This window comes from Luteimonas aestuarii (genome assembly GCF_004357985.1).
Taxonomy (GTDB): Bacteria; Pseudomonadota; Gammaproteobacteria; order Xanthomonadales; family Xanthomonadaceae; genus Luteimonas; species Luteimonas aestuarii.
Genome location: NZ_SMTF01000008.1, coordinates 1 through 113,957, shown reverse-complemented (window position 1 = coordinate 113,957; position 113,957 = coordinate 1). Strand labels below are relative to the sequence as shown.

General features: G+C 66.6%; 105 protein-coding genes, 2 tRNA genes and 1 pseudogene (1 of these 108 running past the window's edge). 49 read left to right on the top strand and 59 right to left on the bottom strand.

Annotation, left to right across the window (positions count from 1 at the left end):
- A protein-coding gene (locus tag E2F46_RS10820; protein WP_133322092.1) for an ATP-binding protein crosses the window boundary here: on the top strand, positions 1–1,906 show its 3' portion. Its footprint begins 236 nt before the window's first position; the window shows 1,906 of its 2,142 coding nt (coding positions 237–2,142); its start codon lies off the left edge, out of view; it ends in the stop codon at positions 1,904–1,906.
- A 41-nt stretch (positions 1,907–1,947) separates the two neighbouring features.
- Here E2F46_RS10820 and E2F46_RS10815 read toward each other — a convergent pair whose 3' ends face one another.
- Both E2F46_RS10815 and E2F46_RS10810 read right to left on the bottom strand, forming a co-directional pair.
- Positions 1,948–2,874 (bottom strand): crotonase/enoyl-CoA hydratase family protein, encoded by a 927-nt coding sequence (locus tag E2F46_RS10815; RefSeq protein WP_133322091.1) that lies wholly within the window; start codon positions 2,872–2,874, stop codon positions 1,948–1,950.
- A 181-nt stretch (positions 2,875–3,055) separates the two neighbouring features.
- A complete protein-coding gene (locus E2F46_RS10810) occupies positions 3,056–4,726 on the bottom strand; it encodes a long-chain fatty acid--CoA ligase (RefSeq protein ID WP_133322090.1) in 1,671 nt (556 codons plus the stop codon).
- A gap of 112 nt (positions 4,727–4,838) precedes the next feature.
- On the opposite strand from E2F46_RS10810, the gene E2F46_RS10805 reads away from it, so the two are divergent.
- Entirely contained in the window at positions 4,839–5,312 is a 474-nt protein-coding gene (locus E2F46_RS10805; RefSeq protein WP_243720393.1) for a nuclear transport factor 2 family protein, read from the top strand.
- A 273-nt stretch (positions 5,313–5,585) separates the two neighbouring features.
- Here E2F46_RS10805 and acnA read toward each other — a convergent pair whose 3' ends face one another.
- On the bottom strand, positions 5,586–8,363 hold the full coding sequence (acnA, locus tag E2F46_RS10800) for an aconitate hydratase AcnA (RefSeq protein WP_133322089.1): 2,778 nt from the start codon (positions 8,361–8,363) through the stop codon (positions 5,586–5,588).
- Positions 8,364–8,521: 158 nt separating this feature from the next.
- Here acnA and E2F46_RS10795 point away from each other — a divergent pair, with 158 nt between their 5' ends.
- The 4 genes from E2F46_RS10795 (at position 8,522) to E2F46_RS10780 (ending at position 12,185) form a co-directional block, all read left to right on the top strand.
- The gene (locus tag E2F46_RS10795; RefSeq protein ID WP_133322088.1) at positions 8,522–8,725 is read left to right on the top strand and encodes an AbrB/MazE/SpoVT family DNA-binding domain-containing protein; all 204 of its coding nucleotides are present in this window, start codon (positions 8,522–8,524) and stop codon (positions 8,723–8,725) included.
- Positions 8,722–9,120, top strand: coding sequence for a type II toxin-antitoxin system VapC family toxin (locus E2F46_RS10790; RefSeq protein ID WP_133322087.1), 399 nt, complete (start codon positions 8,722–8,724; stop codon positions 9,118–9,120). The genes E2F46_RS10795 and E2F46_RS10790 overlap by 4 nt, the downstream gene beginning before the upstream one ends.
- Positions 9,121–9,151: 31 nt before the next feature.
- Positions 9,152–11,743, top strand: coding sequence for a bifunctional aconitate hydratase 2/2-methylisocitrate dehydratase (gene acnB, locus E2F46_RS10785; RefSeq protein ID WP_133322086.1), 2,592 nt, complete (start codon positions 9,152–9,154; stop codon positions 11,741–11,743).
- Between the two features lie 91 nt (positions 11,744–11,834).
- Positions 11,835–12,185 carry a DUF3817 domain-containing protein gene (locus tag E2F46_RS10780; protein ID WP_207949565.1) on the top strand — a complete coding sequence of 117 codons (351 nt, stop codon included), beginning with the start codon at positions 11,835–11,837 and terminating at the stop codon, positions 12,183–12,185.
- Between the two features lie 18 nt (positions 12,186–12,203).
- Here the strand turns inward: E2F46_RS10780 and hflD are convergent, their stop codons facing one another.
- From hflD to E2F46_RS10760, 4 genes are read right to left on the bottom strand one after another with little or no spacing between them, the layout of a single operon-like run.
- Positions 12,204–12,800: a high frequency lysogenization protein HflD gene (hflD, locus tag E2F46_RS10775; protein ID WP_133322085.1), complete on the bottom strand. Its 597-nt coding sequence runs from the start codon at positions 12,798–12,800 to the stop codon at positions 12,204–12,206.
- A complete protein-coding gene (gene mnmA, locus E2F46_RS10770) occupies positions 12,800–13,918 on the bottom strand; it encodes a tRNA 2-thiouridine(34) synthase MnmA (protein ID WP_133322084.1) in 1,119 nt (372 codons plus the stop codon). Before mnmA ends, hflD begins: the two co-directional genes overlap by 1 nt.
- Entirely contained in the window at positions 13,915–14,379 is a 465-nt protein-coding gene (locus E2F46_RS10765; RefSeq protein ID WP_133322083.1) for an NUDIX hydrolase, read from the bottom strand. Before E2F46_RS10765 ends, mnmA begins: the two co-directional genes overlap by 4 nt.
- Positions 14,380–14,395: 16 nt before the next feature.
- On the bottom strand, positions 14,396–14,881 hold the full coding sequence (locus tag E2F46_RS10760; RefSeq protein ID WP_133322082.1) for a hypothetical protein: 486 nt from the start codon (positions 14,879–14,881) through the stop codon (positions 14,396–14,398).
- A gap of 92 nt (positions 14,882–14,973) precedes the next feature.
- On the opposite strand from E2F46_RS10760, the gene clpS reads away from it, so the two are divergent.
- A complete protein-coding gene (gene clpS, locus E2F46_RS10755) occupies positions 14,974–15,294 on the top strand; it encodes an ATP-dependent Clp protease adapter ClpS (RefSeq protein ID WP_133322081.1) in 321 nt (106 codons plus the stop codon).
- Between the two features lie 79 nt (positions 15,295–15,373).
- Positions 15,374–17,650, top strand: coding sequence for an ATP-dependent Clp protease ATP-binding subunit ClpA (gene clpA / locus E2F46_RS10750; RefSeq protein ID WP_133322080.1), 2,277 nt, complete (start codon positions 15,374–15,376; stop codon positions 17,648–17,650).
- Between the two features lie 75 nt (positions 17,651–17,725).
- On the opposite strand, the gene E2F46_RS10745 is transcribed toward clpA, so the two are convergent.
- From E2F46_RS10745 to trxB, 5 genes are all read right to left on the bottom strand, one after another.
- Positions 17,726–18,097: a hypothetical protein gene (locus E2F46_RS10745; protein ID WP_133322079.1), complete on the bottom strand. Its 372-nt coding sequence runs from the start codon at positions 18,095–18,097 to the stop codon at positions 17,726–17,728.
- A gap of 245 nt (positions 18,098–18,342) precedes the next feature.
- Positions 18,343–18,561 (bottom strand): translation initiation factor IF-1, encoded by a 219-nt coding sequence (gene infA, locus E2F46_RS10740; protein ID WP_133322078.1) that lies wholly within the window; start codon positions 18,559–18,561, stop codon positions 18,343–18,345.
- A gap of 96 nt (positions 18,562–18,657) precedes the next feature.
- Entirely contained in the window at positions 18,658–19,392 is a 735-nt protein-coding gene (gene aat, locus E2F46_RS10735; RefSeq protein WP_133322077.1) for a leucyl/phenylalanyl-tRNA--protein transferase, read from the bottom strand.
- Between the two features lie 77 nt (positions 19,393–19,469).
- On the bottom strand, positions 19,470–20,594 hold the full coding sequence (locus E2F46_RS10730; RefSeq protein ID WP_133322076.1) for a GNAT family N-acetyltransferase: 1,125 nt from the start codon (positions 20,592–20,594) through the stop codon (positions 19,470–19,472).
- A 15-nt stretch (positions 20,595–20,609) separates the two neighbouring features.
- On the bottom strand, positions 20,610–21,563 hold the full coding sequence (trxB, locus tag E2F46_RS10725; RefSeq protein WP_133322075.1) for a thioredoxin-disulfide reductase: 954 nt from the start codon (positions 21,561–21,563) through the stop codon (positions 20,610–20,612).
- Positions 21,564–21,801: 238 nt separating this feature from the next.
- Between trxB and E2F46_RS10720 the strand changes: the two genes are divergently transcribed.
- The 6 genes from E2F46_RS10720 (at position 21,802) to E2F46_RS10695 (ending at position 28,686) form a co-directional block, all read left to right on the top strand.
- Complete coding sequence (locus E2F46_RS10720; RefSeq protein WP_133322074.1) at positions 21,802–22,869, top strand: alanine dehydrogenase; 1,068 nt, start codon at positions 21,802–21,804, stop codon at positions 22,867–22,869.
- A gap of 46 nt (positions 22,870–22,915) precedes the next feature.
- Positions 22,916–25,276 carry a DNA translocase FtsK gene (locus E2F46_RS10715; protein ID WP_133322073.1) on the top strand — a complete coding sequence of 787 codons (2,361 nt, stop codon included), beginning with the start codon at positions 22,916–22,918 and terminating at the stop codon, positions 25,274–25,276.
- Between the two features lie 110 nt (positions 25,277–25,386).
- Positions 25,387–26,013 carry an outer membrane lipoprotein periplasmic chaperone LolA gene (gene lolA / locus E2F46_RS10710; RefSeq protein ID WP_133322072.1) on the top strand — a complete coding sequence of 209 codons (627 nt, stop codon included), beginning with the start codon at positions 25,387–25,389 and terminating at the stop codon, positions 26,011–26,013.
- A gap of 27 nt (positions 26,014–26,040) precedes the next feature.
- Positions 26,041–26,718 carry a hypothetical protein gene (locus E2F46_RS10705; RefSeq protein ID WP_133322071.1) on the top strand — a complete coding sequence of 226 codons (678 nt, stop codon included), beginning with the start codon at positions 26,041–26,043 and terminating at the stop codon, positions 26,716–26,718.
- Positions 26,719–26,801: 83 nt separating this feature from the next.
- A complete protein-coding gene (locus E2F46_RS10700) occupies positions 26,802–28,184 on the top strand; it encodes a replication-associated recombination protein A (protein ID WP_133322070.1) in 1,383 nt (460 codons plus the stop codon).
- A gap of 79 nt (positions 28,185–28,263) precedes the next feature.
- A complete protein-coding gene (locus tag E2F46_RS10695; protein ID WP_133322069.1) occupies positions 28,264–28,686 on the top strand; it encodes a hypothetical protein in 423 nt (140 codons plus the stop codon).
- Positions 28,687–29,174: 488 nt separating this feature from the next.
- Here the strand turns inward: E2F46_RS10695 and E2F46_RS10690 are convergent, their stop codons facing one another.
- Positions 29,175–29,804, bottom strand: a complete 630-nt coding sequence (locus E2F46_RS10690) for a VC1465 family Xer recombination activation factor (RefSeq protein ID WP_243720392.1) — start codon at positions 29,802–29,804, stop codon at positions 29,175–29,177.
- 242 nt (positions 29,805–30,046) lie between these two features.
- Positions 30,047–30,469 carry a MerR family transcriptional regulator gene (locus E2F46_RS10685; RefSeq protein ID WP_133322067.1) on the bottom strand — a complete coding sequence of 141 codons (423 nt, stop codon included), beginning with the start codon at positions 30,467–30,469 and terminating at the stop codon, positions 30,047–30,049.
- Between the two features lie 42 nt (positions 30,470–30,511).
- Here E2F46_RS10685 and E2F46_RS10680 point away from each other — a divergent pair, with 42 nt between their 5' ends.
- From E2F46_RS10680 to E2F46_RS17700, 3 genes are read left to right on the top strand one after another with little or no spacing between them, the layout of a single operon-like run.
- Positions 30,512–30,868, top strand: coding sequence for a mercuric transporter MerT family protein (locus E2F46_RS10680; RefSeq protein ID WP_096209248.1), 357 nt, complete (start codon positions 30,512–30,514; stop codon positions 30,866–30,868).
- A 9-nt stretch (positions 30,869–30,877) separates the two neighbouring features.
- Positions 30,878–31,171, top strand: coding sequence for a heavy-metal-associated domain-containing protein (locus E2F46_RS10675; protein ID WP_096209249.1), 294 nt, complete (start codon positions 30,878–30,880; stop codon positions 31,169–31,171).
- The gene (locus tag E2F46_RS17700; protein WP_425480060.1) at positions 31,080–31,385 is read left to right on the top strand and encodes a GDCCVxC domain-containing (seleno)protein; all 306 of its coding nucleotides are present in this window, start codon (positions 31,080–31,082) and stop codon (positions 31,383–31,385) included. The genes E2F46_RS10675 and E2F46_RS17700 overlap by 92 nt, the downstream gene beginning before the upstream one ends.
- Before the next feature lie 6 nt (positions 31,386–31,391).
- Here the strand turns inward: E2F46_RS17700 and E2F46_RS10665 are convergent, their stop codons facing one another.
- From E2F46_RS10665 to E2F46_RS10655, 3 genes and pseudogenes are all read right to left on the bottom strand, one after another.
- Positions 31,392–34,352 carry a Tn3 family transposase gene (locus tag E2F46_RS10665; RefSeq protein WP_096209251.1) on the bottom strand — a complete coding sequence of 987 codons (2,961 nt, stop codon included), beginning with the start codon at positions 34,350–34,352 and terminating at the stop codon, positions 31,392–31,394.
- 19 nt (positions 34,353–34,371) lie between these two features.
- Positions 34,372–35,322: pseudogene (locus E2F46_RS10660) on the bottom strand (site-specific integrase); the annotation flags it as partial.
- Positions 35,319–35,750 (bottom strand): MerR family transcriptional regulator, encoded by a 432-nt coding sequence (locus tag E2F46_RS10655; protein ID WP_133322066.1) that lies wholly within the window; start codon positions 35,748–35,750, stop codon positions 35,319–35,321. The gene E2F46_RS10655 and the pseudogene E2F46_RS10660, both read right to left, overlap by 4 nt.
- Before the next feature lie 176 nt (positions 35,751–35,926).
- Between E2F46_RS10655 and E2F46_RS10650 the strand changes: the two genes are divergently transcribed.
- From E2F46_RS10650 to E2F46_RS10620, 7 genes are all read left to right on the top strand, one after another.
- Complete coding sequence (locus tag E2F46_RS10650; protein ID WP_096209253.1) at positions 35,927–36,589, top strand: cation efflux transmembrane domain-containing protein; 663 nt, start codon at positions 35,927–35,929, stop codon at positions 36,587–36,589.
- Between the two features lie 458 nt (positions 36,590–37,047).
- Complete coding sequence (locus tag E2F46_RS10645; protein WP_133322065.1) at positions 37,048–38,307, top strand: TolC family protein; 1,260 nt, start codon at positions 37,048–37,050, stop codon at positions 38,305–38,307.
- The gene (locus E2F46_RS10640; RefSeq protein WP_133322064.1) at positions 38,304–39,485 is read left to right on the top strand and encodes an efflux RND transporter periplasmic adaptor subunit; all 1,182 of its coding nucleotides are present in this window, start codon (positions 38,304–38,306) and stop codon (positions 39,483–39,485) included. The genes E2F46_RS10645 and E2F46_RS10640 overlap by 4 nt, the downstream gene beginning before the upstream one ends.
- Positions 39,486–39,494: 9 nt before the next feature.
- Positions 39,495–42,728, top strand: a complete 3,234-nt coding sequence (locus E2F46_RS10635; protein ID WP_133322063.1) for an efflux RND transporter permease subunit — start codon at positions 39,495–39,497, stop codon at positions 42,726–42,728.
- Entirely contained in the window at positions 42,725–43,309 is a 585-nt protein-coding gene (locus tag E2F46_RS10630; RefSeq protein ID WP_096009485.1) for a cation efflux transmembrane domain-containing protein, read from the top strand. Before E2F46_RS10635 ends, E2F46_RS10630 begins: the two co-directional genes overlap by 4 nt.
- An 18-nt stretch (positions 43,310–43,327) precedes the next feature.
- The gene (locus E2F46_RS10625; protein WP_243720391.1) at positions 43,328–45,898 is read left to right on the top strand and encodes a heavy metal translocating P-type ATPase; all 2,571 of its coding nucleotides are present in this window, start codon (positions 43,328–43,330) and stop codon (positions 45,896–45,898) included.
- Between the two features lie 298 nt (positions 45,899–46,196).
- Positions 46,197–47,237, top strand: coding sequence for a DNA-binding protein (locus E2F46_RS10620; RefSeq protein WP_133322062.1), 1,041 nt, complete (start codon positions 46,197–46,199; stop codon positions 47,235–47,237).
- 94 nt (positions 47,238–47,331) lie between these two features.
- On the opposite strand, the gene E2F46_RS10615 is transcribed toward E2F46_RS10620, so the two are convergent.
- Positions 47,332–47,697: a hypothetical protein gene (locus tag E2F46_RS10615; RefSeq protein ID WP_133322061.1), complete on the bottom strand. Its 366-nt coding sequence runs from the start codon at positions 47,695–47,697 to the stop codon at positions 47,332–47,334.
- 275 nt (positions 47,698–47,972) lie between these two features.
- Between E2F46_RS10615 and E2F46_RS10610 the strand changes: the two genes are divergently transcribed.
- From E2F46_RS10610 to E2F46_RS10590, 5 genes are all read left to right on the top strand, one after another.
- A tRNA-Ala gene (locus tag E2F46_RS10610) sits at positions 47,973–48,048 on the top strand.
- A 47-nt stretch (positions 48,049–48,095) separates the two neighbouring features.
- Positions 48,096–48,171: transfer RNA gene (locus tag E2F46_RS10605), tRNA-Glu, on the top strand.
- A 306-nt stretch (positions 48,172–48,477) separates the two neighbouring features.
- A complete protein-coding gene (locus tag E2F46_RS10600) occupies positions 48,478–48,690 on the top strand; it encodes a hypothetical protein (RefSeq protein ID WP_133322060.1) in 213 nt (70 codons plus the stop codon).
- Positions 48,691–48,843: 153 nt separating this feature from the next.
- Positions 48,844–50,208, top strand: a complete 1,365-nt coding sequence (locus E2F46_RS10595) for an APC family permease (RefSeq protein WP_133322059.1) — start codon at positions 48,844–48,846, stop codon at positions 50,206–50,208.
- On the top strand, positions 50,205–50,852 hold the full coding sequence (locus E2F46_RS10590) for an SAM-dependent methyltransferase (protein ID WP_133322058.1): 648 nt from the start codon (positions 50,205–50,207) through the stop codon (positions 50,850–50,852). The genes E2F46_RS10595 and E2F46_RS10590 overlap by 4 nt, the downstream gene beginning before the upstream one ends.
- Positions 50,853–50,868: 16 nt before the next feature.
- Here E2F46_RS10590 and E2F46_RS10585 read toward each other — a convergent pair whose 3' ends face one another.
- Complete coding sequence (locus E2F46_RS10585; RefSeq protein ID WP_133322057.1) at positions 50,869–51,369, bottom strand: DUF1249 domain-containing protein; 501 nt, start codon at positions 51,367–51,369, stop codon at positions 50,869–50,871.
- Between the two features lie 108 nt (positions 51,370–51,477).
- A complete protein-coding gene (ppsR, locus tag E2F46_RS10580) occupies positions 51,478–52,299 on the bottom strand; it encodes a posphoenolpyruvate synthetase regulatory kinase/phosphorylase PpsR (protein ID WP_133322056.1) in 822 nt (273 codons plus the stop codon).
- A gap of 125 nt (positions 52,300–52,424) precedes the next feature.
- On the opposite strand from ppsR, the gene ppsA reads away from it, so the two are divergent.
- Positions 52,425–54,815 (top strand): phosphoenolpyruvate synthase, encoded by a 2,391-nt coding sequence (gene ppsA / locus E2F46_RS10575; protein WP_133322055.1) that lies wholly within the window; start codon positions 52,425–52,427, stop codon positions 54,813–54,815.
- A 107-nt stretch (positions 54,816–54,922) separates the two neighbouring features.
- Entirely contained in the window at positions 54,923–55,789 is an 867-nt protein-coding gene (locus tag E2F46_RS10570; protein WP_243720396.1) for a mechanosensitive ion channel family protein, read from the top strand.
- 20 nt (positions 55,790–55,809) lie between these two features.
- Here the strand turns inward: E2F46_RS10570 and orn are convergent, their stop codons facing one another.
- Positions 55,810–56,379, bottom strand: coding sequence for an oligoribonuclease (gene orn, locus E2F46_RS10565; protein WP_133322053.1), 570 nt, complete (start codon positions 56,377–56,379; stop codon positions 55,810–55,812).
- A gap of 61 nt (positions 56,380–56,440) precedes the next feature.
- On the opposite strand from orn, the gene E2F46_RS10560 reads away from it, so the two are divergent.
- A complete protein-coding gene (locus tag E2F46_RS10560) occupies positions 56,441–56,920 on the top strand; it encodes a DUF2721 domain-containing protein (protein WP_243720390.1) in 480 nt (159 codons plus the stop codon).
- Positions 56,921–56,924: 4 nt separating this feature from the next.
- On the opposite strand, the gene tadA is transcribed toward E2F46_RS10560, so the two are convergent.
- The 5 genes from tadA to E2F46_RS10535 form a co-directional block, all read right to left on the bottom strand.
- Positions 56,925–57,398 (bottom strand): tRNA adenosine(34) deaminase TadA, encoded by a 474-nt coding sequence (gene tadA / locus E2F46_RS10555; protein ID WP_133322052.1) that lies wholly within the window; start codon positions 57,396–57,398, stop codon positions 56,925–56,927.
- Positions 57,399–57,475: 77 nt separating this feature from the next.
- On the bottom strand, positions 57,476–59,041 hold the full coding sequence (guaA, locus tag E2F46_RS10550; RefSeq protein ID WP_133322051.1) for a glutamine-hydrolyzing GMP synthase: 1,566 nt from the start codon (positions 59,039–59,041) through the stop codon (positions 57,476–57,478).
- Positions 59,038–59,349, bottom strand: coding sequence for a hypothetical protein (locus E2F46_RS10545; protein WP_133322050.1), 312 nt, complete (start codon positions 59,347–59,349; stop codon positions 59,038–59,040). Before E2F46_RS10545 ends, guaA begins: the two co-directional genes overlap by 4 nt.
- Positions 59,350–59,352: 3 nt before the next feature.
- On the bottom strand, positions 59,353–60,810 hold the full coding sequence (guaB, locus tag E2F46_RS10540) for an IMP dehydrogenase (protein WP_133322049.1): 1,458 nt from the start codon (positions 60,808–60,810) through the stop codon (positions 59,353–59,355).
- A 79-nt stretch (positions 60,811–60,889) separates the two neighbouring features.
- Entirely contained in the window at positions 60,890–62,014 is a 1,125-nt protein-coding gene (locus E2F46_RS10535; protein WP_133322048.1) for a PQQ-dependent sugar dehydrogenase, read from the bottom strand.
- 96 nt (positions 62,015–62,110) lie between these two features.
- Between E2F46_RS10535 and E2F46_RS10530 the strand changes: the two genes are divergently transcribed.
- Positions 62,111–62,614, top strand: coding sequence for a hypothetical protein (locus E2F46_RS10530; RefSeq protein ID WP_133322047.1), 504 nt, complete (start codon positions 62,111–62,113; stop codon positions 62,612–62,614).
- Positions 62,615–62,663: 49 nt separating this feature from the next.
- On the opposite strand, the gene E2F46_RS10525 is transcribed toward E2F46_RS10530, so the two are convergent.
- The gene (locus E2F46_RS10525) at positions 62,664–63,509 is read right to left on the bottom strand and encodes a cytochrome c oxidase assembly protein (RefSeq protein WP_165967436.1); all 846 of its coding nucleotides are present in this window, start codon (positions 63,507–63,509) and stop codon (positions 62,664–62,666) included.
- Between the two features lie 69 nt (positions 63,510–63,578).
- Here E2F46_RS10525 and E2F46_RS10520 point away from each other — a divergent pair, with 69 nt between their 5' ends.
- The gene (locus tag E2F46_RS10520) at positions 63,579–64,070 is read left to right on the top strand and encodes a CopD family protein (protein WP_133322045.1); all 492 of its coding nucleotides are present in this window, start codon (positions 63,579–63,581) and stop codon (positions 64,068–64,070) included.
- Here the strand turns inward: E2F46_RS10520 and E2F46_RS10515 are convergent.
- The 5 genes from E2F46_RS10515 to folD all read right to left on the bottom strand — a co-directional run bounded on the left by E2F46_RS10515 (position 64,040) and on the right by folD (position 69,155).
- On the bottom strand, positions 64,040–64,561 hold the full coding sequence (locus E2F46_RS10515; protein WP_133322044.1) for a DUF2231 domain-containing protein: 522 nt from the start codon (positions 64,559–64,561) through the stop codon (positions 64,040–64,042). The genes E2F46_RS10520 and E2F46_RS10515 overlap by 31 nt on opposite strands.
- A 10-nt stretch (positions 64,562–64,571) precedes the next feature.
- Positions 64,572–64,910 carry a hypothetical protein gene (locus tag E2F46_RS10510; RefSeq protein WP_133322043.1) on the bottom strand — a complete coding sequence of 113 codons (339 nt, stop codon included), beginning with the start codon at positions 64,908–64,910 and terminating at the stop codon, positions 64,572–64,574.
- Entirely contained in the window at positions 64,907–67,441 is a 2,535-nt protein-coding gene (gene ctaD, locus E2F46_RS10505) for a cytochrome c oxidase subunit I (protein ID WP_133322042.1), read from the bottom strand. The genes E2F46_RS10510 and ctaD overlap by 4 nt, the downstream gene beginning before the upstream one ends.
- Positions 67,438–68,106, bottom strand: coding sequence for a cytochrome c oxidase subunit II (gene coxB, locus E2F46_RS10500; RefSeq protein WP_243720389.1), 669 nt, complete (start codon positions 68,104–68,106; stop codon positions 67,438–67,440). Before coxB ends, ctaD begins: the two co-directional genes overlap by 4 nt.
- 176 nt (positions 68,107–68,282) lie before the next feature.
- Entirely contained in the window at positions 68,283–69,155 is an 873-nt protein-coding gene (gene folD, locus E2F46_RS10495) for a bifunctional methylenetetrahydrofolate dehydrogenase/methenyltetrahydrofolate cyclohydrolase FolD (RefSeq protein WP_133322041.1), read from the bottom strand.
- A gap of 149 nt (positions 69,156–69,304) precedes the next feature.
- Between folD and E2F46_RS10490 the strand changes: the two genes are divergently transcribed.
- Positions 69,305–69,625, top strand: a complete 321-nt coding sequence (locus tag E2F46_RS10490; RefSeq protein WP_133322040.1) for a DUF1244 domain-containing protein — start codon at positions 69,305–69,307, stop codon at positions 69,623–69,625.
- 3 nt (positions 69,626–69,628) lie between these two features.
- Positions 69,629–70,432 carry an alpha/beta hydrolase gene (locus E2F46_RS10485; RefSeq protein WP_133322039.1) on the top strand — a complete coding sequence of 268 codons (804 nt, stop codon included), beginning with the start codon at positions 69,629–69,631 and terminating at the stop codon, positions 70,430–70,432.
- Positions 70,433–70,445: 13 nt separating this feature from the next.
- Here the strand turns inward: E2F46_RS10485 and E2F46_RS10480 are convergent, their stop codons facing one another.
- From E2F46_RS10480 to ndk, 11 genes are all read right to left on the bottom strand, one after another.
- Positions 70,446–71,414: a DUF2272 domain-containing protein gene (locus E2F46_RS10480; protein WP_165967435.1), complete on the bottom strand. Its 969-nt coding sequence runs from the start codon at positions 71,412–71,414 to the stop codon at positions 70,446–70,448.
- Positions 71,415–71,717: 303 nt separating this feature from the next.
- Complete coding sequence (gene moeB, locus E2F46_RS10475; protein ID WP_133322037.1) at positions 71,718–72,848, bottom strand: molybdopterin-synthase adenylyltransferase MoeB; 1,131 nt, start codon at positions 72,846–72,848, stop codon at positions 71,718–71,720.
- Positions 72,849–72,886: 38 nt separating this feature from the next.
- A complete protein-coding gene (locus E2F46_RS10470; RefSeq protein WP_133322036.1) occupies positions 72,887–74,113 on the bottom strand; it encodes a molybdopterin molybdotransferase MoeA in 1,227 nt (408 codons plus the stop codon).
- The gene (mobA, locus tag E2F46_RS10465) at positions 74,110–74,715 is read right to left on the bottom strand and encodes a molybdenum cofactor guanylyltransferase (RefSeq protein WP_243720388.1); all 606 of its coding nucleotides are present in this window, start codon (positions 74,713–74,715) and stop codon (positions 74,110–74,112) included. Before mobA ends, E2F46_RS10470 begins: the two co-directional genes overlap by 4 nt.
- Positions 74,716–74,722: 7 nt before the next feature.
- Positions 74,723–76,123, bottom strand: coding sequence for a ribosome biogenesis GTPase Der (der, locus tag E2F46_RS10460; RefSeq protein ID WP_133322035.1), 1,401 nt, complete (start codon positions 76,121–76,123; stop codon positions 74,723–74,725).
- An 82-nt stretch (positions 76,124–76,205) separates the two neighbouring features.
- Positions 76,206–77,399, bottom strand: a complete 1,194-nt coding sequence (gene bamB, locus E2F46_RS10455) for an outer membrane protein assembly factor BamB (RefSeq protein ID WP_133322034.1) — start codon at positions 77,397–77,399, stop codon at positions 76,206–76,208.
- Positions 77,399–78,031, bottom strand: a complete 633-nt coding sequence (locus tag E2F46_RS10450) for a YfgM family protein (protein WP_133322033.1) — start codon at positions 78,029–78,031, stop codon at positions 77,399–77,401. Before E2F46_RS10450 ends, bamB begins: the two co-directional genes overlap by 1 nt.
- 132 nt (positions 78,032–78,163) lie before the next feature.
- Positions 78,164–78,973, bottom strand: coding sequence for a helix-turn-helix domain-containing protein (locus tag E2F46_RS10445; RefSeq protein WP_243720387.1), 810 nt, complete (start codon positions 78,971–78,973; stop codon positions 78,164–78,166).
- Complete coding sequence (locus E2F46_RS10440; RefSeq protein WP_243720386.1) at positions 78,973–79,785, bottom strand: tetratricopeptide repeat protein; 813 nt, start codon at positions 79,783–79,785, stop codon at positions 78,973–78,975. The genes E2F46_RS10445 and E2F46_RS10440 overlap by 1 nt, the downstream gene beginning before the upstream one ends.
- Positions 79,772–80,938, bottom strand: a complete 1,167-nt coding sequence (gene rlmN / locus E2F46_RS10435; RefSeq protein WP_133322031.1) for a dual-specificity RNA methyltransferase RlmN — start codon at positions 80,936–80,938, stop codon at positions 79,772–79,774. Before rlmN ends, E2F46_RS10440 begins: the two co-directional genes overlap by 14 nt.
- A 15-nt stretch (positions 80,939–80,953) precedes the next feature.
- Positions 80,954–81,379 (bottom strand): nucleoside-diphosphate kinase, encoded by a 426-nt coding sequence (gene ndk, locus E2F46_RS10430; RefSeq protein ID WP_133322030.1) that lies wholly within the window; start codon positions 81,377–81,379, stop codon positions 80,954–80,956.
- Between the two features lie 214 nt (positions 81,380–81,593).
- Here ndk and E2F46_RS10425 point away from each other — a divergent pair, with 214 nt between their 5' ends.
- The 3 genes from E2F46_RS10425 to E2F46_RS10415 all read left to right on the top strand — a co-directional run bounded on the left by E2F46_RS10425 (position 81,594) and on the right by E2F46_RS10415 (position 86,030).
- Positions 81,594–82,211 (top strand): TetR/AcrR family transcriptional regulator, encoded by a 618-nt coding sequence (locus E2F46_RS10425; protein ID WP_425599822.1) that lies wholly within the window; start codon positions 81,594–81,596, stop codon positions 82,209–82,211.
- A gap of 111 nt (positions 82,212–82,322) precedes the next feature.
- Complete coding sequence (locus E2F46_RS10420) at positions 82,323–84,695, top strand: 3-hydroxyacyl-CoA dehydrogenase/enoyl-CoA hydratase family protein (RefSeq protein ID WP_133322029.1); 2,373 nt, start codon at positions 82,323–82,325, stop codon at positions 84,693–84,695.
- Between the two features lie 129 nt (positions 84,696–84,824).
- Complete coding sequence (locus E2F46_RS10415) at positions 84,825–86,030, top strand: acetyl-CoA C-acyltransferase (RefSeq protein WP_133322028.1); 1,206 nt, start codon at positions 84,825–84,827, stop codon at positions 86,028–86,030.
- A 238-nt stretch (positions 86,031–86,268) separates the two neighbouring features.
- On the opposite strand, the gene E2F46_RS17860 is transcribed toward E2F46_RS10415, so the two are convergent.
- The 8 genes from E2F46_RS17860 to cmk form a co-directional block, all read right to left on the bottom strand.
- Positions 86,269–86,454 carry a hypothetical protein gene (locus E2F46_RS17860; RefSeq protein WP_425599821.1) on the bottom strand — a complete coding sequence of 62 codons (186 nt, stop codon included), beginning with the start codon at positions 86,452–86,454 and terminating at the stop codon, positions 86,269–86,271.
- The gene (galU, locus tag E2F46_RS10405; RefSeq protein WP_133322027.1) at positions 86,451–87,350 is read right to left on the bottom strand and encodes a UTP--glucose-1-phosphate uridylyltransferase GalU; all 900 of its coding nucleotides are present in this window, start codon (positions 87,348–87,350) and stop codon (positions 86,451–86,453) included. Before galU ends, E2F46_RS17860 begins: the two co-directional genes overlap by 4 nt.
- Positions 87,347–89,254 (bottom strand): polysaccharide biosynthesis protein, encoded by a 1,908-nt coding sequence (locus tag E2F46_RS10400; protein ID WP_133322026.1) that lies wholly within the window; start codon positions 89,252–89,254, stop codon positions 87,347–87,349. The genes galU and E2F46_RS10400 overlap by 4 nt, the downstream gene beginning before the upstream one ends.
- A gap of 16 nt (positions 89,255–89,270) precedes the next feature.
- On the bottom strand, positions 89,271–90,269 hold the full coding sequence (locus E2F46_RS10395) for an MraY family glycosyltransferase (protein WP_243720385.1): 999 nt from the start codon (positions 90,267–90,269) through the stop codon (positions 89,271–89,273).
- A gap of 1 nt (position 90,270) precedes the next feature.
- A complete protein-coding gene (gene lapB / locus E2F46_RS10390; RefSeq protein ID WP_133322153.1) occupies positions 90,271–91,449 on the bottom strand; it encodes a lipopolysaccharide assembly protein LapB in 1,179 nt (392 codons plus the stop codon).
- Between the two features lie 135 nt (positions 91,450–91,584).
- Entirely contained in the window at positions 91,585–91,887 is a 303-nt protein-coding gene (locus tag E2F46_RS10385; protein WP_133322025.1) for an integration host factor subunit beta, read from the bottom strand.
- A gap of 69 nt (positions 91,888–91,956) precedes the next feature.
- Positions 91,957–93,648, bottom strand: coding sequence for a 30S ribosomal protein S1 (gene rpsA, locus E2F46_RS10380; protein ID WP_133322024.1), 1,692 nt, complete (start codon positions 93,646–93,648; stop codon positions 91,957–91,959).
- 252 nt (positions 93,649–93,900) lie between these two features.
- Entirely contained in the window at positions 93,901–94,575 is a 675-nt protein-coding gene (gene cmk, locus E2F46_RS10375) for a (d)CMP kinase (RefSeq protein WP_133322023.1), read from the bottom strand.
- Positions 94,576–94,704: 129 nt separating this feature from the next.
- On the opposite strand from cmk, the gene ykgO reads away from it, so the two are divergent.
- The 8 genes from ykgO to E2F46_RS10335 all read left to right on the top strand — a co-directional run bounded on the left by ykgO (position 94,705) and on the right by E2F46_RS10335 (position 101,177).
- Positions 94,705–94,830: a type B 50S ribosomal protein L36 gene (gene ykgO, locus E2F46_RS10370; RefSeq protein WP_010342887.1), complete on the top strand. Its 126-nt coding sequence runs from the start codon at positions 94,705–94,707 to the stop codon at positions 94,828–94,830.
- Positions 94,831–95,049: 219 nt separating this feature from the next.
- The gene (locus tag E2F46_RS10365) at positions 95,050–95,394 is read left to right on the top strand and encodes a hypothetical protein (protein WP_133322022.1); all 345 of its coding nucleotides are present in this window, start codon (positions 95,050–95,052) and stop codon (positions 95,392–95,394) included.
- 63 nt (positions 95,395–95,457) lie between these two features.
- Positions 95,458–96,486 carry an agmatine deiminase family protein gene (locus tag E2F46_RS10360; RefSeq protein ID WP_133322021.1) on the top strand — a complete coding sequence of 343 codons (1,029 nt, stop codon included), beginning with the start codon at positions 95,458–95,460 and terminating at the stop codon, positions 96,484–96,486.
- A gap of 125 nt (positions 96,487–96,611) precedes the next feature.
- Positions 96,612–97,496, top strand: a complete 885-nt coding sequence (locus E2F46_RS10355; RefSeq protein ID WP_133322020.1) for a carbon-nitrogen hydrolase — start codon at positions 96,612–96,614, stop codon at positions 97,494–97,496.
- Positions 97,497–97,509: 13 nt separating this feature from the next.
- The gene (locus E2F46_RS10350) at positions 97,510–98,067 is read left to right on the top strand and encodes a GNAT family N-acetyltransferase (RefSeq protein ID WP_133322019.1); all 558 of its coding nucleotides are present in this window, start codon (positions 97,510–97,512) and stop codon (positions 98,065–98,067) included.
- A gap of 37 nt (positions 98,068–98,104) precedes the next feature.
- A complete protein-coding gene (locus E2F46_RS10345) occupies positions 98,105–98,710 on the top strand; it encodes a TetR/AcrR family transcriptional regulator (RefSeq protein WP_341777559.1) in 606 nt (201 codons plus the stop codon).
- Between the two features lie 183 nt (positions 98,711–98,893).
- Positions 98,894–99,787 (top strand): alpha/beta hydrolase, encoded by an 894-nt coding sequence (locus tag E2F46_RS10340; RefSeq protein ID WP_165967434.1) that lies wholly within the window; start codon positions 98,894–98,896, stop codon positions 99,785–99,787.
- A 193-nt stretch (positions 99,788–99,980) separates the two neighbouring features.
- A complete protein-coding gene (locus tag E2F46_RS10335; protein ID WP_133322016.1) occupies positions 99,981–101,177 on the top strand; it encodes a TraB/GumN family protein in 1,197 nt (398 codons plus the stop codon).
- Between the two features lie 15 nt (positions 101,178–101,192).
- Here E2F46_RS10335 and E2F46_RS10330 read toward each other — a convergent pair whose 3' ends face one another.
- Genes E2F46_RS10330 through E2F46_RS10315 form a run of 4 tightly spaced genes read right to left on the bottom strand, consistent with a single transcriptional unit; the run spans position 101,193 to position 109,604 of the window.
- The gene (locus E2F46_RS10330; RefSeq protein ID WP_133322015.1) at positions 101,193–101,912 is read right to left on the bottom strand and encodes a CPBP family intramembrane glutamic endopeptidase, BDIM_20840 family; all 720 of its coding nucleotides are present in this window, start codon (positions 101,910–101,912) and stop codon (positions 101,193–101,195) included.
- Positions 101,909–104,998, bottom strand: coding sequence for an efflux RND transporter permease subunit (locus E2F46_RS10325; RefSeq protein WP_133322014.1), 3,090 nt, complete (start codon positions 104,996–104,998; stop codon positions 101,909–101,911). Before E2F46_RS10325 ends, E2F46_RS10330 begins: the two co-directional genes overlap by 4 nt.
- Entirely contained in the window at positions 104,995–108,465 is a 3,471-nt protein-coding gene (locus tag E2F46_RS10320) for an efflux RND transporter permease subunit (protein WP_133322152.1), read from the bottom strand. The genes E2F46_RS10325 and E2F46_RS10320 overlap by 4 nt, the downstream gene beginning before the upstream one ends.
- 17 nt (positions 108,466–108,482) lie before the next feature.
- On the bottom strand, positions 108,483–109,604 hold the full coding sequence (locus tag E2F46_RS10315) for an efflux RND transporter periplasmic adaptor subunit (protein WP_133322013.1): 1,122 nt from the start codon (positions 109,602–109,604) through the stop codon (positions 108,483–108,485).
- Between the two features lie 351 nt (positions 109,605–109,955).
- Here E2F46_RS10315 and E2F46_RS10310 point away from each other — a divergent pair, with 351 nt between their 5' ends.
- A complete protein-coding gene (locus tag E2F46_RS10310) occupies positions 109,956–110,348 on the top strand; it encodes a c-type cytochrome (protein WP_133322012.1) in 393 nt (130 codons plus the stop codon).
- An 8-nt stretch (positions 110,349–110,356) separates the two neighbouring features.
- Entirely contained in the window at positions 110,357–110,785 is a 429-nt protein-coding gene (locus E2F46_RS10305; RefSeq protein ID WP_133322011.1) for a c-type cytochrome, read from the top strand.
- Positions 110,786–110,886: 101 nt separating this feature from the next.
- Here the strand turns inward: E2F46_RS10305 and E2F46_RS10300 are convergent, their stop codons facing one another.
- From E2F46_RS10300 to E2F46_RS17800, 4 genes are all read right to left on the bottom strand, one after another.
- Complete coding sequence (locus tag E2F46_RS10300; RefSeq protein WP_133322010.1) at positions 110,887–111,429, bottom strand: hypothetical protein; 543 nt, start codon at positions 111,427–111,429, stop codon at positions 110,887–110,889.
- A 16-nt stretch (positions 111,430–111,445) separates the two neighbouring features.
- Positions 111,446–112,792, bottom strand: coding sequence for a hypothetical protein (locus E2F46_RS10295; RefSeq protein ID WP_133322009.1), 1,347 nt, complete (start codon positions 112,790–112,792; stop codon positions 111,446–111,448).
- 19 nt (positions 112,793–112,811) lie between these two features.
- A complete protein-coding gene (locus E2F46_RS10290; RefSeq protein ID WP_133322008.1) occupies positions 112,812–113,516 on the bottom strand; it encodes a hypothetical protein in 705 nt (234 codons plus the stop codon).
- Positions 113,517–113,578: 62 nt separating this feature from the next.
- Positions 113,579–113,710, bottom strand: coding sequence for a hypothetical protein (locus E2F46_RS17800; protein WP_279512684.1), 132 nt, complete (start codon positions 113,708–113,710; stop codon positions 113,579–113,581).
- Positions 113,711–113,957: the final 247 nt, after the last annotated feature.

The following is a 113,957-nucleotide window of genomic DNA, read 5'->3' as shown; positions in this document are numbered from 1 at the left end:
CTCGCACCCGCGACGCGTGCTGGGCATGGTGGCCGATTACAGCCTGATGGGAACGGGCATGTTCCTGCTTGGCGAACTGCTCGCGCCCATGTACGTGATCATCCTCTGGGTGACCATCGGCAATGGCTTGCGCTATGGCCCCCGCTACCTGTTCCTCGCGATCGGTTTCGCCGCGGTGACCTTCGGCACGGTGCTCGCCACCACGCCTTACTGGCACGCCAACATCTCGCTGGGGATCGGCTTGCTTGTCGGCCTGGTTGCCGTCCCCCTGTACCTGACTTCGCTGTTGAGGGCGCTGATCCAGGCTACCGAGGCAGCCAAGGCGGCCAGCGAGGCAAAGAGCCGTTTCCTCGCGAACATGAGCCATGAGTTCCGCACGCCGCTCAACGGCATCGTCGGCATGTCCGAACTGTTGATGGCGACGCCGCTCAACGGCGAGCAGAAGGACAGCGCGCAGGTCATCCAGACCTCGGCCAAGGCGCTGCAGATATTGGTCGACGACGTACTGGATATCTCCTCGATCGAGGCTGGGCGCTTCAAGCGAATCGATGCCGACTTCTCCCTGCGTGAGTTGCTCAAGAGCATCCACGTCATGCTTCTGCCGTCGGCGCAGGCGAAGGGGCTGTCGTTCGAACTCAACGTGGCCGGCGACGTGCCGAACATGCTGCACAGCGACAGCAACCACCTGCGCCAGATCATGGTGAACCTGCTGTCGAACGCCATCAAGTTCACGGACCAGGGCAAAGTGTCGCTGGACGTGTCGCTGCTTGATGCCGGCAAGGATGCGGTGCAACTCCGATTCTCCGTGCGCGATTCCGGCATCGGTATCCCGGAAGAGGCGATGGGCCGGATCTTCGATGCCTTCGAGCAGGTCGACTCCGGGCGCGGCAGGCGCTTCGGCGGCACTGGCCTGGGCACCACGATCGCCAAGGCGCTGACCGAGATGCTCGGCGGCACGATCGCCGTCGAATCCAACAATGGGCAGGGCACCCACTTCTGGCTGGACGTGCCGCTGGCACTCGCCGAGATCCAGCCCGCGCAGGAGGCTGCGGGCGACAACGTCATCGCCTTCTCCGACCCCTTCGTACGTCACCGCGCGCGGGTGCGTCCGCTACGCGTGCTCGTGGCGGACGACCAGCCGGCCAACCTGATGGTGATGCGGCGCCTGCTGGAAAAGGCCGGTCATCGGGCGCACATCGTCAGCGACGGCGAGGAAGTTCTGGATGCGATCGAGCGGCAACAGTTCGATGCCGCCATCGTCGACCTGCACATGCCCGGCATCAGTGGCATTGAAGTCATCAAGCAGGCCCGGTTCATGGAAGCCGGACGCAAGCGCACGCCGTTCATCGTGCTGACGGCGGACGCGACGGGGGAAGCCCAGGCAGAGTGCGAACGCGCTGGTGCGTATGCTTTCCTCACCAAGCCCATTGCAGTGAATCGATTGCTGGGCAAGCTTGCCGATATCGCGGACGGCGTCGCCATGCCTGCAGCCAGCGAGCCGGCGGCCGCGGCGCCTGTCCCGCAAGAGGTCGTCTCGAAGCACATCGTTGACGAGCTGCGAGAGATGGGCCTGGGCGAAGAGTTCGTGAAGCGGTTCCTGGGCGAATGCGCGCGGGATGCACGCAAATGCGTGGCCGACCTTGACGTTTCCGCTGGTGAAGGGCAGTGGGATGCCTTCCGTGACGCCTGCCATGCGCTCAAGGGCGCGGCCGGCAACATGGGGGCGCTACGGCTGAGCGAAAGCGCGTCGACCGGCATGAAGCTGCCAACCGACCAGCTCATCCGCGAGTGGCGCGGGATCGCCAACATGCTCAGGCAACAGCTCGAACAGGCCATCACCGTACTGCGGGAACAAGGCGATATCCTTCCTGCCGACGATGTCGCCGGTCACGGCGGGCCACACTGACCACCACCGGCGTCGATCGCCGGTGGCGTCATCAATGCCAGTCAGAACGCAGCGCTTTTCGCTGCGTCACTGTCGTCCGGAGCAGTATCGTCGTTACCCGGCCGCTTGAGCTGGGCACGCACCAGTCGCTCCATGGTGCGCAATTGCTTGTCCGTCAGTTGCAGGGCGGTATCCACCCAGATCTCGGTGATCCGGACCAGTTCGTCAAGCGTCACCGGATTGACAGCATCGCGGACGCGGTGCAAGGCCAGGCGTGCAGTCGCGATACGACGGTTCTGTCGGACAAGCTCATGCACGGCGCGGACGCCCTCGCCCTTGGGTACGAGTACGTCGACGACGCCCATGCGGTGCAGTTCCTCACTGCTGTACATCACGCCATTGAGCATCATCTGTTCAGCGACCTTGGCCCCGACGCGTGGTGCCAGCAGCGAATAGGCACCCATGCCCGGGAACAACCCGAACAGCACCTCCGGGAACCCCATCTGCACGCCTTCCTCGGCGACGATGGTCTGGCACGCCAGCGCAAGTTCGAAGCCGCCACCGAGTGCGTCGCCTTCGACCAATCCGATGGTGTGGGCATTCGGGTGCAGCCGGCTGTGGAGCAGGTGGATGCTGTCCACGCACTCGCGCGCATAGCGCATCAACCCGTCCCGGTCGCGCGCGCGGATCAGCTGCGAGAACAGGGCAAGGTCGCCACCGAGGTTGAACACGTGGGTGTCGGAACCGAGCACGATGTGCGCGATGTGGTTCTGCGATGCTGCGCTTGCCTCTTCGATGCTCTCGATCGTCTGGCGTGCGAATACGCGCAGTTCGCGGAGCATTCGTGGGGAGAAGCAGGCGCGGTACTCGGGATCCGCAAAGGCATGCTGCGCATGCATGAAGCACCAATGGGTGTCGTTGGACGCATCGCGCTCCACGCGGATGATGGAGGAAGGAACGTCGCGGTGCAGCGGCTCGATCTTGGTCATGGGGATCCCCTGATTGCATGCAAATCCGCATCGGACGCGGCGCGGATCGCATGCCAACTGTGACGATGAGTCGCCCGACAGGGGAATCTATGCACCCGTCCCGTGATGGATGCAAGCACTTTCTGCCGCGATTTGGCAGAAATTGACCTTGTTGACGCCGCGTTGACGCGGCCTCGAACGCCTAGGAAGCGTCCCTAAGCTCACGCCGCAGGATCTTTCCGACGTTCGTTTTGGGAAGTTCGTCACGGAATTCGACGATTTTGGGCTGTTTGTAGCCGGTCAGGTTCTCCCTGGCATGGGCCTTGACCTGCTCGGCGGTCAGGGCCGGGTCCTTCTTCACGATGACCAGCTTGACCGCCTCACCGGAGCGTTCGTCCGGCACGCCCACGGCCGCTACTTCCAGCACGCCGGGCATCATCGCCACCACGTCCTCGACCTCGTTCGGGTACACGTTGAAGCCCGACACGAGGATCATGTCCTTCTTCCGGTCGACGATATAGAAGAACCCCTGTTCGTCCATCTTCGCCATGTCGCCGGTATGCAGCCAGCCGTCGGCATCGATGGCCGCTGCCGTTTCCTCCGGCCGCTGCCAGTAGCCCTTCATCACCTGGGGGCCCCTGATGCAGAGTTCACCGACCTCACCGACGGGCAAGGCATTGCCTTCCTCGTCCTTGATGCACGCTTCGGTGGAGGGAACGGGCAGGCCGATGGAACCGTTGTATTCGGCCAGGTTCATCGGGTTGATGCATGCGGCGGGGGACGTTTCGGTCAGGCCGTAGGCCTCCACCAGGGTGACGCCGGTGGCCTGCTTCCAGCGCTCCGCCACTGCACGCTGCACGGCCATGCCGCCGCCGAGGGTCATGTGCAGGGGCGAGAAATCGATCTCATCGAAACCGGGGGTGTTCAACAGGCCATTGAACAGCGTGTTGACGCCGGTGATCGCAGTAAAACGGTTGCTCTTCAGCTCCTTGACGAATGCGGGCATGTCGCGCGGATTGGTGATGAGCAGGTTCTTCGCACCGTACTTCATGAACACCAGGCCGTTCGCCGTCAACGCGAAGATGTGGTACAGCGGCAAAGCCGTGACGATCACTTCCTCGCCCACCTTGACGTTGCTGCCCAGCCATGCCGAGGCCTGCTGCATGTTGGCGACGAGGTTGCGATGGGTCAGCATCGCACCCTTGGCGACGCCGGTGGTACCCCCGGTGTACTGCAGGAATGCAATGTCCTCGGGCGTGATGCTCACGTCCGGCAACGCATGCTTGCGGCCGAGGGCCAGGGTGTCACGGAATCGCACCGCGCCCGGGATGTCGTGATCGGGCACCATCTTCTTCACGTGCTTGAGCACGAAGTTGACGATGGCTCCCTTCGGGAACCCGACCATGTCGCCCAGGCCGGTGGTGATCACCTGGCGTACCTGGGTGTCGGCCACGACGTCCTGCACCGTCTTGGCGAAATTGTCGAGCACGAGGATCGCGCTGGTGCCGGAATCGACCAACTGGTGCCTGAGCTCCCGCGCCGTGTACATCGGGTTGGTATTGACCACCGTCAGGCCTGCACGCAACACGCCGAACGTCGCGATCGGGTACTGCAGGCAGTTGGGCATCATGATCGCGACGCGATCACCTTTCTTCAGCTTCAACTCACCCAGCAGGTAAGCAGCGAACTGCTTGCTGAGCTCGTCGATCTCCGCGTAGGTGAGCGTCTTGCCGAGGTTGCTGAAAGCCGGGCGATCACGGAAGTTCCTGATCGCACCTTCGAGGACCGAAGGAATGGACGGGAATTCGTCCACGTCGATCTCGGCGGGCACGCCTGCAGGGTAGTGCGCCAGCCAGGGCCGTTCGATCGTCATCCATTGCCTCCCAGTACGAATGGTTGCCGGTATTCTTTTGCGCGATACCGTCTGGTATGGATTGGAGCATAGCCCCCCAAGGCTGGCAAGGCGCGCCAATCCACGCCAGGCGTTGGCGATCACCCGCACCGGAGCACACGCAATGCTGTACTGCGCAGGATGGAAAACAGGGCTTGCCGTCCTGCTGTTGTTGGCAGGCACCGCATGTGCGCGGTCCGATCCCGAGGAGCGGTTGCGCGAACGCGCGGCAGAGCTGCATGCCGCGATCGAGTCACGTGAAGTTGCCGCAATGCAGCATTTGCTTGCGGACGATTTCGTGGGCAACGATGGTCTTGATGGGAGGCAGGCGAGGGCGCTCGCCTCGATGCTCATGTCGCGCTACCGCAGCATCGGCGTTACCTTCGGACCGATGGACGTGCAGCTGCAGCCGCCTGCCAACGCGACGGTGAGGTTCCATGCGTTGACCACCGGCGGGGACGAGGGTCTGCTGCCGCAACGCGTGCAGGCATACGATGTAGAAACGGCGTGGCGCGAGGACAGTGGCGAGTGGGTGCTGTACCACGCCAAATGGACGCCGCGCCTCTGAATTGGAGCGCGGCAAGATGTCACCGCATCGAACTCCTGCTCCGAGACTGGGCGATGTTGGCCCCTTGGCGCTGCCGATCGCCCGCTGCGCTGCAGCGGGCCGGCCTTCCGCCCGAGCCAGCGTCAGGATGTTTCTTTCGCGGCCAACTGTCGGAGCACGTAGTGAAGGAGACCACCGTGGCGGGTGAGGTACCGCTGCTCGCGCGGCATTGCCGCGCAGTGGTACCGAACGCCCGCTGCGCTGCAGCGGGCCGGCCTTACGCCCGAACCAGCGTCAGGATGTTTCTTTCGCGGCCAACTGTCGGAGCACGTAGTGAAGGAGACCACCGTGGCGGAAGTACTCCACTTCTTTCGGCGTCAGCAACAATACGTTGGCGCTGAATTCTACGCGGCTGCCATCCGTGCGCGTTGCCACGACCTTCGCGGCCTTGGCCTTGCCATCGTCAAGTCCGGTGATGTCGACGGTTTCCGTGCCGTCGAGTCCGTGCGACTTCGCGTTCTCGCCGTCCCGGAACTGGAGCGGCAGCACGCCCATGCCCACCAGGTTGGCGCGGTGGATACGCTCGAAGCTTTCGGCAATCACGGCCTTGATGCCGAGCAGGTTGGTGCCCTTCGCCGCCCAGTCGCGCGACGAGCCCGTACCGTATTCCTTGCCGGCGAACACGACCGTCGACACGCCATCGGCCTTGTACTTCATGGCGGCGTCGTAGATCGACATCTTCTCGGGCTTTGCCTCGTTCGAGCCGGGCGCACCGAAGTACAGGGTATTGCCGCCTTCCTCGCCGTCGAAGAACAGGTTCTTGATGCGGATGTTGGCGAAGGTACCGCGCACCATCACGTCGTCGTTGCCACGACGGCTGCCATAGCTGTTGAAGTCGGCCGGCTGCACGCCTCGCGACTGCAGGAAACGCCCCGCGGGCGAATCCTTCTTGATGCTGCCGGCGGGCGAGATGTGGTCGGTGGTGATGGAGTCGCCGAAGATCCCCATCACGCGTGCGCCGCGGATGTCGTCGATGCTGCCGACATCCATCGTCATGCCATCGAAGTAGGGCGGGTTCTTGATGTACGTGGAGGCGTCGTCCCAGGCGTAGAGCTCGCCGTCGGGCGATTCGATGTTGTTCCAGCGGGTACCGCCCTTGAACACGTCGGCGTAGTTCTTGTGGAACATCTCCGGGCCGATGGTGCGGGCGATGAAGTCGCCGATCTCCTTGTTGCTTGGCCAGATGTCCTTCAGGTAGACCGGGTTGCCGTCGCTGCCGGTGCCCAGCGGCTCGTTGGTCAGGTCGATGTCGACCGTGCCGGCGATGGCATAGGCCACCACCAGCGGCGGCGACGCGAGGTAGTTCATCTTTACCTCGGGATGGATACGGCCCTCGAAGTTGCGGTTGCCGGAAAGCACCGACGCCACCGCGAGGTCGTTTTCGGCGATGCCCTTGGATACCGCTTCCGGCAGCGGGCCGGAGTTGCCGATGCACGTGGTGCAGCCGTAGCCGACCACGAAGAAGCCCAGCTTCTCCAGGTCATCCAGTACACCGGCCTTCTGCAGGTAGTCGGTCACCACCAGCGAGCCCGGCCCCAGCGAGGTCTTCACCCAGGGCGCCGCCTTCAGTCCCTTGGCCACCGCGTTGCGCGCCAGCAGGCCGGCGCCCAGCATCACCGCCGGATTCGAGGTGTTGGTACAGGAGGTGATGGCCGCGATCACCACCGAGCCATCGCACAGCTGGTGCTGCACGTCATCGAGCGTGATGTTGGAGACGGGTTTCGCAGCCAGGCGCTTGGCCTGCGGTTGATCGCCGCCTTCTTCCTTGTAATCGGCCACGGCCGGCACATGTTCGGCGGCGGGGCCGCGATGGGCGATCAGCGGGTCCAGGTTGTCGCGGAAGTTCTCCTTCACGTCCTCCAGCAGCACACGGTCCTGCGGACGGCGCGGACCGGCCAGGGAAGGTCGCACGTCGCCCATGTCCAGCGTCAGCACGCTGCTGTAGCTGGCTTCGGCGGCACCGGGTTCGTGCCATAGGCCCTGCGCCTTGGCGTAGGCCTCGACCAGCGCGATCTGCGCCTCGTCGCGGCCGGACAGGCGCAGGTAGGTCAGCGACTCGGCGTCGATCGGGAAGATGCCGCAGGTCGCGCCGTACTCCGGCGCCATGTTGCCGACGGTGGCGCGGTCGGCCAGTGGCAGGTGCCGCAGGCCGTCGCCGAAGAACTCGACGAACTTGCCGACCACGCCGTGCTTGCGCAGCATCTGGGTGACGGTCAACACGAGGTCGGTGGCGGTGCTGCCCTCGGGCAATTTGCCGGTCAGCTTGAAGCCGACCACCTGCGGGATCAGCATCGACGAAGGCTGTCCCAGCATCGCCGCCTCGGCCTCGATGCCGCCCACGCCCCAGCCCAGCACGCCGATGCCGTTGATCATGGTGGTGTGCGAGTCGGTGCCGAACACGGTGTCCGGGTACGCCCAGGCCTCGCCATCGTGATCACCAGCCATGACCACGCGCGCCAGGTGCTCCAGGTTCACCTGGTGGACGATGCCGGTGTTCGGCGGCACCACCTTGAAGTTCTCGAACGCCTTCTGGCCCCATCGCAGGAAGCCGTAGCGCTCGCGGTTGCGCTCGAACTCGATGCGGCCATTGAGGTCCAGCGCGTCGGCGCGTCCGAACACGTCCACCTGCACCGAGTGGTCGATCACCAGTTCGGAGGGAATCAGAGGATTGATTTGCTCCGGGCGGCCGCCCAGCTTGACCACCGCGTCGCGCATCGCCGCCAGGTCCACCACGCAGGGCACGCCGGTGAAATCCTGCAGCACCACGCGCGCCGGCATGAACGCGATCTCGGTGTCCGGTTCGGCCTTCGCATCCCACTTCGCCACCGCCTCGATGTGCCGCGGCAGCACCGCCACGCCATCTTCGTGGCGCAGCAGGTTCTCCAGCAGGATCTTCATCGAATAGGGCAGGTGGCCGATGTCGAAGCGCTCGCCCAGCTTCGGCAGGCTGGCGTAGCGGTAGGACTTGCCGTCGACATCGAGCTGGCTGCGGGTGTGGAAGGTATCGGCCATGGCGGCGGGCTCCTGGTGATCGTGGGCTGGCAGCGGGACGTCCCAGTCTACGTCGGGCAGGCAACGGGACGGTTGCGCCTTGCCGGTATGCGCAGGCGTGAGTATGGCATTCGAAGTATGTATAATTCGTGCATACCTGATGCCCGTGGAGGCCGCCCGTGGAAGCCACCGTCGCCGAACGTGGCCAGATCACCCTGCCCAAGGCCGTGCGCGATGCACTGGGCCTGACCAAGGGCAGCGTGCTGAAGGTTGAGCTGGACGGCAGCCGCATCGTGCTGCGCAAGAGCGTGGACGACGCCATCTCCCGCGTGCGCGGCAAGTTCGCGCTCGATGCGGGCAGCCGGGGCGACTCCGCCGAATGATTGCCGTCGATGCCCCGGTGCTGGTGGAGCTGTTGACCGATGGCGACCGTGCCGACGCGGTCGAGGCCAGCCTGCGCCAGTGCCTGGGCAGCGGCCGGGTGGTGGTCAGCGATGCGGCGCTGGCGCAGGTCAGTGCGGCGCTGCGCAACGGCGCCGACGCCTTGGCGGCGCTGGAAGAGATGGGCGTGCACTTCAGCGCAGTCGAATCCAAGTCGGCATTGCGCGCGGGCGAAATGCTGCGTCGCCAGCGCCAGCGCGGCGGCGATGCGCGGCCCCTCGCGGACTTCCTGGTCGGTGCGCATGCGCTGTTGCAGTGCGACGGCCTGGTCACCTTCGACACCACCTTCCATCGCGATTACTTCAAGGGCCTGAAGCTGATCCAGCCCAAGGCCTGAACCGTTTTCCCCACTTTTCCGGAGACACACCATGCTGGACGCCTACCGCCAACACGCCGCCGAACGCGCCGCCCTCGGCATCCCGCCGCTGCCGCTCAGCGCGCAGCAGACCGCCGAACTGGTCGAGCTGGTCAAGGCGCCGCCTGCGGGCGAGGAAGACTTCCTCGTCGATCTGCTGACGAATCGCGTCCCGGCAGGCGTGGACGACGCGGCCAAGGTCAAGGCGTCCTACCTGGCCGCCATTGCGTTCGGCACGGAAACGACGCCGCTGATCAGCGCCAGGCGCGCCACCGAACTGCTGGGCACCATGCTGGGCGGCTACAACATCCACCCGCTGGTCGAACTGCTGGACAACGCCGAACTCGGCGCCACCGCCGCCGAAGGACTGAAGCACACGCTGCTGGTGTTCGATGCCTTCCACGACGTGCAGGAGAAGGCCGAGGCCGGCAACGCCAACGCCAAGGCGGTGCTGCAGAGCTGGGCCGACGCCGAATGGTTCACCAGCAAGCCCGAAGTGCCGGAGTCGCTGACCATCACCGTGTTCAAGGTCCCGGGCGAAACCAATACCGACGACCTGTCGCCGGCGCCCGACGCCACCACGCGCCCGGACATCCCGTTGCATGCGCTGGCGATGCTGAAGAACAAGCGCCCCGATGCGCCGTTCGTGCCGGAGGAAGACGGCAAGCGGGGGCCGGTCGCCGAGATCCTCGCGCTCAAGGACAAGGGTCATCTGGTGGCCTATGTCGGCGACGTGGTCGGCACCGGTTCCTCGCGCAAGTCGGCGACCAACAGCGTGCTGTGGTTCACCGGCCAGAACATCCCGTACATCCCCAACAAGCGCTTCGGCGGCGTCTGCCTGGGCAGCAAGATCGCCCCGATCTTCTACAACACGATGGAAGACGCCGGCGCGCTGCCGATCGAACTCGATGTGTCGCAAATGAACCACGGCGACGTGGTCGAACTGCGCCCCTACGACGGCAAGGCGCTGAAGGACGGCACTGTGATCGCCGAGTTCCAGGTCAAGTCCGAGGTGCTGTTCGACGAAGTGCGCGCCGGTGGCCGCATCCCGCTGATCATCGGCCGCGGCCTGACCGCCAAGGCGCGCGAGGCACTGAAGCTGCCGCCGACCGAACTGTTCCGCCAGCCGCAACAGCCCGCCGACAGCGGCAAGGGGTTCTCGCTGGCGCAGAAGATGGTGGGCCGCGCCTGCGGCCTGCCCGAAGGGCAGGGCGTGCGCCCGGGCACCTACTGCGAACCGACGATGACCTCGGTGGGTTCGCAGGACACCACGGGGCCGATGACCCGCGACGAACTGAAGGACCTGGCGTGCCTCGGCTTCAGCGCCGACCTCGTGATGCAGTCGTTCTGCCACACCGCTGCCTACCCGAAGCCGGTGGACGTGAAGACGCATCACACGCTGCCCGAGTTCATCTCGACCCGCGGTGGCATCTCGCTGCGTCCGGGCGACGGCGTGATCCACAGCTGGCTCAACCGCATGTTGCTGCCCGACACCGTCGGCACCGGCGGCGATTCGCACACCCGTTTCCCGGTGGGCATCTCGTTCCCGGCCGGTTCCGGCCTGGTTGCGTTCGCCGCCGCCACCGGCGTGATGCCGCTGGACATGCCCGAATCGGTGCTGGTGCGCTTCAAGGGTGACATGCAGCCGGGCGTGACGCTCCGCGACCTGGTCAACGCCATCCCGTACTACGCCATCCGGAACGGCCTGCTGACCGTCGCCAAGCAGGGCAAGAAGAACATCTTCTCCGGCCGCATCCTCGAGATCGAAGGCCTGCCGGACCTGAAGGTGGAGCAGGCGTTCGAACTGTCCGATGCCTCGGCCGAGCGTTCGGCGGCCGGCTGCACCGTACGGCTCAACAAGGAGCCGATCATCGAATACCTGACCAGCAACATCACGCTGCTGAAGTGGATGATCGCGGAAGGCTACGCCGACCCGCGCTCGCTGGCGCGTCGAATCGCGAAGATGGAAGCGTGGCTGGCCGATCCGCAGTTGCTGGAACCCGATGCCGACGCCGAGTACGCCGCCGTCATCGAGATCGACCTGGCCGACGTGCACGAGCCGCTGCTGGCCTGCCCGAACGATCCGGATGACGTGAAGACGCTCTCGGACGTCGCCGGCACCGTGATCGACGAAGTGTTCATCGGTTCGTGCATGACCAACATCGGCCACTTCCGTGCCGCCGCCAAGCTGCTGGAAGGCAAGCGCGACATTCCCACGCGCCTGTGGGTGGCGCCGCCGACCAAGATGGATGCGTCCGAGCTCACCAAGGAAGGCGTGTACGGCACCTTCGGCACCGCCGGTGCGCGCATGGAGATGCCCGGCTGCTCGCTGTGCATGGGCAACCAGGCGCAGGTGCGCGAAGGCGCCACCGTGTTCTCGACGTCGACGCGCAACTTCCCCAACCGCCTCGGCCGCAACTCAAACGTGTTCCTCGGCTCGGCGGAGCTGGCCGCCATCTGCTCACGCCTGGGCCGCATCCCGACCAGGGATGAATACATGGCCGACATCGGCGTGATCAACGACCAGGGCGCCGAGATCTACCGCTACATGAACTTCGACCAGATCGAGGAGTACCGGGAGACGGCGGGCAAGGTCGCAGCGTGATCAGCCTCCCGTCGCGTCGCGGGCGACCCTGCACCCTCCACGGAGTGCCCCTGCATGCCATGCCTGTTCGCATTCCCGGGCGGGCAACGGCATGACCTCCGTCACCCCCCTGTCGCCCGCCGGGCGGGTATTTGCAGTCGTCGCCTTCCTGGAGGCGGCGACCTGGGCAGGACTGCTGCTGGGCATGTACCTCAAGTACGTCAGCGGCACCACGGATGTCGGCGTGTGGTTGTTCGGACGACTGCATGGCGCTGCCTTCCTGCTGTACGTGGCGGTGGCCGTGGTGGCCGGCGCCCGCTTGCGCTGGCCCCTGTGGGCGCTTCTGGTCGCGGTGCTGGCGGCGATCCCGCCGCTGCTGACCCTGCCGGTGGAATACGTGTTCCGCAGGAAGGGACTGCTGTCGGCGCCGCCATTGCGTGCCACGCCGCAGGCCGCGAAGTAGCGCAGGACGCGGCAGCGATCAGAGCCAGTACTCGATCGCCTCCAGCATCGCCCGACGGCGCAGGCCGAAATCCCACAGGCTGCCGCCCAGCTGCCGCCACAGCACCGCCGAGCGCAGTGCTGCCAGCAGTACCGCCCGGATTTCGGCGACGATGTCCGCCTGCCCGAGGTAATGCGGGTTGCCCTGCACCATGACTTTCGGTCGCAGATGGCTGACGGTGTCCGCATACAGCCCGCCGAGCGCGGCATAGACCTCGGGATGTGCACTGCCAACGCGTTCGGCCAGTGGTTTGGTGGCGAGGATGCCGTCCAGCACTTCCTGCGCGGTGTCGCCGGAGGAGACGAAGCGACGTTCGAGCTGCAGCACCGAAAGCGCCAGCTTCGGCAGCTGCTCATCATCGCCCTGTCGCGAGAAGTAGTCGCGTAGCAGCAGCAGGCCAGGGCGGAGTTCGCGGGCGCTGCCATACACATCGACAGGCGATTCCGCATCGATCCGGAACACGCTGTCCATCGCCGTCGCCAGCACCGCGGCATCGGCCTGTCCGGTCTCGGCGACGCGGCGGACCTGCTTCAGCGCCTGGACCACGCCGGCCAGGGCCAGGATGCGTTGCTCCATCATGCCGCGTCCTCGCGCTGGCGCGTCTCGAGCGGGGCATCGGTCGCGGCGATCACCGCGCCGCCCAGGCACACGTCGCCGTCGTACAGCACCAGCGACTGGCCGGGGGTCACGGCGCGTTGCGCGCGTCCGAAGCGGACGGCGAGGGTTCCATTGTCTTGCACGATCACGTCGCAGGGTTCCTCGGATTGTCGATAACGGGTCTGGGCGGTGCAGGCGAAGTGGCGGGCGGGCGGGGCGCCATCGATCCAGTGCGCGGACTCGGTCCACAGCGCGTGCGACTGCAGGTACGGGCTGTCACTGCCCTGGTCGACGACCAGCACGTTCCGCGCCACGTCCTTGCCGACCACGTACCACGGTGCGGCGTCGAAACCGCGCACGCCGCCGATGTTCAGGCCCTCGCGCTGGCCCAGGGTGAAGTAGAACACGCCGGGGTGTTCGCCGATGCGACGGCCGTCCGGCGTGCGCATTTCGCCGCTGCGGGCGGGCAGGTAGCGGGACAGGAACGTGCGGAAATCGCGCTTGCCGATGAAACAGATGCCGGTGGAGTCCTTCTTCGCGGCCGTCGGCAATGCAGCGGCGCGCGCCATGCCGCGCACGTCGGCCTTCTGCAGCTCGCCCAGCGGGAACGTGGTCGCCGCCAGCTGTCGCTGGGCCAACTGGTGCAGGAAGTAGCTCTGGTCCTTTCCGGCATCCCGCGCACGCAGCAGGCGATGGCGCTTCCCGTCGAATGCGACACGCGCGTAGTGGCCGGTGGCGATGCGCTCGGCCCCCAGTCCACGCGCGGCATCGAGGAAATGCTTGAACTTTACCTCCCGATTGCACAACACGTCCGGGTTGGGCGTACGCCCGGCTGCGTACTCGGCGATGAAGTGTTCGAACACGCCGCTCCAGTACTCCGAGGAGAAATCGCGGAAGTGGATCGGGATGCCCAACCGCCCCGAGACCGCCACCGCATCGCGGCGATCGTCCTCGGCACGGCATTCGCCATCGCCGTCATCCGCCCAGTTCTGCATGAACAGGCCGGCGATCGACTCTCCCGCATCGCGCAGCAGCAGGGCAGCGACCGAAGAATCGACGCCTCCCGACATGCCGACGATGGTGCGTGGCGTCCTCACGCGACCTGGTTCAGCAACGAAAGCGGATGGCGGCTGCCGGCAAGGTAGTCGGATACGGCCTGCCAGACCAGCGGACTGCGGTGGCGGTCGCGCGCATCCATCAATTCGCCGGGGGTCATCCAGACGGCGCGGAGGATGCCTTCGTCGAGCGCTCGATCCGGATCGTGCCGGACCGGCTCGGCGGCAAATGCAAAGCGCAGGTAGTGCCGCCCGGTCTCCGGCGCACGCCACTGGTAGGTGCCGACGAAACCGGTCAGCGTGACATGCCAGCCGGTTTCCTCCAGCGTTTCACGCATCGCGGCTTCGACCAGGCTCTCGTCAGGCTCGAGATGACCGGCAGGCTGGTTCAGCACCTCCCGGCCATGCGCGCGCTCTTCCACGCACAGCACCCGGCCCTCCCGGACCACCACGGTCGCCACGGTCACGTCCGGCTGCCAGAAGCGCCCCTCGCGGTAGCTCATCGGGCGTCACTCCCGTTCACAGGTCGTCCCGGTCGCCGCTGAACTCGATTTCCTTGTCGTCGGCGGTCTGTGCCGCGATGTCCATGGCCGCCTCGAGCTGGGCGGCATCGATCCCGTCGGGCAGCTTGATCACGAAGTACAGCACGTCGCCACGGATCTCCCACGCGCCCAGCTTGTTGCTGCTGCTGTCAGCCAGCAGCGCGAGTGCAACCGGGCCGTTGATGCCATCGGCCGCCACGCGGGCGGCCGGGGCGAAAACCTCGCGCACCCGGAACCCGGCCACGCTCTCCGTCCCGCCCGACACGAACACCAGCTGGCTCCGTCCCTCCTGCGAATAGTTGTAGGTGACCTTGTAGTCGCCGTCCTCATCCACGACGTACTGGATACCCCGGGCGTCGAGCCGCGTCGCTACCGACGCGTCGAAGGCGATCGCCGGAGGAGCGAACAACGCGTACGCGAGCATCAGGCACGAGATGGACAACGGACGGGTGGCAGGGCGCATGGGGCTTTCCCGGTGGCTGGAAGGGCCATTGTGTCGCGGATGCGGCCGTAGCGTCCACGCCGCGGCGGCGGGCGGGTTCGTATAATCGCGCCATGACCCGCAAGCACGCCCCCGACCACGACCACGGCACCGTGGTCGAGACCAGCAAGCCCGAACTGGCCCGCCCCCCCATGTATTCGGTGCTGCTGCTGAACGACGACTACACGCCGATGGATTTCGTGGTAGACGTGCTGGTGAGGTTCTTCGCGCTGGACATCGAGCGGGCCACCCAGGTGATGCTGCACGTCCACACCCGTGGCCGCGGCGTCTGCGGGGTCTACAGCCGCGAGGTGGCCGAGTCGAAGGTGGCGCAGGTGAACGAATACTCGCGCCTCAACCAGCACCCGTTGCTTTGCACGATGGAAAAGGCCTAAAAAGGGCTGGACGGGCCAGGCATGGAAAAGCCGGCAGGCGGCCCCAGATAGCGGGTATCCCCACGGAGGCGTCCTCCCCATGTTCAGCAAGGACCTCGAATACACCATCGGCCAGTGCTACAAGCGCGCCCGCGAGGCGCGTGACGAGTACATGACGGTCGAACACCTGCTGCTGTCGCTGCTCGACAACCCGTCCGCGGAGGTCGTGCTGAAGGCGACCGGCGCCGATTTCGAACGGCTGCGTACCGACCTGGAACAGGCCATCCTGGCCTCGGTATCCAAGCTGGCCGATGACGATACTCGCGACACCCAGCCCACCCTCGGCTTCCAGCGCGTGCTGCAGCGCGCCGTCTACCACGTGCAGTCCTCGGGCAAGAAGGAAGTGACCGGCGCCAACGTGCTGGTCGCCATCTTCGGCGAGAAGGACTCGCACGCGGTCTATTTCCTCAACCAGCAGGACGTGACCCGGCTCGACGTCGTCAACTACCTGTCGCACGGCATCGCCAAGACCGGCCAGGACGAGGCGGAGCACGGCCACGACGAGCCCTCCGGCAAGGAAGGTGGCGAGGGCGAGGCCAAGGGCGATGCGCTGGACGAGTTCGCCAGCAACCTCAATGCGATGGCGCTGGAAGGCAGGATCGATCCACTGGTGGGCCGCGCCGAGGAGATCGAACGCACCATCCAGGTGCTGTGCCGCCGTCGCAAGAACAATCCGCTCTACGTCGGCGAGGCCGGCGTGGGCAAGACCGCCATCGCCGAAGGCCTGGCCAAGCGCATCGTCGACGGCGAGGTGCCCGAGGTACTGGCCGACGCCACCATCTATTCGCTGGACCTGGGCGCGCTGGTCGCCGGTACCAAATACCGCGGCGATTTCGAGAAGCGGCTCAAGGCCGTGCTGACCGCGGTGAAGAAGCACCCCGGCGCGATCCTGTTCATCGACGAGATCCACACCATCATCGGCGCCGGCTCGGCCAGCGGCGGCACGATGGATGCCTCCAACCTGATCAAGCCCGCGCTGGCGTCGGGCGAGCTGCGCTGCATCGGGTCCACCACGTTCCAGGAATACCGCGGCATCTTCGAGAAGGACCGTGCGCTGGCGCGGCGCTTCCAGAAGATCGACATCGTCGAGCCCACCGTGGGCGAGACCTACGAGATCCTGCAGGGTCTCAAGCCCAAGTACGAGGCCCACCATGCGGTCAGCTACGCCGACGAGGCGCTGCAGGCCGCAGTGGACCTGTCGGTCAAGCACATCGCCGACCGGCTGCTGCCGGACAAGGCCATCGACGTGATCGACGAGGCCGGCGCGCGCCAGCGGCTGCTGCCGGAAAACCTGCGCAAGGCAATGATCGACGTGGAAGAGGTGGAGACCATCGTCGCCAAGATGGCGCGCATCCCGGCCAAGCAGGTCAGCGCCTCCGACAAGGACGTGCTCGAGCATCTGGAGCGCAACCTCAAGATGGTCATCTTCGGGCAGGACCCGGCGATCGAGACACTGACCTCGGCGATCAAACTGGCACGCTCCGGCCTCGCCAACCCCGACAAGCCGATCGGCAATTTCCTGTTCGCGGGGCCCACCGGCGTCGGCAAGACCGAAGTAACCCGGCAGCTCGCGCTGCAGCTCGGCATCGAGCTGGTCCGCTTCGACATGTCCGAGTACATGGAGCCGCATTCGGTTTCGCGCCTGATCGGCGCGCCCCCCGGCTACGTCGGCTTCGACCAGGGCGGCCTGCTGACCGAGAAGATCGTCAAGACGCCGCACTGCGTGTTGCTGCTGGACGAGGTGGAAAAGGCGCACCCGGACATCTTCAACATCCTGTTGCAGGTCATGGACCGCGGCGTGCTGACCGACACCAACGGCCGCGAGGCGAATTTCAGGAACGTCATCGTGGTGATGACCACCAATGCAGGTGCGGCGCAGGCGGCGCGGCGGTCGATCGGCTTCACCCGCCAGGACCACAGCACCGATGCGATGGAAGTGATCCGCAAGGGCTTCACGCCGGAGTTCCGCAACCGGCTCGATGCCATCGTGCAGTTCCAGGCGCTGGGCATGGACCACATCCTGCGCGTGGTGGACAAGTTCCTGATCGAGCTGGAAGCGCAGCTGCACGACAAGCACGTGACGCTGTCGGCCACGCCGGCCGCGCGCGACTGGCTGGCGCAGCATGGTTTCGACCCGCTGATGGGTGCACGGCCGATGGCCCGGGTGATCCAGGACAAGATCAAGCGCCCGCTGGCGGACGAACTGCTGTTCGGCAAGCTGGTCGACGGGGGCCGGGTCAACGTGGACGTGCGCGACGATCAGTTGCTCGTCGAAGCCATCCCTGAACCGGAAAAACTGCTGCCGGCGACGGTGTGATCTCGTCCTGCGGGGGCGCGACGACGATGGTCGTGCCCCCGCGATCAATGTTGTAATCCTTGCCGCAGGCTGCGCTCAGCGACGACGGCGCTGTTGCCGGCTGAAATCCTCCGGGGCGATCCGGCTCACTTCTCCGACCGCACACGTTTCGCGCGGCGTCTCGACTACGCCGGCGCCCGGGCACAAACGTCCTTCGCGCCCCTCCGCACGGATGGTGACGCGCGATGCCGTGGGCAAAGAGCCGCAGCTCCGCTGGAACGCGACCTTGTAGTGCTCGTCGCCGGTCTTGACCAGGAAGTGCTGGCTGTCGCCGCTGCGCACGATCTGGTGCGCGGGCGCCAGGTCGATGCAGCGATCCACGGCATCGCGCGATGCGGCGTGGACGCCACTGGCCGTGCCAAGCAGGGCAACGGACGACAACAGGAAGGGGAAGGCGGCATGTTTCATGGCGGCAGGTCTCGTACGTATCGCCCGGAGCGGGCAAGCGGACGATAGGACCACGCCGCCGTCCGCGAATCTGGCGGAAGGCGCCATGACCGATGGCCAATTGCTCCGACCAGTGCAACCATCCAAGCGACTCGTGCATCCAGCGCCCAAGCAATCGTTCGGCGGGTAATCGCGTAATGCAGAAAGGCAGCCCATGGCTGCCTTTCGTGTCGACACATGCTGCATGCTTGCGCAGCGGTTGCAGGCTACTTCATTCGGTAGGTGATGCGACCCTTGGTCAGGTCGTACGGGGTCATTTCCACCTTGACCCGGTCGCCAGTGAGGATGCGGATGTAGTTCTTCCGCATGCGTCCGGAAATGTGGGCAATGATTTCGTGGCCGTTCTCCAGCTTGACCCGGAACATGGTGTTCGGGAGGGTCTCGGAGATCGTGCCTTCGAATTCGATGACGTCGTCTTTCGCCATGCGTCCTGTAACTCTGGGGATAGGGGTACCCGGCGGACGAGGCCGCAGGTAAGCGCACCATTGTGTCACGCGACCCGTTTTGATGCAAAAGTTCCGTTAACAGGCGAGTTCGGCTGCGGACATGCCGGCGAACGCCTCGGTCCACCCGCCCGGTGCACCCGGCGCATCGACCAGCCCGGCGATGGCGGCCAGGAACTCCGTGCGGGGCATCGACCGGGCGCCGAGGCTGCGCAGGTGCGCATTGTCCACCTGCGCGTCCAGTAGCGGCCATCCCCATGCCGACAGACGGCGGGCGAGGGCCGCCAGCGCTACCTTCGATCCACCCGATGCGGCACTGAACATGCTCTCGCCGAAGAACACCCGGCCAATCGCGACGCCATAGATGCCGCCGACGAGCCTTGTCCCGTCGAACACTTCCACGCTGTGCGCATGCCCCAGCCGGTGCATGCGCCCATAGGCGGCTTGCATGTCCGGCGTGATCCAGGTGCCGTCCTGCCCGTTCCGCGGCATCGAAGCGCAGGCGGCCACCACCGCATCGAAGGCGGTATCGGCCCGGATCGTCCATGGCGACGTCCGCAGGCTGCGACGGAACCGCGACGACAGCCGCACGCCATCGGTGCGGAACACCATGCGCGGGTCCGGGCACCACCACAGGATCGGCTGCCCCTCGGAAAACCATGGGAAGACCCCGTGGCGATAGGCGTTGAGCAGTCGCTCCGGCGACAGGTCGCCGCCGAAGGCCAGCAACCCGTCCGGCCGGCGCAGCGCGGAGGCCGGGGCGGGGAAGGGCGCGGACGGGTCCGACGGCAATCGCGGCAGGTGGAGGCTCACGCCGGCATTGTGTCCGAGCCGGGCCCCGGCGGCGACACGCCGGCGCCGCGCCGTGCCTCACGGAGGCTCGGCTCCCGTCAGGGCTTCCGGAATGGCGAGCGCGCCGTAAGCAATCCCGCGTATCGGCGCACGGACTCGGACTCGTCGCCACACCATGCGCGCAACGCCTCGCGGAACCCCGGGTGCGCGATCCAGTGGCGGCTGCGCACCAGTGTCGGCAGGAACCCGCGCGCGATCTTGTGCTCGCCCTGCGCGCCCGGTTCGAACGCACGTAGCCCCTCGCGCAGGCAGTACTCGATACCCTGGTAGTAGCAGGTCTCGAAGTGCAGGCCGGGCAGCGTGGCATGGCTGCCCCAGTACCGGCCGTACAGCGTGTCGCCGCCGCGCAGGCAGAGTGCGCCGGCGATCTGCTGGCCGCCGTGTTCGGCGAACACCAGCACGAGGTTGCGCGGCGTGGTCCTTGCCAGGTGCTGCAGAAATGCAAGCGTCAGTGCCGGAGAGTTGCCGTACTCTGCGAAGGTCTGCAGGTAGAAACCATGCATCGCCGCGATGTCGCCCTTGCTGGCTTCGTCGCCATGCACCACACGGAAACGCACGCCGGCTTCGGCTACCTTGCGTCGCTCCTGGCGGATGTTCTTGCGGTGCTTGTGGTCCATGGCCGCGAGGAAGTCATCGAACGCGGTCCAGCCGGCGGTGTTGCGCCAGTGGTACTGCACGTCGATCCGGCGCAGCCAGGCCTCGTCGAATGCATCGTCCTCGCCTTCGCGGTGGAAATTGACATGCACGGAAGACGCGCCGTCCGCTGCGGCCGTCGCCGCGAGCGCCTCCAGCAGGAATTGTCGCGAGGCCGGATCCCTTGCCAGCAGGCGCGGGCCGGTGACCGGCGAGTAGGGCACCGCGCACAGCAGCTTCGGGAAGTAGTCCATGCCGTGCTGCGCGTACGCGTGCGCCCAGGCATGGTCGAACACGAACTCGCCGTGCGAATTGCGCTTGACGTAATTCGGTGCGGCGGCAACCAGCGTTCCGCCCTCCCACAGCGTCACGTGGCGCGGCGTCCAGCCCCAGTCCGGGCGCAGGCAGCCGTGCGCCTCCAGCCCATGCAGGAACGCATGCGACACGAACGGATGGGTGCCATCGTGCAGCGTGTCCCACTGGCTGGCGGGAATCTCCGACAGCGCGTCGATGACGCGCAGGGTGGGCATCGGCGTCGACCGAACCTAGTCGTGCTTGTCCAGGAACTTCTCGGCATCCAGCGCGGCCATGCAGCCGAAGCCGGCCGAGGTGATCGCCTGGCGATAGACCTGGTCGGCGACGTCGCCGGCCGCGAACACACCCTTGACCGAGGTTTCCGTGGCGCCGCCGGACAGGCCGGTGCGGATCTCGATGTAGCCGTTGTTCATCGCCAGCTGGCCTTCGAACAGCGTGGTGTTGGGCGTGTGGCCGATGGCCACGAAGAAACCATGCACCGCGATCTCGCGCGTGCTGCCGTCCTGCACCGACTTCAGGCGCATCCCCGTCACGCCGCTGTCGTCGCCCAGCACCTCGTCGACGGTGTGGTGCCACACCGGTTCGATCTTGCCGGCCTCGATCCTGGCGAACAGCTTGTCCTGCATGATCTTCTCGGCGCGCAGCGTGTCGCGGCGGTGCACCAGGTAGACCTTGCGGGCGATGTTGGACAGGTACAGCGCTTCCTCGACGGCGGTGTTGCCGCCGCCGATCACCGCCACGTCCTGGTCGCGGTAGAAGAAGCCGTCGCAGGTGGCGCAGGCGGACACACCGCGGCCCTTGTACTTGTCTTCCGACTCCAGCCCCAGGTACTTGGCGGTGGCGCCGGTGGAAATGATCAGGGCGTCGGCGGTGTACTCGCCGTTGTCGCCCTTCAGCCGGAACGGACGCTGCGACAGGTCCGCGCTGTGCACGTGGTCGAAGATCACTTCGGTATCGAAACGCTCGGCATGCGCCTGCATGCGCGCCATCAGGTCCGGCCCCATCAGCCCGTGTGCGTCGCCGGGCCAGTTGTCGACCTCGGTGGTGGTGGTCAGCTGCCCGCCCGGCTGGATGCCGGTGAGCACCACGGGCTTTAGGTTGGCGCGGGCCGCATAGACGGCGGCGGTCCAGCCGGCGGGGCCGGAACCGAGGATCAACAGGCGGCAGTGTCGTGGGGTGCTCATGTATACTCGCGGGCCATGGAAATGCTGCGTAACGGGCGTATAGCTTGGCGGCGCGGCAGCGGCAAAACAAGGCGCGCGCGGCATGCGGTGGCGGAACGGTGATTCCGATTCCGGCCGATGCAATCCGCGAGGCGATGTCCGCCGCACCACACACGAGCCCGTGCGACCCGTCGCGCGGGTTTTTCACGACTGGACTTTGTGCATCCCGCGCGGGATGCGTTGAACCGGAGAGTCACTGATGCGTATCGGCGTACCCAAGGAAACCAAGACCCTCGAAGGCCGCGTGGCCCTGGTGCCGGCAGCGGCAGGCGACCTGGTCAAGCGCGGCCACGAGGTGTGGATCGAGCGCGACGCAGGCGTGAAGTCCGGTTTCGCCGATGGCGATTACGCCAAGCTGGGCGTCAAGATCGCCCCCGATGCCGGCGCGCTGTACGAGAAGGGCGAGCTGATCGTGAAGGTCAAGGAGCCGATCGATGGCGACCTGGCGCTGCTGCGCAAGGACCACCTGCTGTTCTGCTACCTGCACCTGGCGCCGCTGCCGGACCTCACCCGCCGCCTGCTCGACATCGGCCTGACCGGCGTCGCGTTCGAGACGGTGGAACTGGACAACGGCGAGTTGCCGCTGCTGGCGCCGATGTCGGTGATCGCCGGCAAGATCGCGGTGCAGGTCGGCACGCACTACCTGCACCAGCCGATGGGCGGGAAGGGCAAGCTGCTGGGCGGGCTGCCGTCGACCGAGCGCGGCAAGGTGGTGGTGTTCGGTGCCGGACAGGCCGGTGGCGCTTCCGCGGCGCTGGCCGCGGCGGGTGGTTCCAACGTGGTCGTGTTCGAGAAGCGCCAGGACCGCATGGAGGAAATGATGCGGCTGGGCAACAACGTCACCGCGCTGTACCCCTACGACGACGTCGTGGCACGCGAAGTGGCGAAGGCCGACCTGGTGATCGGCGCGGTGCTGGTGACCGGTGCGGTCGCCCCGCACGTGGTGACGCGCCAGATGATGGAAGACATGGAGGACGGCAGCGTGCTGGTCGACATCTCCATCGACCAGGGCGGCTGCTTCGAGACCTCGCGCCCGACGACCTGGAAGGAGCCGACCTACACCGAGGAAGGCGTGATCCACTTCTGCGTGACCAACATGCCCGGCGCGGTGCCGCAGACGTCGTCGCAAGCCATCTGCGCGGCCATCCTGCCCTGGGTGAACAAGCTGGCGTCAGGCGACTGGCGCGACAACCAGGCGCTGGTGCGCGGGATCAACGTGGAAGGTGGCAAGCTGGTGCATCCGGCGCTGCAATCCATGAAACTTTGACGTAAGATCAATCGATTGGATCGACTTCCTAAGGCGATGTATCACGGTGGCACGAGCGACTACGGACCGTAGCAAACGCCGGCGCGCAGTAGCGGACGAGACCGTTGCCGCGCCCAATCCACGCCGCCAGCGCCTGTTCCGCGACATCGCGCTGATCCTGATCGCGCCGTTCCTGCTGTACCTGTTGGTCTGCCTGGCGACCTATTCGCCGGACGATCCCGGCTGGTCCAGCGCGGGCAGCGTGGCGGCGCCGCTGCAGAACGCCGGCGGCACCGTCGGCGCATGGTTGGCCGACGTGCTGCTGTACCTGACCGGCTACGTGGCCTACCTGCTGCCGATCATGCTCGGCGCGATCGCATGGATCGCGCTGTTCGGCATGGATGTCGACGGCGATGGCAACGTCGACCTGGGGCCGGCGCTGCGGCTGGTGGGCATCGTGGGGTTCCTGGTCGCCGCGACCGGCCTGCTGTACCTGCGCCTGCCTGCGGTCGAGAACCTGTCGGCCGGGGGCGGCGGCATACTTGGTCGTTTGATCGGCAATGCGCTGTACAGCGGCTTCGGCGGGGTGGGGGGCAACCTGTTCCTGATCGCCTTGCTGCTGGTCTCGGTGACGCTGGCGACCGGACTCTCGTGGCTGGCGGTGATGGATCGCATCGGCGGATGGGCGCTGAAGCTGCCCGAGCTGTTCCGGCGCAGCAGCAAGCAGGCCTCGGACTGGCGCGAGGCGCGCCAGCATCGCGAGGAGCGCCAGGAGATCCGCAAGGTCGACACCGAGCTGCGCGCCAAACGGGAGAAGGTCAGGATCGAGCCGCCGGCCACGCCCGTGGTCGAGAAGAGCGACCGCGCGAAGCGCGAGCAGCAGATCCCGTTGTTCCACGGCACTGGCGGCGATGCCTCGGGCCTGCCGCCACTGTCGCTGCTGGACGACCCCAAGCCGCAGCCAAAGGGCTACGACGAGGAGACGCTGGAGACGCTGTCGCGGCAGATCGAGTTCAAGCTCAAGGACTTCCGCATCGACGTGGAGGTCAAGGAAGCACAGCCGGGCCCGGTGATCACGCGCTTCGAGATGGAACCGGCGCCGGGGGTGAAGGTCAGCCAGATCAGCTCGCTGGACAAGGACATCGCACGCGGCCTGTCGGTGAAGTCCGTACGTGTGGTGGACGTGATCCCCGGCAAGTCGGTGATCGGCATCGAGATCCCGAATGTCACCCGCGAGATGATCTATCTCAGCGAGCTGCTGCGCTCGAAGGAGTACGACAAGTCCGGCAGCCCACTGACGCTGGCTTTGGGCAAGGGCATCAGCGGGCAATCCGTGGTGGCGGACCTGGCGCGCATGCCGCACCTGCTGGTCGCTGGTACCACCGGCTCGGGCAAGTCGGTCGCAGTGAATGCCATGGTGCTCAGCCTGTTGTTCAAGGCCACGCCGAAAGACCTGCGGATGTTGATGATCGACCCGAAGATGCTGGAACTCAGCGTCTACCAGGGCATTCCGCACCTGCTGGCGCCGGTGGTCACCGACATGAAGGAGGCCGCCAACGGCCTGCGCTGGTGCGTGGCCGAGATGGAGCGCCGCTACAAGCTGATGAGCGCGGTCGGCGTGCGCAACCTGGCCGGTTTCAACAAGAAGGTGAAAGACGCGCAGGACGCCGGCCAGCCACTGCTGGATCCGCTGTTCCGCCCGAACCCGGAATCCGACGAACTGGCGCAGCCGCTGGAAACGCTGCCGTTCATCGTCATCTTTATCGACGAATTCGCCGACATGATGATGATCGTCGGCAAGAAGGTCGAAGAGCTGATCGCGCGCCTTGCGCAGAAGGCACGTGCGGCGGGCATCCACCTGATCCTCGCGACGCAGCGGCCTTCGGTCGATGTCATCACCGGCCTGATCAAGGCCAACATCCCCACCCGCATCGCGTTCCAGGTGTCCAGCAAGATCGACTCGCGCACCATTCTCGACCAGTCCGGCGCTGAAACGCTGCTGGGCCACGGCGACATGTTGTACCTGCCGCCGGGCACCGCGATGCCGGAGCGCGTGCACGGCGCCTTCGTGTCGGACGAGGAAGTGCATCGCGTGGTCGAACAACTCAAGCACAGCGGCGGCGGTCCGGACTACATCGAGGGTGTGCTGGAAGAAGCGCAGACCATGTACGACGGCAGCAGCATCGGTGCGACCGGCCTGCCCGAAGCGGCCGCTGCGTCGGGCGATGAGTCGGACCCGCTGTACGACGAGGCGGTGAAGATCGTCACGGAATCGCGCCGCGCGTCGATTTCCGGCGTGCAGCGCCGGCTCAAGATCGGCTACAACCGCGCCGCGCGCCTCGTCGAGGCGATGGAGGCGGCAGGCGTCGTGTCCGCGCCCGAACACAACGGCGACCGCAGCGTGCTGGCCCCGCCACCGCCCAAATAGCGTTCTGCCTTAACGCAGGCTTCGATAGGCGTGGCCCTAGCCGGCCGTGAAGGCACGTATTCAGTTTCGCCTTCGCACACTGCGCGCATCGACCCACAGGAATCCGCACCATGATCCGCACCCTCCACTGGCTCGCCATCGTCGCCGTCCTGTTCTCCAGCGTTGCCCATGCCAACGGGCGCGACCGGCTGGATGGCTTCACGCAAGGACTCAAGGGGCTCGACGGCCAGTTCACGCAGCGCGTGTTCGACGGCAATGGCCGCGTGAAGGAAACCACCAGCGGCCGGGTTGCGCTGTCCGCGCCGCGCCAGTTCCGTTGGGAATACGTGCGCCCGTATCCTCAGCTGATCATTGCCGATGGCAACACGGTCTGGGTCTACGACCCCGACATGGAGCAGGTGACGCGTCGCCCGCAGGGCGCCGCCGAACAGGACAGCCCGCTGGCGGCCCTGATCGATCCGGGCAAACTGGACCGCGACTACGTGGTGGAGGACGGTGGCGAGTCCGCCGGCCTGCAGTGGGTGGTGCTGAAGCCGAAGCAGGGCCAGGATGCCGCGTTTGATTCCGCCCGCATTGGCCTGGATGGCAACGGCGTGGCGCGCATGGACATTCATGACGCGCTGGGCCAGCGCACCGAGATCGTGTTCACCGGCTGGAAGCGCAACCCTTCATTCGCCCGCGGCACTTTCGCGTTCACCCCGCCTGCCGGCGTGGACGTGATCGGCGGCGAGGGCTGAATCAGCGGCGACATGCAGGGGAGGGGGATGGCGTTGCGAGGCAAATCGGGTGCGCAGCGCGCGTTGACCCCCTGGTTGGTGGGGACGCTCGCCTTGGCCCTAGCCGCCAGTGCCGGGGCAACGTCCGCTGAGCTGCCTCGTGCGCCTGCCGGTAGCGGCGACGAAACGCTGGACAACGCGGTCGCCGCCGTCGTCGTGGCCGCGCTGGGTGAGCAATTCGCCGGGCACGAACCGATTTCCATCCGCCTCGACGTCGTGGACGTGGTATCGACCAGCGAACGTGACCGGGTGGTCAGCGGGGAAGGGCGCCTCCGTCTGGGCGACGACCCCGACTGGATCGGCTTCCGTTACCGCACCCGTTACGACGGCAGTTTCGGCAATGCCGGCTATCCCGAGCTGGTGCTGGGTGGCGTCGGCGATGTTGAACGCGTGGTTCCCAACGACGCGGCCCTGGTGCGGCAACTGGACGACCAGGTGGTCGCCGAACTGGACCGCACGCAGGGCGGCGGCGCACGCCTGCAACTCGACCGCATCGACACCGCCGAAGCCGGCCACCGCTTCCTGCGCATCGATGCCAGCGGCATCGTCGACTTCGGCCTGCGCGGGCTGACCCCGATCCGCATCGAGTCGCTGTACGACACGGCCCGGTCCACCTGGCAGCGCGTGTACTACGAACTGGGCCTCGTCGGCGACGCGAGCGAGTAGGTCCGACGAGCGGCAACACCATCGCACCGCCTGCGACACGCGCTTGCTATCGTGTCCGCGGAACCCCATCTGCAAGGCAACGCGTGCCCAAGGCCAACCGCCAGCCCCCGAACACCGCAAGCGACGACCTGCTGGACGTCGACCGCACGGCGCTGCGCCCGCTGGCCGAGCGCATGCGGCCGCGTACGCTGGATGACATGGTGGGGCAACGCCGCCTGCTTGCGCCTGGCTCGGCGCTGCGCCAGTCGGTCGAATCCGGACACGTGCATTCGATGGTGCTGTGGGGTCCGCCCGGTTGCGGCAAGACCACGCTGGCCCTGCTGCTGGCGCATTACGCCGATGCCGAGTTCCGCGCCATTTCCGCCGTACTGGCCGGCCTGCCCGAAGTGCGGCAAGTGCTGGCCGAAGCCGGGCACCGCTTCGTCGACGGTCGCCGCACGGTACTGTTCGTCGACGAAGTGCACCGCTTCAACAAGGCGCAGCAGGACGCATTCCTGCCGCATATCGAACGCGGCACCATCGTCTTCGTCGGCGCTACCACTGAGAATCCTTCTTTCGAGTTGAACTCGGCGCTGCTGTCGCGCTGCCGCGTGCACGTCATGGAAGCGGTGTCGCCTGAAGACATCGAACTCGCGCTTCGACGCGCGCTGGACGACGGGGAGCGCGGACTGGGCGGTCGCGGCGTGGTGGTGTCGGACCAACACCTGCACCTGATCGCAGTCGCGGCGGATGGCGACGTCCGGCGGGGGTTGACGCTGCTCGAAATCGCATCGGAGCTGGCGGCCGAGGGCGGCGCCGTCACCGATGCCACGCTGGAACAGGTGCTGGCCGACCGCACGCGCCGCTTCGACAAGGGCGGAGAGCAGTTCTACGACCAGATCTCGGCCTTGCACAAGTCGGTACGTAGCTCCAATCCCGACGCCGCGCTGTACTGGTTCAGCCGCATGCTCGACGGCGGCTGCGACCCGCTGTACCTCGCACGCCGGATGACGCGCATGGCGGTGGAAGACATCGGTCTTGCCGACCCGCGCGCCTTGCCGATGGCCATCGATGCCTGGGAGACCTATGACCGCCTGGGCAGCCCCGAAGGCGAACTGGCGCTGGCGCAACTGGTCATCTACCTGGCCAGCACCGCGAAATCCAACGCCGCCTACGTTGCCTTCAAGGCCGCGCAGCGCGACGTGCGCGAATACGGCACGCAGGACGTGCCCATGCACCTGCGCAACGCGCCGACGAAGCTGATGAAGGAGCTCGGCTACGCCAAAGGCTACCAGTACGACCACGACGCCGACGGTGGCGTGGCGCTGGACCAGACCGGCTTTCCCGATGCCATGGGCGAACGCACCTATTACCGGCCGGTGGAGCGGGGCATGGAACTCAAGCTCAAGGACAAGCTGGACCGCTTGCGAGGTGCGCGCAGGCAGGCAGCGCGGAAGCGGGCCGACAACGACACAGCAGAGGGCTGACACATGGCTTCCCAGTCGGTCTCACACCCATGGCATCCGGCGCTGCCCGAGTCAGGACCTGTTGCCCGGAGGATCACCCATGCAGGTTGACGAACTGGACAGCCTGCGTTTTCGCAATCGGCGCGGCCAGCTGAAAGCGCACGATGCGGGAACTCCATTCTGGCGGATCGTGTGGGCAGTGTTCACTGCGCTTTGCCTGTTCGGACTGCTGCAGATTGCCATCGGCATCGTCGCGTATCGTGCGGTCATGGCCGGGATCGAGCGCTCCACAGCCGAATGGCGACGCGAATTGGCGGCATTGATCGAACCACATCCCGTACGCCTGGCGACAAGCCCGGACCCGACGTCCGCGCCCCGAGCCGCGTATCTGCCGGCGATCCCAGGGCCGATCGAAGCACGGCGGCGCGGGGACGATACCGCCTGCATCGGTGGAAGGATCTCCCAGCGGCTGCCCGATGGCTGGACGCAATCCAGCACAAGGTGCCGGGCATCCACCCAGTGAGTCCGGAGTGGCGAAACACCAATAGCTGACCGTACTATATTTCGCATAATGCATCGGTGGTTCGCGTCACGGATTCGCCCCCTCGGTTGAGATTATGTCAAGCGGTCGGGAAGGGCCAGCGACAGGCAATTCCTGCATCGGCTGGCGGAGTAAAAGCGGGTCGGCAGGGAGGCCGTTCGCACGGTTTTCAGAGACGCCGGGCGCGGGTCCGACCGCTGGAACAGGAGCGGGGCATCCTTGCCCCTTGATCGCAGGGGCTCCGCCCCTGCACCCCTCTCGGTCGCGCTGCGCGTAAGCGATCATTTCGTCAACGGAGCGAAGCTCTTGGGCGAGCTGATCGCGGACAAGCCCGTAAGCCAATTTCATGCCTGCGTTGCGCTCGGGCTGTCGCCAGCGATCGACACGGTCGATCATGCTGCGGAGCGTGTCGCGCAGGTTGAGCAGGGAGGGAACGTCCTTCGATTGCGGCCTGATGCCGCGCTGACGACTCATGACTGCACCGCCTGCGCGGGCTTGTGCGGGGCAGGCGACTTGCGAGCCACACCGGGACGGGCACGCCGAACAGCGACCACCGGCTTCGCCATGGTCGCAATTCGGCATGTTTTCAGGGGTTTGGCCCGCTTGGAGCCTTCTTGTTCAGTTTCACTGCACCCCCTGTTAGTAGAGGGGGTTTCGGGAAATTGCTTCCCGGTGACTGCTTTTCGCGCTATCGACCGTACCAGCGGGCCGGCATGGCGGTCAACAGGTGCGGCAGGCGAGGCGTGCGACGTGCCCGACGCAGGGGCGGGCGATGCGTTGGCCGGGGCCGCCAGCGCGTGGTCACGTTCGCTCTCGCTCACGTGTGCACGCGCCGACGCCTCGGCAGATTGCAGCTCACGCAACTGGCGGCGGGCATTGCCGTACTCACGTGCCTGGCGCACCAGCAGCGACCACCACGCCAGGTCACTGGCGCGGAACTCGTGGCCCTGGGGCGTGATCAGCACATCGCGGCGAACGAAGAAGTTTTGCCAGCCGTCGCCGAGGAACTTGCCGCCACGCATGACGCGCATCAGCTTGTAGGCGGCATAGGGAATCCGGCTCGTGCCGGACTCCCAATTCTGGATCGTGCGAACGCTCACGCGCAGCAGATCGGCGCAGCCTTCGAGGGTCAGGAAGCAGGAGAGGCGGGCCTCACGGAATCGCCATGCCGGAACCGGAAATCTCTTCCGGGCGTGGCGGTTGCGGTGCCGGACTCTGGCACCCTGTATTTCGCATAATGCATCTTATGTTAAATTTGATGCGGCAGTATGGACAGGGGGTTCAGCCGAGATACGCGTAAAAATGCCCCACAGAACTCAAATAATTCTTTCGTCGTAATGACTTAGCCGATATTTTTCTTCTCGGCCGGTTGCGCCAGAAGATCGAGCGTCGGGCACGGTGCGCCTGTCACCACGTGGCGACACTCCTCCACCAAATGCTCAAGGTCGACTTCCAATTGTCGTAGCTCATCCAGACGCCGCCGTACCTCGGCCAATTTCTGTTCGGTCAGCCGCCGAGTCTGCTCGCAAGCGCGTTGGCCTTTGACCTCCAACAGCCCCGCTATCTCGTCGAGACTGAATCCCATCGCCTGTGCTCTGCGAATGAACTGAAGTCGGCCGACTTCGTTGGGCCCGTACCGGCGGACGCTGCCCATTGGGCGCTCAGGCTCCGGCAGCAGGCCTCGCCGCTGGTAGTAACGGACCGTTTCGACATGCACACCAGCGGCCGCGGCCAGCCGGCTGATTGTCATTACGTGGGTGGCCATCAGCTTGACTCCGTACTTAGGTACGGAGATTATCATGCGGGTATGGTCCAACCTCCCCCACAGTCCTCCCTGCCCGCCCTCTTGGGCGCCGCCGTCGCGGCCATTGGCGCGTCCGTGTGTTGCGTCGTGCCCCTGGTGCTGGTCCTGTTGGGTATCAGCGGTGCCTGGATCGCCAATCTCACTGCCCTGGACGCGTGGCGTCCGTGGTTCAGCGCGGCCACGTTGGTGTGCCTGGGCTGGGCGTTCTGGATGCTCTATGGCCCGGCCTCGCGCTGTCGCATCGACGGCGCCTGCGTCGATCCCTCGCGATTGCGACGCCGCCGGCGCTGGCTATGGATCGCTACCGGCCTGATCGCTCTGCTGCTGCTCTTTCCCTACTACATCGGTTGGTTCCTGTAGGAGTCCCACATGCGCAAGATTCTTCTCAGTTTGGTATTCACGGCATGGATGGGCTTGGCTTGGGCGGCTACCCCTAAGCAGGTCGTCCTGCAGGTGGAGAACATGACCTGCCCGGCGTGCAGCATCACGATCGAAAAGGCGTTGGATACAGTGCCGGGCGTGACGGCGAAGCGTATTGACACCCGAGCCGCCACCGTGACGGTGGCATTCGATGCCGAGCGCACCAACGCGGCCGCCATCGCGAAGGCCATCACCGACGCCGGTTTTCCAGCCACTGCAAAGGCGAAAGCGAACGGTGGCTGAGGTGCAGTTGCAAAGCACGCTCACGTGCCCGACATGCGGGCACCAGGCGACCGAAACCATGCCCACTACGGCGTGCCAATTCTTTTACGAGTGCTCGGCCTGCCACACGCTCCTGCGCCCGAAAACAGGCGATTGCTGCGTGTTCTGTTCCTACGGCACGGTACCGTGCCCGCCCATCCAGCAACATAGTCCCTGCTGTGGCAGTACCGGTTGACCCACGCTACGCCGCCAGGGCCAGCTCGATTTCGTACGGTTCCGGAAGCGCGTCCACGTCGATCAGGTAATCGCCGAACCGCTTCACGTGGCTGGTCACGTAGGGACTGAGCGCCGCCACGTCCTCCGGGGTGATCTTCCAACCCGCTCGCATCAGCGTCTTGATGATGCGGGTCTGTTCGACCACGTTATGAAAGATGACGGCGTTGGCGACCAGGTCGTTGTACTTGACCGCCTTCTCCTGTTCGAGCGGGTCGTTATCGGCGATCACACCCTCTCCGCCGAAGAAGAAATACTTCGAAAACCCATTATAGGCTTCGACCTTGTTGGTGGAGGCCGTGATCTGTTCGCGCAGCTCGCGATCGGAAATGTATTGCAGCAGGAACAACGTGCGCACCGCAGCACCGAGTGCCCGGAAGGCCTGGTACAGGCGGTTCTTGCGGCTGTAGTTGCCCAGCTTGCGCAGCAGCGTCGAGGCCGCGATCTTGCCGGACTTGATCGATAGCACGACCTGCATCAGATCCTTCCAGTGGGTCTCGATCAGGTCCCAGTCCACATCTTCCCGGAACAGCGCATCGATGTGCTCGTAGCGGCTGTCCTCGTCCGGACGGAAGAACCGGTAGTCGCGCCAGTTGCGGATGCGCGGCATCAGCTGGATGCCCAGCAAGTGCGACAGCCCGAATACCGGCAGCGACTGACCCTGGGTATCGGCATGGACGGTGTCGGGTTGGATGTCGGAGGTGTTCTTCAGCAGCCCGTCGATGATGTACACCGCTTCCCAGACGCCGCACGGGATGAAGTGACTGAAGAGCGCCACGTAGGTGTCGGACACATGGTGATAGGCAATGCCGCCGTAGCCGCCATAACGGATGTGGTACGACGCCAGCAGGTTCTGGTCGTACAGGTCGTACTTGGTGCCGTCGGCCGCGGCGCGCTTGCCATCGCCCCAGAATTTGGGAAGCTGCAGGCCGGCGTAACTGTTGATGATGTCGCGGCAGGCCGCTGCCAGCTTGTTCGCATCCACGTGACGGCGATTGACGAACGACAGCATGTGCGCCGACGCAGCGCCTCGCAGATGCCGTGCGGCCTGGGCCGGGCCGAGGTTGCAACCATAGGTAAACGCCGTCAGCACGTAGCGTTCGGTGGGCTGGTCGATCTTGGTGTCGGACCCGGACAGCGGTCCGAAATGCCGCGGCCAGCGGGTCCAGTGCGCCACGTCACAGAGGATCTCGATGACACTGCGCTCGCGCAGGCGGTCGAGGATCGCGGTCTCCAGGGCGCGAGCGCCGCTGCTCATGTCCTTGGCCTTGTGGCGCTTGAGCACCGGAAACCCGTCGTCGCCGATGATCACCTGGCCGTTCTCCAGGTAACCCTGATCCGTCAGGTCCGCGACTTGCATCAGCTTGGACTGCAAGGCATTGACGAATCCCACCGCGGAGGCCGGTAAACCCACTTGGCGACAGTAGTCGTCCAGCAACGGCTCGCACTGCTCCCAGGGCAGCAACTGCTCGCGGTAATCGGCGTAGGTTTCCGAACCGCGCACGGCCACGTCGCCGGATTTCAGTTCGTTGGCCAGTGAGGAGAACACGCACACCTCGAACAGGCGGCGGTGGATGCGTTCCTCGCCCTGCTCGGTGCGGTGGGTGATGGTCTTTCGCCAGAGCTGGGTCGTGAACGCCAGATCGACCGGTTCGTCCAGCCAGTCGCCGCGGGCACGCTCCTGCGACAGGATCAGCTCGATCGCGTCGATCAACGAACGGTCTTCGGTGGTGGATTCCAGGTCCAGCATGCGCACCATGCGCAGGATGGTGGCGCGGTGGCTCTTGTAGAACGGCCACAGCAGCGGCAGGTGGTTGTCGCCGCTGTGGGCGGCGATGGCATCGCAGTCAGCCTGCAGGGTCTGGACGCCCCCGCGCGTGCTGACCAGGCGGCGAATCTCCCGTCCTGCGTCGGTGTCGCCCGGGTGACGGTCGAGCACCTGGATCACATCCGACATCGTGGCGACGATGGCCTCGGTCTTCTCGCGGTAGCGCGCACGCAGCCGCTCCAGTTCCTCCTTGCCGCGGTTGTGGAGATTGCCCATGCGTTTGATGAACATCTCAGCTAGGTCGTCGCGGGTCTGCACCCGGGCGCGATGGATCAGGCACAGCAGCAGCGCGTGTCGTTTGGCCGGGCCGAAATCGCGCAACTCGGCAGCGTCCAGTACCCGGGCTTCGGCGGCGAAGTGCTTGCGCTTGAGTTCCGGCACGTCCGCCAGGTGCCGTTCGCTGCCGACCAACTCGTCCAACGCCGCGATGTGGTCGAGCAGTTCCTGGAAGTGCTGCAGAGAAGATCGTTTCGGCAGCCGCTTGATGGCCTGCAGCGGGCTCTTGATGCGAGCGTCGGTGACGACCAGCAGATCGTCCAGCCGTTGCTTCTCGTCCGCCGTCAGCCGCTTGTCGATGAGGGCGAAGTAACGGCCATTGACCAGGGTGCGAACTCGGCGGGCCAGGCGATCCAGGGCGGAAAACGCAGGCAGCTCGATGCGGTCGCGCACGAGTTGTTCGATGGCCACGTTGATCAGGTCGGCCGGGTTGTCCATGACGGCCGCGGCTTCGTGGATGGCGCGTGCCGCCACGTCGAGGCCGCCGTCGGCATAGGCCCGGACTTGCAGATAGGCCCGGATGCGCTGGAAGTAGCGGTAGCGCTTGTTCGGCGCGATCTCGGCGGGCTTGACCTGGATCCGGTACCGCAGCGCATTGCGCAGGTGCCGGATGACCGCGGCGGGCACTTCATCGATTGCGGGGAAATAGCCCAATCGCTGGAAGGATTTCAGCAGCAGCGCCAAGGTCAATCGGTGACCCGGTTGCCGAGCGTTGTCGGCGATGAAGGCCAGTTCGTCGTCGGTCGGCGTGTAGGCCGCGATCAGTTCCCGGACGACAGGATTGCGCTTGAATTGCGGGTATGCGGTCCGTTCGATCGATGCCATGCAGATCCTCAGTCGGTCATGGGGGTGGGAGGGCCGGTGATTGCAGACCGACTTCGATACGCTGCCGTGCGAAGGGATCGCCACCGTCGAGATAGCGCATGGCCGAGTGCATGTCGCGCCAGCCGACGTATTCCATCAGCGCCTTCACGTCCCAGCCGTTCGCATTGGCCCAACCGGCGAAACCGCGGCGCAGGGAATGGCTGCTGTAGGTCGCGGCATCTGGGAGCCCCGCCGCGGCGAGCAGGCTGCGCAGCAGCGGGATCAGGCTGTTCGGATGCAGTGGCGTCTCGCTCACACGGCCCCAGCGGTCGATACCGCGGAACACCGGCCCCTCCGTCAGGGCGGCCGTGGTCGTCCAATCCACGATCGCAGTCACCGGGCACAATCGCGATAGCGCTGGCACCTTGTAGCTGGTGCCCGAGGCCTGACGGTCGCCTTTGCTGCGCGGCAGGAAACAGGTCATCCCGTCGCCCGGGACTAGACGCAAGTGTTCGACTTGCACGCGGATCAGTTCATCGCCGCGGAAGCCGCGCCAGAAGCCGAGCAGGATCAGGGATCGGTCGCGGCGATGGCGCAGCTCGTCCGCGCGATCGCCGCGTTCGCGGGCGACCGAGATCGCAGTGCGGAGCCAGTCGTCGACCTGTGTCAGTCGGGTCAGTTGCAACGGCTCGGCCTGCTTCTCCACCGAGGGGTGCACCGTCTGGATGCCCTTGAGCACTTTGCGCACCAATGGCGCGCGGGTGGGATCGACGAACCCGTGCTCGCGATGCCAGGACGCCAGCGCAGCTAGCCGCTGTCGGAGCGTGTTGTTCGCCAACAGCGCGGCGTGATCGGCCAGATAACGGGCCACGCTGTCCGGCGTGGCTGGCAGGTGGCCGCCCCATTCGACCTCGAAGTGCCGCAGCGCCGAGGCGTAGCTGCGCTGCGTGTTCTCTCGGATCGCAGCCTCTAGATAGCGATCCAAGGTCATCGGCAGCCTTCCTGGTTCGCACACGACGCCGAGTGGTCACTCGTACACCGCAATGCCCCGAGGATGGCGCACGCGCCTCGCTCGCCGCCGGCGCACTGGAGGATCACCCGTTCCAATTCACCTGCCATGCGCGTCAGTGCCTCAAGCCGCTGGTGGATGTCGGTCAAGTGCACGCGCGCCAGCGCATCGACGTCGCCGCACGACAGCTTCGGATCGTCATTCAGGCGCAGCAGGCTGCGGATCTCCTCCAGGCTGAAACCCAGCTCGCGCCCGCGGGTAACGAACCGCAACCGCTCCACGTCTGCCTGCGCGTAGACGCGATAGCCGCTCCCCGTCCGGTTTGGCGATGGGACAAGTCCCACCCGCTCGTAGTAGCGGACGGTTTCCAGGTGGCAGCCGCTGGCGGCGGCGGCTTCACTGATCTTCATGCGTAATCCCGCTTGACTCTGTAGCGGCTACGGACTTTACCCTGTGCTGATTCTCACTGCCACCTGGTCAAGGAATTCCCGGATCGCCGATGGAATGGGCCTGCCTTTGAACGCGGCCGATCCTGCTATTGGGTCGATCACGATCGAAATCTTGACTGTGGCCAACGGAGCTTGTGATGTCTGATTGCCGCGGGTGTGGAAAGGTTGTGAACGTGGCGTCGATGCAGGACTCACAGCGGCGCACCTTGAAAATTGTGCTGGCCATCAATCTCGCCACCTTCGTCATGATGATGGGCGCGGCCTGGTTCAGCCGCTCTTCCTCACTGCTTTCGGGTGGGCTGGACAACCTGGGCGACGCATTCACATACGCCGTGAGCCTGGCCGTCGTTGGCTCGTCCCTGCAGATGAAGGCCAAAGTCGCTTTCCTCAAAGGGCTGTTGATCTTGGGCGCAGCAGTTGCGGTCGCGGCCCAGATCGCATGGCGACTCAACAATCCAGGCGTGCCTGTATTCGAGGCGATGGGGGTGGCGGGGGTGTTGAACCTGGCGGCCAACGCATACTGCCTCTGGCTGCTGACCCCGCATCGAAACGGTGACATCAACCTGTCATCCGCGTGGGAGTGCTCCCGGAACGATATCTATGAAGGCTGCGCGGTCTTGCTGGCGGCTATTGCGGTATGGGTGTTCGGGGCGGGCTGGCCAGACTTAGTAATCGCCTCCGCCTTGCTGCTGCTGTTTCTGCGATCCGCCGTTCGAGTGATGCGCGGTGCGCTGCAGGAACTCCGGGGCACCAGATGCGTGCCGTGCCAGGAAGAGAGTGGCGGGCCTGCAGTCGGTTGAGGTCTTCGACCGGCGTTGTAATTGTATCCGGATACGCGAGACTGATATTTTGCGAAAGATGTACCGCGCCCTTCCCCGACTGAGAGGCTTTATCGCCGCGCTGCTTGTCGCAGTGATGGTGATCGTGCCTGTGGCCGATGCTTTCGTTTGCTCGTTCGAAGTCGACACTCACGCAGCGAGCGATCACGCTGGACCTGCGCCCCAGGATGAGGCTGGTGAGGGCGACGCTCCGGACAGCGCGCATGGTGGTTGTGTCCACAACCATTGCCATCATTCGACAGCCAATTTCTTCGGCAGTGCCGCCGTTGTTTACCCCGCCGCGCACGTCGTTCAGCACGCACAGCATGACCCAGGTCGTGCATCTGCGCTGTCCGAAGGACCGATGAGACCTCCGCAGAGCTGACGTGCCGTGCCCGTCATGACGGGCTCCCACGTCAACTTTTGCTTCTGGAGTTCCCATGCTCACGCAACTTGTCCGACCGCTCCTGGCGGTCGGGTTGCTGGTGACTGCCTTGCTGTTCGCCTCGCCATCGGTGGCGGTCGAACCGGTCGTCGACACCGCCCCGACCTACGAAGATCTGATCGCTCGACTTGACGCACTGCCGTCATCGCTCGAGGCCGTTGCCCGATACGACGCGGCCGTCGCTCGCGCCGACCAGGCGCGCGCCTTGCCCAACCCCTCCATCGCGTACGACATGGAGAACGTTTACGGCACCGGTCCGTACAACGGCATCGGCAACGCCGAAACGACCCTGTCGATCAACCAACCTCTCGAACTGTTCGGCCAGCGAAGCGCCCGGGTCCAGGCGGCGCGCTCTGACGCCGATGCTGCGGGCCTGCGACGCGAACAAGTCCGCTGGCAGGTCGCAGCTCAGGTGGCGCTGGTCTACGCGGAGGCCGAAGCCGCGGCACGGCGACACGAGCTCGCGGCCGAGGCCCTTTCCCTGGCCGAGCAGGATGCGCGCGGGGTCGCCGCCATGGTCGAACAAGGGCGTGAAGCCACCCTGCGGGACATCCAGGCGCAGAGTGAGGTCGCGTCCGCCAGGGCTGCGGTTGATGAGGCCAGCGCCCTTCGGGACGCCGCCTTTGCGCGGCTGTCGGCGATAGCCCTGCTCGACCGGCCGGTCCAGGCCATCGGCGCGAGCCTGCTTGATCGCGCGCCGGGGACGCCGCAAGCAGGCGACGCCGATCCGTTGGCGGTCCAGGTCGCCCAGGCTGAACTCGTCACCGCCGGTCGGCTGGTGACGGTCGAAAGGCGCCGCGCCCGCCCGGATGTCAACGCCTCTCTTGGCATGCGCCGATATCGTGACACCGACGATGAGGCGTTCACGGTCGGCATCGAACTGACCGTCCCGCTGTTCGATCGCAACCGGGGCGGTATCCGCGCTGCCTACGCTGAGGAGCGAGCCGCCGAAGCCCGACTGATCGCGCAGCAGCAGGAAGCGCGAGCAGGCCGGTTTGCCGCCGTGGCGGCGCTTGCCGCGTCCGGCAGCCGCACGCGCGCCGCCGACAACGGCGTCGCAGCCGCCGAAGAGGCCTATCGCCTGTCCCGCATCGGCTTCGAGGCCGGCCGTATCTCGCAGCTGGAACTTCGCAGCACACGTGCGGCGCTGATCGCCTCGCGTAACGCCGCCGTGGACGCGCGGATCGCGCGCGTCCGTGCCGAAATCGACCTGGCGCGCCTGGAAGGCCGCGCCCCGTTTGGAGATTCCCGATGAAAACCGATACCAGGCGACTGATGATGTTCGCCGCGGCGCTCCTGTTCGCCGTCCTCGTAGGCTACGGCCTTGCGAAGCTCACCGGCGGGCAGGACGCTGGCCCAAGCCCTGCGGGCCATGTCGACGGTGGCGGCCAAGACGAACATGGCGATGAAGAGGCCGAGGGCGAAGAAGGCTTGGTGGTCCTCACGCAACCGCAGATCGAAGCGTCGGGCATCCAGGTCGTGGCTTTGGGCCGCGGCGGTGGCGGCGAGACACGCCTGAGCGGTCGCGTCGAGTCCGCCGTTGGCGCCCGCGCTGCCGTTGCCGCCTCCGTTGGCGGCCGCGTTGAGCGCGTCGTCGTGGCGCCTGGCACCCCCGTGCGCGCCGGCCAGCCGCTCGCCGTGATCGTCAGCGGCGAAGCGGCGACCATGCGGGCAAGCGCCGATGCCGCACGCGCGGAGGCCCAGGCGGCCCGGTTGGTGTACCAGCGCGACCAGTCCCTGGTCACCCAGGGCGTGGTCGCACGGCAGGAACTCGAAGCCTCGCGCGCGCGCTCGCTGGCGGCCGATGCGACTGCCCGGGCTGCCGCGGCGCAGGTCGCCGCGGCCGGCTCACCGGATGCAGGCGGCCGCGTGACCATCACCACTCCCGTGGCCGGCATCGTCGGCGCGGTGCAGGTGACGCCAGGCGGCTTCGTCGCCGCGGGCGACCTCGTGGCGAACGTGTCCGATCCTGCGCAGACCGAACTGGTCTTTTCCGCGCCGCCCGCGCTCGCCGCGCAGATCGCGCCTGATGCGCGCATCGAAGTTACCGGGGCCACCGGGAGCTTCAGCGCCGTCGTGATCGGCGTGGCCGCCGACGTACGCGAACAGGGCGGCATGGCGATCATCCGTGCACGCCCTGAATCCGGGACGCTGCCGCCAGCGGGTTCACCGGTGTCCGGTGTCGTGGTGGCGGCAGGCCAGGACGACACGCTGACCGTGCCGGTCGATGCCGTGCAGACGGTGGAAGGTCGCTCGGTTGTGTTCGTGACCGATGAAAAAGGCTTCCGCGTAACCCCTGTGCTCGCAGGCCGCCGCGCAGGCGACCGCGTCGAGATCCTCAACGGGCTGTCGGGCGACGAGCGCGTCGCTGGCAGCAACGCGTTCCTGCTGAAAGCCGAACTCGCCAAGGGCGAGGCCGAACACGGCCACTGAGGACCCGACATGTTCAAGATCATTATCGAAACAGCGGTCCGTTTCCGATGGGCCGTGGTCTTCGCCGCGGCGGTCATCGCTGTCTACGGCTTGTTCCAGCTCGGCAGGCTGCCCGTCGATGCGGTGCCGGACATCACCAACCGGCAGGTGCAGATCAACACCATTGCGCCCGCGCTCGCCCCGGGCCAGATCGAGCGCCAGATCACCTATCCGCTTGAAACCGCGCTGGCGGGCATCCCCGGACTGACCAGTACGCGCTCGCTCTCGCGCAACGGGTTCTCGCAGGTTACGGCGATCTTTACCGACCAGACCGACATCTACTTCGCGCGCCAGCAGGTGGCCGAGCGCATGCGCGAGGTGCAGGAGGATCTTCCCGAGGGCGTGACGCCGATGATGTCGCCGGTCACCACGGGCCTCGGCGAGGTGTTGATGTGGACGGTGGACTACGTGCCGTTCGACCCGGCGAACGTCAGTAAGCCGAACGAGCCCGGCTGGCAGGCCGAAGAGGTCTACCTGACTCCGGAAGGCAACCGGCTTGCGACGGCACAGGAGCGCGCAACCTACCTGCGAACGGTGCAGGACTGGATCATCGCACCGCAGATGCGCTCCACCGCCGGCCTTGCCGGTGTCGATACGATCGGCGGCTACGTCAAGGAATACGCCGTCCGCCCGAATGCCGAGCGGCTGGCGGCCTACGGTATCGGCCTGGGCGAGCTGGTGCAGGCGCTGGAACGCGCCAACGTCCAGGCCGGTGCGGGCATCGTCCAGCGCGCTGGCGAGGGCCTGATCGTTCGCGCAGATGCGCTGGCGCAGACCGTCGACGATCTGGCACAGGCGCCGGTCGCCAACCGCGACGGCCTTGTGATCCGCGTCGCGGACGTGGCCAGCGTCGGCATCGGACAGGCGCCACGGCTGGGTGCCGCGACGCGGGACGGCCACGAAGCGGTGCTCGGGACGGCGTTGATGATCGCCGGCGGCAACAGCCGCACGGTGGCACTCGCGGCCGCGGAGCGCCTGACCGAAGTCAACCGCTCACTGCCCCCGGGCATCGTCGCCGAGCCGGTGCTCGACCGGAGCGTGCTGGTCAATTCCACGGTCAGGACGGTAGCCAAGAACCTGACCGAAGGGGCACTGCTCGTCATCGTGGTGCTGTTTCTGCTGCTGGGCAACATACGGGCGGCGGCGATCACCGCACTGGTGATCCCGCTGTCGTTCCTGTTCGCGGTGATCGGCATGAACCGCTTCGGGATCAGCGGCAATCTGATGAGCCTGGGCGCACTCGACTTCGGCATCCTCGTCGACGGTGCGGTGATCGTGATCGAGGCCACCCTGCTCATGCTCGGCCAGAAACGGGCCGAACTGGGACGCGCACTGTCCGCAGGCGAGCGAGTGGGCGTGGCGATCCGGGCAGCACGCAAGATGGTGCGACCGGCGGCGTTTGGTCAGCTCATCATCCTGCTGGTGTTCGCGCCGATCCTCACGCTGGAGGGCGTGGAGGGCAAGACGTTCCAGCCGATGGCCGCGACCTTCATGCTCGCCCTGGTCGGCGCGTTCATTCTCTCTTTCACCTTCGTGCCGGCGATGGCCGCGCTGTTCGTGCGTGATCCCAAGCCCCGGCCCGCGCAAGCAGCGCCGCGTGACGAAGGCGAGCACGACGGCGAACACGAGACCCGAATCATCCGTTTCGTGCGTGGCAAGGCCGAACCGGTCATCCGCGCTGCGGTGATGCGGCCGCGCCGCGTGCTGATCGGCGCCGTCGCCATGCTTGTCATTGGCTTCACCGCATTCGTCTCGCTGGGCCGCGAATTCATGCCGACCCTTGACGAGGGCAACCTGGCGATGCAGGCCTTGCGGGTGCCTTCTGCTTCGCTGGAGCAGTCGCTGGCGATGCAACTTGCGCTGGAGAAAGCCATCACCAGCGAGCCGGAGGTCGAGACGATTTTCACGCGGACAGGCACGGCCGAGGCCGCAATCGATCCGATGCCGGTCAACATCTCCGATAGCGTGATCGTCCTCAAACCAAAAGCCGAGTGGCCGGACAGGTCGCTCGACAAAGAGGCGCTGCTCGGCCGACTTGAGTCCATTGTCGACAAACAGATCGGCAATGCATTCGAGTTCAGCCAACCCATCGAACTACGCTTCAACGAGCTGATTTCCGGCGTGCGTACCGACCTTGCCGTGATGGTGTACGGCGACGACTTCGACGTGCTGCAGCCTGTCGCGGAACGCATCTCGGTCCAACTGCGCGGCATCGACGGCGCAGCCGACGTTCGCGTGGAGCAGGTTTCTGGCTTGCCTACGTTGACCGTGCGGGTCGATCATGCGGCCGCGGCGCAGTACGGCCTGAGCGCGGCGGACATCAGCGAGGCGCTGGCGACTGGCGTTGGTGGTACCACGGCCGGTCAGATCTTCGAGGGCGATCGCCGCTTCGATGTGGTGGTGCGGTTCGAAGAGGACGCACGCAACGATCCGGCGCAGCTCGCCGCCTTGCCGGTGGTCGCGCCCGACGGCACCGTGGTTCCGCTGTCCTCGGTCGCGCGCATCGATGTCAGCGAAGGTCCCAACCAGATCAGTCGCAACAACGGCAGCCGCCGCATCGTGGTCCAGGCCAACGTGCGGGGTCGGGATCTGGGCGGCTTCGTCGAGGAAGCACAGGCTGCCGTTGCGGGCGTTTCCTTGCCCAGTGGCGTCTACCTGGACTGGGGTGGCCAGTTCGAGAACCTGCAGCGTGCCGAAGCACGTCTGGCTCTGGTGATCCCCATTGTGTTCCTGATGATCGGCAGCCTGCTCTACATGGCACTCGGGTCGATCCGCGAGGCAGCGCTGGTGTTCCTCTGCGTGCCGCTGGCGCTGGTCGGCGGCGTCCTGGCACTGCTGGTGCGCGGCATGCCGTTTTCGGTGACGGCGGCGGTGGGCTTCATCGCCGTCTCCGGTGTTGCCACGCTCAACGGCCTGGTTCTGATGCAGGCCATCCACGAACGGCTCGAGGCTGGAGATGCGCCACTGGAAGCGGCGACCACCGGCGCCGCCAACCGTCTGCGCGCCGTGCTCACGACGGCGCTGGTGGCCATCGTCGGCTTCATTCCAATGGCGATCGCGGTCGGTGCCGGCGCCGAAGTGCAGAAGCCGCTGGCCACCGTCGTCATCGGCGGGCTGATCACGGCGACCGTGCTGACGCTGCTGGTGCTGCCCACCTTCGCGGCGCGGGCCATCGCGCATCGTCCGAAGCGGCACGCGACATGACCCCGAATCTGGCCCGGCAAAGGAGTGTTCTACGGCAGGTCTTGCTGTGGAACCTCGCGCTGTTCGCAGGACTGGGAGTGGCGGGCTGGGTGGCCGATTCCAGCGCGCTGCTCGCCAATGCCCTCGACAACGGTTCGGACGCAGCCGTCTATCTGCTGAGCTACCTTGCCCTCGAGCGCCGACCCGCCTGGAAGCGGGGAGCGGCGAACGTGTCGGGGGTCCTTCTGTTGATCTTCGCGGGTATGGTGCTGGCGGACGTGGTCCGGCGATGGATGTATGGGGCCGAGCCGCTCGGCCCCGTCATGATCGGACTGGCGCTCGTCGCCGGAGCCATCAATCTGTGGTGCCTGGTGCTGCTGCGCCGCCTCCGTTCCGACGACGTGAACATGAAGGCGGCCGAAACCTTCAGCTTCAACGACTTCATTTCGAATGGCGGCGTAGTCGTGGCGGGTGTTCTGGTGCTCTGGCTCGGTTCGTCCTGGCCGGATCTGGTGGCGGGTGCATTGATTGCTGGTGTCGCGTTCAAAGGCGGCATCGAGATCCTGCAAAGCGTCCACGAAGACAAGCGATCCGATGGATAGAGTTCGGCTGCGCCGTCGTTGCCTGCCGACGGGTGTATGCACAAAACGCTTGCGCAGGCAAGACACCAGCCCTGGAATCGAGGGAGAACGATGATGACCGGGAAGCTCCGCATCGACCTGCAGATCCTGCTACCGCAGGTGCCGGACGAGTCCGACGCCTGCGTCAGGCGGCTGATCCACGATTTGGAAAGCCGCGATGGCATTGTGCAGGTGCACTTGCGCCCGGGATCGGACGGCACGCCGACGCAGTTGTGCGTCCACCATGACCCGGACGTCGTGCCACTCGCCCGCATCCGCGAGGTGGTCGAGCGTGCCGGCGCGGCGATCAGCGAACGCTACGGTCATGCCCTGTGGGAAGTGAAGGGCATTGGCCACCAGCGTCGTGCGCGCACCGTCGGCGAGCAACTCAGGTCGCTCGAGGGTGTGCTGGAAGCCGAGGCCAGTGCGGCGGGCATCGTCCATGTCGAGTTCGACCGCCGAGAGGTGTCCGAAGCGCGCATCCTGAAGGTGTTGGCCGGCATGCAGGTCGTTCCGGTCAGGACCCCGGGTGAGGATCAACCTGCACATGGAGGAGATGACGTGCGCCACGCGCACCGCGAGGGCGGTGACCATGTCCACGGCACGGGTGGCGGGGCGCACGCACATGGGGGGCTACTGGGCCCGAACACCGAGCTGATCTTTGCGCTGACCTGCGGCACCTTGCTGCTCGCCGGCTTCCTGGTGGACGAGGTTGTTGCTGGCGCGCCCGCCTGGCTGTCGTTGGCCTGTTATGTCGCGGCGTACTTTTTTGGCGGCTTCTACACGCTGCGCGAGGCGTTCGACAACCTGCGCCTGAAGCGTTTCGAGATCGACACGTTGATGTTGGTGGCGGCGGCAGGTGCGGCCGCGCTCGGCTCGTGGGCCGAGGGCGCGTTGCTGTTGTTTCTGTTCAGTCTCGGACACGCCCTGGAGCATTACGCGATGGGCCGGGCGAAGCGCGCCATCGAGGCCCTGGCCGAACTCGCCCCGCCCACCGCGACCGTACGACGCGACGGCCGGATCCAGGAGATCGCGGTCGAAGAACTGCTGGTTGGCGATGTGGCTCTGGTCAAGCCGAACGAACGCCTGCCCGCCGACGGCTTTCTCGTACTCGGCACCTCCAGCGTGAATCAGGCGCCGGTGACCGGCGAGAGCATCCCGGTCGACAAGCGGCCCGTGGATGATCCCGCGACCGCGCGCACCCGACCGGATAGCGTGGATGCGGCCTCGCGGGTGTTCGCGGGGACGATCAACGGCAGCGGCGCCATCGAGGTGGAGGTCACGCGCAAGTCCACCGATTCGGCCTTGGCGCGCGTGGTCCAGATGGTCAGCGAGGCCGAGACACGTAAGTCGCCGACCCAGCGCTTCACCGACCGGTTCGAGCGCATCTTCGTACCTGCGGTGCTGGTCTTGGCCTTCCTGCTGCTGTTCGCGTGGGTAGTCGTCGACGAACCCTTTCGCGACAGCTTCTACCGCGCGATGGCGGTGCTGGTGGCCGCCAGTCCCTGCGCGCTGGCCATTGCGACGCCCAGCGCGGTGCTGTCAGGCATTGCCCGCGCGGCCCGCGGTGGTGTGCTGATCAAGGGCGGCGCGCCTTTGGAAGAACTCGGTTCGCTCAGCGCGATGGCCTTCGACAAGACGGGCACCCTGACCGAAGGGCGTCCGCGCATCACCGATGTCATCCCCGTTGACGGAGTAACGGAAGAGGAACTGCTCACCGTTGCAACCGCAGTCGAATCGCTCAGCGACCATCCGCTGGCCGCAGCGATCGCCCGGGATGGCCGCGAGCGACTCGGCGGACGTGAGATCCCCTCTGCCAGCGACCTCGAAAACCTGGTCGGACGGGGCGTCACCGCCACCTTCGACAGTGAGACGGTGTGGATTGGCAAGGCCGAGATGTTCGGCACCGAAGGCGTCGCTCCGCTGGGGGAATCGGCGGCTGCCGCCATCGCACAACTTCGCGCTGCAGGGCGCACCTCGATGGTCGTCAGGCAGGGGTCGCGCGATCTCGGGGCCATCGGCCTGCTCGATACCGCGCGGGCGGGTGCGCCTGAAGCGCTGAAGGCACTGCGTGAACTCGGCATCACCCGCATGATCATGATCTCCGGCGACCACCAACGGGTCGCCGAGGCGATCGCCTCGGAAGTCGGCCTTGATGAAGCCTGGGGCGACCTGATGCCCGAGGACAAGGTTGAGGCCATACGCAAGCTGCGCGCGCAGGACAAGGTCGCGATGGTGGGTGACGGCGTCAACGACGCGCCGGCGATGGCCAGCGCCACGGTCGGCATCGCGATGGGCGCCGCTGGTTCGGATGTCGCACTGGAGACCGCGGATGTCGCGCTGATGGCCGACGACCTCCGCCACCTGCCATTTGCGGTGGACTTGAGCCGTCACACGCGCAAGGTGATCCGTCAGAACGTGTTCGTCAGCCTGGGCATTGTCGCATTCCTCGTGCCGGCAACGATCCTGGGCTTGGGGATCGGACCAGCAGTCGCTATCCACGAAGGATCCACCTTGCTCGTGGTGTTCAATGCGCTACGTCTGTTGGCGTACCGAAGCCACGTTGGCTAGACGCGGCAGGGCTCATGAAGAGAGCCTGCGCGCCCTTGACCGCTTTTGCTTCTCGTCAGCACGCTGCCGGCCATGATTCTGACAACCGGAAATGCAGCGCTTACCGTGCGCTAGCACGTGGCGGCACATTCCAGTTTCGTACTGAATGACACCCCTTGGTGCAGGTCTCAGGCAGCTGACACGGGATAAACCACTATTATCCCGCTTAAAAGCACGGTCAAATTACCGCTCGTTCCGTATTTTGATTAGTATGTAATTACGTGGTATGTAATACATTACGAAATAGTCGGAGGGCGCGATGGCACGCGGCGGCCTGTACAAGAGCGACATCCAGAAGGCCCGCGATACGCTGCGGGCGCAGGGCAAGCACCCGTCGGTGGACGCCGTGCGAGTGGCGCTGGGCAACACCGGCTCCAAGACCACGATCCACCGCTATCTGAAAGAGTTGGAGGAAGAGGAAGGGCAAGGCCTTGGCGCCAAAGTCGCAGTCAGCGATGCATTGCAGGATCTGGTCGGCCGGCTCTCCGGGCGCCTGTACGAGGAGGCCGAGGCGGTCGTCACCGAGGCTCGTCAGCGCTTCGAGGCGCAACTGCATGAGCGTAGCCAGTCGTTGGAGCGTGCCCAGCAGGAAGCGGAAGCGCTGAGCGCCCAGCTCCAGCGCGTTGAAACCGCCTTGCACGAGGAAAAGACAACGCACGCCGCTACCCAGCAGGCCTTGGCCGAACAGGTGACGGAGGTCGCGCAGCTCAGCGAACGCATCGCCGGCCTGATCGCCCGTGTGGCCGAGCACGAGGCCCATGCGAAATCGCTGGAAGAGAAGCATGCCCACGCCCGTGAGGCGCTGGAGCATTACCGGACCTCGATGAAAGAGCAGCGCGAGCAGGAGCAGCGCCGCCACGAGCACCAGGTGCAGGAGCTGCAGGTGGCCCTGCGCCAAGCCAACGAGGTGCTGATGGTCAAGAACCACGAACTGTTGCAGCTCAACCGCGATAACAGTCAGTGGCTGGAGCGCCACACCCGCCTGGAGCGTGACCTGGCGCAAGCGCTGCAAGCCGCAGACGCGCAACTTCAGGAACTGGATGCGCTGCGGCTTACGGCGACTGAGCACCAGGCCTTGCAGGCGCGCTGGGCGCAGGACGCCCAACTACTGGAGACTGTCCGTGCCGAACTGGACAGCGCTCGCGCCGATCTGGCGAAGGAGCGGGAGCGTCGCGAACAGGCAGAGGTCGAGGCGTTGCGGGCCGGCGTGCGTTTGACCACGCTGGAGCAGTTGATGACGCAACTGCGACCCGATCGCGCTGACGGATCGGGCACCCAAAAAAAACCGGCAACCAAATGAATCTACGAGGGAAAATAGATTCTATGGGGCATTTTTACACGTATCTCGGCTGAACCCCGACAGTATGCAAACCCGCACAGGCCCGACCTTCCCGTCATTTGCACCTGTCTTGGACATGGTCATCCCAACGCCGCAGTTCGTCGTGTGTGCGGCGCAGGCCCCGGCGCTCGAAGTACGCATCGCGCTCGCGTCGCGCACCATCGCAACGCGCTCGGCGTTGCCGGGACTCGGCGGGACCTGCGGGGCCAGCATCAATCGGCGGTTGCGTGCGGCGGCTGCGCTGCTGCCACGCCATGATGTCCCCGTTGCGTTGCCGGTCGATGCGAGCCTGGTCGGCTGGCCAGACATACCGCTCGCTGGCGTCCCATGTCTTGCTTGCCGAACCTTCGCACGGATGGCTCTGCGAAGACGACGCGCCGTCCTTGCCCGCGCATTTGTAGACCTGCTGCGCCTGCGCCATCCCCGAAAGGCACTGCAGCACCAACGTGGAAGAAGCGATGCGCCTTGTACCTGTCCTCCAGGGCTGGAGCCAGTCCAACGGGCAGCGACGCCGGTGATTTTGATGCGCACATCGACGTGCATCAAGGACCCGCCGACCGGGACCGGCGTCGTGTCGATGGAATGCCGCCGCCGGGACATGGTGCCGCCGTCCTGAATCCAACGAGCGGATTCCGCATCAAGATGCTTGCACGAAGCCGGGCGGGCCGATAAACTTTCGCGCCTTCAAGTTCACGTGGGGCCATAGCTCAGCTGGGAGAGCGCCTGCATGGCATGCAGGAGGTCGGCGGTTCGATCCCGCCTGGCTCCACCAAAGTTTCCGCAACGGGCCTGCGGAAGCGGAAAACCAGGTTCTACTGCGTCCCCATCGTCTAGAGGCCTAGGACATTACCCTTTCACGGTAGCGACCGGGGTTCGAATCCCCGTGGGGACGCCACTACACCAGACAACGCCCGCGCAAGCGGGCGTTGTCGCATTGCAGCCCCCATCTCGAGTCGGGCCCCATCGGGCTCGCTGGAGATGCACGATGGATGCAGACAAACGCTGGTGCTTCCGCACGGCAGTCCGACCGAAGATTCCCGTCACGGGCCGCATTGGCACGCACCTGCGCGGGCATGGGTAGGGATTCCCTGACCCGACAACGCCAGATCCACCGACTGTTTCCGGAACTGCAACCCCGCATCCTCGCATCACAGCACGTCGAGTCGCCGGCGGTCCGCCGGCATGCACGCGAGGGGAAGCCGTGGAACGCGCATTGGTGACCGTGGTACCGGGCGACAACGGATGGCAGGTCCGCATCGACCAGCACAGCGTCGTCTGCAACCTGGACAAACTGACGGCGATGCAGCGGGCCGCCAATATCGCGCGCGACTGCCACGAGTCGATGGGCTTGCCGACCGGCGTGCTGGTACGCATGGCCAACGGCGAGGACATCCTGATCGGCAAATGCGGTTGAAGCAGGCAGCCCTGGGCGCTTGAACACGCCGCCCGTGGTCGCAACTGCGAGACAAGGCAAACCGGCAGGCACGCGTATTCACGCAATGCGAATGCACCGGCTGGTCCAATCGGGCCGGATGCGATGCGCCGCGCGCCTCGCGCGGTGCCCTGCATGGATTCGATAGCCAAGACTCCCCCGCCCCTTCGTTCCTCCCTTCCCAAGCCCACGCTCGGCGCGCGCGAGGCATTTGCGATCACGATAGGCATCGTGATCGGCGCGGGTATCTTCCGTACCCCTTCGTTGGTGGCCGGTGCAGCCGCAAGCGACGTGATCATGCTGTTGGCCTGGGTGGTCGGCGGTGCGCTTTCGATCGTCGGCGCGCTCTGTTACGCCGAACTCGCCACGACCTACCCGCAGGCCGGCGGTGATTACGCTTACCTCAGGCGCGCGTACGGCGCCCGCCCTGCCTTCCTGTATGCCTGGGCGCGACTGACCGTTATCCAGACCGGTTCGATCGTGTTGCTGGCCTACGTGGTGGGCGATTACATGCAGCAGATCCTCGACCTTGGCGCGTGGTCGTCGACCATCTACGCCGCGCTGACCGTGCTGTTGCTGACCGCCTGCAACTGGCTGGGCATCCGCCAGGGCACGACGGTCCAGAACGTACTGACCGCACTCGAATTGCTTGGATTGGGGCTGGTGATTGCCGCCGGCCTGCTGTTCGCGCCGGATGCGGTGCCGCTGGCGTCGGTGGGCACTGGCGAGGGTGGCGCGCTGGGACTGGTGCTGGTGTTCGTGCTACTGACCTACGGCGGCTGGAACGAGGCCGTGTACATGACCGCGGAAGTCCGCGACGCCAAGCGCTGGATGCCGCGCATCCTCACCTTGAGCCTGATCATCATCGCGGCGTTGTACGTGCTGGCCAACCTCGCCTACCTCCGGGTGCTGGGCATGGACGGCATGGCGGCGTCGGACGCGGTGGCGGCCGACATGATGCGCGCGGTCTTCGGTGAGCGGGGCGCAGCCCTCATGAGTGTGATCGTGGTGGTGGCTGCCCTCACCTCGGCCAACGCCACCATGATCACCGGCGCACGAAGTGTCTATGCCGTCGGCCGTGATTTCAGGCACATCGGCCTGATCGGACGCTGGGACGAGACGCATGGCTCGCCGCGCACCGCCATGCTGGTCCAGGGCGTGCTGTCGCTGCTGCTGGTCGCGGTGGCGGCCTCCGCGCTGGACGGCTTCCGGATGGCGGTGGAATATACCGCGCCTGTGTTCTGGCTGTTCTTCCTGCTGGTGGGTGCCTCGCTGATCGTGCTGCGCCGGCGCGACCCCGCCCTGCCCCGGCCCTTCCGGGTGCCGCTGTATCCCTTCCTGCCGCTGCTGTTCTGCGCCACGTGCGCCTATCTGCTGTATTCCAGCCTCGCCTACACCGGCATCGGTGCGCTGGTCGGGGTAGGCGTGTTGGCCGCGGGCGGCGTGCTGCTGCTGTTCATTGCCCCGCAACCCCATCCACACAAGGAGCCCACGCCATGAGTCCATCCCGTCTGTTCGCCGGCTTGCTGCTGTGCCTGCCGATGCTTGCCGCCTGTGCCGACCGCCAGGCCGATGCCGCGCCCATCGACACCGCGGCCGCCCTGCCCGATACCGAGGTGTCGCCGATCGACGAAGTGGCCGATCGCCTCCATCCGGAGTCGGATTCGCCCTTCGGTGCACGCACGCCCGACGTCATCTACGTGCCCACGCCGGACAACGTGGTGGCCGCGATGCTGGAGTTGGCGCAGGTTGGCCCCGACGATGTGCTCTATGACCTGGGTTCCGGCGATGGTCGCATCCCGATCGCGGCCGCCCGCCAGCACGGCATCCGCGCCGTCGGCATCGACATCGACCCGGTGCGCATCCGCGAGGCCAACGAGAACGCCCAGACCGCGGGCGTGACCGACCTGGTGACCTTCCACGAAGCCGATCTGTTCCAGTCCGACATCAGCGAGGCCAGCGTGGTGACGCTGTACCTGCTGCAGAGCCTCAACGTGAGGCTGCGTCCCAAGCTCCTGGCGGAACTCAAGCCCGGCACGCGCATCGTCAGCCACTCCTTCGACATGGCCGATGAGTGGGAGCCGGAGCAGACCCGCCAGGTCGACAACCGCATGATCTACCTGTGGACGGTACCGGAGCGCTGATCGACGCGCCAGGTCTTCAGTCTTCCAGCAACGCATCCGGCAGCATGTCCTGCCCCGCCGCCGGATGCAGGGTGGCCACGCCGTGGCCGCGCTCGGCAAGGTACTGCAACCACTTGCCGAGGAAGGTATTCATGCGCAGCCGGTGGTCCACCACTTCCGCGGGCGGCGGGTACATGCCGATGACATCCTGCCAGCGACGCCCGACGTAGCAGTGGGTGGCTTCCGCCTGGCGGGCGTCGCGATACAGGCGCAGGTGCGCGGAGGGATCGGGTTCGCCGGTCACCGGATCGAGCATGGCGTAGCTCAGCCGCAGTTCGGTGGTGTACGGATGCTGTTCGATCACGTCGAGCCGCACGTCGACCCCGTCGCCGATCCGCGACACGTACGTGCCCGCGGCCAGGTCGGCGGGTTCGAACAGGCGCGTGATGTGCCGGAAGTTCTCCGCGTACAGCCCCATCAGCCAACCGAAGCGGGTCAGGCCAGGAATGCGGACGTGTCGGGAAAGCACCGGTTGCATGGCTCGATCCTACACGCTGCCGCTGCGTGCGGGCAGCATTGACGACCGCGCACCCGGCGCATAACGTGGGTGTTCTGCACGCTGCGTTCATGCAGCGGGTACGCCGGCTCAGAACATGCCGCGCTGGATGCCCAGGGTGCTCATCACCTTGCTTGCGATTTCCTCGATCGAGGTATGCGTGGTACTTAGCACCGGGATGCGCTCGGCGCGGAACATGGCTTCCGCAGCCGCCACCTCGCGCTTGCAGGTTTCCAGCTTCGCGTAGCCTGAGTTGGGCCGGCGCTCCTGGCGGATCTGCTGCAAGCGCACCGGGTCGATGGTCAGTCCGAACAGCTTGCCGCGGTGCGCGCGCAGACGGGGCGGCAGACGGTCGTGCTCGAGGTCTTCCTCGGTCAACGGATAGTTTGCCGCACTCACGCCGTGGTGGAGCGCGAGGTACACGCAGGTCGGCGTCTTGCCGGCGCGCGATACCGCCACCAGGATCAGGTCCGCGTCGTCGTAGTTGATCGACATGCCGTCATCGTGGGTCAACGCGAAATTGATGGCATCGATGCGGCGGTGGTAGCTGTCGAAATCGACCATGCCGTGGGCCTGCCCCACGCGCGCCAGTCGCGACTGGCCGAGCTCCTGTTCCAGCGGCGCGATGAATGGCTCGAACACATCGAGCATCAGCGCCCCGCTTCCTGCGATCAGCCGGCTCAGCTCCGGGTCGACGCAGGAATTGACCACGATCGGGCGCACGCCATGTGCCTCCCCCGCCGCCCGGATCCGCTCGGCCGCCTCGCCTGCACGCTCGGTGGAATCGACGAACGCAATGCGGTGGGTGGTGAAATCGGTTCCCGAGAACTGGGTCAGCAGGCTGTGACCAATGGTTTCGGCCGTGATACCGGTGCCATCTGACACGTAGAACACGGGACGGGATGCGCTCAACGCAGTGGCTCCATGTCGGATCTCTCGTAGTTCCAGGGTGCCGTGGCCCCGGTCCGGGCTAAAATAACGTTTCAGGTCGGCGACTGCCCGACTTTTCGCGTGTTCGACCCCTCCGGAGCGCCGTTTTGAGCAACCCTGACCCGTCCGCCAACATCCTCTGGCTGCAAGACCTGCGCCTGTCCGACCTTGCCAGCGTCGGCGGCAAGAACTCCTCGCTTGGCGAGATGATCGGCAACCTCGCCCGGCTGGGCGTCTCGGTCCCCGGTGGCTTCGCCACCACGGCGGACGCGTTCAAGGCGTTCATCGCCCACAACGACCTGCACCAGCGCATCTACGACCGCCTGTCCACGCTCGATGTCGAAGACGTGCCTGCGCTGACGGCGGCCGGTGGCGAGATCCGGGGCTGGGTGATCGATGCGCCGCTGCAGCCCGGACTGGACGCAGATGTCCGCAGCGCGTATGCAACGCTGTGCCGCGAGAACGGCGGCGGCGACGTCGCGGTGGCGGTGCGCTCGTCGGCCACCGCGGAAGACCTGCCCGACGCCAGCTTCGCCGGACAGCAGGAAACCTTCCTCAACGTGACCGGTGCCGACGATGTGGTGCACAAGGTCAAGGAGGTCTTCGCCAGCCTCTACAACGACCGCGCCATCGCCTATCGCGTGCACCACGGCTTCAAGCACGAGGACGTGTTCCTGTCGGCCGGCGTGCAGCTGATGGTGCGCTCGGACGTCGGCGCCTCGGGCGTGCTGTTCACGCTGGACACCGAATCCGGCTTCCGCGACGTGGTGTTCGTGACGTCGAGTTTAGGCCTGGGCGAAATGGTCGTGCAGGGCGCGGTGAACCCGGACGAGTTCTACGTCTACAAGCCCACGCTGCGGCAGGGCAAACCGGCGATCCTGCGCCGTTCCATCGGCGCCAAGCAGTTGCGGATGGTCTATTCCGACCAGCCCGGCGAACGCGTGCGCACCGAAGACACGCCCGCTGAACTGCGCAACACCTTCTCGATCACCGACGAAGACGTGCATGAACTCTCGAAGCAGGCGTTGGTGATCGAACAGCACTACGGCCGCCCGATGGACATCGAATGGGCGAAGGACGGCGTGAGCGGCAAGCTGTTCATCGTGCAGGCGCGCCCTGAAACGGTGAAGTCGCGCGCCAAGGCCACCCAGATCGAACGCTTCGTGCTGGAGCAGCGCGGGACGGTGGTGGCCGAGGGTCGCGCCATCGGCCAGAAGATCGGCAGCGGCGTGGCCCGCGTGGTGCGCTCGCTGGACGACATGGCCCGTGTGCAGCCCGGCGACGTACTGGTCGCCGACATGACCGACCCCGACTGGGAGCCGGTGATGAAGCGCTCGGCGGCGATTGTCACCAACCGCGGCGGTCGCACCTGCCACGCCGCGATCATCGCGCGCGAGCTGGGCGTGCCCGCGGTGGTCGGCACCGGCAATGCACTCGACCAGATCGAGGACGGCAAGCCGGTGACGGTCAGCTGCGCCGAGGGCGACACCGGCTTCATCTACGACGGCACCCTGCCCTTCGAGCGCATCACCACCGACCTGTCGTCGATGCCGGAAGCGCCGCTGAAGATCATGATGAACGTCGCCAACCCGGAACGCGCGTTCGACTTCGGCCAGTTGCCCAACGCCGGCATCGGCCTGGCGCGACTGGAGATGATCATCGCCGCGCACATCGGCGTGCATCCGAATGCACTGCTGCAGTACGACCGCCAGGATGCCGCTACCCGCAAGCAGATCGACGACAAGATCGTCGGTTACGCCTCCCCGGTGGAGTTCTACATCGAGCGGCTGAAGGAAGGCATCGCCACACTCACCGCCTCGGTAGCACCGAACCCGGTGATCGTACGGCTGTCGGACTTCAAGTCGAACGAATACGCCAACCTGATCGGTGGCCCGAACTTCGAGCCGCACGAAGAGAACCCCATGATCGGCTTCCGCGGCGCCAGCCGCTACGTCGACGCTTCGTTCGCTGACGCGTTCGCGTTGGAATGCAAGGCCGTGCTGCGCGTGCGCAACGAGATGGGTCTCGAGAACCTGTGGGTGATGATTCCGTTCGTCCGCACCCTCGACGAGGGTCGGAAGGTGGTCGAGGTCTTGGCGAAAAACGGGCTGCGCCAGGGCGAGAACGGGCTGAAGATCATCATGATGTGCGAAGTGCCGTCGAACGCGCTGCTGGCCGAGGAGTTCCTGGAGATCTTCGACGGCTTCTCGATCGGCTCGAACGACCTGACGCAGCTGACGCTGGGCCTGGACCGCGACTCGTCCATCGTCGCCCACCTGTTCGACGAGCGCGATCCAGCGGTGAAGAAGCTGCTGTCGATGGCCATCCAGACCGCGCGCGCCAAGGGCAAGTACGTCGGCATTTGCGGCCAGGGGCCCAGCGACCATCCGGATCTTGCGCAGTGGCTGATGGAAGAAGGCATCGAGTCCGTGTCGCTCAATCCCGATACCGTGGTCGATACCTGGCTGAAACTGGCGAAGGCCAGGTCGGGGCACTGACGCCCACGTCACGATCACGCCGCAGCCGCTAGGCTGCGGCCATCGGACATGGACGGGCGTTCGCCCGTTGCGGATGTCCCGGACAACGGAGCCTGCACTTGGAATCGATGGCGCAGCTGTTGCGCGATGGCGCGTGGACTGCATTGGCGATGCACTGGGGCCTGCGGATCGTCTTTGCCCTGGTGGTGCTGCTGATCGGCATCAAGATCGCGCGCTGGCTCTCGGGCGTGGCCGAACGCGGGATGACCCGCGGGCACATGGAGCCGACGGCAGTCGGCTTCCTGCGCAAGGTGGTGTACGTGGCGCTGCTGGTCGTCCTGGCATTGACCGTACTGCAGGTGGTGTTCGGCGTAGCGCCGACTTCGATGATCGCCGTGCTGGGCGCGGCAGGCCTCGCGATCGGCCTGGCCTTGAAGGATTCGCTGTCGAACGTCGCATCCGGCGTGATGCTGGTCTCGCTGAAACCGTTCCGCGTCGGCGACATCGTCACCGTCCACGGCACCACCGGGCGCGTCGAGGACATCAGCATCTTCCAGACCCAGCTGCGTGGCGCCGACAACCAGACCATCGTGCTGCCCAACAGCCTGGTCACCCGCGATTCGATCATCAACCTCACGCCGGACACCAAGCGCCGCGTGGAACTGGTCATCGGCATCAGCTATGACGCCAGCATCAAGCAGGCGAGAGAGATCGTCATGGAGATCATGGTGGCCGACGAGCGCATCCTGCCGGACCCTGCCGCCGACGTGCTGGTGTACGCGCTGGGCGACAGCAGCGTGGACCTGGGCATCCGCTGCCATGTCGCAAACGCCGACTTCTTCGCCACCAAGTGCGCGCTGACCGAGCGCATCAAGCTTGCGTTCGACGAAGCCGGGATCGGCATCCCCTACCCGCAGCGCGACGTGCACGTGTACCGCCATGAGGTCAGCGCGCCCCCGCCGAAGCCCGCCAGCGAGCCCATTCCTACCGCTTGACGACCCGATGCGCGGGCGTGTCAGCCCGATGCAAGCGCGGCGAGATGATGCCGGTAGTGGCGCAGTTCGTCGATGGAATCACGCACATCGCTGAGCGCCGTATGCGCGGATGCCTTGCGCACCCCGGCCAGCACCTGTGGGGCCCAGCGCCGCGCAAGTTCCTTCAGGGTGCTCACGTCGAGATTGCGGTAATGGAAGTATTTTTCCAGCGTGGGCATCTGTCGATGCAGGAAGCGGCGATCCTGGCAGATGGAATTGCCGCACATCGGCGACTGGTTGGCACCCACCCATTCGCGCAGGAATGCCAGCGTCTTCGCCTCGGCCTCCGCCATCGGCACGCCCTCCTCCAGCACCCGGCGCCATAGACCCGACTTGCCGTGCTGGTTCCGGTTCCACTCGTCCATGGCCTCCAAGGCGTCGAGCGGATGCGCGATCGCGAACTCCGGCCCTTCCGCCAGGACGTTGAGTTCGGAATCGGTGACGACGGTGGCGATCTCGAGGATCGAATCGCGGTCCGTGTCGAGGCCTGTCATCTCGAGATCGATCCAGATCAGGCGACCGGTGCCCTCGACAGGTTTCTGCTCAGCCATTCGCTCGCGGTCCGGGTGGCGACACGGCATGATAACGCAGCCCCCGTGCCGAGCCGGACACATGTTGCAGAACGCCGCCCTGAGCCACTACGCCATCCTCACCGCGATGCTGGCGCCCGCCTTCTTCCTGACTGCCACGGCGGCACTGCTCGCGTCCGCCAACGCGCGACTGGCGCGCATCATCGATCGTGCAAGGCAACTCCTCAAGGACCTCGCGTCCAGCGAAGACGCGGAAGCCCGCACGCTGCTGGAACGCCGCATCAAGGTCCAGCGCCGCCGCAGCATGATCATCCTGCGTGCCAGCCAGATGCTGTACGTGGCCATCGCCTGCTTCGTCGCCACCAGCCTGCTGGTCGCACTGGACTCGTACTTCGACCATGTCTTCGGGCCTTGGCCGACCATCATGGCGGTGCTTGGCGTGCTGTCGATGTTCGGCTCAAGCCTGTTGCTGGCCAGCGAGGCTTCGATGGCCGTGCGCGCGGTCAACGACGAGATGGACGACGCCCACCGGAACGCCAACCGGCGCAGCCCATTGCTCTGATCGGCTACCGCGGGGGCTTGCCGCGCTTGGCGCGGAAATAGTTGCTCAACCTGCGGCTGGCCTCGTCGCCCAGCACCCCGCCGCGCACCTCGATGCGATGGTTGTGGCGCGGGTCCGCCACCAGGTCGAAGACGCTGCCGCAGGCGCCGGTCTTGGGGTCGGTGGCACCAAAGACCAGTCGCGCGATCCGGGCATGCACCATCGCCATCGCGCACATCGCGCAGGGTTCGAGGGTCACGTACAGCGTGCAGTCGACCAGTCGGTGGTTGCCCAGCGCCTTGCCCGCGGCGCGCATCGCCATGATCTCGGCATGCGCCGACGGGTCGTGGTCGACGATGTTCCGGTTCCAGCCTTCGCCGAGCACCTCGCCCGCTGGCGAGACCAGCACCGCGCCCACCGGAATCTCGTCGAACTCCTGCTCGGCACGATCGGCCAGCATGAAGGCACGCCGCATCCAGTGTTCGTCGTTCGTGTCCATCGATCCGGAATCGCTCACGCCACGCCCTGCTCGATTGCCATGCGGCAGGTGCCGGGGCCCGCCATGGCCGGGCCCACCTATTCCCACTCGATGGTCGCCGGCGGCTTGCCGCTGATGTCGTAGACCACGCGGGAGATGCCGCGCAGTTCGTTGATGATGCGGTTGCTCACCGTCCCGAGGAAGTCATACGGAAGGTGCGCCCAGTGCGCGGTCATGAAGTCGATGGTCTCCACCGCGCGCAATGCGATGACCCATTCGTAGGCCCGGGCATCGCCCACCACGCCCACCGACTTCACCGGCAGGAACACGGCAAAAGCCTGGCTGGTCTTGTCGTACAGGTCGGCCTTGCGCAACTCCTCGATGAAGATGGCATCGGCCCGCGCCAGCAGCTCGGCGTACTCCCGCTTCACTTCGCCGAGGATGCGCACGCCCAGCCCCGGGCCGGGGAACGGATGGCGGTAGACCATCGTCCGCGGCAGGCCGAGTTCCACGCCCAGCCGTCGCACTTCGTCCTTGAACAGTTCGCGCAGCGGCTCCACCAGGCCCAACTTCATGTGCTCGGGCAGGCCACCGACGTTGTGGTGGCTCTTGATGACATGCGCCTTGCCGGTCTTGCTCCCGGCCGACTCGATCACGTCCGGGTAGATGGTGCCCTGCGCCAGCCAGCGCGCATTCGCCAGCCGGCTCGACTCTTCCTCGAAGATCTCGACGAACAGGTTGCCGATGATCTTGCGCTTGGCCTCGGGGTCGGCCACGCCTTCCAGCGCCTCGAAATAGCGATCGGCGGCATCGACGCGGACGACCTTGACGCCCATGTGCTCGGCGAACATCGCCATGACCTGGTCGCCTTCCTGCCAGCGCAGCAGGCCGGTATCGACGAACACGCAGGTCAGCTGTTCGCCGATGGCCTTGTGCAGCAGCGCGGCGACGACCGAAGAATCCACCCCACCCGACAGGCCCAGGATCACCTCGTCCGAACCGACCTGCTGTCTTACGCGCGCGATCTGGTCGTCGATGATGTTGGCTGCGGTCCACAGCGTCTGGCAGCCGCACACATCCACCACGAAGCGACGCAGCAGCGTCTGCCCCTGCAACGTATGCGTGACTTCGGGATGGAACTGCACGCCGTACCAGTGCTTGTCTTCGTTGGCCATCGCCGCAACCGGGATGCGGTCCGTGGTCGCGGTGACGGTGAAGCCCGGCGGCACCTCGGACACATGGTCGCCGTGGCTCATCCACACATTGAGTCGCGACTCGCCGGGGTGGTCGGTGAGGCCGGAGAACAGGGCATCGGCATGCACCACATCGACCTCGGCATGGCCGAACTCGCGCTGGTCGGCGGCCTCGGTGGCGCCGCCCAGCTGCGCGGCCAGGGTCTGCATGCCGTAGCAGATGCCGAGGATCGGCAGGTCGCTGTCGAACGCCTGCTGCGGTGCCCTGGGGGCGCCGGGCAGCGTGGTCGATTCCGGCCCGCCGGAGAAGATGATCCCCTTGGCACCGAAGGCGGCGATCTCGGCCGGGTCGTGGTCCCAGGCCCAGATCTCGCAGTACACCCCGATCTCGCGGATGCGGCGGGCAATCAGCTGCGTGTATTGCGCGCCGAAATCGAGGATCAGGATCTTGTCGGTATGGATATTGGTCATTTCAACTTCGATCTTCCATTTGGCACGATGTTCCGGAAGTGCCACGTCCAGAAAAGCGCGGGAATCAGGGAAATTCCTACACCCTTCGTGACCAGTGACATCGTGGCCGCACCATTCGCTTCGGGTGATGGCGCAGTAATCGTGAAGTAGTAAAGCCCGACTGACATGCATAGCGGCCAGGCAAGAATCGAAAACGCGTAACGCGCCCAACGTACCTTCAGGTCGACGGCAGCACTCGCGATCAAGAATGTCGGCAGCAGTAGCAGCATCACCACGCCTGCCAATCTCCACAGCAACTCCTGCGTCATGCCTCACCCCATCCGGTAGTTCGGCGGTTCCTTGGTGATCTGCACGTCGTGGACGTGGCTTTCGCGCTGGCCGGCACCGGTGATCTTCACGAACTCCGGCTTCTTGCGCATTTCCTCGACGGTCGCGCAGCCCACGTAGCCCATCGTCGCGCGCAGGCCGCCGGCCAGTTGATGCACCACGCCCGAAAGCGGGCCACGGTATGGCACGCGGCCTTCGATGCCCTCGGGGACCAGCTTGTCGGCATCGGCCGAGTCCTGGAAGTAGCGGTCCTTGGATCCCTTCTCCATCGCGCCCAGCGAGCCCATGCCGCGGTAGCTCTTGTAGCTGCGGCCCTGGAACAGCTCGGTTTCGCCGGGCGATTCCTCGGTGCCGGCGAACAGGCCGCCGATCATGATGGTCGAGGCACCAGCAGCGATGGCCTTGCCGAGGTCGCCCGAGTAGCGGATGCCGCCGTCGGCGATCAGCGGGATCCGGTCCTGCAACGCCTCGGCCACCATCGACACCGCGGTGACCTGCGGCACGCCGACGCCCGCGACCATGCGCGTGGTACAGATCGAGCCGGGGCCCACGCCCACCTTCACCGCATCGGCGCCGGCATCCATCAGCGCCAGCGCGGCATCGCCGCTCACGATGTTGCCGCCGATCACCTGGAGCTTCGGATACTGCTTCTTGATCCAGGCCACGCGATCCAGCACGCCCTGCGAATGGCCGTGCGCGGTATCGACGATCACCACGTCCACGCCGGCCGCGACCAGCAACTCGATCCGGCGCTCGGTATCGCCACCCACGCCGACCGCGGCACCGACCAGCAACTGCTCGTCGTCGTCGTACGCGGCATTCGGGTTGTCGCTCTTCTTCTGGATGTCCTTGACCGTGATCAGGCCGCGCAGCTCGAAGGCATCGTTGACCACCAGCACCTTTTCGATGCGGTGCTTGTGAAGCAGGCCGATGACTTCGTCGTCGCTCGCACCCTCACGCACCGTGACCAGCTTCTCCTTGCGGGTCATGATGTTGCGCACCGGATCATCGAGCTTCTTCTCGAAGCGCATGTCGCGCCCGGTGACGATGCCCACCAGCTGTCCATCGTCGACCACGGGCACGCCGGAAATGCGACGCGCGCGGGTGAGCTTGAGCACCTCGCCAATGGTGGTCTGCGGGCCGACGGTGAACGGCTCGCGGATCACGCCGGCCTCGAAGTTCTTGACCTGCTGCACCTCGGCGGCCTGGCGCTCGGCACTGAGGTTCTTGTGCACGATGCCGATGCCGCCCAGCTGGGCCATGGCGATGGCCAGGCGCGCTTCCGTCACGGTGTCCATCGCCGCCGACACGATCGGCAGGTTCAGGCGCAGGGACTTGGTGAGATGGGTCGCCAGCGACACGTCCTTGGGCAGGACGGCGGAATGGGCGGGGACGAGCGAAACGTCGTCGTACGTCAGTGCTTCAGCCTTGATGCGGAGCATCGGCAGTCCCGGGGGTGGTGGGGAAGCACGGCATTATACCGCCCCCTGCCCCCTTCCCGCAGGCTCCCCCGACGCGGAATCAGCCTGCCCCCGGCACCAGCCGGATCACGCGGCCGTCCTTTTCGTCGGTGGCGAGGTAAACGGCGCCGTCCGGCCCCACCCGCACATCGCGCATGCGCTCGCCCAGGTCTTCCAGCAATACGTGCTGGCGCCCCGGCTGGCCGCCGGACATCTCGACGCGGCGCAGGCTCTTCTCGGCCAGGGCCGCCACCAGCAGGCTGCCGCGCCATTGCGGGAACAGTTCGCCATCGTAGAGCGCCAGCCCCGCGGGCGCGATCGACGGCGTCCAGACCAAGAGCGGCTGCTCCATGCCCTCGCGCTCGGTGAACGGAGAGATCAGGGCACGGCTGTAGTCCCGACCGTAGGTGATGACCGGCCAGCCGTAGTTCATGCCTGGCTCGACCAGGTTGATCTCGTCACCGCCGCGTGGGCCATGCTCGTGCGACAGCAGTCGGTCGCCATCCAGCACCAAGCCCTGCACATGGCGGTGGCCATAGCTGTAGATCTCGGGCAGTACGCCCTCCCGGCCGACGAAGGGGTTGTCACGGGGCACGCTGCCGTCGGCATTGATGCGGACGATGGTGCCCATGTGGCTGTCGAGCTTCTGCGATTCCTCGCGGAAGAAGAAGCCATCCCCGAGGCCAAGCAACAAAGTGCCGTCGGACAACTTCAACATCCTGCCGCCGGCGTGCGCGTCGCCCGACTTCGCCGGTTGCGTGGTGAAGATGGGCGTGACATCGCTCAGGCGACGACCATCGAATACGGCCCGCACGATGCGGGTGTGGTTGGCATCCTTGTCGCCGTGCGCGAACGACAGGTACAGCACGCCGCTTTCGGCGAAGTCTCGCGCGGGCAACACTTCGAACAGTCCGGCCTGCCCGGAATGGAAGATGGGTGGCAACCCCTCGACCGGCGCCTCATGAAGCTTGCCATCCTCGATCACGCGCAGACGGCCCGGGTGCTCCGTCACCAGCATCCGTCCATCGGGCAGGAAGGCGATCGACCAGGGATTCTCGAGTCCCTCGGCAACGGTTTCGACGCGGACATCCTGCGCCAACGCCAACGGGGCTGCGACGAGGCACGCGCCTGCAACCAGCCATCGACGCAATCCGGACACCCATCGTTGCAAACCATCCTGCGCCATCACCAGACCTCCACCGTTGCAGCGTGACAATCGCGACACGCATTGCATGCATCGCGTGCGTTGGCGCCATTGCCTCACACGCCGGGAGAAAGCATCGTGAAGAACCTGCTGTCGGGACGTACCATCCTCGCATTCATCGCCGCAGTGCTGCTGGCCATCGTGGTGGGCGCGCTGGTGCAGAGCCATTACAACCTGCAGGCGCTTGCGTCGATTGGCGTCGACGTCGATGGCGTGCGCATCGACACGATGATGCGCGACCTCTTCAGTGGGTTCTCGCCCACCTACGGCGGTTACATCGTGGCGCCGGCATTGCTGGTCGCATTCCTGGTGGCAGGCTGGCTCTCGGGCCTACGTCCCGGCCTGCGCATCGGTCTTTACATGCTCGGTGGTTATCTCGCGGTCCTCGCGGCGATCCCGCTGGTGAATTTCCTGTCCCCGGTGGCGTTGCTGGTGGGCGCCTCGCGCGAGACCAGTGCCACGTTCCTGATGGCCGTCGGCGGCGCGCTGGGCGGACTGCTGTTCGCATTCCTCACCCGACCAGCGGCACGACGTCGCGATTCGCGCGAGGAGATCGCGTCGATGCGCGCGATGCCTAGGTAACGTCCGCCTCGGGTGGGAGAACCCCCGGCAGCCATGCCCACGACACCGGTCATCCCGGTCGTCGCTCCATCCGCCTGAACTCCCGTGCCAGTAGCCAGACGGCACCGACGAGGTAAGGCAAGGCGGACGGCACCCACATGATCAGCCCGGCCAACTGCTGGTCGTCGAAGGCCGTGATGCCCAGCTCCGCCGCGCGGTCCGCATACACCGGATGGAGGATGCGTCGCGAAAACACCAGCAGCGCGCCCAGGAAGCCCATCTGCATCATCACGACCACGATCGCGATCGCGCCCGACAGAGCGCCCGAGGCGTCGTCGCGGATGCGCTGCCAGAGCAACGTCCACAACCACAACCCGGCGAGCAGGAAACTGCCGTGCATCAGCCAGTGCGCCGGCTCGCTTCGCATGACCAGTGCGAGGGCCGCCGGGGCATGCCAGCCCCACATCACCGCCACGTTGGCGGAGGTCGCCAGGGCCAGCGTGCGACTGAAGGGCGCCTGCAGCGGATGCAACACACGATGCAGCGCCTTCGACCAGCGCGGCGGCAGCGCCGCAGCCAGGACCGCCAACGGTCGCCCCGCCAGCAACAGCGGCGGCGCGAGTGCCAGCAGCAGCATGTGCTGCCCCATGTGCGCGGAAAGCAGCCATGCGCCATACGCGTCCACCGGCCACACCATGGCCAGCACCAGCACGCCGGTGCCGGCGAAGAACGACGCCGCTTCCGCGATCGAGATCCCCCGCCCGGCATGCCCCCCGCGCCACAGGCGCGACAACCCGATCCCGTACAGCGCGATCACCAGCAGCAACGCAGGTACCACCGGCGACAGCGACCACGCCGTGGCCAGCGTCGGCACCTCGCCGGGCAGTTCGCCTGCCGCCCACACCGGATGCGGCAAGATGACGGCTGATGCGGCGACGCAGGCCTTGCGCCCGCCCCGCCCCCGCACCCGCACGGAGCCCGCCCCATGTATTTCTGGCTGAAAGTCGCGCACATCGCCTGCATGGCCGTCTGGTTCACCGGGCTGTTCTTCCTGCCGCGGCTGTTCGTCGCGCGTCATCGCCGCGAACGCGATGCCCGCGCCGGATTCTTCAACCCGGTGGCCAACCGCCTGTTCTTCCGCATCACCACGCCCGCCGGCGTACTGGCGATCGCGTTCGGCATGGCGCTGATCCCGTGGGTCGAGCCCAGCGCCTGGCTGGTGGCGAAACTGGGCGTGGTCACGCTGGCGGTGCTGCTGCACCTCACGCTGGGCCTGCACCTGTACGCCCTGGGCCATGGACGCGACAACCACAGCGCCCCGTTCTATCGCATGCTGGGTTGGGTGCCATTGGTGCTGCTGCTGGCCGCGGCGGCACTCACCGGCGCCAAGCCGCGCACCGCCGGCGGACTGCCACCACCCGGCAGCGTGGTGGATGGCGGCCCGATTCATTCGCCGGGCGCGTCGTCGGCGCCGTAATCCTTGGCGGTGTGGCCGTACACGCCGATGCCGTGGCCGAAGGTCAGCGTGCCACCGAGCCAGCCGACCACGCCCACCATCAGCAGGCACAGCGACGACTGCACCACTGCCCACGGCCACACCGCCGCGGGTTCGCCTGCGCGCAGCCAGACGCCCAGCGCCGCAAGCGCCAGCAGCATCACGCCCGCCACGAAATGGTTCCAGACGGAGACATGCCGTCGCGCGATGCGGATCAGGAACATGTCGAGGATGCCGAACACCGCCGCGAACAGTCCGCTGGCCAGTCCCATGAGGTTCAACCACCAGGACACGCGTGCCCAGAAATCGTCCTGGGTCCACAGGTAGGCCAGGTCTGACGGCAGCAGCAGGCTCAGGCACACCACCGGGTACACCACCAGGATCGGATGCAGCGGATGCCGCTTCACCGCCACCCGGCTTTCCACCGAAGGGCTGAGGTTCTCCGGGACGGGTTGTTCCAGCGTCTTGCGCATCATCGACTCCTCATCTGCAGGGTGGCAGCAGCAACACCGGCAGCACCGTGAATGCGATCGCCACTGCAGACAGTACGGACAGCCAGACCACCAGGCGCGCGGCGAATCGAGTGCCGCGTGGATCATCGGCGGCAGCGTCCAGCACGCGCCGTCCGTGAACGCCACTCCACGCGACTACGGCCCATGCAACAAGCGTCAATCCGGTGATGCCGGCGATGCCCGCCGGCTGGCTCCAGCCGCGTGCACAGACCAGCCCCTGCAGGCTGTAGACCGCCACGAAATGCAGCGCCCACCACACCATCGGTGCGGCGATCCAGCTGAAGCGGCGTGGGCGCGACGTACCCGTCATCCCTGTACCAACGGGAACAGGTGCACCACGGTCCAGCCGATGGCGGCCTGCGCCAGCGCGTAGCGCAGGAAGGTCGATGCCACGCGCCACTCGAGCGACCGTGCAGCGTCTACGTAGCCGCAGGCCATGCGCGCGATGGCGAAGCCCACCATCAGCACGGCGACGGCCACGTGCACCACGCAGAACCCCGCCAGCATCCACACCAGCGACGCGTAGGCATGCGCTTGCGGCACCCCGACCAATATCGACACCGCTGGTGGGTACAGCAGCAGGTAGCCGAGTGCTGCGAGTGCAGCCACGCCTGCGAGCCACATCGTGCGCGTGGTGCGCTGCGCCCTGAACGCGCGATCCGCAAGGTGGGACGACAACCAGGCGCCGCCGAGCATCGCGACAGCCACCACCGGGGCCAGTGCCAGCCGCGCGTCGCCGATGCCGGGCGGCGGCCAGGCGTCGGCGCCCAGCCACAAATAGAAGTACGCGAACACCAGCGATGCGAAGAGCGAGCCGTCGATCAGCATCGTCACCACCACGCCCCACCAGCCCGGCGCATTGCGGGCGGCATACTGCGACGGCAACTGCAAGCCCTGCCCCGCATCCACCCGCAAGGGCGCGCGTCGATGGCCGGTGGTCCAGGCCCAGGCCATGAAGGAGGCCGCCAGCGGCGGCACGCATGCGGCCGACAGCAGGTACTGCTTGGAGATGAAGAGTGCCAGCATCAGCGCGATCAGGGCGGCGCAGGCGATGGGCCACCACGAAGACGAGGAAATGAAGACAACCTGCTCAGGCTTGGCCGAGACCACGCCCGTGCCCAGCATTTCGCGGCGTCCGCTGGCCGGATCGCCCAGCCAGCCATCGGCCCGCGCGACGCGGGCGGCGAGACCGCGGTCCTGCCACAGCGGGTAGCGCGCCTCGACCCGAGGGATCGAGGCGAAGTTGTAGTTCGGCACCGGCTGTGGCACCGCCCATTCCAGCGTGCCCGCGCGCCAGGGATTGCCGCGCCCGCGGCGGCCATGCACGAAACACAGCGCGGCATCGACCAGGATCGCGATGATGCCCACCGCCAGCACGAAGCCCGCCGCCGTCGACAGCAGGTTGAGCCAGTGGACGCCCAGTTCCTCCGGATAGGTATAGGCGCGTCGCGGCATGCCCAGCAACCCGGTCAGGTGCATCGGCAGGAAAGTCAGGTTGAAGCCGATGAACACCAGCCAGAACGCAGTGCGGCTGGTGCTTTCCGACGGCATGCGCCCGCTGGCCAGCGGCAGCCAGTAGTACAGCCCGGCGAACAGCGGGAACATCATCCCGCCGATCAGCACGTAGTGCATGTGCGCGACCACGAAGTGCGTGTCGTGCGCCTGCCAGTCGAAGGGCACGAAGGCCAGCATCACCCCGGTCAGGCCGCCCAGCACGAACACGAAGAAGAAGCCGAAGATGTGCAGCATCGGGACCCTGAGCCACGGTCGGCCAGACCATAGGGTCGCGATCCAGGCGAACACCTGGATCGCGGTCGGGATCGCCACCGCCATGCTGGCCGCGCTGAAGAACGCCAGCGCCAGCAGCGGGATGCCGACGGTGAACATGTGGTGCACCCACAGCCCGAAGCTCAGGAAACCCGTGCCCACCAGCGCCAGCACGATCCAGGTGTGGCCGACGATGGGCCGGCGCGCGAACGTCGCCACCACCATCGACACCACGCCCGCCGCGGGCAGGAAGATGATGTAGACCTCGGGGTGCCCGAACAGCCAGAACAGGTGCTGCCACAGCAGCGGGTCCCCGCCCAGCGCGGGGTCGAAGAACACGAAGCCGAACGCACGCTGGATCTCCAGCAGGATGCTGGCCAGGATCAGCGGCGGGAACCCGAGCGCGATCATGAAGGCCATCACCAGGATCGCCCAGGCGAACAGCGGCATGCGGCGGATGTCCATGCCGGGCGCACGGGTGACCAGGATCGCGACCACCAGCTCCACCGCCGCCGTCACCGCCGCGATCTCGGCGAAGGTCACGCCGATCAACCAGAAGTCCGGCCCCATGCCCGGCGAGAACGTGGCATCGGTCAGCGGCACGTACATGAACCAGCCACCGTCGGGCGCGGCATCGAACAGCAGGCTGGAATACAGGAACAGGCCGCCGAACAGGTAACACCACCAGCCGAACGCGCTCATCCGCGGGAATGGCAGGTCGCGCGCGCCGATCATCTTCGGCAGCAGGTACATCGCGAAGCCTTCCATCACCGGCACCGCGAACAGGAACATCATCGTCGTGCCATGCAGGGTCACGAACTGGTTGAAACGCTCCGGGTCCAGCACCTCGGCATCGAACCATGCCAGCTGCAGGCGAATGAACATCGACAGCAAGCCGCCAACCAGCATGAAGGCCAAACCGGCGGCGATGAAACGCAGGCCGACGGTGCCGTGGTTGACTGCGCGCAGTTGCCCGCGGACGCCGGGCTCGTTGCACCAGATGCGGTCCAGCTCGGCCAGGCGACGGTCGTGCTCCGCCGCATCGATCCCGGCGTGCGTGGCAGCATCGCTCATCGCAGGCCCTCCGCGGGATCGATGGCCGCCACGGCATTCGCCGAAATCCATGCGGACAGTTCGTCGGGATCGATCACCACCACCTCGAAGGCCATCGTGGCGTGGTCCAGCCCGCAGAACTCGGCGCACTGTCCGCGCATCGGGCCGGGTTGGTCGGCACGCAGGCGGATGACGTTGTCGCGGCCGGGGATGGCATCCATCTTGCCGCCCAGGCGCGGGATCCAGAAGCTGTGGATCACGTCCTCGCTACCGACACGGAACTCCACCATCTGTCCCAGCGGCAGCGCAAGCCGGTCGAGGGTCGAGCCGATCGTGCCACCTTCATCGTCCAGATAATCGAACTGCCATTGCCACTGCCTTGCGGTGACACGCACGACGAGCTCGGCATCGCTGCCGCGACCGGTCACCAGGTCGCTGGTGCGGGTGCCATAGACCAGCAGGGCCGCCAGGAGGACGGTCGGCACCAGTGCTCCGCCGACTACGATCATCTTCCGACCCGCCGCGGGGCGCAGGCCACGGCCTCGGCGCATCGCCAGCAGCACCAGCACCATGACCGCTGCCCAGACCGCCATCGCGGTGCCGAACATCAGCCACCAGGTCGTGGCGATGGCGTCCGCGGCCGGTCCCGCGGGATCGAGCGCGGATTGCGGGCCTGCACAGGCCACAAGCGCCGGCGCAAGGACGGCAACGGCGATAGCCGCGCGAACATTCAGTCTGGCTGCAACGATGATCCCCGTCCTCCGGCTGCCCGCGACGCATGGCCGAACCGGCCACACGCATCACTCAACAGTCTGAACAGGGCATCGTGAAGCCCGCGCGAGCCCGGGGCGCCGCGCCGGACTCAGGCGGCGCGCCTCGGCGTCGCCGCGTCGGCGGCTTCCAGCGTGTTCTGCATCAGCGTGGCGACGGTCATCGGGCCCACCCCACCAGGGACGGGCGTGATCCAGCTGGCACGCTGCGCCGCAGCCTCGAATGCGATGTCGCCGGTCAGGCGGCCATCCTCCAGCCGGTTGATGCCGACGTCGATCACCACCGCGCCCGGCTTCACCCACTCGCCGGGGATCAGCCCGGGTCGGCCCACCGCCACCACCAGGATGTCGGCCTCGCCGACGTGCCGCTGCAGCACCTCGCGCGGCGTGAACTTGTGGCAGCTGGTGACGGTGCAGCCGGCGATCAGCAGTTCCATCGCCATCGGCCTGCCGACGTGGTTGCTGACGCCGACGATGGTCGCGCTCTGCCCGCGCACCGGGCGGTCGGTGTAGGCCAGCAGCGTGGTGATGCCGCGCGGCGTGCACGGACGCAGGCCGAACTGGCGCAGCGCAAGGTGGCCGACGTTCTCGGGATGGAAGCCATCCACGTCCTTGCGCGGGTCGATGCGGTGGATCAGGTGGGTGGCGTCGGGGATGCCCGGCAGCGGCAACTGCACCAGGATGCCGTGCACGGCCGGATCGGCGTTGAGCCGGTCGATCAGCGCCAGCAGGTCGGCCTCGGACGTGCCGGCCGGCAGGTCATGGTCGAAGGCCTGGATGCCCACCTTTTCCGCGGCGCGGCGCTTGTTGCGCACGTAGGACTGCGAGGCCGGGTCGCTGCCCACCAGCACCACGGCCAGCCCCGGACGCGGCAGGCCCGTGGCCACGCGCGCATCGACGCGCGCCTTGAGTTCGTCCAGCAGGGAATCGGCAATACGCTTGCCGTCGAGGATGCGGGCGGTCATTGGTGGGCGTGGGAGCGGCGACGTGGGGCGGCATTGTCCCACAGGCCGGCGTTGGCCACCCCGTATCATGGCGACGCGAAACGAACCGCTGCGAACATGCACCGTCGCGCCCGCTTCTGCCGCCGACCACGAACACAAGGAACACCGCGATGACACCTGCGGACGAGGACATCGATATCGAGACCCTGCGCATCGAAGCCGCGGTATTCCGCCGCCTGCGCCACCACCTGCAGCAGCAGCGGCCCGACGTGCAGAACATCGACCTGATGATCCTCGCCGGATTTTGCCGCAACTGCCTGGCCGACTGGTACCGCGAAGCCGCCGACGCACGCGGCATCGCGATGACGAAGGACGATGCGCGCGAGGCGGTCTACGGCGAACCATTCGCGGACTGGAAGGCAAAGCACCAGCGCGAGGCCACGCCCGGACAACTGGCCGCATTCGCTGCCGCCACCGGGAAGGGAGCCTGACCGATGCGGCGCATGTTCGTGCTGCTGGGCACTGCACTGCTGCTGGCGTGGCTGGGGCTGTGCCTGTTCCTGTTCGTGATGCAGCGCAAGCTGGTGTACTTTCCCGAACTGACCCGCGTCGAGGCGGCCAGCACCGACTACGCGCTCGAACGTGGCGACACGGTGCTGCGCGGGTGGATCGTCAATCCCGGCCAGCCAGCGGCCATCCTTTACTTCGGTGGCAATGCCGAGGCCGTGCAGGCCAACCGCGACGATTTCGCACAGTGGTTCCCTGGCCACACCGTCTACCTGCTGGCCTATCGCGGCTACGGCGCCAGCGACGGCACGCCGGCCGGCCCCGGCCTGCTCGACGATGCGCTGGCGTTCTTCGACGACGTACAGGCGCGTCACCCCGGCCAGCCGGTGTCGGCCATCGGCCGTAGCCTCGGCAGTGGCGTCGCCAGCCATGTCGCGGCGCATCGACCGGTGGATCGCCTGGCGCTGGTCACGCCCTTCGACAGCCTGGCCAACGTCGCCGCCGGGCACTACCGCTGGCTGCCCGTGCGCTGGCTGTTGCGCGACCGCTACCCGTCGGCCGACAACCTGCGCGGCTATCGCAACCGGGTGCTGGTCCTGCACGGCGGCAACGACACCATCGTGCCGCGCGCCAATACGGAAGCGCTGGTGGCGGCGTTGCCGGTGCCGCCCGAGGTGGTCGAGATCGCCGCCGCAGACCACAACGACATCGGCCTGCATCCGGAGTTCGCGGAAGCGCTCACCGCGTTCCTGCCACCGCCCGCGCCACCCGCGGCCGACGCCGCCGAATAGCCGCGACCGTCGACTACTCCATCCCCTGCTCCGCCATGGGCGCACAAGGGGGCGCGGTGTCTTCGGGCACGCACTCGACGCAGCAACGCGCAGGCAGCGGCTGCGCGGGTCCAGCCACAGGCAGTTCCGGCAACGCCCGCGGCGCGCGCAAGGCCGCCAGCTCCGTTTCCGGGCGCAGTTGCAGCAGCACGGCCCAGTCCTGGCGATTCATGTCGCAGGCCTCCGGGCGCTCCGGCGCACACTCCGGGTCTTCGGTGCTGCGCATCGGCAAGGTCGACAGCCGCGCCGACGCATCCAGCGCCAGCATTCGCATCGTCACGCCGTCGAACACATTGCCGCCGACCAGGTAGGCCATGCCATCTGCGATGCCCACCACGATGTCGCAGTGCATGTTGAGGCCGCCGTCGTCGCCGGCCAGCTGTGCCATCAGCCCATCGAAACCGTAGGTGCGCGACGCGACCCGTGCGTAGCACAGCAGGTCGCCTTGCACCGGCTTCGCGCCCTGCGGGTAGCTGACGCGATAGGCGCTGCCCAGCGGATCGCGGTAGGCACGGCGCACGTAGTGCACGTGGCTGGCGGAACCGCGGTAGCCGGGCACGTCCGCCTGCTGCATCACCCAGGACACGAACGCCGCCGACCACGGCGTATCGACCACGAACCCCCGGCACCAGGCCGGTGCTCCGATGCCCTCCATGCCGCCACAGGCCGAGGCCGCCTGCGTCTGCCACAGCAGGCCGCTGTCGCGCCAGTATTCGACCACCCGCTCCCACGCCGGCTGGCCGTTGCCCAGTCGCGCAGCCTCGGCTTCGCGTACGCGGCTGCCGGCCAGCCGACCCTGCGCGTCGATGAAGGGTCGGTACCAGAGGCGATGCTCGGTGCACGCGGTGGCCGCAATCCGCGCCGCAGTCGTGGCACCGGCATAGGTGTCCGGCAGGGTGCAGGGATCGGCCGCCACCACGCGCAGCGGACTGCACAGCAGCAACAGCGCTAGACAAGCGAGACGCCGGCATCCTGACATGGCACCGCCTTCCTGTAGGGAATGCCAGCCTAACGCGAGCCCGCGTGAGGACCGGACGAAAATCGCGGGATGACGTTCAAGGCACCTGCAGCGCCATCGCCACTCATCACGCCGTCACCCCCGCGCAGGCGGGGTCCCGAGGCGGTTGCCAGGCCATCCCGGACATCCATGGGTGCCCGCCTGCACAGGCATGACGATCGCAAGCAGCGATGGATGGCGGAATTGGCACCGCACGCCTCCCGGCGTGAAGCGCGCGACCGAACGCGCCTAGCCCGCGCAGAACGCCGCGTAGTCGATGTAGCCGGGGAACGGCTTGCCCGGCGCGCAGACCGGGCAGTCTGGGTCGGGCGACAGCCGCGTTTCGCGGAAGCGCATCGCCAGCGCATCGAAGTGCAGGATGCGCCCGGCCAGCGGATCGCCCAAGCCCAGCAGCAGTTTGATCGCCTCGGTCGCCTGCAGCAGGCCGATCACGCCCGGCAGCACGCCCAGCACACCGACCTCGCTGCAGTTGGGCGCGGCTTCCGGCGGCGGCGGTTCGGGGAACAGGCAGCGATAGCACGGTGCGACGCCGCGCTGGCGGCCGGCATCGAACACGCCCACCTGGCCTTCGAAGCGATGCACGGCGCCATAGACCAGCGGTTTGGCGTGCTTCACGCAGGCATCGTTGAGCAGGTAGCGCGCGGCGAAGTTGTCGGCGCCATCGACCACCACGTCGACGCCCTCGAGGAGGCGATCGATGTTGCCGGAACTCGCGCGCTCGGCCACCGCTTCGACCTGCACGCGTGGATTGAGCGCCGACAGTCGCGTCTCGGCGGAATCGACCTTGGGCATGCCGACATCGGCATCGACATGCAGGATCTGCCGCTGCAGGTTGCTGCGGTCGACGGTGTCGTCGTCGGCGATGCGCAGGTGGCCCACGCCGGCCGCGGCGAGGTAGAACGCCAGCGGCGATCCCAGACCACCCGCGCCCAGCACCAGCACGCTGGCCGCTTCCAGCCGCCGCTGCCCCTTGGCGCCGATCTCAGGCAGCTTCATGTGCCGCGAATAGCGCGCGTGGAAATCCTCGTCCACCTGCGCCGCAGGCCGGGTGAACGGCAAGCCCTCGGCCTGCCACATCGCGGAACCGCCGCGCACGGACGCCACGCGCGCGTAGCCCAGCCGCTGCAGGCACTCGGCGGCCAGCATGGAGCGCCCGCCGCTCTGGCAGATCAGCAACAGTTCGGTGTCGCGGTCGGGCACGTGCAGGTGCGGCGCATCCTCCAGCTCGGCGCGCGGGATGCCGCGGGCGCCTTCGGCCATGCCGAGCTCACGCTCGTGGTCCTCGCGCACGTCGATCAGCGTTGCGCCCTGTGCCAGGCGCTGGCTGGCTTCTCGGGGGGACAGTTCACGGATGGCCATGGCGTGATTATCGCGCCGCAGGCGTGGCCCGGGGTGAATCAGTACGGCAGGACCGTGACTACGGTCCCGGGCGGGTAATGGCGCGCCCCTTCCTCCAGCACGATCAGCACATCCGAATCCGCCGCTGCGCGCATGCGATGCGAGCCGTCCGCGGGATTCGGCTCGACCTGCAGGGTTCCGTCATCGCCCGGAGACAAGCGCCCGCGCAGGAACTCCAGCCGTTCATGGCGCTTGTCCCATGGCGACGCCAGCCGCGCGCGCCAGGATGACCGCGGCGCCCTGCCCTGCAGCCCGTCCAGCAGTGGGCGCGCGAACGCGTGGTAGGTCGCCAGCACCGACACCGGATTCCCGGGCAGGCACAGGAACAGCGCCGGGCCCAGCGTACCGCCATCGGCGAACAGTGCCGGCATGCCGGGCTTCATCCGCGTCTTCCAGAAATGGACCCGGCCGCGCCGCTGCAGCAATGCCGGCAGGTAATCCTTCTCGCCCGCCGACACCCCACCACAGGTCAGGATCAGGTCGAACGCCTCGCCCGCGTGGCGCAGCGCCGATTCCACCTGCGCGGGATCGTCGGGCAAGGTCGGCCAGGCCACCGGATCGAGGCCATCGGCGCGCAGCAGGCCGACCAGCTGCTCGCGATTCGAGTTGTACAGCTGGCCGTCGGCGAGCGGCATGCCGGGCTCGATGAGTTCGTCGCCCGTGGTGAACACCGCCACCGTGGGCCGGCGCACGACGTCGAGTTCCGGCAGTCCCTGCGATGCGGCCAGGGCGACGCGCGACGGCGTCAGCACTTCGCCCGCCTGCAGCAGGCCGTCACCGGGCCGCACGTCCTCGCCCATCCGCCGCACATGCTGCCCCGCTGCCGGCGGCTGCAGCACATGCACGCGATCGCCTTCGACGCGGGCGTGCTCCTTCATCAGCACCGTGTCCGCACCTGCAGGCAGCGGCGCGCCCGTGGTGATGCGAACGCATCCGCCCGCCGCGATGCCCGGCGCGGCGGGAGCTCCCGCAAACTGCTCACCCTGAAGTTGCAGGATGGCCTCGCCTTCCGTGGACAGGTCGGCATGGCGCAACGCGAAGCCGTCCATCGCGGCGTTGTCGAACCCCGGGATCGCCAACGTGGCGACCAAGTCCTGCGCCAGCACGTGTGCATGTGCGCGCGACAGCGGCAGGCGTTGCACCGGCATGCGCCGCGCTGCAGCGACGCGGTCGACGATGTCGCGCGCCTCGGCGTAGGCGATGCGGGTCGGGAAATCGGTCGTCATGGTGCTGGCATGGTAGCGCCCAGCGCGGCGAGGTCGGCAGGCGTGTTGAGGTTGCCGAAGCGCACGCCATCGAAACGCACGCCGGGCTGGTGGAGCAACGCATGCAGCCCGTGGACCGCATGCTTGCCGGCATCCAGCGTGGCCCCCGCCGCCTCGCGCAGTGCAGCCGTCCGCCACAGCGCGACAAGCGGCTGCATGCCGTCATCGTCGATGGCATGGGCGCCATCAGGCCCGCGCCGCGCGAGCAGCACGTCCAGCAACCCATCGCTGGCGTCGGCGAGATCGACAGGGACGGTCAGCAGCCATGGCGTCCGGCAGGCGCGGGCCAGCGCATCGAGCCCGGCGAGTGGCCCGGCATCCGCGACATGATCGGCGACCACGTCGAAACCGGCCTGGACCAGCCGCGACGCATCGCCGTTCGCACTGACCAGCACGGCACCGACCTTCGGCGCAAAATGTGTGCGCCAGCGCAGCACCTGCGGCACCCCATCGCGCACCAGCCATGCCTTGTCGACGCCGCCCAACCGCATCCCCCGCCCGCCCGCGAGAATGCCGAGCGTGATGCCGGAGGCCGCCACGGTCGCGGCAGCGCCTGCCGTCACGACGCCCTCAACCCCTGCGCTTGACGTGCCGGATCAGGCGCTTCTTGCGCGCCGCCTGCCGCTCCGTCAACACGTTCTTCTTGTCCTTGTAGGGATTTTCGCCTTCCTTGAACACGAAGCGGACCGGCGTGCCCACCAACTTGAAACGCTTGCGGAAGAAGTTCTCCAGATACCGCTTGTAACTGTCGGGCAGCATGCGCAGGCGGGTACCATGGACGATGATCGTCGGCGGGTTGTCGCCGCCGGCATGGGCGTAGCGCAGCTTGGGCACGTGGCCGCGCACGACCGGCGGCGGGTTCGTCTCGTAGGCGATCTCCAGCGCCTTGGTGACTTCGGCCGTGCCGAGCACCTTGGTCGCGGATGCATGCGCGCGGTGGATGGCCTTGAACAGCTCTCGCAGGCCGGAGCCATGCTTGGCGCTGATGCGCACGGCCTCCGCCCACTGCACGAACGAAAGCTTGCGCGACAGCAGTGCCTCGGTCTGTTCGCGCTGGTAATCGCTCTGCCCGTCCCACTTGTTGACCGCGACGACCAGCGCACGGCCGGCGTCGAGCACTGCGCCGAGCACGCTGGCATCCTGGTCGGTCACGCCCTCGTTGGCATCGAGCATGATCACCGCGACCTGGCACTGCTCGATCGCCTGCAGCGTCTTGACGATGGAAAACTTCTCCACCGCCTCTTCCACGCGCGCCTTGCGGCGCAAGCCGGCGGTATCGATCAGGCGGTACTTGCGCCCGTCGCGCTCCAGGTCCACCGCGATCGAATCGCGCGTGGTGCCGGGCACGTCGGAGGCGATCATCCGCTCCTCGCCGAGGATCCGGTTGACCAGCGTCGATTTGCCGACGTTGGGGCGGCCGACGAAGGCGATGCGCACGCGATCGGGATCGTCGTCGAGGGTCTCGGTCGCGCCCACCTCCGGCACGCGCGCCAGCACCTCGTCGACCAGCTCGTCGACGCCCTGCCGGTGGGCGGACGACACCGCGAGCACGTCGCTGAAGCCGTAGCGCGAAAACTCCGCCAGCGCGGCGCGTACGTCGATGCCGTCGGACTTGTTGACGACCAGCAGGGTCGGCCGCGACGCCTTCCGCAGCCAGCGCAGGATCTCGTCGTCGAGCGCGGAAGGGCCTTCGCGGCCATCGACCACGAACAGCACCAGGTCGGCTTCCTCCGCCGCCGCGCGCGACTGGCGCGCGGTGGCGCCGGCCAGCCCGGCTTCGTCCGCGGCAATGCCCCCGGTGTCGACCAGCACGAACGGGCGCGCTTCATCGAGCCGGCAGATGCCGTAGTTGCGGTCGCGGGTCACGCCCGGCTCGTCGTGGACCAAGGCGTCACGGGTTCGGGTCAACGCGTTGAACAGCGTCGACTTGCCGACATTGGGACGACCGACGAGGGCGACGAGCGGAAGCATGGGACGAAGCGATCCTCGCTTGAAAAAAAGACCCCGGGCAGCTGCGAGGCTACCCGGGGCCGTGTCGTGATGCCAGCGCGGGCTACTGCCCGATGCGCCAGGCGCTGATGTCGCCGTCGGTGTTCTGAACGACCAGGATGCCGTCCGACACCACCGGGGTACCGCGGATCGCGGCGCGACCCGCGCGGGCGCGCGCGGCAAACTCGCCGTTGTCCAGCCGCATCCAGTGCAGGTAGCCGTCGAGGTCGCCGACGACGGCATGGTTGCCGTGGATGGCCACGCCGCTGAGGTTGCGACGTGCCAGCGCCGGCTGCTGCCAGGCCAGCGAACCGCCGCTACGGTCGATGCCCCAGACCGTTCCGCCGACATCGCTGACCACGACCTTGTCGATCGCCAGGCCGGCGCGGCCGGGGCCGCCGCGTTCGCTGGACCAGATCGGGCGGCCGCTGGGGCCATCGATCGCCAGTGTCTGGCCCTTGTAGCTGCTGGCGTAAAGGATGGTGCCGTCCAGCACGGGCCTGCCGTCGACGTCGGCCATCCGGTCGAGTTCGGTACGACCATCGGGCTGCGCCACCGGGAGGTCCCACAGCGGGCGGCCATCGACCAGCGAGATCGCGGCCAGCGTACCGTCGTCGTTGCCGACGAACACCAGGCCAGGGCCCAGAACCGGCGCATCGTTGCCGCGCACGGTCAGCGTGGGCAGCTCGCTGGTCCAGAACCAGCGTCGCTCGCCACTGGCGGCGTCGAACGCGGTCACCCGGCCATCATTGGAGCGCACCACCACCATGCCCTGGCCGATGGCCGGGGCCGCGATGACTTCGCTGACCACCTTGGCGGTCCAGCGCTCCGTGCCGGACACGGCATCGAGTGCGGTGATGTCGCCCTGCAGGCTGCCCACGACCACCAAGCCATCGCCGGCACCGGGGCCCCCGCTCACGCGCTGGTCTGTGCGCCAGCTCCAGGCGCGCGCGCCAGTCTGCAGGTCGAACGCATGCACGCCGCCATCCACGGCCGCGGCGTAGACGCGGCCATCGGCGATCGAAGGCGTCTGCTGCAGGCCGAGGCGGCGCTCACCCTTGCCAGCGCTGGCCGACCAGATGCGCGACGCATTCGCGCTCTGCGTGAAGTCAACCAGCCTGGCCGGGTCGGTCGTGTTGGCCTCGTCCTTGTTGCCGCCAAACCAGCCGCGGATCGTGCCGCAACCGGCCAGTGCAACGCAGCACACCACCACCGTCGCCAGGCGCAACGCGCGGGAATTCTTCGAAACGGATTTCATCAGGACTGCGCCTCCGAGGCTTCCGGCTGTCCGCCGACTTCGGCGAGTTTCAGTTCAAGCAACTGGCGCTGCGGCGCGGCCACGTCGAGTTGGCGCAACGCAGCGGAATAATCGTCGCGGGCGGCATCGCCCTCGCCCAGCGCGAAACGGGCGTCGCCGCGCGTTTCCAGCGAAGCGGCATCGTCCGCTGCGGACAGCAGCGCGACGGCCTCGTCGGCATTGCCGGCGTCGATCAGCAGGCGTGCCAGGCGCTGGCGCACCACGGCATCGATGGCCGGCTCGCGGCTACCGACGCCACGCAGGGTGGCGATGGCGGCATCGCGATCCCCGGCATCGACCTGCGCCTTGGCGATGTCCAGCGCGGCCAAGGCAGCGTACACGTTGTTTTTCAGGCCCGCCGCACGGCTCGTAGCCTGTTCAAGCTCACCGGCCTCGATGCCTTCCTGCACGCCGCGGAACTCCTCGGCCACCTGCAGGCGCTGCTGGTGTGCATGGTTCTGCCACCACTTCCAGCCGCCGATGATCGACAGGCCCAGCACCAGCCCGCCGATCAGGCCGAAGGCGTTGTTGCGGAGCCAATCGAGTACTTTTTCGCTTTGTTCGTGTTCGTCGGGCAGGTCGTCTAGCGCCATCGGGCTGTTGCCATGCTGGCACCGGCGCGGCAATGCCCGCGTCCGGCGCTGTGGTGGGGCCTGCTAACGGCGCATGTGCCTGCAGGGTCTGTCGCACGGCCCGTGAACCGGGCCGCCGCCCTGCCTGGATCGCTATTCCGCGATGGGGGCGAGGGAACCGTCAGAGGATACCGTAAAGCGGGCGACGTCCGCGCGCCGATAGGCAGACAGATCCTGAACGTGCCCACCGCGCAACACCTCCACGGTGCGGGCGTTGCCCAGCACCACGCGGCCGACGGTGCCGGCCTCGAAGTCGCGACGATCGCCGGCCTTGAACAGGCCTTGCTCGACGCGCTGTCCGTCGCGATCGAAGATCTCGACCCAGCTTTCGTCGCTGAAGCGCAGACTTAACGCAGGTTCCTGGCGCACGGGTTGCTGGCGCGCCGGAAGCGATGCCATCGAGGCGGCGATCGCGCGCGGCCGCTCCGGCAAGGCCTCGCCGTCACGCGCCGCCAGCACGGCATCAGTCGGCATTTCCAGCGAGGCGGACTGGATGCTGCCGTCGATGTGGCCGCGCGTGGCCATCCACACCGGTACTGCGATCAGCGCCGTGATCACGATATAGACCATCCGCCCCATCAGCTTGTCCGCGAACCGCTGCAGCGGTGGCGTGTACGTCATCGGGACGATCCGCGTAGGCTGGATCTGGCTGGCGGCCGAGGCCTCGGGCACGTCGTCCAGTCGCACGCCCAGCAGGCGCGCATAGCTGCGCAGCTGGCCGCGGACGAACACCGGGGCATCGGCATGCGAGGCATCGCCGGCTTCCAGCGACTGGATCACCCGCTCCGGGATCCTGAGGCGAGCGGAGACGTCGGCGATCGACAGACCCGCGGCTTCACGGGCGGTGCGCAGCCGTTCGCCGCACTCGCGGCCACGTGCTTGCGCGTCTTGGTTGGACGGCATCATTGTGATTCGGCTTCCCCCGGGCCGGCGGTCCTCGCCTGCGGAAATTCCGTCCTCAGGCGCTGAACATAACGAGTGGCGGCGACAGTGTCGCCGAGTTTGTCTTCGATTTGTGACGCAAGTCTGAGCGCATCAGGCGTGGCCGGTGCCGCCGCCAGGCGGCGTTGCGAGAACGCACGCGCCTCGAAGTACTGTCCTGAGGCGTAGTAATGCTGCGCCAATGTATTGAGCGCGAGTGCATTGCCCGGATCGACGTCCAACGCCGCTCGCGAGGCCCGCTCCGCGAGATCAGTGCGGCCCGCCATCAAGGCGCACGCCCCATAGTTGGCAAGGCCAGCGGATCGATCGCCAGGCACGCCAAGCGCCCGCTCGAACCAGGCGAGCGAATCCTCGCTACGCTCGTTGCCGCACAGCCATGCGCCGTAATTGCCCAGCATGATGGCGTTGGCGGGCGCCAATTCGGCCGCCGCCGCATAATGCCGGCCAGCCGCGTCGGCCTGGCCCTTGCGGGTCGCAATCAGGCCGAGCAGGGTGTGCGCCTCGGCGGATTTGCCATCGGCACGCAGCGCGGCGCGGGCATCGGCCTCCGCACCCGCGTCGTCATCGGCGCGCAACTTCTGCTGGGCGGACGCCAGCAATCGGCGTGCCTGCCCGCCTTGCCGGCTCTGGGGGGCCGGGGAGAAGGTGTATTCAGGGGCCACGCGATCCATCCCGCGACGCTGGGCATCCGGTTTGACGAAGGTCAGGCGCGAGCAGCCGGTGGCAGCCACGACGCAGGCCACGGCGATAGCGGCGAAGTCACGGACTCGCATCGACGCCTCCATTGGCGGCCCGCGCTTCCAGCGACTTGCGGAACTCCGCCTGGCGCCGCGTGCGATCCATCACCTGCCCCTTGAGCTGGCCACAGGCCGCGTCGATGTCATCGCCACGGGTGCGGCGTACCGGCGCGATGCGCCCGGCCTCGTTGAGCAGCTTCTGGAAACGACGGATCGCCGCGTCCTCAGGCCGCTGGAAGCGCGTGCCCGGGAATGGATTGAACGGGATCAGGTTGACCTTGGCTGCATCCTTCATCTGCAGCCGGTTGTCGAAATCGCGCATCAGCCGCACCAGCTCGCGCGCGTGCACGGGCTGGTCGTTGACGTCCTTCATGAGCGTGTATTCGAAGGTGACCGACTCGCCGCGCTTGCGCTGCGCGTAGCGCACGCAGGACTCCATGAGCTCGGCGATCGGATACTTCTTGTTCAGCGGCACCAGCTCGGTTCGAAGGTCGTCGTTGGGCGCGTGCAGCGACACCGCCAGCGACACGTCGCTGACCTCGCCCAGCTTGTCGATCATCGGCACCAGGCCGGCCGTCGACAGCGTGACGCGCTTGTTCGCAAGGCCATACCCCAGGTCGTCGCGCATCACGCTCATCGCGCGCACCACGTTGTCGAAGTTCATGAGCGGCTCGCCCATGCCCATCATCACCACGTTGGTCAGCTTGCGTTGCTTGTGCGGCACGTTGCCAAGATGCCTTGCCGCCACCCACACCTGGCCGATGATCTCGGCGGTGGACAGGTTGCGGTTGAAGCCCTGCGTGGCCGTCGAACAGAACTGGCAGTTCAACGCACAGCCGACCTGCGACGATACGCACAGCGTGCCGCGGCCCTTGTCGGGGATGTAGACGGTTTCGATGGCATTGCTGCCATCCATCGCCAACAGCCACTTGTGGGTCCCGTCGGCGGACGGCTTCTCGAACTGGACCTGCGGCACGCGCACTTCCGCATGCTGCTGCAGCTTGGCGCGCAGCGCCTTGCCCAGATCCGTCATTTCATCGAAGTCGGTGACATGGCGATGATGGATCCACTTCATCACCTGGTGGGCGCGGAAGCGCTTCTCGCCGAGCGTGTCGGCGAAGAAGCACTCCAGCCCCTCGCGATCGAGGTCGAGCAGGTTCTGTTTCGTGCTGGCTGCGACGTCGATCATTTCAGGCACATCGAATCAGCGTGCGAACACTTCGGTGCTGGCGAAGAAGTATGCAATCTCGATCGCGGCATTCTCCAGCGAGTCCGAACCATGGACCGCGTTCGCATCGATGCTGTCCGCGAAGTCGGCGCGGATGGTACCGGCAGCCGCTTCCTTCGGATTGGTCGCGCCCATCAGTTCGCGGTTCTTCGACACCGCGCCCTCGCCTTCGAGCACCTGGACCATCACCGGGCCGCTGATCATGAACTCGACCAGCGCACCGAAGAACGGACGCTCACGATGCACGGCATAGAAACCCTCGGCTTCGCTGCGCGAGAGATGCTTCATCTTCGATGCGACGACCTTGAGGCCGCCCTTTTCGAAACGCGAATAGATTTCGCCGATCACGTTCTTCGCGACCGCGTCGGGCTTGATGATGGAAAGGGTGCGCTCCAGCGCCATGGGGAAGTCTCCGGTGCAGGGGCCGGCGGACAAAACCGACGACCAGATTAACATGGAAAAACCCGCGTGGGGACGCGGGTTTAGCCGATATGGCTACGGAGGATTCTACCTGATGGACCTCGCCTCCCGCGAGCACCCCGCACTGGCATTTGACCCGCCGTGCTGCCGCCCCTAGTATCCAAACAGTCGTTTGAAGGGAGCGTTGGGAATCGCGATGTCGAGCCACCAGTTTTCCACGAAGGACCGGATCCTCGGCGCCGCCGAAGAATTGTTTGCCCAGTATGGCTTCACCGGCACCTCGCTGCGCCAGGTGACCGGACGCGCAGACGTCAACATCGCCGCGGTCAACTACCATTTCGGCAGCAAGGAGAACCTGGTCAACGAGGTCTTCCGCCGCAGGATGGATGTGATGAGCGCCGAGCGCATCAGCCGCCTGAAGCGCGCGCAGGCCGAGGCACCGGGTGAATTGGAGCCGATCCTGGCGGCGTTCGTTGAACCCGCCCTCGACATGGCACAGGACAAGCACGGCGGGGGCGCTTTCATCCGGGTGATCGCCCGTGCGTATGCCGAAAAGAACGATGGATTGCGCAAGTTCCTGTCGGACCAGTACGGGCACGTCCAGCGCGATTTCGCCAAGGCCATTTCCGCGTGCCTGCCCAGCCTCAGCAAGGAGGAGCTGTATTGGCGCCTCGACTTCCTGGCCGGCGCACTGACCTATGCGATGGCCGACTTCGGCCTGATCAAGCGCCCCGCGCAGGTGAGCGAGGCGGCCCATCGCCAGCGTGCCGCCTCCGAACTCATTCGTTTCGCAGCGGCCGGCCTGAAGAGCTAGGCATGGACGCATGGGTCGAGTCCCGCGAGAGGTGTGCGGTACTCGCCCTACCCGTCTGCGCGCACCCCGATATCCCAAGCATTTTCTTTTGATTACAAGGAACTACGAAACATGTCTCAGAAGTTACTTGTCCGACGCGCGGCCGTTCTGGGTGCCGGCGTCATGGGCGCCCAGATCGCGGCGCACCTGACCAATGCCGGCGTGGATACGGTGCTGTTCGACCTGCCCGCCAAGGAGGGCAATCCCGATGGCGTGGTACTCAAGGCCATCGGCAACCTCGGCAAGCTCAGCCCCGCCCCGCTGGCCAGCAAGTCGCTGGCTGCGGCCATTACGCCGGCCAACTACGAGACCGGGCTGGCCCAATTGGAAGATTGCGACCTGATCATCGAAGCCATCGCCGAGCGGATGGACTGGAAACAGGACCTGTACCGCAAGATCGCACCGCACGTGCCCGCGAATGCGGTGCTGGCGAGCAACACGTCGGGCCTGGGAATCAACGCCTTGGCCGATGTTCTTCCCGAAGAACTTCGCTCGCGCTTCTGCGGCGTGCACTTCTTCAACCCACCGCGGTACATGCACCTGGCCGAGCTGATCCCGGCAAAGTCCACCGACAAGGCGGTGCTGGAAGGGCTGGAAGCCTTCCTCACCACCACGCTGGGCAAGGGCGTGGTGTATGCGAAGGACACGCCCAACTTCATCGGCAACCGGATCGGCGTGTTCTCGATCCTCGCCACCGCCCACCACACCGCCGAGTCCGGGCTGGGCTTCGACGAGGTGGATGCGATCACCGGCCCGCTGATCGGGCGGCCGAAGTCGGCCACCTACCGCACCTCGGACGTGGTCGGGCTGGACACCATGGCCCATGTCATCAAGACCATGGCCGACACCCTGCCCGACGACCCGTGGCATTCGTATTTCAAGTCGCCGAAATGGCTGGAGGCGCTGATCGCCAAGGGCGCGCTGGGCCAGAAGACCGGTGCCGGCATCTTCCGCAAGGTTGGCAAGGAGATCGTCGTCCTCGACCTTGAAAAGCAGGACTACCGGCCTGCCGACCGCGCCGCCGCACCGGAAGTGGTCGACATCCTCAAGACAAGGAACCCTGCGGAGAAATTCGCCCGGCTGCGCGAGAGCCAGCACCCGCAGGCGCAGTTCCTGTGGGCCGTGTTCCGCGACCTCTTCCACTACAGCGCCTACCACCTGTCCGACATCGCCGAGACCGCGCGCGACGTGGACCTGGCCATCCGCTGGGGCTATGGCTGGTCGCTCGGGCCGTTCGAGACCTGGCAGGCGGCGGGCTGGAAGCAGGTGGCCCAGTGGATCGCCGAGGACATCACCAGCGGCAAGGCGATGAGTTCGGCGCCACTGCCCGACTGGGTATTCGATGGCCGCGAAGGCGTGCATGCCGGCGAGGGTAGCTACAGCCCCTCGCAGGACGCCAAGCTGCCGCGCTCGTCGTTGCCGGTCTACAAGCGCCAGCGCTTTCCCGATCCGCTGCTGGGCGAGTCGTTCCCGCAGGGCGACACCGTGTTCGAGAACGACGGCGTGCGCCTGTGGACCGACGGCGACGATATCGGCGTGGTGAGTTTCAAGACCAAGATGCATACCGTCTCCGACCAGGTGCTGGACGGCCTGCAGGAAGCCATCGGGATCGCCGAGCGCAAGTTCGCCGGCCTCGTGATCTGGCAGCCGAAGGAGCCCTTCTCCGCTGGCGCCGACCTCGCCGGCGCACTGGGCCTGCTGCAGGCCGGCAAGGTGGATGCGTTCGAGGCGATGGTGGCCAACTTCCAGGCCACCAGCCAGCGCATCAAGTATTCGCTGGTGCCGGTGGTGGCCGCGGTGCGCGGACTGGCGCTGGGCGGCGGCTGCGAGTTCCAGATGCACAGTGCACGGACGGTGGCGCACCTGGAAAGCTACATCGGACTGGTCGAAGCCGGCGTCGGCCTTCTGCCGGCCGGCGGTGGGCTGAAGGAAATCGCGGTACGCGCATCGCAGGCCGCGGGCCCGGGTGGCGATGTATTCGCCGAATTGAAGAAGACCTTCGAGACGGTCGCGATGGCGAAAGTGTCCACGTCCGCTGTCGAGGCGAAGGAACTCGGCCTGCTGCGCGCGAACGACAAGGTCGCATTCAATGCCCACGAGCTGCTGCACATCGCCCGCCAGGAAGCACGCGGACTGGCCGAGACCGGCTATCGCCCGCCCTTGCCCGCGAGGAGCATCCAGGTTGCAGGGGACGTCGGCATCGCCACCTTCCGCATGCTGCTGGTGAACATGCTGGAAGGCCGCTTCATCAGCCCTTACGACGACGAGATCGCCACCCGCATCGCCACCGTGCTGTGCGGTGGCGAAGTCGACCGCAGTTCGATTGTCGACGAAGAGTGGCTGCTGAAACTGGAACGCAAGCACTTCGTCGAACTGGCGCAGCAGGAAAAGACGCAGGCGCGCATCGCGCACATGCTCAAGACCGGCAAGCCGCTCCGCAACTGACCGCTATCTGCCTCCTCCCCCGGCTGCGGGCATTGCGCCCTTCACGGGTGGAGGATTGAGGTGGGGGCGCCCCCATCCCGACCTTCCCCCGCACGCGAGGGAAGGCGCACACCACAAGGGATCAAACACATGACCAAGCAAATCCAGGACGCCTACATCGTCGCCGCCACCCGCACCCCGGTGGGCAAGGCGCCCAAGGGCGTGTTCCGCAACACCCGTCCCGACGACATGCTGGCGCACGTGCTGCGCGCGGTGGTCGCGCAGGCCCCGGGCATCGACCTCGGCCGCATCGACGACGCCATCATCGGCTGCGCCATGCCCGAGGGCGAGCAAGGCATGAACGTGGCGCGCATCGGCGTGCTGTTGGCCGGCCTGCCGGACACGGTGGCCGCACAGACCATCAACCGCTTCTGCTCGTCCGGCCTGCAGGCCGTGGCGTTGGCGGCCGACCAGATCCGCCTGGGCAATGCCGACCTGGTGCTGGCCGGCGGCACCGAGTCGATGAGCATGGTGCCGATGATGGGCAACAAGGTGGCGCTGTCGCCCAGCGTGTTCAAGGACGACCACGTCGCCATTGCCTATGGCATGGGCATCACTGCCGAAAAGGTCGCCGAGGAATGGAAGGTGACGCGCGAGGAGCAGGACGCGTTCGCCGTGGCTTCGCACCAGAAGGCGCTGGCCGCGCAGGCGGCCGGCGAGTTCGCGCAGGAGATTACCCCGTACGAGGTGGTCTCGCACCAGCCCGACCTCGCCGGCAATGCGGTGCGCCTGAAGAAGCTGCTGGTGGAACAGGACGAAGGCCCGCGCGCGGATACCTCGGCGGAGGGTCTGGCGAAGTTGCGCACCGTGTTCCGCAACGGCCAGTTCGGCGGCACGGTCACCGCCGGCAACTCGTCGCAGATGAGCGACGGCGCGGCCGGCGTGCTGCTGGCGTCGGAGCAGGCGATCAAGGATTACGGCTTGACGCCACTTGCGCGCTTCGTCAACTTCGCGGTTGCCGGCGTGCGGCCGGAAGTAATGGGCATCGGCCCGATCGCGGCGATCCCGAAGGCGCTCAAGCAGGCGGGGATGACCAAGGACCAGATCGACTGGATCGAGCTCAACGAAGCCTTCGCCGCGCAGGCGCTGGCGGTGATCAAGGATTCCGGGCTCGACCCGGACAAGGTGAACCCGCTGGGCGGCGCGATCGCACTGGGGCATCCCCTCGGTGCGACCGGCGCGATCCGCACGGCCACGATCGTCCACGGGCTGCGCCGTCGCAAACAGAAGTACGGCATGGTGACGATGTGCATCGGCACAGGCATGGGTGCCGCCGGGATCATCGAAGCCCTGTAGTTCCGGATGCACCTGCTCGCATGTACGGAGTGTCGCCGGATGGATGGCGGCACTTGCCTGCACGCGCGGCGCAGGACGTCAGGCCATCCGCGTCCCGTCCGGCACGGGGCGTTCGAGCGTAGTTGCGACGACACCCTCTGCCGTCGGGAACCCGGTCAACAGGAACTCCGACACGAACGGCCCCACCTGCTTCGGCGGAAAATTGATCACACCCACGATCTGTCGCCCAACCAGCTCGTCAGGCGAATACAGCGCCTTTACCTGCGCGCTGGTCTTCCTCACGCCGTGCGGCCCGAAGTCGACCCACAGCTTCCGCGCCGGCTTCCTCGCTTCGGGAAATGCCGTCGACGCGCAGGACAGTCCCGGCGCACAGCCAGACCTTCTCGAAATCGTCCCAGGCGATCGGCTGCATCGCCTTCGTCATTCCAGATCGATGACGCCCAGTTCGCTCAGCGCGTTCTGCATCATGTCGCGCGCGGCATCGCTTAGCTTCTCGTGATCCAGGGCGTAGCGGATGGTCGCCTCGATCAGCCCGATGTGCGTCCCGCAATCGAAGCGCGTGCCCTGGAAGCGGTAGGCGTGCACCGGCTTCTGCTGCAGCAGGGTCGCGATGGCATCGGTCAGCTGGATCTCGCCACCCGCCCCCGGCGTGGTGTTCTCGAGCAGCTCGAAGATGCTGCCATCCAGCACGTAGCGCCCGACCACCGCCAAGGTGCTGGGTGCGACATCGGGCCTGGGCTTCTCGACGATGGCGTTGATGCGCCCCGACCGGCCCGAAAACGCATCCGTCGCCACGATGCCGTAGCTGCCGGTCTGTTCGCGTGGCACGTCCTGCACGGCAATGACGCTGGCGCCGCTCGCCTCCGCGGCATCGGCCATCTGCTTGAGCGCACCATCGCCGCGATTCCAGATGAGGTCGTCGGGCAGCAGCACCGCGAACGGCTCGTCGCCGACGATGGGCTTCGCGCACAGCACGGCATGCCCGAGGCCCAGCGCCTCGGCCTGGGTCACGAACACCGCGCGCACGCCCTTCGGCAGCACGTTGCGCACCAGTTCCAGCTGCTCGTGCTTGCCGCCGCGCTCGAGTTTCTGCTCCAGCTCGTAGGCCTTGTCGAAATAGTCCGCCACGGCGTGCTTGTAGCGATTGGTGACGAACACCAGGGTGTCGCAGCCTGCTTCGACCGCTTCATCCACCGCATACTGGATCAGCGGTCGGTCGATGATCGGCAGCATTTCCTTGGGTACCGTCTTGGTGGCGGGCAGGAAGCGGGTCCCGAGCCCTGCCACCGGGAATACGGCCTTGCGGATTCTGCGCGTCATACCTTCCTTGCCTGTCGAGCGGGGAATGCGACCACGGTACCCTCGGCTGCCGAGGCCGCCTCATCCGGGCGGAACTCAGGCAGCGCATCGTGGAGGATCTGGTCGATGGCCGGGACATCATAGGCCACCACGGCACTGCGAAGACGCGACAACGCCTGCTGCACACGTTCTGCAACGACGCCACGCGCCTCGGCCTGCAGGATCTTCGGGTGCAACGTCGGCCGGTAGCGTTCGTCCGCATGGAACAGCGTTTCGTGCAGTTTCTCACCCGAGCGCAGGCCGGTATAGACGATGGCGATATCACGCTCGGGTTGCTTTCCCGCGAGGCGGATCATCTGCTCGGCCAGCAGGCGAATTGACACTGGCTCACCCATGTCCAGGGTGTAGATCGCATCGCGCGAGCCGATCGCCACCGACTGCATGATCAGCTGGCAAGCTTCGGGGATGGTCATGAAGTAGCGCGTGACGGCCGGGTCAGTCACGGTCACCGGCCCTCCGGAACGGATCTGCTCACGGAACAATGGCACGACGCTGCCGGCCGAATCGAGCACGTTGCCGAAACGCACGGTCACGAAATGGGTCGAATCCGGCTGTGCAAGCGACTGGCAGACCATTTCGGCCAGCCGCTTGGTCGCCCCCAGCACGTTGACCGGGTCGACCGCCTTGTCGGTGGAGATCAGCACGAAGGTGCCGACGCGCGCCTCCCGCGAAGCCAGCGCCACGGTTTCGGTCGCCAATACATTGTTGCGCGCGGCCTCGCGCAACTGGGTCTCGAGCACCGGTACCTGCTTGTAGGCAGCCGCGTGGAACACGGCATCGGGATTCGACAGCCCAAGCGCATGGCCGATGACGGCGGGATCCCCGCAGTCGCCGAGCACGGGGACGCACTCGATATGGGGGAAATCGCGACGCAGTTCCGACTCGGTCTTGACCAGGGCCAGCTCGTCCAGCTCGACCAGCGCAATCGTCCGCGCGCCGTGACGTGCACATTGCCGGCAAAGCTCCGAACCGATGGAACCACCCGCGCCGGTCACCAGCACGCTGCGACCGCCCAGCCAGCTGCGGATCGCCTTCCAGTCCGGCGTCACCGGCTTGCGACCGAGCAAGTCCTCGATCGCGACTTCTTTCAGTTCACCCGGCAGCGACCGCCCTTCCAGCAAATCGTCCAGACGCGGCACGGTCCGGAACGGCAAGCCGGTCTTTTCGCATTCGGCGACCACCCGACGCATCGCCGCGGCGTCGATCGACGGCATCGCAATCACCAGCAACCGCGCAGCGGTCTCGGGCGCGATGCGGCCGACGTCCTCGATCCTGCCCAGCACCGGTAGCCCCTGCAGATGGCTGCCACGGAGCTTGGCCGCGTCATCGAGGAAGCCAACGGGCACATACGCGCCCGCCCTGCGCAGGTCGCGTACCAGCGTCTCGCCGGCCTGCCCCGCGCCCAGGATCAGCACACGCATCGCGGTCTGGTCGGTCCGCGTGAGGCCGTGGTCCTTCCATGCGCGGTAAAGCAGCCGCGGCATCCCCAGCATCGCGGTCAGCAGCAGCGGGTACAGCAGTAGCACCGTACGCGGAACGGCATCGAGCATCCGTCCGAAGGCGAACAGGACAAGCATGATCGCCAATACCCCGAACACGGATGCTTTGAGGATATTGATCAGGTCGGGGACACTGGCGAAGCGCCAGACCCCGCGGTACAGCCCGACCTTCCAGAAAACGATGCCCTGCGCGGCAAGGACCAGGAAGATCTGCCCGAACGGCTCGGGGGCCAATGCCCCCCCGTCCATCGCAACATAGCGGAACTGATTCAGCCCCAGCCAGCACAACCAGACCATGCACAGGTCATGCGTGACGACGGCCGCACGGGGTAATACGACGCTGATCCTGTCCTTCAGATTCAAGATCCCAGCCTTGGGTTGATCATCGATGGGGAGGGGGGCGGTGGTCCTGCGATCGCAGCCAGATCGCCCCCCCGGCGAGCCACGACGCCACGATCATGCCAATTGTAACCGGAGCGTTAAATGAACGAGCGGTCAGCATGAGCGTGACCATAGCCAGCGTCCACCCTCCGTAGGCAATGGCCACCGGGCCGTGCCTGCCAATACGCCGCGAACAGACCTGGTACGCATGCTGTACATGGGGCTCCCACCACCGTTCCCTCCGAAGCATGCGCCTCCCAAGTGTCAAGGATGCGTCAATCAGGAACGCCGTCAGCGGCAAGAGCAGCAGCCACGGATTCTGTGCTTGCCCGACCGGCAGCCAGGCCCCCACCACCAGCACGGCCATGCCGAACCCGAGCGCACCGCTCCCCACGTCCCCAAGGAAAATCCTGGCGCGCGGCAGGTTGAACGGCAGGAAACCGGCCGTTGCAGCCGCCAGCGCCATCGCAAACCACGCAAGAGCCCCGGGGGCCGTGAACAGCACGCACCCCAATGCCACCAAGAGTGCCTGGCTGGCCGCCAAGCTGTCGATGCCGTCCATGAAGTTCCAGACGTTCACCAGCACCATCGCCGCGATGAACGCCCCGACGGCACCCGGCACACCACCTCCCGCGTCCAGTACGGACAGCGCAAGCAGGGCGGCAGCCACGGCGTGGACCACGAGCCGGAGCGAGGCCGGCAGCGGCCTGTGGTCGTCGATCCAGCCGATTCCGGCCACCAGGGCCAGACCGCTCCCTGCCAGCGTGAGGGATATCGCGAACCCTGGCGCATACGCAGCTAGGAGCACCATTGCTAGCAGCATCGACACCACGATGGAAACACCGCCGCCGCGCGGGGTCGCCTGGGCGTGGCTGCGCCGCTCGCCTGGCTGATCCATGAGATTGCGACGCAATGCATAGCGACGCGCCAGCCATGTCCCGGCAAGTCCGATCGACAGGTGTAGCGCCAGCCAGCCAGCCAGCACGCTCCAGTTTTCCACGTCAGACCACGGCGTAATTCAGCAGGGGCTTGATCGAGCCCCATTCCTTGCAACTGGGGCACTGCCAATGGTGCGTACGCGCGCCGAAACCGCAGCGGTTGCAGCGGTAGCTGGGATTGCGTACCAGCAGCTGCTCGGTGATCAGGCGCAGGTCGCGCAGGGTCGCCTCGTGGTCGCGTCCCTCGACCAGGGTGAGGTCGATCAGCGCCGCTTCACCACGCACCGACGGCCGGTCCTTCAGCTCATGGGACAGGTACTTGCGCGCCGCAGGCACGCCCTCCTCCGCTTCGACCAACCGGGTCAATGCCAGCACCGGTGCGATGCCGCGGTAGTGCTCGCTCATCTCGGCCAGGAACTTGCGCGCGCCCGGCGTGTCGCCCGCACGGTTGTAGGCGGCCAGGAGGGATGGCATGACTTCGGGCAGGAAATCCGGATCATGCCGCGCAGCGCGCTCGTAGGCACGGATGGCGGCCTTGTCGTTGCCGGCGTCGAGTTCGAGCTTTCCCTCGAGGATGCCGGCCCGCACCGAGTTGGAATCGGCTGCATAGGCGCGCGCTACTGCCGCACGCGCGGCATCGGCATCCCCGGCCACGCGCAAGCGGTCGGCCAGTTCGCACTCGAACTGCGCGACCAGCTTGCCCATCGGTTCGCCGGTCACTGCTTCGTAGCGGGTGGCGTTGTCGATGGCCTTGGCCCAGTCGCGTTCGGCCTGGTAGATGCCGATCAGGTGCTTCAAGGCCTGCGGCGCGCGCTGGTCGATCCGCGCCAGGTCGGTGAACACCACCTCGGCCCGGTCCAGCAGGCCAGACTTCATGTAGTCCTCGCCCAGCGCCAGCATCGCCTGCACCTTCTGCTGGTCGCTCAGGTCCGGGCGCTGCACCAGGCCCTGGTGCAGGCGGATGGCGCGGTCGACTTCACCACGGCGCCGGAACAGGTGACCGAGCGCAACCTGCGTCTCGAACGTGTCCTTGTCGAGCTCGGCGATGTGCAGGAACAGCTCGATCGCCTTGTCGGGCTGCTCGTTGAGCAGGTAGTTCAGGCCACGGAAATAGGTCGTGGACAGCCGGCTGACCTGGGTATCGCTGTGCCGCTCTCCACCGCGTCGGCCGATGACCCATCCGCTGAGCGCGGCGATCGGCAGCAACAGGAAGAACCAGAACCACTCGGTCACGAACGCCATCATCGGGCGGGCTCCATCGATATCGACGCACGCGCGCAACCACATCCCCGCGCCATCGCGGAAACGCACCCGTCGTAGGTAGGGTTCAAAGTCATGCGCCGCCTAGCTTAGCCCAGCGCGACGCCACCGGCCGGCTCACTCCTCGGACGGCAACGGCACCACGTCGGTCACCTGCTCGCGCAGTTCCTTGCCCGGCTTGAAATGCGGGACATGCTTGCCCGGCAGCGACACGGGATCGCCCGTCTTCGGGTTGCGACCGGTACGCGGCGGGCGGAAATGCAGGGAGAAGCTGCCGAAGCCACGGATCTCGATCCGGTTCCCGTCGGCCAGCGACGTCGCCATCATCTCGAGCAGCGACTTCACCGCCAAGTCGACATCGTCGGCCTTGAGGTGTGCCTGGCGCTGGGTCAGGATCTCGATCAGTTCCGATTTGGTCATGGTCCCCAAGCCCACGTCATACAACGAGGAAAGCGGCCCGGGATCGTCCCGGGCCGCTTCCGGACTCCCTTACTCGGACTTGCTGCCTTCCAGCTGCTCACGCAGCAGCGCGCCGAGCTTGGTGGTGCCGCTGGAGGCTTCCGACGCCTGCTTGTTGTACTCGGCCAGGCTTTCGGCGGTCTCCGCCTCGTCCTTTGCCTTGATCGACAGCTGCAGGGTACGTCCCTTGCGGTCCTGGCCCAGGTACTTGGCCTCGATGGTGTCGCCGACCTTCAGGTGCTGGCTGGCGTCGTCGATGCGCTCGTCGCTGATGTCGCGCGCGGCGACGTAGCCTTCCACGCCGTCGCCCATGTCGATGACCGCGCCCTTGGCGTCGACTTCCTTCACCGTGCCGCTGACCTTCGAACCACGCGGGTGCGACGCCAGGAACTGGCCGTAGGGGTCCTGCTCCAGCTGCTTGACGCCCAGCGAGATGCGCTCGCGCTCCGGGTCCACGGCCAGCACCACGGCTTCCAGCGTGTCGCCCTTCTTGAAGTTGCGGACGATGTCCTCGCCGGTTGTGTTCCAGGTGATGTCGGACAGGTGGATCAGGCCGTCGATGCCGCCGTCCAGGCCGATGAACACGCCGAAGTCGGTGATCGACTTGATCTGGCCTTCCACCTTGTCGCCCTTCTTGTGGATCGCGGCGAAGGTTTCCCACGGGTTGCTGGTGACCTGCTTGATGCCCAGCGAGATGCGGCGACGCTCTTCATCCACGTCCAGCACCATCACTTCCAGCTCGTCGCCGACCTGCACCACCTTGGACGGATTGACGTTCTTGTTGGTCCAGTCCATCTCGGACACGTGCACCAGGCCTTCCACGCCCGGCTCGATCTCGACGAACGCGCCGTAGTCGGTCACGTTGGAGACCTTGCCGAACACGCGGGTGTTGGCCGGGTAGCGACGGGCGATGTTGTCCCACGGATCCTCGCCCAGCTGCTTCAGGCCCAGCGAAACGCGGTTGCGCTCGCGGTCGTACTTCAGCACGCGGACGTCGAGCTCCTGGCCCACTTCCACCACTTCGGACGGATGGCGCACGCGCTTCCAGGCCATGTCGGTGATGTGCAGCAGGCCGTCGATGCCGCCCAGGTCCACGAACGCGCCGTAGTCGGTGAGGTTCTTGACCACGCCCTTGAGCTTGGCGCCCTCGACCAGCTTCTCCATCAGCTGCTCGCGCTCTTCGGAGTGCTCGCTCTCGACCACCGCGCGGCGGGAGACGACCACGTTGTTGCGCTTGCGGTCCAGCTTGATGAGCTTGAACTCGAGTTCCTTGCCTTCCAGGTACACCGGGTCGCGCACCGGGCGCACGTCCACCAGCGAACCGGGCAGGAACGCGCGGACGTCCTTGATGTCGACGGTGAAACCGCCCTTCACCTTGCCGCTGATCTTGCCGACGATGGTTTCGTTCTTCTCGAGCGCTTCTTCCAGCTCGTCCCACACCATGGCGCGCTTGGCCTTCTCGCGCGACAGCACGGTCTCGCCGAAGCCGTTCTCGAGGGAGTCGAGGGCGACCTTGACGATGTCGCCTTCGGCGACGTCGATCTCGCCGTCGTCGTTACGGAACTGTTCGATCGGCACGATGCCTTCGGACTTGAGGCCGGCGTTGATCACGACCACGTCGGTGCGCACCTGCACCACGGTACCGGTGACGATGGCGCCGGGCTTCAGCTTGGCCAGGTTGTTCTGGCTCTGTTCGAACAGTTCTGCGAATGATTCGGTCATTGGGGAAAATCTCGGTTGATGACACAGACCGCGGCGGCGGGAACCTTCCCGTGTTGCCTGCGGTCCACCCGTTGTCGGCCTGCGCGGGATTGCGTGTGGCCGTGAGTGTTGTGGTTGGAAAAACCGCATGGAGACATCTCCCTGCGGGCCTGTTTCTGCTGCCGTTCGATCTCGACTGCGCCCGGACACCACCCCGCCCTTGCCTTCCCCTTGCAAAGGAAGGAAGCCGGAGCAGCCGCAGCTCCGCTGCGGCTACGGCGTCACGATGGACAGCACGCGCGCGACCACCGCATCGATGCCAAGGCCGGTGGTGTCGATGTGGACGGCGTCTTCGGCCGGCCTCAAGGGAGCCACTGTGCGACTGGCGTCGCGGGCGTCGCGGGCGAGGATCTCGCGAAGCAGACCGTCAATTGTGACGGAAACCCCTTTGTCTTTCAACTGCTTATAGCGCCTTTCAGCACGCTCCCCGGCGCTGGCGGTCAGGAACACCTTGAACGGGGCGTCCGGAAAGATCACCGTCCCCATGTCGCGCCCGTCCGCCACCAGCCCCGGGGCCCGGCGGAACGCCCGCTGCCGGTCCTTGAGGGCGGCGCGCACCTCGGGAATCGCTGCGATCGCGGACGCGGCAGCCCCGGCGGTCTCGGTACGCAGCTCGTCGGTGGCGTCATGGCCGTTGACGAGCACCCGCAGGTCGCCGCCGGGCACCTCGCGGAAGCCAATCTCGGTATCGAAGGTGCAGCGCACCAGTGCGCCGGCGTCGTCCAGGTCCAGGTCGGCCCAGCCTGCCGCCACGCCGATCGCGCGGTACAGTGCCCCGGAATCGAGGTAATGCCATCCCAGGCGGGCGGCGACCTGCCGGCTGATCGTCCCCTTGCCGGAGCCCGACGGGCCGTCGATGGTCAATACCGGTATCGCCTGCTCGGGCATGCCAACCATCCTCATCCGCCTTTTCGGTTCTCCGGGATTCTATCCGAGCCCGGCAAAGACTTGAATCGCCAGAGGAATGCCCGCTATAATTGCGGGCTTCGTTTTCACCCACCGCTTTTGAGGTCTGTCATGAAGGTCCTGTCCTCCCTGAAATCGGCGAAGGCCCGTCACCGCGACTGCAAGGTCGTTCGTCGCCGTGGCAAGGTCTTCGTGATCTGCAAGTCCAATCCGCGATTCAAGGCGCGCCAGCGCTGATCGCACGCCCCGGCACTGGCCAATGGCGTTGCAACACACCGGAAGGCCGCAGCGATGCGGCCTTTCGTATTTCCGGATCGGCGCGCGAACATTGTCAGGGACGGCCATCGAAACGTGACCGGGCCAGCATTCCGGCCCGCTTGACCGCACCGCGGCACACAATCTGATACAACGCCGGTCTGACCGTCTCGGCGTGATCGCCGACCAGAGGAGCCTGCCATGCATCGCCTGCCCCGCCCGCCCGTCCTGCTGTCCGCCGCGCTCGGCGTCGCCCTGCTCGGCGCCGCACCTTTGGCATTCGCCGACACTCTCCTGATCGAGCGCAGCCAGGCGGCCACCGTACCCATGCCGGCACGCGGCATGACCATGCAGCAGGTCGAAGCCCGCTTCGGCGCGCCGGCCAGCAGGCTCGACCCGCGTGGCGGCCAGAAGCGCCAGTGGCCAACGATCAACCGCTGGTCGTATCCGCAGTTCACGGTGTATTTCGAGCGCGACCGGGTCATCGATGCGGTGGTGAACCAGGCGTCGCCGGAGGAAGTAGGACCGAAGCCTGCCATCCGCTGAGTAGGTTTGGCGTGGGTGGTCGCGCATAATCCGCACCACCCCACGCGACACACCGCTGTTCCAATGACCGATACCGCCCGTTTTCCCGCGGAATGGGAGCCCCAGTCCGCCATCCTCATCGCGTGGCCGCACGCCGGCACCGACTGGGCGGACCGCCTGGGCGAGGTTGAAGACACGTATATCGCACTCGTGGAAGCGATCACCCGCTTCCAGCCGGTCGTCATCTGCGTGGCGGATGACGATGTCGAGTGCTATGCGCAGGCACGGCTGGCGTCGAACCGCATCGACATGGCGCGCGTGCGCTTCGTCGGTGCGGCCTACGACGATACCTGGCTGCGCGACTCCGGCCCGATCACCTTGCGCGACGCCAGCCACTTTCGCCTGCTCGACTTCCGCTTCACCGGCTGGGGCGGCAAGTTCGAGGCCGGACGCGACGACGCGCTGGTCGGCCACCTGCACGCGGCCGGCCTGTTCAACGACAGCGAAGTGCGTGCCATCGACTTTGCGCTGGAGGGCGGCGCCATCGAGACCGACGGTGCCGGCACCCTGCTGACCACGTGGCAGTGCCTGCACGAGCGCCACCCCGGGCTCTCGCGGCAGGCACTGACCGAAAAGCTGTCCACCTGGCTGGCGCAGGACCGCGTGCTGTGGCTCGACCATGGCTATCTGGAAGGCGACGATACCGATGCCCACATCGACACCCTCGCCCGCTTCGCCGCACCCGACGCCATCGTGTTCCAGGCCTGCGACGACGCTGCCGACAGCCACTACGTTGAACTGCAGGCCATGGCCGATGAACTGGCGGCCCTGCGGACGCGCGACGGAGCGCCTTACCGGCTTTTCCCGCTGCCTTGGGCCAAGCCCGTGATCGACGATGGGCGCAGGCTTGCGGCCAGCTACGCCAACTTCCTGATCGTCAATGGCGCGGTGCTGATGCCCGCCTATGGCGACGAGGCCGACGCCAGCGCGGCCGCCGTGCTGGCGCAGGCCTTCCCTGGTCGAGAGATCGTGCAAGTGCCATGCCGGCCGCTGATCTGGCAGAACGGCAGCCTGCACTGCATCACCATGCAACTGCCCAAAGGCCTGGTGTAGGGCGGGTTTCAACCCGCCGGGAATCTTTTTTGCTCCACGACGTGGAGCCAGCCACACGCCCCCTCTGCCGCATGACCGCCGACGCCCTCACGATGGCGGGTTGAAACCCGCCCTACAATCTCCCCATGAAGAACAAGACACTCCCCGTCGCGCTGATCCAGGAGCGCAACCATGGCGATGCCGAGGCCAACCTGGCCGTGATCGAAGCGCGCGTCGCCGAGGCCGCGAAAGCCGGCGCAAGGCTCGTGCTTCTGCAGGAACTCCACAACGGCGCGTACTTCTGCCAGCACGAGTCGGTCGGCGAGTTCGACCTCGCCGAGCCGATCCCGGGCCCGAGCACGGAACGTCTTTCGAGGCTGGCCAGGCAGCACGGCGTAGTGCTGGTATCGTCGCTGTTCGAGCGGCGCGCCGCCGGCCTGTACCACAACACCGCCGTGGTCTTCGAAGCCGACAGCAGCATTGCCGGCAAGTACCGCAAGATGCATATCCCCGATGATCCCGGCTTCTACGAGAAGTTCTACTTCACCCCCGGCGACCTCGGGTTCGAACCCATCGACACCTCGGTCGGCCGCCTTGGCGTACTGATCTGCTGGGACCAGTGGTATCCGGAAGGCGCACGGCTGATGGCGCTGGCCGGCGCCGAAGTGCTGCTCTATCCCACCGCCATCGGCTGGGACCCGGACGATGCCCGGGACGAGAAGGATCGCCAGCGCGATGCGTGGATCCTGAGCCATCGCGGTCATGCCGTGGCCAACGGCCTGCCGGTGTTGTCGTGCAACCGCGTCGGCCACGAGCCTTCGCCGCTCGGCACCAGCGGCATCGATTTCTGGGGCAACAGCCACGTGCTCGGGCCGCAGGGCGAGTTCATCGCACAGGCCGGTGGCGAGCCGACGATCCTGTTGGCCGAGATCGACCTGCAGCGCAGCGAACACGTCCGTCGCATCTGGCCGTTCCTGCGCGATCGCCGCATCGATGCTTACGGCGACCTGCTCAAGCGCTACCGCGACTGACGACGGGACACCCATGGCGCTGGCCATCCGCGATGCAGCCTTGGCCGACGCGCCCCAGATCGCAGCGCTTTACGCGGGCGAAGTGCGCCATGGCATCAACACCTACGAACTCGAAGTTCCGGACGCGGCCGAGATGGCCATGCGCATGCAGCACCTGCTGGCCGCGGGCTACCCGTATCTCGTCGCCGAATCGGACGGGGCGTTCGCCGGCTACGCCTACGCCAGCAGTTTCCGCGCGCGTGCCGGCTACCGGCATACCGTCGAGAATTCCGTCTATGTCTCTCCCGCGCATCAGGGCGAGGGCATCGGCACTGCATTGATGGAGCGCCTGGTCGAGGAATGCACGAACCGCGGCTATCGACAGATGGTTTCTGTCATCGGCGACCCGGGCAACATGGCGTCGATCCGGCTGCACGAACGTTTTGGCTTCCGCCACATCGGCACTTTCCCCGGGATTGCGTTCAAGCATGGCCGCTGGCTCGACACCGTATTCATGCAGCGCGCCCTCGGCCATGAAGGCGCGGCGGGCGCTTTGCCGAGTGATCGCATCAATCCGACGAACGGCGATTGATTAAAACGAACGGTCGTTCTTTAATGGCGACGTGATGATGTCGCCCTCCCCCACCAAGGGTGCCACCACGCGCGAGGCCATCCTCGCGCGTTCCTACTCGCTGGCCTGCGTCGCCGGGCTGGAAGGCCTGACCATCGGCGCCCTCGCCGCCCAGGTCGGGATGTCGAAAAGCGGCGTGTTCGCCCATTTCGGTTCCCGCGAGGAGCTGCAGCTGGCCACGCTGGATCTGGCTGGCGAGCGCTTCGTCGGGCATGTCCTGGTGCCGGCGCTCAGGGAGCGGCGCGGCCTGCCGCGGCTGCGCGCGATCATGGCGAACTGGTTCGACTGGGTACGCCATGAAGAAGATGGCGGCTGCCTGTTCCTCGCGGCCGCCAGCGAATACGACGATCGCCCCGGCCCCATCCGTGACCGCCTGCTGCAACATGAGGTCGACTGGCGCGAACAACTCGCGCGCTCTGTCCAGCTGGCCGTGGATGCGGGTGAGCTGGCGAAAGGCACCGACACCATGCAGGTTGCCTTCGAGCTCTACGGCATCGCCCTGATGATCCACCACGATGCCGGCCTGACCGGCTATGCCGAAGCCGCCGAGCGCGGCCTGCGCGCGTTCGACCGCCTGATCCGCAGCTACTCCCCCAACGCCTGAGCCCCGCAGGAGATCCGGATGGATGCTTCACTCCAAGAAATTAGCACGACCGTTCGTATTAATGACGTGCACGCCGCGGCAACTTCCCCGGATCTGGAAGCGGTCGCCTCGCCCGCAGCGGCCGAAGCGGCATGGCTTAGGCGGGACTGGAAATTGCGGCTGTTGCGCAGCGCGATGCACATGTTGAGCCGGCTGCATCCGGCCTCGGCCGTGCGTCTTTTCGACCGCATCTGGTTCACCGCGCCCCGCACCCGGCCACGGCCCGATGCGCGGCACTGGCTGCCGCGAGGCGAACGCAAGACGCATCGTGTCCACGGCCGCGAGGTCGTGTCCTGGTCCTGGGGCGCGGGCCCGACCGTGCTGCTGCTGCATGGCTGGGGCGGGCACGGTGCACAGATGCACGCCTTCGTGCCGCCGCTGCTCGAAGCCGGTTTCCGCGTGGTCATGTTCGATGCCCCAGCACATGGCGCCTCCGGTCCGAGCCGGCTTGGGGGCAACCGGGTGACCTTCATCGAAATCGTCGATGCGCTGCGCGTGGTGGCGGCATCGACCGGCCCATTGGCTGGATTGATCGCCCACTCCGGCGGCTGCGCAGTGGCCGCCTTGGCCCTGCGCGATGGCTGGCAAGGGCCACGGCGCATGACGTTCGTCGCACCGTTCGCACTGCCTTCCGCTGCGATCGAACCGTTTGCGAGTACGGTCGGGGCCAGCGCCGCGGTCGCCGCCGCCTTCCGGGAACAAGCCGAACGACGCCTTGCACGCGCCTGGGAGGATTTCGACATACCGGCGCTGCCGGGGGTGCGCGAACTTCCACCGCTGCTGGTCGTGCATGATCGAGAGGATCGCGAAGTACCGTTCTTCAACGGCGAGACGGTTGCATCGGCGTGGCCTGGTGCCAACCTGCTAGCCACGGATGGCCTCGGCCACCGTCGGCTCTTGCGCGACCCAGGCACCGTCGCACGCATCGTCGGCTTCATGATGCCGGAAGCGTCGGTGACGCGAGGCGTTCCAGCCGATGCGCGTGGAGAGCTGGACCACGACTATGCCCGCTCGGGGTTGAGCCACGCCCGCTGCTGAACCCGCTGCGACCACGTGCCGCACAGCGAGCCCGCGGCACTTCCTTCAACTGGACGTGGCGACTAACCTAGCTTCCAGCGATCACGTTCCATCACACGCAACGGCGCCTCATGGCGCCGTCTGCATGTTGCGCCCCCTTCCCGTTCCGCAGGACACGAATACCTTGCAAGACGTCGATCCCGATCCACAGGGCATGCCTGTCCATTGGCAGTCGCAGCCCCACGCCATCGTCGAACGCAACGGCGTGCACTACACCCTGTTGGGCACGGCACACGTGTCGCGGACCAGCGTGGATGCGGTGGAGCACGCGATCACGAGCGGCGACTTCGATACGGTTGCAGTGGAACTGGACAGCCAGCGGCTGCAGGCCCTGAACGATCCGGACGCGCTGGCGCGGCTGAACCTGGTCGACGTGATCCGCAAGGGCCACGGCGCGCTGTTCGCCGCCAACCTGGCGCTGGGTGCGTACCAGCGCAGGATCGCCGAACAGTTCGGGATCGAGCCGGGTGCCGAGCTTAAGCGTGCCGTGGCACTGGCCGCAGCGCGCGGCCTGAAGATGGAGCTGATCGATCGCAACGTGGGCCTGACCTTCCGCCGCGCCTTCGGCAAGCTCGGCTTCTTCGGCAACCTGAAGTTCATCGCCAGCCTGATGGTGGGCCTGCTGAGCAGCGAGGAGATGGACGAGGACGAGATCGAAAAGCTGAAGCAGGGCGACATCCTGGAATCGAGCTTCGGCGAGTTCGCGCAGAGCAATCCGGCGCTCTACGAGGCCGTCATCGCCGAACGCGACCGCTACATGGCCGCGCGCCTGCGCGAGGTGCCCGCCGACGCGAAGCGCGTGCTTGCCGTGGTGGGCGCCGGGCACCTGGCGGGTTTGGCGCGCCACCTCGAACACGACGATTCGCCTCCGGCCGCCGTCCGGGACGAACTGGAAGCCGTGCGGAAGTCGCACCTGATGCGCTGGATCACCACCGGCTTCATGGTGCTGATCGCGGCCGCGATCGGTTGGGGCTACTACCAGGGCGGCGCGGAGCTGGGTCGCGAACTGGTGGTGCAGTGGGTGGTGTTCACCGCGGGATTCGCTGCACTCGGTACCGTGCTGGCCGCTGGCCATCCACTGAGCGTACTGGTCTCGGCGATTGCCGCGCCGCTGAAACCCATCCGCCCCCCCGGCCTGTCGCCGGGGCTGTTCAGTGCGATGGTCGAGGCCCACCTGCGCAAGCCCGCGTACGGCGATTTCATGACGTTGCGCGACGATGCACAGGCGATCGGCGGCTGGTACCGCAACCGGGTGTCGCGCACCCTGCTCAACTTCGTGCTGACCAACCTCGGGTCCAGCATTGGTGTCTGGGTGGCGGGCATCCGCGTGTTCGGCAAGGTGTTCGGCTGAGCCAGCCGCGCTGCTTCAGAAGATCACGAACGCGCCATTGACCACGTTGTGCGCCAGCACCGGCGCCAGCAGGCTGCCCGTGCGCTCGCGCAGCCACAGCAGCACCACGGCGGGCACGCCCGTCACCAGGAACGCGCCCCACTCGAACGACACCGCGCCATCGCGATAGGCCATCGCGTGGATCAGCCCGAATGCCACGCAGGACAGCACCCCGCCCCAGCCGATCTCGATCCCGAGCACCCTCCATCGTGCGCGGAAGGCCTCGTTCAGCGCCAGAAGAAGCACGCCGCGATAGAACAGTTCTTCCTCGATGCCGGGCATCGTCCACTGGTAGGCGATGGTGCCGGCATCGGCCGGGCCGTCGCCGTAATAGGCGCCCGCGGCCAACAACCCGATCGCCAGCACCGCGAACACCAGCCAACCCAGGCCCGCGCCTTTTGCCTGCGCGAGGGTGATGCCACTCCGGCGCCATCCGAACATCGGCAGGGCCGCGATCGCCAGGAACGCAAGCGTGGCCAGCCACTTGCCGGTCCAGTTCCAGCGCGCCCCGGCCACGAGTTCCGGCACCAGTCCGTACAGGCGCAGCAGCAGCGCGTCGTGCAACACGATCAATCCCGCTGCCGCCAGCAGCCAGCGCCAACGGAAATGCCGGGGTGCATGCAGCGCACCGGCCAGGCCGAGGCCCAGCACGACGGCCGCCTGCAGGCAGGCATCGATGACGGCGTCTGGGATCATGTCGTTTCCAGCAGCTGCTTTTGCGAGCGGCGCATGCGGGCATCGGCGAGAAGGCGGCGGGTGCCATTCGCCAGGTCATCGAGCAGCGCATAGATCGTCGGCAGGAACAGCAGGCTGACCACCGTCGAGAACGCCAGGCCGCCGGCCACCGCACGCGCCATCGGCGAGTAGGCCAGGCCACCCAGCACCACGGTGCTGCTCAGCGAGATCGGGATCATCGCCAGGATCGCCGTGCCCATGGTCATCAGGATCGGACGCAGGCGTTCGCGGCTGCCTTCCACCAGCGCATCGGTGCGCGCCATCCCGCGCCGGCGAAGGGTATTGATGTGCTCGACCATGATGATGCCGTTGTTCACCACCACGCCCATCAACACCAGCACGCCGATCAGCGCCATGATGGTGAAGGCGGTACCGGTGATCCAGAACAGCCAGAACACGCCGAAGATCGAGAACACCACGCAGCTCATGATGGCAGAGGGGAACAGCAGCGACTCGAACACCGCCGCCATCAGCACGTAGATCATCAGCAGGGCCAGCACGAGGTTGAACAGCATCTGCTGCATCGCCTGCTGGTCTTCCTCGAAGCCGCTGCCATCGAAGCTGTGCCCATAGCCAGCAGGGAATGCCACCGAGGCCAGCGTGGCCTCCATCGCCCGACGCGCGTCCGGCATGGTGGCATCGCCCTCGAGGTTCGCCTGGATGGCCAGCGTGGTCTGCCGGTTGGTGCGCGAGATGCGGGTGGCCGTCGGTACCAGCACGAGATCCACCATGCTCATCAACGGCACGGTCTGGCCCCCCGGCGACCGGATCATGAAGCCCGCGATGTCCGCCTCGGTAAAGCCTTCCGCACCAGCGAACCGCACCCACACCGGCACCTCGGTCTCGCCACGGCGGAACTCGCGCAGCGGGCTGCCGCGCAGCGCCATGCCGACGAAGCTGGACACCTGTTCCGCACTGAAGCCATAGGCGCCCGCACGCTCGCGGTCGACGCGTACGATCAGCTCCTGGTTGGTGTCGCCATCGTCGATGCGCACGTCGCGCAGCTCCGGGCGTCGCTCCAGCATCGGCACGATGTCCGTGCCCAGCTCGCGGAGTACCTGTGACGAGTCGCCGACCAGCAGCACCTGCACGTTCTGGCCGCCCTGCCCGCCACCGCCCTGGCCGCCCCCGCTGCCACGGACGCCCACCTCGGCGCGTGCGGATTTCGGCAACTCCGCACTCAGCAGGTCGCTCTTCGCACGCAGGTCCACCTTCGAACCGCCGAAGGTCACGACCGTGCCCGAGTCGCCCTGCTCGCTGAACCACGAGTACACCTGGCTGATGCCAAGCCGTTCGCGGTTGCCGTCCAGGAACTGCTCGATCCGGGCCACTTCCTGCGAACGTTGCTCCTTGTTGTAGCTGCCTTTCCACTGGTAGTAGATGGTGACTTCGTTGCCACCGTCTCCACCGCCGAACATGTCGAACCTGGTCTTGGTCATCGGCAACACGCTGATCGCCACGATCAGGGCGATGCCCAGCACGCTCCAGCCCCGATGTTCCAGCGTCCAGCGCAACAGCCGGCCGTAGCCGCGCTGCATGCGCGGGATCAGGCCTGCCGGGTTGGAGACCGCCGGCGGCGTCTTCATCCGCGCGGAGAGCATCGGGATCAGGCTCACCGCGACCAGCCACGAAGCGAGCAGCGAGATCGTGATGGTCACCGCGATCTGCGCCATGAAGATGCTGACCTGGTTGGTCTCGCCCAGCAGGTTGGGCAGGAACACGATGCAGTGGCTGAGCGTGCCCGCCGAGAGTGCGATGGCTACGTTGCGCGTGCCGAGGATCGAAGAGAACACCGGGCGGTCCGGATGCCGCTCGCGCTCCTGGTAGATGCTCTCCACCACCACGACGGCGTTGTCGACCAGCATGCCGACCGCCAGCAACAGCCCCATCAGCGTCAGCACGTTGAGGGTCACGCCGAAGAAGTGCATGAACCCGAGCGTCATCACGAAGCAGATCGGGATGGCCAGCGTGACCATCAGCGTCGACGGCCAGTGGCGCAGGAAGAAGAACAGCACCAGGATCGACAGCGCGAGGCCAATGGCACCAGCCTCGGCCAGCTCGAGCAACGAGCCCGTGACCTCCTCGCCCATGTTCTGGATGACCTTGACGTCGATGCCTTCCAGGCCCGGTTCGGTGCGGGCACGGTCAAGTTCGGCAAGCGCCTCGCGCGCCACCTCCACCAGATTGGCGTCCCGCTCCTTGAAGATGTCCAGCCCCACCGCGGAGCGCCCGTCGAGGCGACGTCCGTAGTTCATCCGCTGTGGACGCAGCTGCACGTCGGCGACATCGCCCAGGCGCAGCCCGCGGTCGTTCAACGGCAACTGCCGGAACTGCTCGAGGTCGGCGATCTCTCCCACCGGCTGCACCCGGAACCGGCGCCCGCCGTCCTCCACCATCCCGGCGGACACGGAGAAATTGAGCGTCTGCAGGCGCTGGCCGAGCGCATTGAGCTCAAGGCCGTGCGCATTGAGGCGCTCGGGATCGATCGCGATCTCCACCTCGTTCGGCGGCGCGCCATTGATCTCCACGCGCCCCACGCCGGGCACGCGCTCGATCCTGCGCTTGAGTTGCCTATCGATCAGATCATAGGCGGTGGTCAGGTCGGTGTCGCCAGCGAGGCGAACGCGAAGCACCGGCGCATCCGCGGTGGACCACTTGAAGACGAAGTAGCGCTGGAAGTCGTCGGGCAGGTCGCCGCGGATCGCGTCGATGCGCTCGCGTGCCTCCGAGGCGATGATCGCCACGTCACGGTCCCAGTCGGTGAACTCCATGAACACCTGTGCGCCCTCGGAATTGGCCGAGGCGAACATGCGCTTCACGCCGCTCAACGTCGCCAGCGCCTCCTCCGCCGGGCGCAGCACGTTCTGCTCCACTTCCTCCGGCGTCGAACCCTCGTAGGGAAGCTGGATGAACAGGAACGGCGCCGACACGTCCGGCAGCGCTTCCAGCGGCAGCCGGAACGAAGCGATCAGGCCAACCACGAACAGCGACACGAACAGCATCACCGTGGTGACCGGGCGGCGCAGGCTGAGCTCGGCAATGCTCATGCAGGTTCGACTCCGCGCGCATCCATATCTCCGCCTTCCAGAACGCCACGCGCGCGACGGCCGCGTTCGCGGTACCAGTCGTCGCCACGGCGGTCCATCAGGTCGTAGACCACCGGGATCACCACCAGCGTCAGCAGGGTGGACACGATCACGCCGCCGATCACGGTGATCGCCATCGGCGAACGCACTTCCGCGCCTTCGCCGAAGGCCAGCGCCAGCGGCATGAAGCCGAACACCGTGCACAGCGAGGTCATGATGATCGGGCGCAGGCGGGAACGCGCACCTTCCACCATCGCATCGGCCTTGGCCAGGCCGTCCTCGCGCAGCTGGTTGACCTTGTCGATCAGGATGATCGCGTTCTTCACCACCAGGCCCACCATCAGGATCAGGCCGATGAACACCACCACCGAAATCGTGTTGCCGGTGACCAGCAACGCCAGCACCGCGCCCACCAGCGCCAGCGGGATGGTGAACAGTATGACGAACGGATGCAGCAGCGATTCGAACTGCGACGCCATCACCAGGTAGACCAGGAAGATCGCCAGCGCGAACGCGAACAGCAGGGACGCGATCGATTGCGAAAGCTCCTCGCCCTGCCCGCCGATGTGCATCGACACGCCGGCACCCAGCGGGTTCTCGGCCACCATCCGTCGCACGTCGGACACCGCCGTGCCCAGGTCGATGCCGCGCAGGTTGGCCGACACCACCGCCACGCGCACCTGGTCGGCGCGGTGGATCTCGGAAGGGCCAGTGGTCGCGACCACGTCCGCCACCGCGGACAGCCGCACCGGACGCGCGGCCTGCGGATTGACGATCAGGTTACGGATCGCCTCGACGGAATCACGCTGGTCCTCCTGTGCGCGCACCAGCACGTCGATCTTGCGGTCGCGGAAGTTGTAACGGGTCGCCACCTCGCCGCGCACGCTGCGCACCACGGCATCGGCCACGTCGCGCGTGGTCAGGCCCAGCGCGCCGGCGCGGGTCTGGTCGAACAGCACCTGGATCTCCGGCGCGCCCTGCTCGACCGTGGATTTCACGTCCGCATACTGCGGGTTCGCGCGCAGCAGCGCGGCTATGCGCTGGCCGGCCACGGCCAGGCTGTCGAGGTCCTGGCCACGCAGTTCGATCTCCAGCGGCGTGGAGAAACTGAACAGTGCCGGTCGGCTAAAATCGACCTGCACGCCCGGGATGCGCGACATGGTGTCGCGCAGCCGTTCGGTCAGCGAAGCCTCGATCGCACGGCTGCCACCATCGGCCATCACGATCGTCAGCTTGCCGACGTTCTCCCCGCTGTCGGTCGGGTTGGCGTCCAGCCGCGTTCCGGATCCGCTGTAGCCGAAGAGCGCATCGATGGCGTCATCGTCCGCATGCCCGGCCTGTACGTCGCGCATCACCCGGTCGGTTTCACGCAGCGGCGTGCCGGGTGGCAGCTTGACGGTCATTTCGAAACGATCCTGCGCCAGCTGCGGGATCAGGTCGGTGCCCAGCATCGGCACGATTGCCAGCGTGGCGACGAAACAGGCACCCGCCACGCCCAGCACCAGCCCCGGCCGACGCAATGCGCCCGGCAGCAAGCGCAGGTAACCGCGTTCGGCCGCGTCGTAGGGCTTCATCGCCAGGTCGCTGGCCTTGCGCATCACCGGGCCAACGACAGCCACCAGCAGGCGCCACGCACGCACCAGCACCCATGCGATGCCGAACCAGAGCCAGTACAGCACCGCACCGATCCCGCGCACCACCGCGGCGAAGGGTTTCTGCCAAACCTTCCGCGGGCGCCAGCGCTCGCGCGGCGGCTCGTCGGCGAAACGCAGCGAAGAATCGCTTTTCAGTGCGCTGAGCATCGGGATCAGCGTCATCGCCACCGCCAGTGAAATCGCCACTGCCAATGCCACGGTGATCGCCTGGTCGCGGAACAGTTGCCCGGCGATGCCGTCGACGAACACCAGCGGCAGGAACACCGCGATCAGCGTCAGCGTGGACGCCACCACCGCCATGCTGACTTCGCGCGTACCCGCGATGGCCGCTTCGAGCACCCCCATGCCACGCTCGCGGGCCTTGGCGATGCTTTCCAGCACCACGATCGAGTCGTCCACCACCAGTCCGGTCGCCAACGCCAGGCCACTGAGCGACATCACGTTGAGGCTCAGCCCCAGCTGGTCCATGAAGAAGAAGGTGGCGATGATCGACACCGGCAGCGACAGCCCGACCACGAACGTGCTCCAGCCGTTGCGCAGGAACAGGAAGATGATCAGGATCGCCAGCGTGCCGCCCAGCACCGCGTCGAACTTGACGTCCGAGATCGCGGCGCGGATGAACTTGGCCTGGTCGTCGACCACGCGCAACTCGATGTCCGGCGGAAGTTCCTTCTGCAACTGCGCGATGCGCGCATGCACCGCATCGGCGGTGGCGACGGTGTTCGCGTCGCCCTCCTTGTAGATCGCCAGCTCGACCGCTTCACGGCCATCGAGGCGGATGATCGACTCGCGTTCGCGATACCCCTGGCGCACCTGGGCCACGTCGCGCAGGCGCACGGCGCGCCCGTCGGCGACGGCATTGCTGCCGGTGCTGCCCTGTGAGGCCATCGCGGCGGCCATCACCGCGGCATCGCCGGACGCCGCGGCGATGCGCGCGACCTCGCTGTTGCCGCTGCTGGCGCCGGTGTCCGCCGACTGCGTGGCGACCAGCATGTTGCGGATTTCCTCCACGCCCGCGAACTGGTTCACCGTGCGCACGAGGTAACGCTGCGTGCCCTGTTCCAGGCGACCGCCGGACAGGTTCACGTTCTCCTGCCGCAGGCGCTGGATCACGTTCTCGACCGGCAGGCCGATCCGCGCCAGTTGCTGGGTGTCCAGTTCGACCTGGATCTCGTCTTCCAGCCCGCCGCCGACGCGCACCGCGGCCACGCCAGGCACCGGTTCGAGCTTCTTCTTCAGGTCGTCGTCGGCGTAGCGGCGCAGCTCGGTGAGCTGGCGCACCGGATCGCCCTCGCCCTTCGCCGCCAGCGCCAGGCGCAGGATCGGCTCGGTCGAGGGATTGAAGCGCAGCAGCACCGGCGGCGCGACCTCCAGCGGCAGGCGCAGCGATTCCAGTTTGTCGCGTACCTCCAGGCTGGCCTGGTCCATGTCGGTACCCCAGGCGAACTCCAGCACCACGTCGCTCTGCCCGGTGCGCGAGACCGACCGCATCTTGCGCAGGCCCTTCACCACGCCCAGTGCCTCTTCCACCGGCTGGCTGACCAGGGTCTCGATCTCGGCCGGTGCCGCGCCGGTGTATTCGGTGCGCACGGTCAGCGTGGGGAAGCTGAGGTCGGGCAGCAGGTTGACCTTGAGGTTGCCCAGCGCGATCCATCCGAACAGCAGCAGGCTGATCGTCACCATCGCCACGGTCACGCGGCGCCGGGTGGAGAACTCGATCAGGCCGCCGCGGGCGCGTTCCCCCGGACCGGGGCCCGCGTGGGCGCCAGCCATGTCGTCTTCAATCCGGTTCATTGCAGTTCGCCGTTGCCGTCGCCAACGGCAGCGCCCGCGGCGTCCGCCAGCTGCGGCCCGATCACCTGCACCGCGCTGCCGTCACGCAGCGCCACCTTGCCGGCGGTGACCACCGCGTCGCCCTCGGCCAGCCCCTCGCGCACTTCCACGAAGGCACCATCCTGGTAGCCCAGCGCCACCTGCACGCGGACCGCCTTGCCGTCGCGGACCACATAGACCGCCGGTTCGCCCTCGTCGTCCAGCAACGCCAGGCGGGGGATGGTCAATGCATTGGCGCGCTGGTCGTAGTCGATGCGCAGGCGCCCGAACATGCCCGGCTGCAGCGCATCACTGCCGTCGAACGCGGAGATGACCCGGAACGTGCCGCTTCCACCGTCCACGACCGGCGCCACGCGATCCACCAGGCCCTCGAACGTCCGCCCCGGCAGCGCGTCGACCTGCAGCCGCACCGGCAGGCCGGGCTTGAGCGTGGCGATCTCGCGCTCGGGCACGTCCAGCGTGGCCTCGAGGCGGGACGCGTCGATGATGCGCACGATCGGCGTGTTGATCTGCACGAAGTTGCCGGACTTGATCGAGCGCGACGCGACCACGCCGGAAATCGGCGCAACCACGTTGGTGTACGACAGTTCCAGGTTGGCCAGGCGGTTCACCGCGCGCGCGTTCTCAAGGTCGAAGCGCAACTGGTCGAGGTCGTTGGCGCTCACCATCTGCTGCGCCGCCAGCTGTTGCGCACGGCGGTAGTTGGCCTCCAGCTTCTGCAACTGCGCCGAACTCTGGGCGGCCTGCAGGCGCGCACGGTCCGGGTCGATGCGCACCAGCACCTGGCCTGCGCGCACCTGCTGGCCCTCCTCCACCAGTACCTGCAGCGCCACGCCGGAGGTCTTGGCGACCACCTGCGACTCGGCCACCGGCTCGAGGTTGGCAGTGTTGGCGTAGCTGGCCGCGATGGGCCGCCGAGCGACCTGGGTCACCTCCACCGGGACTGCATCCGGCCCCTTGTCGGCCTCCTTGGCCTCGGCGTCACCCCCACCCTTGCAGCCGACGAGGGCGAGCGTGAAGGCCAGCAAGGCGGCAATCGGAAGCAGGCGGACGCCGTGGAAGACACGTTGAGTCGACATGGTGAAGCTGGCCCCTATGGTGTTGTAGCAAGGTATATCACCAAACCGGGCGGTCGCATCCGCCAGAGGTCATGGTGACGAGCGGCGTGGTCGCCGCGAGAGAGGAAACGCCGGTACCCGATTCGGGCGGCGTCCGCGAAAACGGTCCGCCCGGATGCGGCACCTGTGTCAGGTGCCGGATGCGATCCCCGCGATATTTTCGCCCGGGCTCGACGCCACCGCGGGAACGGATCATTAACAGCCGCTTGACCGCAAGCTATACTGCCGCGATATCGCGCCGACGCATCGCGTGGCGGCACGATCCGGAACCCGAGCCAGCCCCAACAGCCAAACAGGATTGCGGAACACGACATGACGCGACCGTTGACGATCGCCGCCACCCTCGCCCTTGCCGCGCTTTCATACGCAGTGGTCGCGCAGGACGCACAGGACGCCTCCCCCGCAGCCGAGGCCGCCCCGGCCGCGGCAGCCGCAGCACCCGCCGCGCTGACCGGCGATGCCGATACCGGCCGCCAGCTCACCTACACCTGCATCGGCTGCCACGGCGTCGAGGGCTATCGCAACATCTATCCGCACTACCACGTGCCGTTGATCGGTGGCCAGTCGGCCGTCTACCTCAACAACGCATTGCAGGAGTACCGCAAGGGCACGCGCAAGCATCCGACGATGCAGGCGCAGGCGCAGAGCTTCTCCGACCAGGACATCGCCGACATCGCGGCGTTCCTCTCCGGCCTGCAGAAGTGAGGCGCGCCATGACCAACCGCTCCCGGATCTCCCGCCTCGCCCTTGCCCTCGGCGCCACCCTGGTGCTGGCCGCCTGCGGCGGACAGCCCGAAGAGGGCGCCGAAGGCCATGCCGCGTCGTCCTCGGCCGGGCTGCCCAAGGGCCGCATTGCCGAAGGCGAACAGCAGGCCAACGCAAAAGGCCAGGCCACCGGCCAATCCTGCATCGACTGCCACGGCGCCGACGGCAACGAGCCGCTGGACCCGACCTATCCGAAGATCGGCGGGCAGTATCGAGATTACCTGGCGCACAGCCTGCAACAGTACCGCGATGGCGACCGCGACCATGCGCTGATGTCGGCGCAGGCCACCGGCCTCAGCGACCAGCAGATCGCCGACCTGGCGGCCTACTTCGCGTCCCGCCCCACGCAGTTGCGCGACCTGCGCGGCGCGCACTGACCGCGGCGCGGCGCCGGCGCTGCCGGCACCGCACCGCATCGCCCGACATCCCGGCGCAAGCCGGGATGTTGCGTTGTGGGGCCGGCGGGAGCGGTTGCGCCCTACTGCTTCGGCAGTACGACGTACTCATCATCGAGCCGCTGCGGTTTGCTGCCGATGCGGACGCACAGATCGTCGCCGCAGCGCACGAGCACGCCAGACGCGGCCAGTCGCTGCAGTTCAAGCTGGTACTCGATTCTTTCCATCGTTTGCCTGTTCTTCCACACCACATAGCTGCTGCCGCCTGCGGTCAGCAGCGAGCCGACCGCCAGCGCGGTCAAGGCGATCGCGACCCAGAAGAGTCGGTCCTGCCGCAGTCGCTCACTTTCGATGCGCAGTTCCTCGGCCGTGTGCCGGGCCGCATGCATGGCATCTTCCATGGCGCGGGAAAACGCATCGGCGGCCTCGGCGGTCCCCTGCGCCGTCGCCGCACGCGCCTCGGTGCGAATGGCCGTCGTCAATTCTTCCCTGGCCTGACGCATGGACGCGTCCAGTGCCTGCGCCGTCTGCACGAGGCGCTGCGTGCTTGCCAGGTGTTGTCGCTCCAACTCCTGTACCAGTGCGCCCAGGCGCACCGTCAGTTGCTTCAACTCTTCCGATGTCATGTGCAGCTCCTTGGGATCAACGGACCAGGACCGGCCCTGTCTGAGCCTGGACTCGTGCGGCTTCCTGTGCTTCGGCCCGGGCCTGCGCGGCCAGGTACTCGCTGACTTCGCGTTCGGCCTGGCGGCCGTCCGGCGAGTGCTTCCAGTCCTCCACCGCCGCCCGCATGCCCTCGCGGTCGCCAAGCAGGGCCGCATCGGTCAGGCGCTCGAAAATGGCATCGATGCTGTTGTCGCGGGCGGCCTCAGGCCGTTGCGGGGACCAGGCGCTGGCGTCATGCCCTGCAGGATCGGTTTGCGACCGCTCCCGGGCCGGGTCGAACCTCGGCATGTCCGTGGCGATGGGCAACTCGTGCTGGTGCGTGGCGAGGGTGTGCTGGAACAGATGCGCCGTGGGCGGCTGGTTGCCGAAGTCGTAGTACGGCAGCGGCTGCTGGTGCTGCCCCAGGTCGATGCCGTTCTCCTCCAGCAGTTTCTCGCTCAACCGCAACTGCGACAGATCCAGTCCCATCTGCGGCGTGGCGATGCCCGGCTGCGGCGGATGATAGTGACGCTCGACCTGGGCGATATGGCTCACCGCACTGCGGCCGTAGTAGTTGGCGTAGTCGGAAGTGCCGAGCGGGCCGATCCTGGTGTTTTCCGCCACTTTGTCGAAGAAGTTCTGCCCCATCGCCTCCAGATTGGCCGCACTGGGGCTGAGCGTCATGTCGGGGTTGAGGGTCAGGTTGGGTTTGAGGGTGTAGGTGTAAGGCGGCCCGTCCTGACTTTGGTCAATGAAGTTCCTGACTCGGCCCTGCTGCGCCTCGAAAATTTCCTGCAGACTTGGATCTTGATTCGGATTCGCACTCTTGACCCGGCTGACAATGGCGTTCCAGCCGGCGATTTCCGCACCCGCCTCGTCACGACGGTGCTGGGCCAGCAGGGCAGCGGCGGGGGCCGTGTAATCGCGAGGAGGTGGGACGTTCTGGGCAATCCCCCGGACGTCGTTGGAAAACTTGGCCTGTGCCTCCTGTGTGGCGATGCGATTGAAGCCATGCCGTAGCTCATGGCCCAGCACATAGGTGATCTCACCAGCGTTGTGCAGTGCTGTATCAGCTTGGTCCGGCCCGGGAGGCGGCGTGGTTAGCCTGTCCAAGGGCAGGCGCATGGCCTGGTTCTGCGGGTCGTACTCGCCACCGGCATTGGGGTGGGTCAACGGCACGATCGCCTTGAGGTGCCCCTCCGCTACTGCGGCGTTGATCTGGTCGATCAGTGCCGGCGAAGCGAAGATCACGGCTTGCAGGTTGTTCAAGTGATCCTGGGTGACGCCGGGGTGCTGCCCGAAGGCGTCGATGACGGCCTGGGCTTGCGGACTGAGACTGGACATGTCGATTTCCTCCCTGAAATCAGAAAACTTGAATCATCCACACGCATGTGCGTCCGGTGCGGGCATCTGCTCTTCCAGGGTGGACGACTACGGTCATTTCACTTTGGCCATTCTTGATCCGTCTGAAGGTGTAGCTCATCAGGCGGCCGTGCGATGGCCGTTCCACGCGAATTGGTGTTCCATCAGGAAGGAAGGACGGAGGCGGGGCTGGCGGCAAGGAGTCATAGTTCCCGGTCTTGGAGAAGCCCATGGCCTCCAACTCTGCCGAGAACTCTTCAAAATCAGGTTGGCAGATATCGGTCACGTCGGGTGATTTTCCCGGAGGTTCGTTGAAGCTAAAAGAAAACGGAACTCCCGACTTCGGGTCCTCGCGCATTTCGAACCCATACCACCAATCCTCGCTTATCTGCTCGCCGTAGCCGTAATAGCCGGACGAAAAGGTTTTGACATCCACTCCCATGACTTGGCTCAAGCGTTCGGGTGTGAAGTCGCTCCGAAACCTGCTGCTGCGAATCAACTCCAGCAATCGGGTCAATGCCTGTTCCGCAGTCAGCTTCGGGGTGATGGGCGAGGTGTCCTTTCCGGCAGTGTCGGGGTCAGTTGGCGTGGCCATGGCGGGTGTCTCCTTGACGGGATTCTGGTCGAGCGTCGTTTGTGCGGGGGCATGCGCGCAGGCACCCAGTACAAGCGATGACAAGAGGAGTGGCGAGGTGCGTGGTCGCATGCAGATCATCCTTGTTGCATCGAGGGGTTGAAGAGGACGATACGCCCGGGAATATCGGGTGACTACCGGGGTAGCATCAGTACCGGAGAAGCGAAGATCGCGGCTTGCAGGTTGTTCAAGTGATCCAGGGTGACGCCGGGTTGCTGCCCGAAGGCGTCGATGACGGCCTGGGCTTGCGGGGTGAGACTAGGCATGTCGGTTTCCTCCCTGAAATCAGAAAATCTCAATCATCCTCACGCATGTGCGTCCATTGCGGGCAGATCTCCTTCCCGGAGAGACATCCACTCTCATTTCTGGCACCCCGTCCCGCATGCGTTCGAAGGTGTAGCTCATCAGGCGGCCGTGCGATGGCCGTTCCACGCGAATTGGTGTTCCATCAGGAAGGAAGGACGGAGGCGGGGCTGGCGGCAAGGAGTCATAGTTCCCGGTCTTGGAGAAGCC

What these genes read in the sequence shown, in the direction of transcription:
- E2F46_RS10705 (WP_133322071.1), top strand. Translation starts at nt 26,041, where the DNA reads ATGGCGTTGCGAGGCAAATCGGGTGCGCAGCGCGCGTTGACCCCCTGG.
- trxB (WP_133322075.1), bottom strand. Translation starts at nt 21,563, where the DNA reads ATGAGCACCCCACGACACTGCCGCCTGTTGATCCTCGGTTCCGGCCCC.
- E2F46_RS10385 (WP_133322025.1), bottom strand. Translation starts at nt 91,887, where the DNA reads ATGACCAAATCGGAACTGATCGAGATCCTGACCCAGCGCCAGGCACAC.
- E2F46_RS10760 (WP_133322082.1), bottom strand. Translation starts at nt 14,881, where the DNA reads ATGCGCCCTGCCACCCGTCCGTTGTCCATCTCGTGCCTGATGCTCGCG.
- E2F46_RS17800 (WP_279512684.1), bottom strand. Translation starts at nt 113,710, where the DNA reads ATGCCTAGTCTCACCCCGCAAGCCCAGGCCGTCATCGACGCCTTCGGG.
- E2F46_RS10645 (WP_133322065.1), top strand. Translation starts at nt 37,048, where the DNA reads ATGCTCACGCAACTTGTCCGACCGCTCCTGGCGGTCGGGTTGCTGGTG.
- E2F46_RS10745 (WP_133322079.1), bottom strand. Translation starts at nt 18,097, where the DNA reads ATGAAACATGCCGCCTTCCCCTTCCTGTTGTCGTCCGTTGCCCTGCTT.
- E2F46_RS10665 (WP_096209251.1), bottom strand. Translation starts at nt 34,352, where the DNA reads ATGGCATCGATCGAACGGACCGCATACCCGCAATTCAAGCGCAATCCT.
- E2F46_RS10810 (WP_133322090.1), bottom strand. Translation starts at nt 4,726, where the DNA reads ATGACGATCGAACGGCCCTGGCTGGCGCACTACCCTGCAGGCGTGCCC.
- E2F46_RS10350 (WP_133322019.1), top strand. Translation starts at nt 97,510, where the DNA reads ATGGCGCTGGCCATCCGCGATGCAGCCTTGGCCGACGCGCCCCAGATC.
- E2F46_RS10450 (WP_133322033.1), bottom strand. Translation starts at nt 78,031, where the DNA reads ATGGCGCTAGACGACCTGCCCGACGAACACGAACAAAGCGAAAAAGTA.
- E2F46_RS10470 (WP_133322036.1), bottom strand. Translation starts at nt 74,113, where the DNA reads ATGACGACCGATTTCCCGACCCGCATCGCCTACGCCGAGGCGCGCGAC.
- E2F46_RS10425 (WP_425599822.1), top strand. Translation starts at nt 81,594, where the DNA reads ATGTCGAGCCACCAGTTTTCCACGAAGGACCGGATCCTCGGCGCCGCC.
- guaA (WP_133322051.1), bottom strand. Translation starts at nt 59,041, where the DNA reads ATGACCAATATCCATACCGACAAGATCCTGATCCTCGATTTCGGCGCG.
- ykgO (WP_010342887.1), top strand. Translation starts at nt 94,705, where the DNA reads ATGAAGGTCCTGTCCTCCCTGAAATCGGCGAAGGCCCGTCACCGCGAC.
- rlmN (WP_133322031.1), bottom strand. Translation starts at nt 80,938, where the DNA reads ATGATCGACGTCGCAGCCAGCACGAAACAGAACCTGCTCGACCTCGAT.
- E2F46_RS10780 (WP_207949565.1), top strand. Translation starts at nt 11,835, where the DNA reads ATGACCTCCGTCACCCCCCTGTCGCCCGCCGGGCGGGTATTTGCAGTC.
- lapB (WP_133322153.1), bottom strand. Translation starts at nt 91,449, where the DNA reads ATGGCGTTCGTGACCGAGTGGTTCTGGTTCTTCCTGTTGCTGCCGATC.
- E2F46_RS10360 (WP_133322021.1), top strand. Translation starts at nt 95,458, where the DNA reads ATGACCGATACCGCCCGTTTTCCCGCGGAATGGGAGCCCCAGTCCGCC.
- E2F46_RS10585 (WP_133322057.1), bottom strand. Translation starts at nt 51,369, where the DNA reads ATGCAACCGGTGCTTTCCCGACACGTCCGCATTCCTGGCCTGACCCGC.
- E2F46_RS10685 (WP_133322067.1), bottom strand. Translation starts at nt 30,469, where the DNA reads ATGGCCACCCACGTAATGACAATCAGCCGGCTGGCCGCGGCCGCTGGT.
- E2F46_RS10680 (WP_096209248.1), top strand. Translation starts at nt 30,512, where the DNA reads ATGGTCCAACCTCCCCCACAGTCCTCCCTGCCCGCCCTCTTGGGCGCC.
- E2F46_RS10630 (WP_096009485.1), top strand. Translation starts at nt 42,725, where the DNA reads ATGACCCCGAATCTGGCCCGGCAAAGGAGTGTTCTACGGCAGGTCTTG.
- moeB (WP_133322037.1), bottom strand. Translation starts at nt 72,848, where the DNA reads ATGGCCATCCGTGAACTGTCCCCCCGAGAAGCCAGCCAGCGCCTGGCA.
- E2F46_RS10595 (WP_133322059.1), top strand. Translation starts at nt 48,844, where the DNA reads ATGGATTCGATAGCCAAGACTCCCCCGCCCCTTCGTTCCTCCCTTCCC.
- E2F46_RS10655 (WP_133322066.1), bottom strand. Translation starts at nt 35,750, where the DNA reads ATGAAGATCAGTGAAGCCGCCGCCGCCAGCGGCTGCCACCTGGAAACC.
- E2F46_RS17860 (WP_425599821.1), bottom strand. Translation starts at nt 86,454, where the DNA reads ATGACGAAGGCGATGCAGCCGATCGCCTGGGACGATTTCGAGAAGGTC.
- E2F46_RS10640 (WP_133322064.1), top strand. Translation starts at nt 38,304, where the DNA reads ATGAAAACCGATACCAGGCGACTGATGATGTTCGCCGCGGCGCTCCTG.
- E2F46_RS10295 (WP_133322009.1), bottom strand. Translation starts at nt 112,792, where the DNA reads ATGTCCAGTCTCAGTCCGCAAGCCCAGGCCGTCATCGACGCCTTCGGG.
- E2F46_RS10445 (WP_243720387.1), bottom strand. Translation starts at nt 78,973, where the DNA reads ATGCCGTCCAACCAAGACGCGCAAGCACGTGGCCGCGAGTGCGGCGAA.
- E2F46_RS10305 (WP_133322011.1), top strand. Translation starts at nt 110,357, where the DNA reads ATGACCAACCGCTCCCGGATCTCCCGCCTCGCCCTTGCCCTCGGCGCC.
- E2F46_RS10520 (WP_133322045.1), top strand. Translation starts at nt 63,579, where the DNA reads ATGTATTTCTGGCTGAAAGTCGCGCACATCGCCTGCATGGCCGTCTGG.
- E2F46_RS10335 (WP_133322016.1), top strand. Translation starts at nt 99,981, where the DNA reads ATGCCTGTCCATTGGCAGTCGCAGCCCCACGCCATCGTCGAACGCAAC.
- cmk (WP_133322023.1), bottom strand. Translation starts at nt 94,575, where the DNA reads ATGCCCGAGCAGGCGATACCGGTATTGACCATCGACGGCCCGTCGGGC.
- E2F46_RS10590 (WP_133322058.1), top strand. Translation starts at nt 50,205, where the DNA reads ATGAGTCCATCCCGTCTGTTCGCCGGCTTGCTGCTGTGCCTGCCGATG.
- E2F46_RS10330 (WP_133322015.1), bottom strand. Translation starts at nt 101,912, where the DNA reads ATGATCCCAGACGCCGTCATCGATGCCTGCCTGCAGGCGGCCGTCGTG.
- folD (WP_133322041.1), bottom strand. Translation starts at nt 69,155, where the DNA reads ATGACCGCCCGCATCCTCGACGGCAAGCGTATTGCCGATTCCCTGCTG.
- E2F46_RS10720 (WP_133322074.1), top strand. Translation starts at nt 21,802, where the DNA reads ATGCGTATCGGCGTACCCAAGGAAACCAAGACCCTCGAAGGCCGCGTG.
- tadA (WP_133322052.1), bottom strand. Translation starts at nt 57,398, where the DNA reads ATGGACACGAACGACGAACACTGGATGCGGCGTGCCTTCATGCTGGCC.
- clpS (WP_133322081.1), top strand. Translation starts at nt 14,974, where the DNA reads ATGACCCGCAAGCACGCCCCCGACCACGACCACGGCACCGTGGTCGAG.
- bamB (WP_133322034.1), bottom strand. Translation starts at nt 77,399, where the DNA reads ATGAAATCCGTTTCGAAGAATTCCCGCGCGTTGCGCCTGGCGACGGTG.
- E2F46_RS17700 (WP_425480060.1), top strand. Translation starts at nt 31,080, where the DNA reads ATGCCGAGCGCACCAACGCGGCCGCCATCGCGAAGGCCATCACCGACG.
- E2F46_RS10485 (WP_133322039.1), top strand. Translation starts at nt 69,629, where the DNA reads ATGCGGCGCATGTTCGTGCTGCTGGGCACTGCACTGCTGCTGGCGTGG.
- E2F46_RS10515 (WP_133322044.1), bottom strand. Translation starts at nt 64,561, where the DNA reads ATGCGCAAGACGCTGGAACAACCCGTCCCGGAGAACCTCAGCCCTTCG.
- der (WP_133322035.1), bottom strand. Translation starts at nt 76,123, where the DNA reads ATGCTTCCGCTCGTCGCCCTCGTCGGTCGTCCCAATGTCGGCAAGTCG.
- E2F46_RS10635 (WP_133322063.1), top strand. Translation starts at nt 39,495, where the DNA reads ATGTTCAAGATCATTATCGAAACAGCGGTCCGTTTCCGATGGGCCGTG.
- E2F46_RS10290 (WP_133322008.1), bottom strand. Translation starts at nt 113,516, where the DNA reads ATGCGACCACGCACCTCGCCACTCCTCTTGTCATCGCTTGTACTGGGT.
- galU (WP_133322027.1), bottom strand. Translation starts at nt 87,350, where the DNA reads ATGACGCGCAGAATCCGCAAGGCCGTATTCCCGGTGGCAGGGCTCGGG.
- E2F46_RS10620 (WP_133322062.1), top strand. Translation starts at nt 46,197, where the DNA reads ATGGCACGCGGCGGCCTGTACAAGAGCGACATCCAGAAGGCCCGCGAT.
- acnA (WP_133322089.1), bottom strand. Translation starts at nt 8,363, where the DNA reads ATGGCCGATACCTTCCACACCCGCAGCCAGCTCGATGTCGACGGCAAG.
- E2F46_RS10675 (WP_096209249.1), top strand. Translation starts at nt 30,878, where the DNA reads ATGCGCAAGATTCTTCTCAGTTTGGTATTCACGGCATGGATGGGCTTG.
- E2F46_RS10490 (WP_133322040.1), top strand. Translation starts at nt 69,305, where the DNA reads ATGACACCTGCGGACGAGGACATCGATATCGAGACCCTGCGCATCGAA.
- E2F46_RS10320 (WP_133322152.1), bottom strand. Translation starts at nt 108,465, where the DNA reads ATGGCTGGCGCCCACGCGGGCCCCGGTCCGGGGGAACGCGCCCGCGGC.
- E2F46_RS10345 (WP_341777559.1), top strand. Translation starts at nt 98,105, where the DNA reads ATGTCGCCCTCCCCCACCAAGGGTGCCACCACGCGCGAGGCCATCCTC.
- E2F46_RS10535 (WP_133322048.1), bottom strand. Translation starts at nt 62,014, where the DNA reads ATGGCGCAGGATGGTTTGCAACGATGGGTGTCCGGATTGCGTCGATGG.
- E2F46_RS10415 (WP_133322028.1), top strand. Translation starts at nt 84,825, where the DNA reads ATGACCAAGCAAATCCAGGACGCCTACATCGTCGCCGCCACCCGCACC.
- ndk (WP_133322030.1), bottom strand. Translation starts at nt 81,379, where the DNA reads ATGGCGCTGGAGCGCACCCTTTCCATCATCAAGCCCGACGCGGTCGCG.
- orn (WP_133322053.1), bottom strand. Translation starts at nt 56,379, where the DNA reads ATGGCTGAGCAGAAACCTGTCGAGGGCACCGGTCGCCTGATCTGGATC.
- E2F46_RS10765 (WP_133322083.1), bottom strand. Translation starts at nt 14,379, where the DNA reads ATGAGCTACCGCGAGGGGCGCTTCTGGCAGCCGGACGTGACCGTGGCG.
- E2F46_RS10570 (WP_243720396.1), top strand. Translation starts at nt 54,923, where the DNA reads ATGGCGCAGCTGTTGCGCGATGGCGCGTGGACTGCATTGGCGATGCAC.
- E2F46_RS10730 (WP_133322076.1), bottom strand. Translation starts at nt 20,594, where the DNA reads ATGCCCACCCTGCGCGTCATCGACGCGCTGTCGGAGATTCCCGCCAGC.
- E2F46_RS10325 (WP_133322014.1), bottom strand. Translation starts at nt 104,998, where the DNA reads ATGAGCATTGCCGAGCTCAGCCTGCGCCGCCCGGTCACCACGGTGATG.
- clpA (WP_133322080.1), top strand. Translation starts at nt 15,374, where the DNA reads ATGTTCAGCAAGGACCTCGAATACACCATCGGCCAGTGCTACAAGCGC.
- acnB (WP_133322086.1), top strand. Translation starts at nt 9,152, where the DNA reads ATGCTGGACGCCTACCGCCAACACGCCGCCGAACGCGCCGCCCTCGGC.
- ctaD (WP_133322042.1), bottom strand. Translation starts at nt 67,441, where the DNA reads ATGAGCGATGCTGCCACGCACGCCGGGATCGATGCGGCGGAGCACGAC.
- E2F46_RS10300 (WP_133322010.1), bottom strand. Translation starts at nt 111,429, where the DNA reads ATGACATCGGAAGAGTTGAAGCAACTGACGGTGCGCCTGGGCGCACTG.
- E2F46_RS10560 (WP_243720390.1), top strand. Translation starts at nt 56,441, where the DNA reads ATGTTGCAGAACGCCGCCCTGAGCCACTACGCCATCCTCACCGCGATG.
- lolA (WP_133322072.1), top strand. Translation starts at nt 25,387, where the DNA reads ATGATCCGCACCCTCCACTGGCTCGCCATCGTCGCCGTCCTGTTCTCC.
- guaB (WP_133322049.1), bottom strand. Translation starts at nt 60,810, where the DNA reads ATGCTCCGCATCAAGGCTGAAGCACTGACGTACGACGACGTTTCGCTC.
- E2F46_RS10510 (WP_133322043.1), bottom strand. Translation starts at nt 64,910, where the DNA reads ATGACGGGTACGTCGCGCCCACGCCGCTTCAGCTGGATCGCCGCACCG.
- E2F46_RS10815 (WP_133322091.1), bottom strand. Translation starts at nt 2,874, where the DNA reads ATGACCAAGATCGAGCCGCTGCACCGCGACGTTCCTTCCTCCATCATC.
- E2F46_RS10420 (WP_133322029.1), top strand. Translation starts at nt 82,323, where the DNA reads ATGTCTCAGAAGTTACTTGTCCGACGCGCGGCCGTTCTGGGTGCCGGC.
- E2F46_RS10440 (WP_243720386.1), bottom strand. Translation starts at nt 79,785, where the DNA reads ATGCGAGTCCGTGACTTCGCCGCTATCGCCGTGGCCTGCGTCGTGGCT.
- E2F46_RS10790 (WP_133322087.1), top strand. Translation starts at nt 8,722, where the DNA reads ATGATTGCCGTCGATGCCCCGGTGCTGGTGGAGCTGTTGACCGATGGC.
- E2F46_RS10650 (WP_096209253.1), top strand. Translation starts at nt 35,927, where the DNA reads ATGTCTGATTGCCGCGGGTGTGGAAAGGTTGTGAACGTGGCGTCGATG.
- hflD (WP_133322085.1), bottom strand. Translation starts at nt 12,800, where the DNA reads ATGGAGCAACGCATCCTGGCCCTGGCCGGCGTGGTCCAGGCGCTGAAG.
- E2F46_RS10615 (WP_133322061.1), bottom strand. Translation starts at nt 47,697, where the DNA reads ATGGCGCAGGCGCAGCAGGTCTACAAATGCGCGGGCAAGGACGGCGCG.
- E2F46_RS10355 (WP_133322020.1), top strand. Translation starts at nt 96,612, where the DNA reads ATGAAGAACAAGACACTCCCCGTCGCGCTGATCCAGGAGCGCAACCAT.
- infA (WP_133322078.1), bottom strand. Translation starts at nt 18,561, where the DNA reads ATGGCGAAAGACGACGTCATCGAATTCGAAGGCACGATCTCCGAGACC.
- E2F46_RS10310 (WP_133322012.1), top strand. Translation starts at nt 109,956, where the DNA reads ATGACGCGACCGTTGACGATCGCCGCCACCCTCGCCCTTGCCGCGCTT.
- E2F46_RS10545 (WP_133322050.1), bottom strand. Translation starts at nt 59,349, where the DNA reads ATGACGCAGGAGTTGCTGTGGAGATTGGCAGGCGTGGTGATGCTGCTA.
- E2F46_RS10315 (WP_133322013.1), bottom strand. Translation starts at nt 109,604, where the DNA reads ATGTCGACTCAACGTGTCTTCCACGGCGTCCGCCTGCTTCCGATTGCC.
- E2F46_RS10695 (WP_133322069.1), top strand. Translation starts at nt 28,264, where the DNA reads ATGCAGGTTGACGAACTGGACAGCCTGCGTTTTCGCAATCGGCGCGGC.
- E2F46_RS10365 (WP_133322022.1), top strand. Translation starts at nt 95,050, where the DNA reads ATGCATCGCCTGCCCCGCCCGCCCGTCCTGCTGTCCGCCGCGCTCGGC.
- rpsA (WP_133322024.1), bottom strand. Translation starts at nt 93,648, where the DNA reads ATGACCGAATCATTCGCAGAACTGTTCGAACAGAGCCAGAACAACCTG.